The organism is Gordonia hongkongensis, from assembly GCF_023078355.1.
GTDB classification, from domain to species: Bacteria; Actinomycetota; Actinomycetes; order Mycobacteriales; family Mycobacteriaceae; genus Gordonia; species Gordonia hongkongensis.
Genome location: NZ_CP095552.1, coordinates 2,128,132 through 2,243,474 on the forward strand (window position 1 = coordinate 2,128,132; position 115,343 = coordinate 2,243,474).

Sequence of the window (115,343 nt, forward strand, 5' to 3'; positions counted from 1 at the left end):
GTGGTGGGTCGCTCGGGCAGGATGCCCTCCGGGATCTCGGCGACGGAGTTCTTCGCCGCGACCTTGCGGGCTTCCTCGGGATCGCTCTCCAGGATGACGAAGCGGCGATAGGCATAGATCACGGCCGCGGCGAACGCCGGCCACTGCAGGGCGTAGCCGAGATTGAGTCCGGAACCGGATGCGGACTCGTACCGTGACCACTGCCACCACGCGAGCACCAGGCACACCACCGCAGCGGATACGGCGAGCACCGTGAGCGCGGGCCGGTGGGTGCGGCGACGGGTGGGGGACATGGCTATGACGGTACCTGGCCTGCGATGATCAGAACGCGGCCGGTAGGGTGGTCGCCGTTACACTGCGTGACTCACACTCCGGCGAGTCGCGCCCACGCGCGAGTGGCGGAATTGGCAGACGCGCTGGATTTAGGTTCCAGTGTCTCAGGACGTGGGGGTTCAAGTCCCCCCTCGCGCACCATAAACTCGCACCCGCAGTTGCGCTCGAAAGCCCTGCATCGTGAGTCGACGGTGACAGTGCTCCTCGCGCCTGGTGCAGCCTTGCCTAGGTAACAGCTCAAGTCGCGGCGCACTCGGCGCAGCAGAACTACCGACGCGCCGAGCACCCGTCGGCATCCGGCATGCCAACATTTCAAGCCTTCTCAGAACGGAAACACTTGCGGCAACGGTTGGCAGTGACGCCCGCTGGGCATCTCAGATTCCGCCCATCTAGATTGTCAATGACTGCGACGGTCTGGATGTTGGACATAGTTTGGCGGTAGCGAACCGTCGCACAGAGAAGAAACTCCGATCTGGGAACGGCGCCGGCAAGGTCTGTTGTCGGGACTGGATCGACCTCAACAGACGGAATTGTGTCGTCGAGTGCAGCGCCGATGACGTCGTCGAATTCAGTCGACCGGCGTGCATATCGAGATTGCGCTCAACATGCTCGTCGCCCGTTCTTCGATCATCTTGGGCGGACGGTCGCGAACCCTTGGAGCGCCGTGGCCGCTGCATGCATCTCGCGGAGTTCCGCTTTCGATGCCATGACCCGTTCTCAATGGACGCGGACTCGGCGGCCGGCTAGCGCCTTCGACTGGCGGCGCCAGATCACTCCATGAATGTCAGGGGTCTTCGATATGGTCACCTTTCCAATCAGTTGCAACTTACCTTTGCGGTTTCTGCGTCGCTTTTAGGATGCAAGCCGCACTCGACGGGAAGAGCGGTACAGAATGACTCGAACAAGAGCGCAACGTCTGCTATTGACGATGATCGCTCTACTTTGTCTGCGTTTTGGATTCCTACGACCGCGTCTAGAACGAAGAAAAAAGCCTTGCGCCGATGAAGCCCGTCTCGAGGCCCGAAGACTGTCAGCGGAAGCCAGGCGCCACGTCCGCGATCGATTTCGCTCTCGCGTAATCGGGGACGTGATCGGAGCCTTCGTAGTCACCTACGGCGCAGGCTATTTGGTCTGGCTTTTGGGACACCCGGGGCAGACGGACGCTCAGATGTTTGAGCCGTATCAGTGGGTTCCTGACATCCGACCACACTTAGATGGCCTCGTAACACCTGAGACCGCGCGAAACTGGATCGGTATCGCGCTGGCTGCTTCGGTGTCGATAAGCATCACACTGTCGATGCGAAACAAGGGGAGCGAATCCTACATTGAGCAAGCCGCAATGGCCCTATGGCGACAGTGTATGGATGCGATGACATCGGCGTTAGCATGCGCGTGCGTTGTAGTAATGACAGTCGGTTGGCTTGGTGTGCATGTCAAGTCAGACGTCGGCGCGATGGTGCTGGCGACTTTTGGGACGATCGCTATCTTCTTGATGAGCAGCATCCTGCTCGATGACTTCAGCTCGGCGAGTCGCTACCGCCGCCAGAAAGTACTAGAGCAGCGACTCGACCGACTGCACAAGTGGCGGACAGTCCTGCGAGACAAGGGAGTGCCAAGTGTCTCGAACGGCCAGCGGCATTCCCTTGTCGGCGCCCTCTTCGTTAGGACCGCAGCGGTGAGTGCCCCGTTATGGGTGGGCGTTGTACTGTATGTCTCAGTCGTGAGGGTGCTTCGGGATCAGGCGATGGCCGGGAGTTACCTCTGGCAAACGGCGATACTCGTACCCACCGTCGTCACATTCTTTCTGTTTGTGATCGGATTCTGCGCTCTTACATCCTGGTCATCATTCAACACGAAGAGAATGAAGCTGCATTTTGTGTTGCAGCCATTCGCAGCCTGGATTCTTTGGGGTAGCGTAGCCCTGCCGACTACCATGGTCGCAGCCGTAGAGCGCGGGATCTCCTCTGGCGCATTTGTCGGTTTTCTGCTATTCGGTCTCCCACTAGCAATACTCAGTCTTTTTAGAGTTTCACGGGCCGGCAAGGTTCACCTACGCCGACGTCGGCTGTATCAGTTGGCCGTATGGTTCTCGCTGCCCGTTTGGGTACGAGTTCACGCGAGGCTGGACCAATCCGAACTGTTGTCACGTGCTGACCTGCAGCGGGAGTCTGCGAACCCCCTATACCGGGCGGTAGATCCGTGCGGAGAAGGCGACCCTGCATCGTCACCGTCTTCGCATACGATCGCGCGGGCGGCGAGTAGGTCAGTGAAGAAACATGTTCATGGTGGTTGGCGACCAGGCCGGGGCGTTGATGATAAGCCGGAACCCGTGGGTCGTGATGGCGTGTTCGGGTGCGAGGGTGGTTGAGAGTCCATGCGGCGAGGGCTCATGGCTCGTGTAGGTCGCGCGAGCGGGCGTTGGCTCGGGGGCTTCATGAGCGCTATAAGCAGGGTGTGGGCTTCGGTACTGCACCGCTGTGCATTAGGCGGCCCATTGTGAACCCAGACGGCTATCGCGACCGTCTGTTGGCCGGCAGCGATGGCGTCACCCTCACGGCTGTCGACGTGACCACCGGCGAGGTCGCGTGGACAGCACCGTTCCTCGCCATCGATTTCGACGCGGATGCGTTAGTCACCGGCAAAGCACTCGAGCCCTACGGCGACGGGTGGATCTTCTCGTCGGACCGTCGAATGATCGGGCTCGCGCCGCTCTGAGTCACAGCTCGGCCGAGATGACCTCGACCGCGTCGTCGTCGGCGAAGACGATCTGGTGATCGTCGGTCGAGATCGCCCAGCGGCGTAGTCGTGCGGTGTGCTCGTCGTCGATACGGGTCTCGACGGTGGTGTCGCCGGCCAGGTCCGCGAAGTCGTCGACGACCTCGCCCTCCCTTGTCGAACCGTCGTCGAGCGTGACCCTGACCCGGGCCGCCACGGAGACCTCCCCTGGGGCCTCGCCGTCAGCGTGGTCGGCGTCGACCGACTCGTTCTCCGTTGTGCTCATCCGGTTGTCCTGTCCCCTCGGGTGGCCTCCGACGGTGACTGCGTTGCACGTCGGTGGCACACCATGCGTGGACATCAGTTTATCAAAGATGTCCATTGACAGGATGAAGACGGGGAAGGTGCTGATCGGTGGCGGAATCCGCGCGGCATCTCGATTCGACGCCGCCGCAGGGTTTTTCCGCCCTGCCGGCGGAACTCCTTAGGGCAGAACGTAATCGGCGGGGGATCAACAATCAGCCCCGCGGAAGAACAATCGCCAGAGTCCGAAGAATCGGGCTCTGGCGATCAATGTGACAATACGGTGGGCTATATCAGTGTGCGGAGTTGTAGGCCTCGACGATGTCGTTCGGAATGCGGCCGCGTGCGGACACCTCATATCCGTTCTCCGCTGCCCAGTCTCGAATCGAGGCATTCACCGACGCACCACTCCCGGCGGAATTGGTCTTCGTCCGTGCTGATGGCGACCGTCGTCGGCCGCCGACCCGGGTCGATGCCTTGAGTAGTTTCGCGACTGTCACCTTGCCCTGCTCGATCTTGTCGAGATTGGCCGCGGACACGTCGAGCTCGTAGTCGACGCCGAGCCACGACCACGAAACGGTCTGTGCGTCTTGGGGATCGAGTTCGCGACCGTCCAGGTCGTCGACAAAGGTCACCGTCTGAATTTTCGACACGCCCCCAACGGTAGTCGATAGACGCGCGGGAAGCATGAACCTGCGCTTTCCCGGTGTCGGGATTCTCGGCGAATCGTCCGACATCGCGATTACCGAATGCGCAACACGGAGTCAATTGCGGCCGGGAATGGCGAATCGGGGCGGTTCGGGATGGCGAATGGATTCTTCCGGACGTGACGGTTCCGATGTTCTCGACGCCGATGACCGGGAGGCTTCCGGCTTTCGCGTCGGCTTGATGCGGGGAGTCGAGTCGGTTGTCGTCCGCCGATTGGCCTCCGCGCCGAGTCCGCTGCCCGTCGTGTCGTCGACGCGTAGGCACATCGACCGGATTACGTGGTGCGCGGTCACCAGTCCGTAGGTCATCGGCAGGCCCAGGGCCGTGACGAGCAGTCTGGTGGGTCGTAGCGGGCTGTCACCGACGATCGACGGCTCGATGACATTGCCTACTTCCCGGATCAAATGCAGCGCCAACTTGTACGCATAATGCGCCGCGGTGATCGGTTTGCTGACCGTGAGCTCGTCCAGGGACACGGTCTCCCATGGGTCCGCCCCGTGGCCGATGTTGTGCCCGATGCCGAGAAGGATGTCGAGCGGCGCCCCGCCGAAGATCGGGATCAGCGAACCGAACAACGACGCCGCCAACTCGCCGACCGAGCGGTCCTCCGCGGGATCGAGCGGAATGAGGTTGTGATGAATGCGGATTCCGCGCATGGCGCCGAGAATTCTGGTGGTCTCGGCCCGGATGCGGGGTGCGTCGGCGGGATTGTTCTCCTGCGCCTGCGCAGACACATACCGCACCAGCCGGCCGAGTGTGAGCGACCCGATCGGCGTACACGTCTCGACATCCGCCAGGGCGAGGTGGTCGGCGATATCGGCCACCATCGGCGGGATCGGGATGTCGAAATGCACGGTGTCGCTCGCGCGTCCGGCCAGGGCGCGCTGTTCATCGGTGACGCGTGCGAGGCACTGCTCGAGGACCGTTTTCGCGGTGGCGCGCAGCAGGGCCTTCACCGCGAACTCCGACGAGAAGACGAAGGCCGAGATGAGCCAGTTGTAGGTGACGAACGGGGCCAGGAAGTCGGCGTCCGTGCCGGCGAAGGGGCTAACGAGGTCGGGGGTCGAACCGGCGAGGACGCGCGCGGGGATCAGGACCGTGGTGAACAGGTACAGCCACACCGTCTCCACGGCCTGGATGACGGTGATGTTCCCGAGGGGGATGGCCTCGGTGTGCCGGCCGTCGCGGATCTTCAGCAGGTTCGACACGAGGAGCTGCGAGATCGGGTCGCGGTAGTCGAGTGCGGGATCGTCGTCGTCGGCGCCGAGGGTGAGGGGGTGCTCGGTGACGGCGAGGGTCGACACGTGCAGACGGCGCATGTCGCGGTGCGCCGCGACCCGGCTCTGCCTCGCCGCGGCACGCAGAGACGGCGGCAGGACCTCGTACACCGCGTCGAAGACAGAGTCGTACACCACTGCGAGGGTCGTGAAATCGCCGCTTGCGCAGCGTGTCTCGGGGCCCTCAATTGACTTCGGCGTGGGCAGCAGCGGGCGGCTCATGGTCTCGATGCGCTCGAGTCGCTCGGGGTAGGTCTCGGTCTCCGGGTCGACGGTCGGTGTCAGTTCGTGGACCGGCGTCGCACGCAGGGGTGACGCGGAGAAGGGTGCCGGGCTGCCGAGCACCGCGGCGGTGCCCGACCCGCCGGCAAGAGTGGGCAACGACATCGCCAGAGTGAACACGGCGAACATCCGCAGAACCCATGGCGGTACACCCCGCGCCGCATTGCCCCGACCTGAACTCATGCACCCACTACCCGAATAGTCGTCTGATGACCCGGCGACACCGCCGGCGACCGTGCGCCGCCGCGGCGTCGTGCGTGACCACAGCAGTCCGCGAAGGGAAAGTTAGTCGAACGAAGCTCAAGGTGCGCGGCGAGAACCCCCGCACCGGGTCGGCGAACGGGGATGTCGGTGCGCCGTGCAACGATTCCGGGGTGAGACGTCGAGCGGCACGGTTGTCGGGAGTACTTGCCGCGGTGCCGGTCGCCGTGGTGCTCGTGTCGTGCGTCGACGTCGAACCCGGTCCGGGCCTCGAGCGCCCCTCATCCGAGCGCACCCAGCCCATGCCCTCGACGACGGGGCCATCGTCACCGCCGGCTGGTGCGTCGCCGGATACGCCGCCACCGGCGGTCGGCCGGGAACAGGCCGATCTCGCGTCGCTGCAGGTCAAGGGTCGCGCACCCAAGACCGGATATGAACGGTCGCGATTCGGGAGGGCATGGGACGACGCGGTCGACGTGCACTACGGCCGCAACGGTTGCCGGACCCGGGAGGACATCCTGCGGCGAGACCTCACCGGCATCACCTTCCACGCCGACGGGTGCCGGGTGCTCGCCGGCACACTGGCGGATCCGTACACAGGTACGACGATGCCGTTCACCCGAGGCGAGGACACCTCGGCGCTGGTCCAGATCGACCACGTCGTCGCGTTGTCGGACGCCTGGCAGAAGGGCGCGGCCGGGTGGACCGCGGTCAAGCGCATCGAGTTCGCGAACGACCCGCGAAACCTCCAGGCCGTGTCGGGAGCCGTGAACCAACAGAAGAGCGACGGCGACGCGGCGACCTGGCTTCCCCCGAACAAGTCCTACCGGTGCACCTACGTGAGCCGGCAGATCGAGGTCAAGAAGTCCTACGGGCTGTGGGTGACGCCTGCCGAACGCGACGCCATGAGTCGGGTCCTCGCGTCGTGCTGAACCCGTCGAGCCGCGGGCGCGCCGGTCGTCGGTAGCCTTGGGGACCGTGACCGCGGACCAGGGACGACCCCAGCCACTCGCCGACCGCGCGGATCGTCATCCTCTGTCCGAGCCCGCCGCCGTGGCGGCCCTCGGTGCCGATCTGCGGTCGGCGGGATACACGAACGACGGTGTCACCGAACTGCTCGGCGAAGGCGCTCACGATGCCCTCGTCCGCGGCACCTGGTGGCCGGCCCTCGCCGCGACGCGTGATGTTGCCGGCGAGCACCGCCGGCTGGCGACCCTCATCCGACTGTTCCTGCTGGGCTCGGACGAACCCGAAGCCACTGTCGCGGAGGCGTTTCCGACGACGGGCACGGACGCACTGGTCACGCAGGGCGTGCTGGCCCGGGTCGATGAATCGCTTCTGCGGGCCCGCCTTGACATCCGTCCGCACGCCGACGACACCCGCGACTACCTCGTGATCGCCGACCAGGATGCCGCGATGCGACCCGGACCCGTTGCCCACGACCACGTCCTGGGGATCGGCGGCGCGTCGATCTCGCTGGCCCGGGCCGTCATCCGCGAACCCGTCCGCCGCGCTCTCGACATCGGAACCGGATGTGGCATCCAGGCGCTGCATCTCGACGCGCACTGCGAGCAGATCGTGGCCACCGACACGAACGACCGGGCGCTGGCGCTGGCCGCCGCGACGGCCCGCCTCAACGGGATGTCGTGGGATCTGCGGGCGGGGAGCATGTTCGAACCCGTCGCGGGGGAGCGGTTCGACCTCATCGTGTCCAACCCTCCGTTCGTCGTCGGCGCGGGCGGGCGGGACTACATCTACCGCGACTCGGGCGTCGTCGGAGACGGGTTGTGCGAGCAACTCGTCCGCGAGTTGCCTGCCCATCTGAATCCTGGTGGCACCGCCCAGATCCTGGCCAACTGGGTCATCCGCGAGGGCGAGGACTGGCCGGAACGGGTCCGCTCCTGGCTCGCCGGCACCGGACTCGACGCCTGGGTCGTCCAGCGGGAGGTCGCCGACCCCATCAGCTATGTGTCGCTGTGGTTGTCCGATGCCGGTGAGGACGAGGCGACCGCCGCGCGGCGAGGTGCGGAGTGGCTCGAATGGTTCGAGGCCAACGGCATCGTCGCCATCGGGATGGGCTCGATCACCGCCCGCGCCCCGCTCGACGGTGAGCACCGCGAGCCCGACGTTGTGATCGAGGAGATCACCGGCGCCGGTGAAGAGGTGACCGGGCCCGAGGCCCAGGCGTTCCTCGCCCGACGGCGCTACCTGCGGGAGACCTCGGACGAACAGCTGCTCGCTCGGCGGCTGTCGGTGGCCCCGGTCATGCTCGAGGAGCACTCGCTCCCCGGGGACGAGGGCTGGCAACAGGTGTCGGCCGCCGTCCGCCGACCCGGGGGCCCGGCGCCGTTCTCGGCGTCGACGAGGTCTCACGCGCACTGCTTGCCGGCAGTCGGGGGCAGGTCCCGCTGGGCGTACTGCTCGAACTCCTCGCCGACTTCCACGGCGTCGACGCCGACGCACTCGCCGAGGCGGCGCTGCCCGTGGTGCGCGAGGCGATCGGCCGGGGGATTCTGTACGAGGCGACGTGACTCAGGCCGGGAAGGTCGCGTCCAGCGCCGCGGCGAGATCCGCGATGAGATCGTCGGCGTCTTCCAGCCCGACGGAGAACCGCAGATGTCCCCACTCGCGGAACGGTTCGGGGTAGGCCGCGACCCGTGGGCCGTCGGTGCCGACATGGACGATGAGTGACTCGTCGTGTCCCAACGACACCGCCGAGGTGATCGTCGTCAGCGCCGCGACGAATCGGTTCTGGGTGGCCGGATCGCCGCGCACCGCGAACGCGATCATGGCCCCGAAGCCGCGGCCGCCGAACTGTCGTGCCGCGAGGTCGTGTTCGGGATGCGACGCCAGACCCGGGTACCGCACGTAGGTGATGCGCGGGTCGTCGTCGAGGAAGGCCGCGACCCGCTCGGCATTGCGTTGATGCTGGGCGAACCGGAGCGGCAGGGTGATCGCGCCGCGGGCGATCAGCCATGCGTTGAACGGCGAGATGACCCCGCCGACGTCGACCATCGCCTGTTCCCGGATCTGCGACATCAGCTCCGACCGGCCGAGCACTGCACCGCCCATGGCGTCGCCGTGCCCGTTGATGTACTTGGTCAGCGAATGGACGACGAGGTCCGCGCCGTCGGCGAGCGGACGGTACAGAGTCGGCGGCGTGAAGGTGGCGTCGACGAGCAGCAGGGCGTCGGCGTCGGCGGCGATCTGCGCCAGCGCGCCGATGTCGGCGACCTTCGTCGTCGGATTGGCGATCGTCTCGGCGATCAACATGCGGGTGCTGGGGCGCAGGGCGGCACGGGTTGCGTCGAGATCGCCGACATCGACGAAGGTCGCCTCGATCCCGTACTTCGTCGGCAGCAGTTCCGACCAGAGCTTCCAGGTGGCCTCGTAGGTGGTGTCGGACACCACCACGTGGTCGCCTGCGGACAGGAACGTGAAGAACACCGCATGCAGCGCGGCCACGCCCGAGGCCAGGACGACGGCGTCTTCGGCCTCTTCCAGTGCGGCCAGCTTGTCCTGCAGCGCAACCTGATTGGCGCCGGTGTTGCGTGTGTAGAACAGTTGCTCGGTTCCCGACCAGCTCATCGCCTCGGGTTCGGGCGGGAGGTGATACGAGTTCGCCATCGTGATGGGCGTCCGCACCGACGGGCCCGACGAGTCGTTGCCGGCGTGCACGCTGCGTGTCATCTCACCCGTCACGGATGAACTCCCATCGGCTCGGTCGCGCATGTCCCGGCCGGTCGGGTTCCGGCCCCGATCGGCCCGTCTCGTTCTGGCCCGTCTCCGGCTGTCCCGGTCCGGTCGACGCCGCGCAAATCATCGACGACAGGTCGGGGTTCCCGGGGGCGTCCGAGCTCTCCGGGGTGGGGACGCCGGGCTCGGGGCCGGGGACGATGTCGGGTCGATGCGGACGCACGAGCCGGACCATCCGCAGCGGCAGTTTGTGCAGTTTGTCGACGTGCGCGAAGTACCGGAACTCGGCCCACCCCCAGCAGGCAGCGAACACCAGTAGCGCGACGGCGTCCATCGTGACGGTGTTCCAGGGGCGGTGTGCGATGTGGATCGGCACCACGACGAGGGCGATCGCCTGGATGACGTAGGAGTCGAGACTGCGGGTGCCGGTCATGACGAGTGGACGCAGCCAGTCGTGATGCCACCGCCTGAGCAGCAGTCGGAAGATCCCGTAGACGGCCGGGATGGCCAGGTAGGCGCCGATCGCGCGGGCCGGGCGGAAGTCGAGTTTGTCGGCGACCGCCGGTTCGAGATGGGCCCACGGCCCGTAGTCGATGCCGAAGTGGAAGAACAGTGCCACCGCGAGCGCGACGGCGACGATCGCGATGATCCAGCGGTCGACGAACTCCGACACACGCCACTGCGACCAGTTCCAGCCGATCACCAGTGCCGGGACGAACATGATCTGCCAGCCGGCGACGTTCTGGATGTGCGGTGCCGCCTGGTAGGCGCTCAGATAGAACCAGTCGGGGGAGTGGACCAGCGAGATCAGGTACAGGGCGATCGAACCGGCGAGCACCCAGCGCCACCAGCCCTGACGCAGGAGGGGGAACAGCCCGAACGCGGAGATGAGCAACACCATGTACAGCAGCAGGATGTTGCCGCCGCTGGGCAGATAATCCATGGTCAGCGCCAGGCGCAGGCCGTCACCCCACCCGTCGACCGGCAGCAGGAGCGTCAGCCATCGGTGACCGGCCAGGGCGGCCGCGACCGCGACGAGGGCGATCGCCAGCTGGCACAGATAGAGGACGACGATCCGCTTGGCAAGACGCTTGTAGGCGAAGGCCAGCCCATGGCGAGCGACCCACCGTTGATAGACCAGACCCAGCACGACGCCCGAGAGCATCACGAACGCGGACATGCCGTCGACGTACGGGAAGGCGTGGGTCGGGGTGGCCAGCACGGACTCATGCGCGAAGTGCGCGGTGATCATGCTCCAGATGGCCACCCCGCGGGTGGCATCGATGGCCAGGTCTCGTTTCATTGACTTGCACGATAGACAGCGCCGCGGCCCGGGGGCATCCCGGGCCGCGGCGAGTCGTGAAGAGAGATCCGCTCAGGTGTAGAGGTCGGCGATCGCTTCCTTGTGCGCGTCGTGGATGACGTTGCGCTTGAGCTTCATCGTCGGGGTGAGCTCACCGGTGTCGATGGTGAAATCGGTGTCCAGGATCGAGAACTTTTTGATCGCCTCGGCGTTGGAGACCTTGGTGTTCGCCTCTTTCACCGCGGCGTCGATCTCGGCCTTGAGGTCGGCGTTCTCGACCAGGTCCGAGATCGGGGTGTCGGCGGGCAGGCCGTGACGGTCCAACCAGCCGGGCACGGCCTCGGGGTCGATCGTGATCAGTGCGGCGATGAAAGGCTTGTTGTCGCCGACGACGAGGCACTGGCTCACCATCGGGTGCGCCCGGATGGTGTCCTCGAGCTGTGCCGGCGAGACGTTCTTGCCGCCCGCGGTGACGATCAGTTCCTTCTTGCGGCCGGTGATGAAGAGGTAGCCGTCGTCGAGGGTGCCGATGTCGCCGGTGTGGAACCACCCGTCGCGGATCGCGTCGTCGGTGGCGGCCTGGTTCTTCCAGTACCCACCGAACACGACCGGCCCCTTGAGCAGGACCTCGCCGTCGTCGGCGATGGCGACGGTGACGCCGGGGATCGGGCGTCCGACCGAACCGACCTTCTGGTTCTCCTCGTTGTTGGCCGTCACCGCGGCCGTGGTCTCCGACAGTCCGTAGCCCTCGTACACCGGGATGCCGACGCCGCGGAAGAAGTGGCCGAGGCGCGCACCGAGCGGAGCGCCACCGGAGATCGCTCCCTCGCACTGGCCCCCGAGGGCGTCGCGCAGCTTTCCGTACACGAGCTTGTCGAAGACGGCGTGCCGGAGCTTCAGGCCGAGGCCGACCTTGCCGGCCGCCGTCGCCTTGCTGTATTCAATCGCCGTGTCGGTGGCCTTGTCGAAGATCGACCCCTTGCCGCCGTCGTAGGCCTTCTGCTTGGCCGAGTTGTACACCTTCTCGAACACGCGCGGCACCGACAGCACGTAGTTCGGCTTGAACACGCCCAGGTCCGCGACGAGGTTCGTCAGGTCGTTGGTGTGGCCGAGGATCACGCCGTTCTCGACGCAGCCGACGGCGACGACGCGGGCGAAGATGTGCGCCAGCGGCAGGAAGAGCAGCGTCGACTTGCCCTCCCGCATACCGGCGCCGACCGCGTCGCGGGTCGCGGCCGTCTCGGCGAGGAAATTCGCGTGCGTCAGGACGACGCCCTTCGGCCGTCCGGTGGTGCCCGAGGTGTAGATCAGCGTGGCGGCATCCGACGACAACGCATTCGCCTGACGCTGGTCGAGGTCCGCGTCGGCGGTCTTCGCGCCGCGCTTGGTGACCGTGGGGAGCGCGTGGTCGTCGATGACCAGGGTCTCCTTGAGGGTGGGCGTCTCGTCGATGACCCGGAGATGGCGGGTGTAGTGCTCATGGTTCTCGACGAACAGGAGCTTGGCGCCGGAGTCCTCGAGAATCCACTGGACCTGGTCGGGGGCGGACGTCTCGTAGATCGCGACGGTGCACGCCCCGGCGCGCCAGATCGCGTAGTCCAGCACGGTCCACTCGTAGCGCGTCGACGACAGGATCGCGACGCGGTCGCCGGCCTGCACACCCGAGGCGATCAGACCCTTCGCGACCGCGTCCACCTCGTCGGTGAAGTGCTTGGCGGTGACGTTGACCCACTGGTTGTGCGAGCGCTTGCGGAAGAGCGGCATCGTGGGGCGCTCCGCGCGGTAGCGCAGGATCGTGTCGACGGTCGTCGCCTTGTCGTCGATCGTCAGATCGGACGGGGTGGCGTACTGCTGCTGCATGGCACTCCTGAGACGAGAGAACAAATGGACATTCCGGACATCGGTGTGCGTGTGACCGGGACCGATGGCCGGATGAGTGGCACTGACAGTACCAGTATTCGTTAGATGCATCACACCGGTGACCGAACGTGGCTCGTGCCCTGCTCAGGGGGCTGATGCGACCCCGTCCGGGCGTGATGCCGACTTTCTGGTGGACGGCCATTACAGTTGAGGGCGATGAATGAGACTTCCGCCGCATGAGTACCTCGAATCACGGCGAGCACGACGCCCCCGCCGACCCGCAGGTCGGCTCGTTCGACGACCTCGAGATCGACCCGCGGGTACGCGCGGCCATCACCGACGTCGGCTATGAAACCCCGTCGCCCATCCAGGCGGCGACCATCCCGCCGCTCATGGACGGACGCGATGTCGTCGGCCTCGCGCAGACCGGTACCGGCAAGACCGCCGCGTTCGCCATCCCGATCCTGTCCCGCCTCGACACCTCCGCGCGTACCCCGCAGGCGCTGATCCTCGCGCCGACGCGAGAGCTGGCACTGCAGGTCTCCGAGGCCTTCGGCAAGTATTCGGCGCACATGCCCGAGGTGAAGGTGCTGCCGATCTACGGCGGGCAGTCCTACGGCGTCCAACTCGCGGGTCTGCGTCGCGGCGCGCAGGTCATCGTCGGCACACCCGGTCGGGTCATCGACCACCTCGATCGCAAGACCCTCGACATCTCCGGTCTGGAGTTCCTGGTCCTCGACGAAGCCGACGAGATGCTGACGATGGGCTTCGCCGAGGACGTCGAGCGCATCCTCGCCGAGACCCCGGACACCAAGCAGGTCGCGCTGTTCTCGGCGACCATGCCCAGTGCCATCCGGCGCCTCGCGCAGAAGTACCTGAACTCGCCGCAGGAGATCACGGTCAAGTCCAAGACCGCGACCGCGCAGAACATCACGCAGCGCTATCTCCAGGTTTCCCACCAGCGCAAGCTGGACGCGCTGACACGCTTCCTCGAGGTCGAGACCTTCGACGCGATGATCGTGTTCGTCCGCACCAAGCAGGCGACGGAAGAACTCGCCGAGAAGCTGCGCTCGCGCGGGTTCTCCGCGGTCGCCATCAACGGCGACCTCGCGCAGGCGCAGCGGGAACGGACCATCAACCAGCTGAAGAACGGCTCGATCGACATCCTCGTCGCGACCGATGTCGCGGCCCGCGGGCTCGACGTCGACCGCATCTCGCATGTCGTGAACTACGACATCCCGCACGACACCGAGTCCTACGTGCACCGCATCGGCCGTACCGGGCGCGCCGGCCGCTCGGGCAACGCGCTGCTGTTCGTCTCGCCGCGCGAACGCCACCTGCTGCGTGCGATCGAGCGCGCCACGCGGCAGACGCTGACCGAGATCGGCCTGCCCAGCGTGGACGATGTCAACGCACAGCGGGTCGCGAAGTTCGCCGACTCGATCACCCAGAACCTGTCCTCGGACAACCTGGATCTGTTCCGCGGGCTGATCGAGAACTACGCGCGGGACAACGACGTCGCGATGGCCGACATCGCGGCCGCGCTGGCGCTCGAGACACGAGACGGCGGTTTCCTGATGACGCCGGACCCGCCGCAGTCGGAGAAGCGCCCCGAGCGTGAGCGTGCTCCGCGGCGCCCGGGCGCGAGCTTCGCGACGTACCGCATCGCCGTCGGCCGCAAGCACAAGGTGTCGCCCGGTGCGATCGTCGGTGCCATCGCCAACGAGGGCGGCCTGACCCGTGCCGACTTCGGCAACATCAGCATCCGCGACGACTTCAGCCTCGTCGAGCTTCCCGATGATCTCGACAACGAGACCCTCTCGTCGCTGCGGCATACCAAGATCGGGAAGAACCCGATCGACATCCGCAAGGACATGGGCGCACCGCGCACGCGCGGGGGCGCCAAGCGCGGAGCCGGCGGGCACGGCGGCGGGCGGGACGGTCGTCGTGGCGACAATTGGGGTAAGCGTCCGTCCCCGCGTGTCGCGGGCCGCGGTCGCCATTCCTGACCCTGACGGTTCCGCTGCGGCTCGTCTAGCAGAGGGAGCGCATGACTGCGCCCTTCTGAGAGCTGTGTGAGAAAACTTGTCAATTCGAGATCGTTCCGTAACCTGGTCGACGGGGGTCATTCACGCCACGGCCGTCACCCGATGGCCGTCGCGAACGCATGAACACGGACAAATTCGAGCAACAGGATTGGTGAGTCACCGGTGTCAGTGGTGAATTCGATTTCGGCAGTCGAGGCAATGAATCACAGCCGCGAGGGGAACGCGGTCGTCGTCGACGCACGGCCCCAGGTGGTCCGGCATCAGGGGAGTCTGCCCGGTGCCCTCGTGGTTGACCCGACCGAGGTGCCGAAGCGGTTCACCCCGACTCCGTCGGGCACCTTCCCGGTGATCCGCGACCGCGACACCGAGATCGCCGTGGTGTCGGTCCGTTCGGAGGCCCCGCGGATCGCCGAACAGATCGCCGAGTGCGGATACACCAACGTGCGCTATGTCGACGGCGGATACCGCGCGCTGCGTTCGAGTTCCGTCGGCTGACCGGCCCGGTGTCGGGAATCCGGCCGACCCGCGCGGCGGCACGGAGTTCCTCTGACCAGCGTCTTGTAGCGTAGGAGTCGCCGGCGACGAGAGGAACACATCGGTATGCAGGATGACACGCGCGAGACGTTGCGCGATCAGGTCACCCGACTGATGACGTTTCTGGCCGATCTCGTCCGGTCTCGCTCCGGTGACGTCCACGACATCTCCGACCACCCCGGCCATGTCTGGGTCGGTCCGTCCACCGCCGTCGCCGTACGGTCGAACGCGGTGCCGGGCCAGGTCGTGGTGGAGGTCGGCCCGGACGATCCCGACGCCGCTCGGGCCGGCGCGGTCCACGCCGAACTCGCCGCGTTGGTCGACGCGCTCGGCGCGGAGCCCGAAGAACTCGAACTCGTCATCGCGTCCGCACTGGTCACGGTGCGGGACGCAACAGACGCGGACGCCGACCCGTTGGTCCGCGAACATCTCCTCAGTCAGGTTCTGGTCGCCGACCGCGACGCGGACGACACGATCCGGTTCTCGCTCGGGGCGGGCTCGTCTCCCGCGGTTCGCGATACCCATCTGCTCGCTGCTCTCGACGGTCTCGATCTCGCGGGCGCGGTCGGGATCCGCGGCAAGCTGTCGGCGCTGACCTCGGTGCTGTCGCCGAAGACCGCCGAGCTGATGGCCGAGTGGCGCGAGGCGATCGAGGTCGACGCCGAGCGTGTGTCGTTGACGGTCGAGAGCCGGCCCGCGGTGGTCCTCCGCCGTCGCGGGGTGGAGAGTTCCCTCGCGTTCTACGACGCCATCATCGACGACCTGCGGGACGAGGAGTCGGAGGTACCGGTCGCACTGACCCAGCTCGTCCGTCCGATCGAGGCGCCCGACCGTCTCGCCGCCCTCCGCGCCCCCGGCGTCCTCGATCCAACGGACCTGGTCGCCGATGCGCTGTTCCCGTTGCCGTCCAATGCCGAACAGCGCGATGTGCTCGCCCGGCTCGGGTCCGACACCGGTGTGGTGGTCGAGGGTCCGCCCGGAACCGGCAAGACCCACACCATCGCCAACGTGACCTCGGCCTTGCTGGCGAAAGGACAGCGCGTCCTGGTCGTCAGCGAGAAAGCCCATGCGCTCCACGTGCTCCGGGACATGCTGCCGCCCGCTCTGCGGGCGCTCACGGTGTCGATCGCCGACGTGTCCCAGGACAGTTCCGAGGGCATCGTCGATGCGGTGACCGAGCTCGCCGAACGCAAGGCGTCGTTCACGCCCGGGGTCGCCGACGCGGAGATCGCCGACCTGGCCGCGCGCCGCGATCACGCTCTGCGACAACGGGATCAGCTGCTCCGCGAACTCTGGGACCTGCGTGCGGAAGAGACCGAGGCCCACGAATGGGTCGCGGGGGACTATCGGGGATCCCCGGCGGAGATCGTCCGCCGGGTGCGGGCAGACGCCGCCGCGTTCGACTGGCTGCCCGGGCCGGTCCACGGCGCGGTGCCCCCGCTGGACTCGGCCGAGTTCGTCCGGCTGGCGGACCTGCTCGCGAGCACCGGTGGCTCCGGATCGCGTCTCGCGCAACGGTTCGTCGACCTCGACCACCACCTGCCCGAGCCGGCGGAGATGGACTCCATCTGCACCCGGATCGCCGCGCGGCCCCGCGAGCCGATGGCCGGCGCCGGGACGCTGCTGTCCGTGCTCGACGGGGTCGACAGTGACCGGTTGGTCCGGATCAAGGACATCTGCGACGAACTCGCCGTCGCCTCCGGCGAGGTGGCGTCGTACCCGGAGCCGATCGTCGACATGGCGGACCGGCTGCTCGCCGGACGCGCCGCGCACCTCTGGTCGCGGGTGACGACGCTGTCACCGGTCATCGCCGAGGCCGCTCGTCGGGACCGTGACCTGGGCGCGCACGCGGTCGTCGTCGACGGGGCGCGGCCCGGCGACGCCGCGTTGTTCGACGCCGCCGCCGACCTCCTGCGAGACGGCGGTCAGTGGCGGGGACGGTTGCGACGTTCGCCCGAGCAGCGCGCGGTCGAGGAGTCGCCGGTGCGGGCCACCGTGGACGGACGGACTCCTCGCGACGAGGCCTCGTTGCGCCGGGTCGCCGATCACCTCACCGTCATCGACGCGGTACATCAGGTGCATCGCATCCTGGCGGACCTGCACGTCCCGGTGGACGCGTCGGGGTCGCGGTCGGCGCAGCTCGACCACCTCGTCCGCCTCGACAACCAACTGGCGTGGATCTCGAGGCTGCTCACCGGCCGGGAGCATCTCGTCCGTGAACTCGAGGCGATCAGCCCCGGCGGCCCGAGACCACGCACCGTCGCCGAGGCAGCCGAGGTGGCCCATCAGGCGCGATCGGTGGCGGCCGCCAACGACGCGGTCCGCGCCGAACAGGAACTCGCCGACCGCGTGTACGGCCTGACGACCGAACTCGAACAGGGGCCGTCGCCGGAGGGTGACGCGCTGCTCTCGGCACTCGCCACGGCCGACCCGGTCGCGATCCGAGACGCGCGGCGCGCGTTCGCGGCCGCCGCAGCCGAGGCCGACGAGCAGAATGCCCTGGAGCTTCTCGGGCTCCGATTGCGCAGCCGGGCACCCGAACTCGCGAAGACGATGTGGGCGAGCGCGCAGGACCCGATCTGGACCGAACGCGCCCGGGACATGGGCGCGGCGTGGGCGTGGCGGTTCGCCCACACCTGGGCGGAGGAACGCAGCGATCCGTTCGCCGAGGACCGGCTGCAGTCCGACCTCGACGCCGTCGAGGTCGACATCGCGGCCCTCACCACCCGGCTCGCCTCTGCGCGCGCCGTCCGCGAGGTGCTGGCGCGCACCACGGCCGGCGAGTTGCAGGCCGTCCAGTCCTACCGCGACCACATGATCAACCTGGGCAAGGGATCGGGCAAGCACGCCAATCGTTTCCGACGCGCGGCGCGCGAGGCCATGGCCGAGGCGCGCAACGCCGTGCCCGCCTGGATCATGTCGATCAGCCAGGTGGCCGAGACCCTCCCACCGCGCCGCAACTCCTTCGACGTCGTCATAGTCGACGAGGCGTCCCAGGCCGACATCACCAGTGCGTTCCTTCTCTGGCTGGCCCCGCGCGTGATCGTCGTCGGTGACGACAAGCAGTGCGCGCCCGTCGGTCTCAGCGGCACCAGCCTCGATTCCGCGTTCGCCGAACTCGATGCCACGCTGCCCGACCTCCCGACATACCTACGCGACGGGTTGACGCCGCGGTCCAGCCTGTTCTCGTTGTTGCGCAGCCGTTTCGGCAACGTCGTGGGACTGCGGGAACACTTCCGGTCCATGCCCGAGATCATCGAGTTCTCGTCGCGCCAGTTCTACGGGTCCGCGCCGCTGATCCCGGTGCGCCAGTACGGTTCCGACCGGCTCGAACCATTGCGGACGGTCGCGGTCGACGGAACGGCCACCGGGACCGGCAACGGCATCAGCAACGAGGCCGAGGCGGCCGCCATCGTCGACGCCCTCCGGGGGTGTCTGGCCGATCCGGCATACGACGATCTGGACTTCGGTGTGATCGCGTTGCAGGGCGTCAAGCAGGTGGAGACGATCGAGAAGGCGCTGCGCGCCGCGATCGACACCGAGACCTGGCGCTCGCGTCGTATCCGCGTCGGCTCACCCCGGACTTCCAGGGAGACGAGCGGCGCGTGGTCTTCCTGTCGATGGTCGTCTCGGACGCCGGTGCGATCTCCGCGCTGACCCGCGCGGAGTCCCAACGCCGGGTCAACGTGGCGGCCACCCGGGCCATGGACCAGTTGTGGCTGTTCCATTCGATCGGACTCGACGAGTTGCGCCCCAACGACCTTCGTGCCTCGCTGCTGTCCTATGTGTCCGCCAACGAGGGTCCGTCGATCGGGGCCATGCCGTCCGACGTGCCCGACGATCGACGCGTGAGCCCGTTCGACAACCTCCTCGAACAGCGCGTGTTCAACCGTCTCGCGGCGCTCGGCTATCACGTGACCCCGAAGGTCACGGTCAACAACCGGATCGTCGACCTGGTCGTGTTGGGGGCCGATGCGCGCATGGCCGTCGAGTGTGATGCCGACGAGTTCGCCGGGACCGGGCAGCAGGCTCGGTCGGATCTGGAGCGCGAGCGTGAATTGCGCCGTTGCGGTTGGGAATTCGTCCGCGTGCGCGAGTCGGAGTTCGAACTCGATCCCGACCGCGTGCTCGATCATGTCGCCGCCGTGCTCGACGAGCGCGGGTGCAAGCCGGGGTCGCTCGTCGCGGTTCAGACGACGGACGACGTCGGGAGATGGCAGCCGATCGACCTCACCGCGGGGGAGTGACGCCGCACCTCGTCAGCCGAGTGACGCGAGCAACGCCGGCAGACCGACGGCGGCGGGCATCCGCAGACTGTGGGTCACGATGTCGGACAGCGCGGACGGCGACGGGTTGAACTCGATGACCGGGATGCCCGCACGCGCGTTCGGGTAGCGCGGCTGCCGGGTAGACGATCCCGCTGGTGCCCACGACGAGCACCACCTCGGCCGCACGGAACGCCTGATCCGCTCGCTGCCAATCCGATTCGGGCAGTGCTTCGCCGAACCACACGATGCCGGGCCGCACCCTCCCGCCGCAGCGCGGACACGTGGGCGGGTCGACGCGCGGGTCGTCCGGCGCGGTACCGTTGTCGCCGGGATCGGGGAATGCGCCCGGGCCGTCGTACGGGGTCCCACAGACCGAACACCGGGGCGAACAGGCTGCCGTGCAGGTGGCTGACGACGTCGCTGCCGGCCCTCTCGTGGAGATCGTCGACATTCTGCGTCACGATCATGACGGTGCGGCTCGTGGCGAGTTCGGCGAGCGCGCGGTGGCCCGCATTGGGCTGCGCGGCAAGCACTTCGCGGGCGCGCCAGCGGTACCACCCCCAGACCAGTGCGGGGTCGCGCGCCCACGCTTCCGGGGTGGCGAGTTCGGCGGGATCGAACTTCTCCCACATACCGGTCTGGGCGTCCCGGAAGGTGGCGATGCCGCTCTCGGCCGACATACCCGCGCCGCTGAACACCGTGATCCACTCCGCGCGGCGCACGAGGTCGGCCACCGCGTCCGGAATCCGGGTCTCGGCCCCGGTGTCCGGGTCGGGCTCGCCGAAGGTCATCCGACGGACTCGATCCCGGCGCGCACCGCAGCGGCGGTCTCGTCGGGGTCGGGGTCGCGGCGGACGAGGAAGCCCTTGGCGAAACTCAGCTTGTCCCCGTCGTGTCTGGGGACGACGTGCAGGTGGGTGTGGAAGACGGTCTGGAAGGCCGCGCGGCCGTCGTTCAGTGCCAGGTTGACCCCGTCGGCGGACACCGGTCCGGTCTTCATCGCGGTGGCGACTCGTTGGCCGGCGCGGAAGAGAGCGGCGCCGAGGGTGGGGTCGAGGTCGTCGAGCCCGGAGGAGTGGACCCGGGGCACGAGGAGGGTGTGCCCGCGGGTCACGGGCCGGATGTCGAGGAACCCGAGGACGTCGTCGTCGGAGTAGACGATGCGACCCGGGGAGGTGCCCGCGATGATGGCGCAGAAGATGCAACTGCTCATGCGGCCGACTCTAGTGGGGTGTCTCGATGGCACTCGGCCTGCGGCACGGCTGGACCGCGACGCGCAATGGTGCCCCACATCACATAACGGTTTGATAACGGTTGACCGAGCGAGAGTTCGGGCGCACGCGTACCCCTGGGTATGTTGCCTGGCCTGGCGGTTTTCCGACGCTTCCCATGGTGGTTGACACGGTGCCGAAAGTTACCCACGCGGTTACTGGTCGGTATACCGACAGGTCACCGACAAACATGAGGGTTCCCTCACTTTCGTGTGTCATCATAGGTGGCACGTTCACGCCGACGCCGGCTCCGGACAAAACCGGTGCGCGCCAATGTTGTTGTGCGGCAGGCGTGTTCCTTTGTTGTACCAGCTAGTTCGACCCGGCGGTGTCGCCACCGCGGCCGGTCGTGCGCGACGGCGGCGAGACCGATCACGTCAGCGCACGGAAAGGCCGCTGCCGACAGCGTTTCTCGCGCCGCCGCGAGTCGCAGACCAACCGCACAACACCACAGACATCTACTGCACCGCACCTACGCACTCCGCAAATCCACACTCTGAGACCGACCACCACAGAGGAGTATCCGTGACCGTCGACCAGTTCCGCTCCGGCTCGCAGGGCGCCGCCAACGCAGAACGGCCCACCACCACGCTCATCGAGCGGCTCACGCAGGGCGAGCCCTACGCGATCAGCTTCGGCGGGCAGGGCGGCGCATGGCTGCCCACGCTGACCGAGCTGGTCGTCGACGCCGACCTGGAACACCGGGTCGCCACCATCGTCGATTCCGCCGAACGGCTCGTCGAGCCGGTTGCCGACGAACTCGTCGTGGCACGGGTGTGCGGGTTCCACCCGCTCACCTGGGTGCACGCGCACGACGCAGGTGAAGACGTGCCCGCCGAGGCCACTCTCGCCGATTTCACCCTCTCGGGTCCGGGTGTGCTGCTCACCCAGCTCGCCGCCGTGGAGGCACTCCGCAAGCAGGGCCTGGACACCGCCGTGCTCCCGCCGAAGGCCGTGGTCGGGCATTCCCAGGGCTCGCTGGCCACCGATGCGGTGGGCGCCGACGGCCGGATCGCCGAGTCCGGTCAGGGCCTGCTGCTGGCCGTCGCGCACCTCATCGGCGCCGCCGGTTCGTTGACCGCGCGTCGCCGCGGGCTGGGCGTCACCACCGCCGGCACGCCGATGCTCGCACTGACCAACGTCAGCCCGGCTCGCGTCGACGAGATCCTGGCGCAGTACCGCGCCGGCCTGTCCGACAACGATCTGACGACCGCCCCGGTGGTCGCCATCAAGAACAGCCGCACCGCGGTAGTGCTGTCCGGTGCGCCGCGGCACCTCGCCGCGTTCGCCGCCCTCTGTGAGCGGGTCGCCGCGACCGAGGCCGACGAGCGCAAGCGCAAGCTCACCGGCGGGGCGCCGTTCGCGCCGAAGTTCGACCACCTGCAGGTGTCGGTGGCCTTCCACCACCCGGCGATGGCCGAGGCTGTCGAGCTGGTCGGCCAGTGGGCTGACCGCTGCGGCATCGACCGTGACCTCGCCACCCGCCACGCCCACGACATCCTCGTCGGGCACGTCGACTGGGTCGCCTCGGTCGACTCGATCGTCGCCGGCGGCGCCAAGTGGGTCCTGGACTTCGGTCCCGGGGACATCGCGACCCGTCTCACCGCATCACTGGTCCGCGGGCAGGGCGTCGGCCTGGTGCCCGCCGCCCTGCGCGTCGGACAGCGCAACCTGTTCAGCCCCGGCGGCGTGCCCGAGGTCGCGACCCCGTGGTCGCAGTTCGCGCCCACCCTTGTCGAGCTGCCCGACGGCCGTACCGTCGTCGAGACCTCCTTCACCCGCCTCACGGGACGTTCGCCGATGCTGCTCGCCGGCATGACGCCGACGACCGTCGACCCGGCCATCGTCGCCGCCGCGGCCAACGCCGGACACTGGGCCGAGCTGGCCGGTGGCGGCCAGGTCACCGAGGAGATCTTCGCGCGCAACATCGCCACGCTCACCGATCTGCTCGAGCCGGGCCGCGAGGCGCAGTTCAACGCGTTGTTCCTCGACCCCTACCTGTGGAAGCTGCAGCTCGGCGGCAAGCGCATCGTGCAGAAGGCCCGCGCGCAGGGAGCCCCGCTCGACGGCGTCATCGTCTCGGCGGGCATACCCGAACTCGAGGACGCGGTCGCGCTCGTCGACGAGTTCGTCGAGGCCGGACTCCGGTTCGTCGCCTTCAAACCCGGCACCGTGGAGCAGATCCGGTCCGTCGTGCGCATCGCGGCCGAGGTTCCGCATCACCCGATCATCGTGCAGATCGAGGGCGGCCGCGCCGGTGGCCACCACTCGTGGGAAGACCTCGACGACCTACTGCTCGCGACCTACGGCGAGCTCCGCGCCCGCCCGAACGTCGTGATCTGCGTCGGCGGTGGCATCGGCACACCCGAGCGCGCCAGTGAATACCTCACCGGCAGCTGGTCGGCCGGCTACGGCTACCCGACGATGCCGCTCGACGGCATCCTCATCGGCACCGCCGCCATGGCGGCCAAGGAAGCGACGACGACCCCCGAGGTCAAGCAGCTCCTCGTCGACACCGCCGGCATCGACGAGTGGATCGGTGCCGGTCACGCCACCGCCGGAATGGCCTCCGGCCGTTCGCAGCTCGGCGCCGACATCCACGAGGTCGACAACACCGCGTCGCGCTGCGGCCGGTTGCTCGACGAGGTCGCCGGTGACGCCGACGCCGTGGCCGCCCGCCGCGACGAGATCATCGCCGCGATGGCCGACACCGCGAAGCCGTACTTCGGCGACGTCGCCACCATGACCTACCGCGAGTGGCTCGACCGGTACGCCGCGCTGGCCGTCGGTGACGCCCGCGGCGAGCAGGTCCCGTGGGCCGACATCACCTGGCAGCAGCGCTTCGTGGAGATGCTGCAGCGCACCGAGGCGCGCATGCACCCGCAGGACTCGGGGCCCATCCCGACGATGTTCGCCGAGGTCACCGCCGCCGCCGATGCGTATGCCGCGATCGACGCGCTCGGCAGCGTGTACCCCGAGATCGACACCGACATCCTGCATCCCGCGGACGTCGCGTTCTTCCTGGAGCTGTGCCGCACCCCCGGCAAGCCCGTCAACTTCGTGCCGGTGATCGACAAGGACGTGCGCCGCTGGTGGCGCAGTGACTCCCTGTGGCAGGCCCACGACCCGCGCTACGGCGCCGACGCCGTCTGCGTCATCCCGGGGCCGGTCGCCGTCGCGGGCATCACCCGCGTCGACGAGCCCGTGGGTGAACTGCTCGATCGGTTCGAGGCCCGGGTCGCGTCCGATCTGCAGGCCGCCGGGGAGCGCCCGGTCGCCGTCGCCTCCCGGCACCGTGCCGGGCTGGCCGAGGAAGCCGGCGTGCTGACCTCGGTGCTGGAGTCCGACGACGTCAGCTGGGCCGGCCGGATCGTGGCGAGCCCGATCGCGCTGCTCGGCGATCGCGACGCCTGGACCGTGGTCGGACCCGAGCGGGCCGAACACGCCGTCAGCGGCGCCGTCCTGGAGCAGGTCTCCGCCGACTCCGACGCCACCCGTTTCGACCTCGTCGTCACCATCTCGGGCGCTTCCGTGCGTATCCCACTGCTGGCCGGCGGGAGCCTGCGCGACGGTGGTTCGCCGCTGGTGGGCCTCGACGACGCGTCGACCGCGATGCGCGAGATCCTCACCGTGGCCGCCGGCGGCAGCCTGGCCGAGGTGACCGACGGCGTGTCGGTCACGACCGTCTCCTGGCAGCCGGATTCGGTCGCCGATCACGCTGCGGTGACCGGGTTCTCCCTGCCGCCGCACCTGCGCCCGACCACCCCGACCGACCCGTTCGGTTTCGCCGTGCCCGACACCCTGGTCGGCGCGTGCTGGCCGAGCGTGTTCAGCGTCATCGGCGCCGCCCGCACCGATTCCGGTGACCCGGTCGTCGAGGGTCTGCTCGACCTGGTCCACCTCGATCACGCGATCGAGTTGACCGGGGCGATCCCCGCCACCGCAGCCGAACTGACCGTCACCGCACGGGCCGGCGCGGTCCGGGACGCCGACGTGGGTCGTGTCGTCGAGATCACGGTGGAGATCGCCGGACCGGCCGGCCCGATCGCGACGCTCGAGGAGCGGTTCGCGATCCGTGGGCGTCTGGGAGCCGCCGAGCTCACCGACCCGGCCCGGGCCGGCGGCGCACCGGCCGCTGAGCAGTCGGCCACACGGAAGCTGATTCGGACCGCCACCATCACCGCGCCGAACCGGATGAACGGCTTCGCCGTCGTGTCCGGTGACCGCAACCCCATCCACACCGACGCCGCCGCGGCCAAGCTTGCCGGTCTCGGCGACCCGATCGTGCACGGGATGTGGCTGTCGGCCGCCGCGCAGCAGGTCGTCACCGCGACCGACGCGAAGAATCCGACGCCGTCGCCCCGTCCGCTGATCGGCTGGACCGCACGCTATCTCGGCATGGTCCGGCTCGGTGACCGCATCTCGGTGCGCGTCGACCGCGTGGGTCTCGACAACGGCCGCGAGGTCGTCGAGGTCAGCGCCAAGGTCGGCGACAACCTCGTGATGAGCGCGACCGGTCTGCTCGCCGCGCCGCGGACCGTCTACGCGTTCCCCGGCCAGGGCATCCAGAGCAAGGGCATGGGACTCGACGCCCGCTCGCGGTCGAAGGCCGCCCGCAAGATCTGGGATCGTGCCGACAAGCACACCCGTGCGGCGCTGGGCTTCTCGATCCTCGCCGTGGTCCGCGACAACCCGACGACGCTCGTCGCCAACGGGACCACCTACAACCACCCCGACGGCGTGCTCTACCTGACGCAGTTCACCCAGGTCGCCATGGCGACGCTCGGTGTCGCGCAGATCGCCGAGCTCAAGGAGTCCGGTGGCTTCGTCGAGGGTGCCATCACGTGTGGTCACTCGGTCGGTGAGTACAACGCGCTCGCCGCATGTGCCGGCGTCCTCCCGCTCGAGGCCGTCCTCGAAGTCGTGTTCCAGCGCGGCGAGGCCATGCATCACCTCGTCCCGCGAGATGAGCAGGGGCGCAGTGACTATCGGATGGCCGCCATCCGGCCGAGCCAGTTCGGTCTGGCCGACGCCGAGGTCACCGACTTCGTGTCCGGCGTGGGCGCCGCGGGCGGCGAGTTCCTGGAGGTCGTCAACCTCAACCTCCTCGGCTCGCAGTACGCGATCGCCGGCACGGTTCGCGGTCTCGAACTGCTCGAGGCCGAGATCGACCGGCGGCGTGCGGAGTTCGGGGGCAAGCGCGCGTTCATCCTGATCCCGGGCATCGACGTCCCGTTCCACTCGAGCGTGCTGCGCGCCGGGGTCCCGGAATTCCGCGGCAAGCTCGCCGAGCTGCTGCCCGCCGACATCGACATCGACATCCTGATCGGCCGCTACATCCCCAACCTGGTGCCGCGCCTGTTCAACCTCGGACGCGACTTCGTCGAGGAGATCGCGGCGCTGGTGCCGTCGGATCCGCTGAACGAGGTCCTCGCCGACTGGGACGCCTGGGAGGCGACCCCGAACGAACTGGCCCGGGTGATCCTGATCGAGCTGCTCGCCTGGCAGTTCGCCAGCCCGGTGCGGTGGATCGAGACCCAGGAACTGCTGTTCAGCGGTCCCGAGAACGGGCTGGGAGTCCAGCGCTTCGTCGAGATCGGTCTGAAGGGCGCCCCGACGCTGTCGGGTCTGGCCACCAACACCCTCAAGCTCGACGACTACGCCGCGGCCACCACCGAGGTGCTCAACGTCGAGCGCGACACCGACACGATCCTGGCCAAGGACGCCGGGCACGAGCCCGACGAGGACGAGCTCGACGTTCCCGCAGCGGCCGAGACGTCGGCGGCGGACGCGGCTCCGGCCGCCGCGGCGGCGCCCGCGCCTGCTGCTCCGGCGGCACCGGCGGCACCCGCCGGCGGCCCGCGTCCCGACGACATCGCGTTCACGCCGTCGGATGCGGTGAAGTCCGTGATCGCGCTGTGGACCAAGATGCGCGTCGACCAGATCGGGTCCGCGGACACGATCGAGGCGCTCTGCGACGGTGTGTCGTCGCGTCGTAACCAGCTGCTCCTCGACATCGGCGGCGAGCTCGGACTCGGCGCCATCGACGGTGCCGCCGAAGCCGACATGACCGCGCTGTCGTCGACCGTGGAGACCCTCGCCCGTGGCTACCGGCCGCTGGGTGCGGTGCTCACCGATGCGGTCAGCGACCAGGTCCGCAAGGTGCTCGGCCCGCTGGGCAAGCGCCAGAACTACATCACCGACCGCGTGTCGGGTGTCTGGCAGCTGGGTCCGGGGTGGGGTCTGCACACCACCGTCGCGCTGGCGTTGGGCACCAGGGACGGCGCGTCCGTCCGCGGCGAGGCGCTGGGCAATCTGCTCGACGGCCCGCTGACGAACACCGATTCCCTCGACGCCCTCATCGACAAGGCGGTGTCTGCAGTGGGTGCGGTCAAGGGCATCCCGGTCGGCAAGCCGGCCGCCGAATCCGGTGGTGGCGCAACGGTCGACGCCGCGGCGCTGGGAGAGTTCACCGAGCAGATCACCGGCCGGTCCGGTGCGCTGGCCTCGGCCGCGTACACCCTGCTGGACAAGCTCGGACTCGCCGAGGTCGCCGATCTCGCCGAGGCCGCGGCCGACCCGAACGCCGAGCTCGCCGAGCTGGTCAGCGCCGAACTCGGGTCGGACTGGGCCCGTACGGTGGCGCCGGCCTTCGACGCGGCCAAGGTCGTCCTCATCGACGACCGGTGGGCAACCGCCCGTGAGGATCTCGTCCGACTCTGGCTGACCGACGAGCAGGACCTCGACGCCGACTTCGACACCATCGTCGGCGGGTTCGCCGGAGCCGGTGACACCGTCGCCGACCACGCCACCTGGTGGCAGGGCAAGGCCCTCGCGAACGGAAACGCCGTGCACGGCCGCATCTTCGGCGCGATCGCGCACGCTGCGGAGAATCCCGAGAAGGGTGCCTACAGCCGCGAGATCGCCGTGGTGACCGGTGCCAGCAAGGGTTCGATCGCCGCCGGCGTGGTCGCCGGGTTGCTGGCCGGCGGCGCGACCGTGATCGCCACGACGTCGCGCCTGAACTCCGACCGTCTCGCCTTCTACAAGAAGCTGTACCGCGAGAACGCCCGGGCCGGTGCCGCGCTGTGGATCGCTCCCGCGAACATGGCGTCGTACGCCGATGTCGACGACCTCGTCGGCTGGCTCGCGGGGGAGCAGACGGAGAACCTCGGTGGCACAACGGCAGTGGTGAAGCCTGCGATGAAGCCGACGCTGCTGTTCCCGTTCGCCGCACCGCGGGTCGCCGGTGATCTCACCGACGCCGGCGGTCGCGCCGAGCTGGAGATGAAGGTGCTCCTCTGGTCGGTGGAGCGGCTCATCGGCGGTCTCGCCGACGTCCATTCCGATCACGACATCGCCGCCCGCGTGCACGTCGTGTTGCCCGGTTCGCCGAACCGCGGCATGTTCGGCGGCGACGGTGCCTACGGCGAGAGCAAGGCCTCGCTCGACGCACTCGTACAGCGCTGGTCGGCCGAGGAGTCCTGGGGTTCCAAGACGACGCTCGCCCACGCACTGATCGGCTGGGTGCGCGGCACCGGGCTGATGGGTCACAACGACGGGATGGTCGACGCGGTCGAGGCGGCGGGTGTGCGCACCTGGAGCACCGACGAGATGGCGGCGAACCTGCTCACCCTGTGCAGCCCCGAGCAGCGGTCGGCCGCGGTGAGTGCGCCGATCCTGGCCGACTTCACCGGCGGCCTGGACAGCTCGACCGACCTCAAGGCGCTCGCGGCCACCGCGGCGGCGGCCGCCGAGGAGTCCGCGGACACCGACGAGGAGTCGGCGACGACCGTCGCGGCGCTGCCGGCACCGGCGCGCGCCCCGAAGGCGATGCGTCCGCAGTGGCCCTCGATCGACGCCCGACCCGAGGACCTCGTGGTCATCGTGGGTGCCGGCGAGCTCGGCCCGTTCGGTTCGGCCCGCACCCGCTTCGAGATGGAGGTCGACGAGAAGCTGTCGGCCGCAGGCGTTCTCGAGCTCGCCTGGAACACCGGACTGGTGCACTGGGATTCGGCGCCGAAGCCGGGCTGGTACGACACCGCGTCCGGAGACCCGGTGCCGGAGAGCGAGATCGCCGAGCGGTACCACGACGAGGTCGTCGCCCGCTGCGGTATCCGCCGCTACGCCGACGACGGGGCGATGGTCGACAACACCTCGCCGCTGCTGACCTCGGTCTTCGTCGACGAGGACCTGACCTTCACGGTCAACTCCGAGGCCGAGGCGCGAGCATTCGCCAGTGCCAACCCGGAGAAGACCCGGGTCACGCAGAACGCCGACGGCGACTGGCAGGTCACCCGGTTGGCGGGCACCGAGATCCGCGTTCCGCGCCAGTTCGCGCTGACCCGGACCGTGGGCGGTCAGATCCCGACCGGTTTCGACCCGACCCGCTGGGGCGTCAGCCCCGACATGGTCGAGTCGATCGACCGGGTCGCCCTGTGGAACCTGGTGGCCACGGTCGACGCCTTCCTGTCGTCGGGCTTCACGCCGAGCGAACTGATGCGCTGGGTGCACCCCGGTCTGGTCGCCAACACGCAGGGCACCGGTATGGGCGGCATGACCTCCATGCGCGACCTGTACGTCAACACCCTGCTGGGCGAGGCCAACGCCAACGACATCCTGCAGGAGGCCCTGCCGAACATCGTTGCGGCACACGTGGTCCAGTCGTATGTCGGTAGCTACGGCGCGATGATCCACCCGGTGGCGGCATGTGCGACCGCAGCTGTGTCGGTCGAGGAGGGCGTCGACAAGATCCGCCTCGGCAAGGCGCTGTTCGCGGTGGCGGGCGGCTTCGACGACCTGGGTATCGAGGGCATCGTCGGCTTCGGCGCGATGTCGGCGACCGCCGACTCGGCGAAGATGACCGCGCGCGGCATCGACGATCGCCGGTTCTCGCGTGCCAACGATCGCCGACGCGGCGGGTTCGTCGAGTCGGCCGGCGGCGGCACGATCCTGCTCGCCCGCGGCGATGTCGCGGCCGAGATGGGTCTGCCGGTGCTCGGTGTGGTCGCGTGGGCGCAGAGCTTCGGCGACGGTGTGCACACCTCGATCCCGGCTCCGGGTCTCGGTGCCCTGGGCGCGGCTCGCGGGTCACTGTCCTCGCCGCTGGCACGTGCGCTCGGTTCGCTCGGCGTCAGCGCCGACGACGTGGCGGTCGTGTCCAAGCACGACACCTCCACCAAGGCGAACGATCCGAACGAGTCCGAACTGCACGAGCGGCTCGCGGCGGCCATCGGCCGCGGCAAGGGCGCACCGCTGTTCGTGGTGTCGCAGAAGTCGCTGACCGGTCATGCCAAGGGTGGCGCGGCGGCCTTCCAGCTCATCGGTCTGTGCCAGATCCTGCGTGACGGCGTGATCCCGCCCAACCGCAGCCTCGACTGTGTCGACGACAAGATGGCCGAGTACCCGCACCTGGTCTGGCCGCGGGAGACCCTCCAGCTCGGCGAGCGGTTCCCGCTCAAGGCGGGTCTGCTGACCAGCCTCGGCTTCGGTCACGTGTCCGGACTGATCGCGGTGGTGCACCCGGAGGCGTTCATCGCCTCGCTGAACCCGGAGGAGCGCGACGCCTACCGTCAGCGCGCCGACGAGCGGACCCGCCTGGGCAGTCAGCGCTTCCTGCAGTCGATCTGCGGTGGCGAGCCTGCCTACCAGCGTCCGCCGAACCGTCGCTTCGACGAGTCGGTCGACGAGCACGACGCCGAGGCGGGCATGCTCCTCGATCCGCAGACCCGTCTGGACGGCGCCGACGTCTACGTCGCCGGTGAGCCGGTGGCGGGTGGTCGGTGACACCCGGTGAGGCGAATGGCGCGAGCGACTACCAAGGGATGAGCGTTCTCGGTGTGGGAATCGACATCGTGTCGATCCCGGAGTTCGGCGAGCAGCTCCGGCAGCCGGGTACGACGTTCGCCGACCGGTTCACGGTCGGCGAGCGTCGGGACTCGGCCGCCGGGACCGGCGACGACGCCCGGCATCTGGCCGCCCGCTGGGCGGCCAAGGAGGCGGTCGTGAAGGCGTGGTCGGTGAGCCGCTTCTCGCGGTCGCCGCTGTTGCCGCTGATCCGGCACAGCGACATCGAGGTCGTGACCGACACGTGGGGCCGTCCGGCCATCCGTCTGTCGGGCGAGATCGGCGAGCATCTGCGCGACACGACCGTGCATGTGTCGCTGACCCACGACGGGGACACCGCTGCGGCGGTGGCCATCCTCGAGGGCAGGTAGCCCCGCGCGGCTCTCAGACCGTCGTCGACTCCTCGAGCAGCAGATAGCCGGCGAGCATCCGCTTGAGTTCGGCGACGGTCTCGTCGTGGTCGTGGCCGTCCTGTACGGAGAAGCTCAGGAGCGAGTAGGCCGTGTGGACGAGCACCTGGGACATCATCTCGCGGCGTTCGCGCTGCGACGGCGTGAGCGGCGCGATGATCCGCGCGACCTGTTCGGCGAGCACCCGTTCGTTCAGCGACGCCGTGGCGCGGGTCGCCGGTGTCGACTGGACGGCCAGCCACACCGCCCGCCGCGACGGGTCGGTGCGCCACAGGGCCGCCAGGTGATCGAGGAACTTCTCGAGCAGGCTGGGCCACTCCAGGGACGGCACCTCCGAGGAAAACGCCGTGAGTTCCTCGCGGACGTCGACGGTGTCCTGGCGGTCCAGCTCGCACACGATGACGTACTTGTTCGCGAAGTACTGATAGAGCGTGCCGATGGGGACCTCGGCCCGGGTCGCGATCTCCTCACAGGTCAGCGATTCGAACCCGACGTCGATCAACAGCTCGCGTGCTGCTTCGAGCATCGCCTGGAACTTGCGCTTGCTGCGTTCCTGAGTGGGCCGCTTGCGCGGCACCAGCGGTTCGGCGGACTCGGGCATCGGGGCCGGCTCAGACGGACAGGTCGCGGCGCAGCTTGGCGACGTGTCCGGTGGCCCGGACGTTGTACTGCGCGAGTTCGATCGTGCCGTCGGCGTCGACCAGGAACGTCGACCGGATGACGCCGGTGACGGTCTTGCCGTACATCTTCTTCTCCCCGAATGCGCCCCACTCGGTGAGCACCTTCTTCTCCGGGTCGCTGAGCAACGGGAACGTCAGGCCCTCGGCCTCGACGAACTTCGCCAGCTTCGCGGGCTTGTCGGGGGAGATGCCGAGGACCGCGATCCCGGCCTCGTTCAGCTCGCCGAGGTTGTCGCGGAAATCGCACGCCTGCTTGGTGCACCCCGGGGTGGCCGCTGCGGGATAGAAGTAGACGACGACCTTGCGGCCGGCGTAGTCCGACAACGAGACCGGGTCGCCGTTCGCGTCGGGCAGCGTGAACGACGGCGCCGTGTCGCCCACGGACAGTCGGGTGGTGGTCTCAGCCATGAGAGCCAGGCTAGTGCATGGCGACATGCCCGGATGCCGGGATGTCGTAGCATCGAGTCGCTGCCATCTGGCGGTTCGTCCCCGGCGCCGAGAGGTCGTGCGGCGGCCGGGAAGTGAGAAGACCAACGAGAAGCGCCGGAAGGATGCAACGTGGCCGGAGATACCGAACGTATCGAGCAGGACATCGCCAAGGCCCGTGAGGACCTCGCCAGCACGCTCGACGCGCTGGCCGAGCGCGCCAACCCCCAGCGGCTCGCCGACGACGCCAAGTCGAAGGCTCTCGCGACACTGCAGACGCCTGCGGTGAAGTACGCACTCGCCGGGGTCGGCGCCCTGGTCCTGCTCGTCGTCGTCCGCAAGGTCGCCTCGCGATGACCCGCTGATCCAGCAATCGGCGGCGCGACCTCGTCCGCACGGGCCCGTCGAACGGCAGAAGCCACTCCGACCAGGCGATTTCACTTCTGCCGCGGGGGTCCTGTAAGGTTCCATCTCGCACCGCCAAGCGCCATTAGCTCAATTGGCAGAGCAGCTGACTCTTAATCAGCGGGTTCGGGGTTCGAGTCCCTGATGGCGCACAGAGTACTCAAGACGCCTCGCATCGAGCGAGGCGTCTTGTGGCGTCTCAGACGGTTTCGACCGCGGCCGGTGGTCGATGAACGGCAGATGAACGTTCGGCGTTTCGGGTGCGCAACACGCCGCTCGAATGGATGACGGCCGAAGCGTTCGGTCCGATCTCTCGTACACTGGTCCGCGACATCGGGGTTCGGAATGTCCGTTTCGGATTCGGGGTGTGCAGTGTTCTCAAGGTTGCGGGGCAGCGTGACCGACCGGTTCGGGGTCGGGGCGTCGACAGGCGGGAGTGAGATGGGGATCGGTCGTACTCGGCGGATGCCGCTGATCATCAGCGGTGTGATGTTGGCAATCGTCGCGCTGGTGACGTCGTGCACGCAGCAGGCGTCGTACTCCGACAACGTCAGCAGTTCGAGTCTCTTCGACGATCTGCTCAAGCCGGGTCTCGAGATCACCGAGTGGGCCGAACGTCCCCTGAACGACAACGCCGTCGGCGTGCAGCCGGGTGCGCCCATCAAGGTGAAGACCAGTGAGGGCACCATCAGCCGGGTGCTGATCAAGAAGTCCGACGGCACCCCCGTCAAGGGCACCCTCGCCGACAACGACACGGTGTGGGTCAGCAACGAGGCCCTCGGCTACAACCGCACCTACACCCTGGAGACCGACGCGGTGGGCATCGGTGGTGCGGTCACCAAGAAGGTCACCTTCACCACGAGCAGCCCCAACAACCTGACGCAGGCGTATCTGACACCGAGCCCCGGCGAGACCGTCGGTATCGGACAGCCGGTCGCGGTGAAGTTCGACGAGCCGATCGCGGATCGTCGTGCGGCGCAGCGCGCCATCCGGATCACCACCGACCCTCCGGTCGAAGGGGCCTTCTACTGGATCAGCCCGAGCGAGGTCCGGTGGCGGCCGGCGGAGTACTGGAAGCCGGGCACCAAGGTGCGGGTCGCGGTCAACACCTACGGCATCGACCTGGGTGACGGACTCTTCGGCCAGGAGAACGTGCGGACCAACTTCACCGTCGGACGCTCGATGATCGTCACGGCCGACGACAACACCAAGCAGGTCGTCTTCGAACGCGACGGCAAGGTCATCCGGACCATGCCGACGTCGATGGGCAAGGCCGGCGACGAGACCGACAACGGCATCTACCTGGTCTCGGACAAGCACGACCACATCATCATGGACTCGTCGACCTACGGCGTGCCGGTCAATTCGTCGAACGGTTACCGCACCCCGGTCGACTACGCGACCCGGATGTCCTACAGCGGCATCTTCTTCCACTCCGCACCATGGTCGGTGTGGGCGCAGGGGAACACCAATACGAGTCACGGCTGCCTGAACCTGAGTCCGGAGAACGCTCTCTGGGTCATGGAGAACACCCTCCGCGGCGACCCGGTCATCGTGAAGAACACCACGGGCGGAACATTGTCGGGCACCGATGGTCTCGGCGACTGGAACATCCCGTGGTCGGTGTGGCGCAAGGGCAACGCCGACAACGCCTGACGCTCAGCACGCCTTCGGACGCCACCGAACCGCAGCGCGGTCGGTGGCGTCCGTGCGTCAGCGGGACCCGACGCGGAACGTGCGACTCGTCCCGGAGACGGGCCTCGTCGACCCGTTCGCATCGCGGCTGTCCCCGAAGTAGCGGATGCGGTACATCCCGGACGCGTCCGTCGGCGACCGCCAGGTGATCGTGATCCGCGACGTGTCGGTGCTGCCGGCCGGGCGCGCCCACCGGAACTCCGTGGACCAGTCGTTGTCGTCGGCGACCGTCGTCCACTCGCTGCCGGTACGCCGCTGCACCTCGAGATAGGTCCGGCCGTGCCGGAAGTCGTTGTTGGGATGCGCGCCGACGAACTGCACGGTCACGATCGAACCGGGGCGGTACGTGGCGTCGGGTTCACGCAGGACGTCGCCGTAGCGTCGGCCCGGTATCGGACGGTCGGCGGGGACCGGGGGCACCAGGTCGGGTTGCGGTCCGGACTTGTCGACCGGCGCCGGACCACGGCCGATCCGGCGTCCGGACGACATGGCCGCGGCGAGCGCGGCGAACTCCTGCAGGTAGGCGGACAGGGTGTACCGCCCGAATTGGGTCTCGCCGCCTTCGTAGTGCTGCAGGTCGTATTCCTCGGGCGTCGTGACGTACTGGGTGTAGGCGTTCGCGAACCCCTGCACGAGGACGTTGTCGACGTCGGTCCGCAGTTCGTCGGCGACCACTCGACGCAGCCGCAGACCCGCGACGACGGTGACCTCGGCGGGTACGGCGACGAGCACGAGTTCGCCGATGCGCATGAGCTGCAGCGGCACCACCGCCGGGATCCAGCCCGAGGGCGGCAGCAGACCGAGCGGGAACGCGATCAGTTTGGGCGCCTGCATGTCTCGCATCCACGGTGCGATCGGCGGGACGCGGTCTCCGCCGAGCGCGGTGACGAGGGGATTGGTCATGCCCTCCACGAGGAAGGGGAGCGGTTGCTCGTAGTTGTCCTCGCTGCTGGTCGCGACCGCGCCGGCACCCATCATCGCGGGGGTGGTCGACGCCGGTCGGCCGTCGGGTGTGTAGGTACCGGAGATCCGGACCGCCGACATGTCGACGTACCGCACGATGGAGTCGACGCCGCCCCGGGTCATCGGGCGGGCCGCCTCGAAGCCTCGCCGTCCGGCGACGTACTGACGCTCGCCGATGAGTTCGCAGTTGCGTCTGTTGTCCGATGTCGGTCCGCGCGGATCGAACTGCGCGAGTGCGAGGTTCGGCGTCATGTCGCCGGAGTTGGTCTGTGGGAACGCGGCCACGAACCCGGGCTGGGTTCGCTCCCACAGGTGGCTCGCGTAACCCTTGTTGTCGCCGGCGATGAGGACGTTGCGGTCGGTGAGAGACGTGCCGTGTGTCGGGAACCAGGTGATGGCACCGACATCCCGGCCGCCGGAGGCGTCGTGCTGCCGCAGTCGTAGCACCGTCACCTGAGGGTCGATCGCATCGGGGAAGTGCCGCTTGTCTGCCGACGGGTTCGCGTCGAAGGCGACCCGGGATCGATTCCGGCTGGCGTCGTGCAGTTCCTCGCGGCCGATCGTGACGCTGCCGGGCGCGAGATTCTCGTGCGCGCGAACGATCGCGGCGAACATGCCGTCGATCTCGGCGTCGTAGGAGTTCTTCTTGAACCCGAACGCGGCGAGCGAATACGCGTAGTCCCAGGACGTGCCGCCGCAGGAGGCGTGCGTGTGCTGTGCATTCAGATTCACGTTCGATTCGGTGTACAAGGAGCCGAATCGGTTGCGCAGCTTGACCATCAGGCCCATGTGGTGCGACTGGAACAGGCACGCGAGGTCGGCGGTCAGGAAGACGACGCGCTGCCCGGTGGCGGGATCGACGATGATGTAGGCCCGCGCCCAGCAACGCTGCAGGAGCCCGGCCGCGACCTGCTCTGGATTCGAATACCCCATCATGCCCTGGCCGGCGACCGCGCCCGTGACATCTCCGATGCCGCAGCCGACGAGGTAACTCGTCGACCCCGGGGGCGACGCGCCGGCCGGGGCGGCGGACAGGCCGGACCCGAGCCCGGCCGCGGCGGCGGTCGCGGCGGCACCGGCCATCAACTGTCTGCGCGTGAGGTCCACGTGCCGTCCTTCCGGGCGTCGGACGACACCGGCAGACGTGCGGTGTCATCGCGGCACACACCCTGACGGCGCGGCCGTGTGGTCGAGATCAGTTCAGGACGTCGAACTCAGTCGTTGTCGTCGCCGCCCGGGATCCCGATGATGAACCCGATCCCGATGATGATGCACGAGATCAGGGCAACGGCAGGCATGACCCAGTAGGAAGGCATGTGGTGAACGTTACTGCGAGGCATGCCCATGCGCCCGGCTTCGGGGACTTTCGGGGACGAAGGTCCCCGGGCGCCGTCGACCCCCGACCCCTGGACTTCAACTCGACCGGCAGACCTCGATCGAAGTCTGCCGGTCGAGTTAAAGTCTGGCGGTCGGGAGGTCACGCCTGGCAGACAACGACGGACCGTGAATTGTCCACAGCAACGACCTGACCGGAGACGCGTATTCGGCAGTGCACCGTCCCGTAGCCGATTGCGGCGATGTACATTGCGGCCGGCCTGGTCGCAGGTCCGGTGTTGAGTGTCAGTGAGTACCGTCCGGCGAGGTTCGAGTACGGAATCACATAGTCCTGCCACTGTCCAGGGGCATACGCGATCGACACGTGAGGGGCATCCGCCTCGATTGTGTAAAGCACGTTGACGCTGGCGTTCGCTGGCACAGCGTTCGTCAACCCGAGAGCAGCGCCGGCAAAAACGCAGAGCAGGGCGAGAATTCTACGCACGGGGATCTCCTAGACGGGGATCTCAGTGTGATACATCGCGGGTTCGGCGTAGTGAGGTTGACACCTATTCGTCCGACTGGACGACGGCTTCTGCAACGAGATCACACCTCGCCCAGCTTCCTGTCGTCTCGGACCGGGCCGGTGAAGAGCCCGGACAGTGCGTCGGCGAGATAGTCGTCCTCGGCGCCGTTGCCGGGTAGTTCGAGCGCGCGACGGTACGCGGTCGCCGCGCCGCGGTCGTCGCCCAGTTCGCTCAGCGTGAGGGCACGGGCGATGTGAAAGGGCCGGAACCGGTCGAGTTGTGTGTCCGACTGCAATCGATCGAGCATCGCGATACCGCGCGCCGGGCCGTACGCGCGTCCGACGGCGACTGCGCGACCGACGCGCACCACGGGTCCGGGATCGTGCACTTCGAGTAGTCGGTACAGGACGGCGATCTGGGTCCAGTCGGTCTCGTCCGCGGTGGCGGCCTCGGCGTGCACGGCCGCGATCGCCGCCTGGATCGTGTACAGACCGGCGTCTGCTTGTGCCGCAGCGTGTTCCGCGAGCGCGAGGCCCTCGGCGACGAGCGCCCGGTCCCAGAGCCGGCGGTCCTGGTCATCCAGCGGAACCGGTCGGCCGTCGGAGTCGAGTCGAGCCGGCCGGCGGGACTGAGTGAGCAACAGAAGGGCGAGCAGTCCGGTCGTCTCGGCGTTGGGGAGCAGTGCGCGCAGGGTGCGCGCGAGGGCGACGGCCTCGCCGGTGAGATCGTCGCGGATGTGCGCGTCCCCGGTCGAGCGCGCGAACCCCTCGGAGAACAGCAGGTAGATGACTCGCAGGACCCCGCCGAGCCGACGCGGGAGATCGCCCTCGCGCGGCGGCGCGAACGGAACACCCAGCGCGCCAATTCGCTTCTTGGCGCGCACGATTCGCTGCTGGGTCGTCGGTACCGGGATCAGCAGCGCATGCGCGACCTCCGCGGTGGTCAGCCCGGCGACGAACCGGAGGGTGAGCGCGATCCGGTCCTCGGCGCGTAGCACGGGATGGGTGCAGGCGAAGAACATGCCGAGGCGTTCGTCGGGCAACCCCGGTGGCGGCGCCTCGGCCGGGTCTCTGAACTCCGCAGGGGTGGAGGCACGTTCGGTCTCGGTGTGCAGCCGGGCCAGTTTCCCGGCCAGGACGGATTCACGCCGCACCACGTCGAGCGCCTTGCGTTTGGCCGTCGTCGTCAGCCATGCCTCCGGTGAATCCGGGACTCCGGTACGCGACCAGGTGATCAGGGCCTGCGCGATCGCGTCCTGCAACGCGTCCTCCGCGAGGTCGAGATCGCCGAACTTCTTCGTGAGCGTGGCGAGTACACGAGAACGGACGTCGCGATCGACGGCCGACACCGCCCGGCGGGCTACGGACCCTGCGGAATCCGTGGCCGCCGAACGGTGTGAATTGTTCGTCATCGCTCAGTACGGTGCGAGCGGCCGAATCTCGACATGGCCGCCGGGTGCCGAACCGGGGCTGCGGCGGGCCCACTCGATCGCCTCGTCGACATCGGCGACGTCGATGACATAGACCCCGCCGACGAACTCCCGGACTTCCGCGAACGGCCCGGACGACGCGACCACCCGCTCGCCGCTGTCGTCGGTGTGCACCACCGCGCGCTCGTCCTCCAGCGCGAAGGAGTTGACGACGACACCGGCTTTGGTGATCTCCTCGTCGAAGGCGAAGAACTCTTCGGGGCTGGCGCCACCGTCCTCACCACAGGCCGGATCGTTGACATGTCCCATGAGCAGCAATGCGTACTTCATCGTTCCTCCAGTCTCGGCCGACTGATGTGGCCATGATGCCGAACCGGATCGGTCCGACACCATGGTGACGTACGGCGATTCCGGATATCGACAGCGCTGCGAAAAGAGATTCGGGACATGAGACGTAGCGCGCGAACGACGTCAACGACATGGTCCTGTGGGAGCAGACAAACGCCGAATGAGATTGACGAACAACTCGGTCGAGGAACCCACACCGGGCGACGGCGCGGACTACGATCCACAGATCGACACCGCAGCCGACGACGCACCGCCCACCCTTCCGCCCCCGGGCGAGCCGTCCTCTACTCATTCCGGAGGCGCCCCGCTCGGCGGCCCCACCCACGAAGACGCCGCCCAACTCGAACAGGTGCTCAACGACGACTTCGAGTTCGATCTGACCGGCGATGAGCTAGAAGCGGTCAGACGCTGGCAGGGTACGGACCGCTTCTACCAGCGCGTACAGATGCGGATGCGCGAACAACTTGGGGAGTTCGACGACGACGAAGCCGATCACGTGGGGTTCACGGACCCCGGCAGCGCCCCGGTGCTCCTGCGAGTGCTAGCCACACGAGGAACACGAGCCCTGTGGGTGCCACCGGTGGGCCACCCGGAGCTTGCGAATCAGCGAGAACTCCTGCTTGGAGCGTCCGCGCTGTACATTGTGGGTGTACAGGCCACTGAAGAAGGACTGACCGAAGTGACCGTGGAAGTGAGGTGAGCGTGATGTCCAAGGAACGACTCTGGGACGATTCCGCGTTCACCCCTGTCGGACGAACCCCGCAGCCTCCCGCCTCACTGGACGCGCTCCTCGCCGACCTCGGCCTGGGACGCGCCGACGAGCGCGAACGCCGCCACGCTCTGAGTGACTGGCTCGCGAACCATGAACCGTCGAAGCGCCTCGTCCGAAGTTTCGAGCGTCGCGGGTACGGCGACCTCATAAGCGGCTGAGACCTTCTCCCACGCGCGCAACCCAGCGGGTGCGTGCGTCGAACGTCGATGTTGGGGATACCGTGCGGCAGCTACGGCGGCCATCACCCAGACGCTGGTCCACCGGGTGCCGGGAATCTTAGAACCAGGCCCACGTGTGGTGTCATCCGGATCGCTCTGATGCACAGCGTGTTGCATCACGGCCACGAAAAAGCCCCGCCTGCGGATCGCAGACCGGGGCTTCGTCGGGGTGGATGACGGGACTCGAACCCGCGACAGCCAGGATCACAACCTGGTGCTCTACCAACTGAACTACATCCACCATCGGCGTCGGAAACCTGGGCGTCAGCGCCGGGTCTCAGAGCCATCAACACTCTAGCGGGTCGGTGCCGCAGAACTCCAATCGGTTACCCGACCTGCGTGTTCAGGCGGGGCCGAGGTCCTTGACGATCTCGGCGAGGGCATCGGTGTCCGGGCCGGGGGCGGGCACGAACGCCGCGGCGCGGTAGTAGCGGAGTTCCCGGATCGACTCGCGGATGTCCGCGAGGGCCCGGTGCGCGAGCCCCTTCTCGGGCTGGCCGAAATAGACCTTGGGGTACCAGCGCCGGCACAATTCCTTGATCGAGCTGACGTCGACCATGCGGTAGTGCAGGTAGGCGTCGAGTTCGGGCATGTCCCGCGTGATGAATCCACGGTCGGTACCGATCGAGTTGCCCGCGAGGGGGACCGCGCCGGCGGTGGTCACATGCTTGCGGATGTAGTCGAGCACCAGCTTCTCGGCTTCGGCGAGGGTGACGGTGGACGCCCGCACCTCCTCGGTGAGACCCGAGGCCGCATGCATCTTGGTCACCACGTCGGGCATCGACGCCAGCGACTCGTCGTCGGCGTGGATCACGACATCGACACCGTCGCCGAGGATGTTGAGGTCGCCGTCGGTCACCAGGGCCGCGATCTCGATGAGTTTGTCCGACTCGAGTCGGAGTCCGGTCATCTCGCAGTCGATCCACACCAGTTTGTCCTGCACCCGACAACCTTAGCCAACCTCGCGCGCGAATCCGCGGGACATCGGCCCCCGAGGTCTATCGTGTGCTCGTGACCGAAGCCTCCAGTCCGGCGCAGCACATCGCCGCCGGATACGCGTTCAGCACCGCCGCACTCGAACTGGGCGCCGTCTCGGTGGCGGGGCAGGTGGATCCCGCGGCGAAGGTCCGAATCCCGCTGTCGATGATGAACCGGCACGGTCTCGTTGCCGGCGCGACCGGGACGGGAAAGACCAAGACGCTGCAGCTCATCGCCGAGCAACTGTCGAGCAACGGCGTTCCTGTCGTCATGGCCGACATCAAGGGCGACCTGTCCGGACTCAGCCGAGCGGGCGTGGGCAACGACAAGATCGCCGAACGCTCCCACCAGACCGGCGACGACTGGCAACCGGCAGCGCACCCGGTCGAGTTCGTCTCGCTGGGTGCGGAGGGAATCGGGGTACCGATCCGTGCGACCATCACCTCGTTCGGGCCGATCCTGCTCAGTAAGGTGTTGGGGCTCAACGCCACCCAGGAGTCGACGCTGGGCCTCATCTTCCACTGGGCGGACAAGAAGGCCTTGCCGCTTCTCGATCTGAAGGATCTGCGGTCGGTCATCGCCTTCCTCACCAGCGACGAGGGCAAGGCCGAACTGAAGGGGATCGGCGGGGTGTCGCGGCAGACCGCCGGCGTGATCCTGCGGGCGCTGTCGAATCTCGAGGCCGACGGCGGTGACACGTTCTTCGGCGAACCCGAGATCGATCCCGCCGACCTCATCCGGACGGCGCCCGACGGACGCGGCATCATCACGTTGTTCGAGCTCGGTACCCAGGCGGCCCGCCCCGCGCTCTTCTCGACCTTCCTCATGTGGATTCTGGCCGATCTGTTCGAGTTCCTGCCGGAGGTGGGCGACCTCGACAAACCGAAGCTGGTCTTCATCTTCGACGAATCGCATCTGCTGTTCGACGACGCGTCGAAAGCCTTCGTGGACCAGGTCGTGCAGACGGTGAAACTGATCCGGTCGAAGGGCGTCGGCGTGTTCTTCTGCTCCCAGCTGCCGACGGACATCCCGAAAGAAGTGTTGTCCCAGCTGGGTGCCCGGATCCAGCACGCGCTGCGCGCCTTCACCCCCGACGACCAGAAGGCGCTGCGTACGACGGTCAAGACCTACCCCGTGTCGGAGGTCTACGACCTCGAGCAGGTGCTGACCTCTCTCGGTACGGGCGAGGCGGTCGTGACCGTGCTGTCCGAGCGCGGTGCGCCGACCCCGGTGGCGTGGACGGTGGTCCGAGCGCCCCGGTCGGCGATGGAGGCGATCGGCGCCGACGCTGTCACCTCGGCGGCGAAAGCCGGGCCGTTGTACGCGAAGTACGGCACGCCCATCGACCGCGAGTCGGCGTACGAGATCCTGGCCGCCAACACCCTCGCACCGGGGGAGCCCGCCGACGCACCGGCACCCGTGCCGCCGACGCCGGCCCCGGAGCCGATGCCGGAGGAGCCAGGGCTCCTGACCGAGGTGCTCACGAGCAAGCCGATGCAGAGTTTCCTGCGATCGGCGGCGAGCGCGGCCGGACGTGAATTCAGTCGCGCGATCTTCGGCACGGGGCGTCGCCGGCGGCGCTGAACGGCGCCCGGACGACTCCTACTCCGCGCTGAACTTGCGGTAGAACCCACCGACGATCGGGGCCACCACCCCGCGCGGTGTGTACCCGCCGGCCACCGACATCGCCTTGGACAGGGTGCCTGGCACGACGCGCATCTTGTTGTGCGCCAAGGCATCCAAGCTCATCTCGGCGACCTTGGCCGAGGAGTGCCACAGGAAGTCCGGGACGACCTTGTCGACGATGGACGCCTCGTCCGGGGTGGGAGTGTGCGTACGCACCGGGCCGGGCGCGAGCAGGGTGACGTGCACGCCCTGCCCGCACACCTCGCCGCGCAGGGACTCGCTGAAGCTGTTCACGAAGGCTTTCGATGCCGCGTACGTCGCGTTGTTGGGAATCGGCATGTTTCCGGCGGCCGACCCGACCATCAGGATGCCGCCCGAGCCGCGCCTGACCATGTGCGGGAGCACCGCCAGGGTGAGGTCGTGGACCGCGTTGACGTTGAGCCGAACCTGCGCGCGTTCGTAGTCGGCGTCGAGGTCGGCGACCGGCCCGAAGGTCGCGATGCCCGCGTTGTTGCAGAGGATCGAGATCTCGCGGCCCGCGAACTCGGCGGCGAGCACTTCCACCTTCGTCGGGTCCGACAGGTCGACCGCGCGGACCTCGACCGAGACCTCGTGTGCCGTGCGGAGTTCGCCGGCTAGTTCCTCGAGAAGGTCGCCCCGACGGGCGACGAGGATGACCGAATGACCCCGGGCGGCCAGCGCGCGTGCGAGTTCCCGTCCGATCCCGGACGAGGCCCCGGTGACGACGGCACGGGCGGTGGCGGAGGGCGGCGGTACCGGCATGTCGCAATGGTAGCCGCCGCCTCTCGCGCCGAGACCGAGCGTCAGTCGATGCCGGCGGCGACCTCGGTGCCCTGCCGGATCGCGCGCTTGGCGTCGAGCTCGCCGGCGTAATCGGCCCCGCCGATCACATGCGTCGTGACCCCGGCCAGCGTCAACGGATCGACCAGATCGCGTACCGACTCCTGGCCCGCGCAGATCACCACGTTGTCGACCTCGAGCACGCGGGTGTCGGTGACGTTGCCCTCGTCGTCGCGGAAGCTCAGATGCAGCCCCTGGTCGTCGATCTTGTCGTAGGTGGCGCCGCTGATCTGCTCGACGCCCTTCATCTTCATCGTCGCGCGATGGACCCAGCCGGTGGTCTTGCCGAGGGACTTGCCCTGCTTACCGACCTTGCGCTGGACCAGGTAGACCTGACGCACCGGCGGAAGCGGCCGCGGCTTGGTGACGAAGCCGGGCTTCTCCGGATCCTCCGTCACGCCCCATTCCTGTTCCCACTCTTTGAGATTCATCGTCGGCGACTCGTCGGTGGTGAGGAACTCGCTGACGTCGAAACCGATGCCGCCGGCACCGATCACGGCCACGCGCTTGCCGATCTCCCGATGTCCGAGCACGGCGTCGGCGTACGACATCGCCATCGGGTGATCGACGCCGGGGAAGCTCGGGATGCGCGGCACGACGCCGGTCGCGACGATCACGTCGTCGAACTTCTCGGCGATGATCTGCTCGGCGTCGGCGCGGGTGTTCAGCCGGACCTCGATACCGAGCACCTCGATCTGACGGGTGAAGTAGCGGATCGTCTCGCTGAACTCCTCCTTGCCGGGAATGCGTGCGGCGATGGAGAACTGGCCGCCGATGGAGTCGCCGCCCTCGAACAGGGTGACCTTGTGGCCGCGCTTGGCGCCGGCGACGGCGGACGACAGGCCGGCCGGGCCCGCGCCGATCACGGCGAGGCGCTTGGCCTTTCGTGTCGGACCCAGGATGAGCGTGGTCTCGCGTCCCGCGATGGGGTTCACCAGGCACGACACGTGTTTGCCCACGAAGGCGTGGTCAAGGCAGGCCTGGTTGCAGCCGATGCAGGTGTTGATCTCGTCGGAACGACCCTCGCGGGCCTTGTTCGCCAGGTGGGGATCGGCAAGGAACGGCCGGGCCATCTGGATGGCGTCGACGCGTCCGTTCGCGAGGATCTCCTCGCCGAGTTCCGGGGTGTTGATGCGGTTGGCCGCGATCAGCGGGATCGAGACCTCGTCGCGGAGCCGTTCGGTGAACTTCACGAATGCCCCGCGCGGCACCGAGGTGACGATGGTGGGAACCTGGGCCTCGTGCCAGCCGATGTCGGTGTTGATGGCGTCGACGCCGTACTGCTCGGCCTTGCGAGCCATCAGCGCGACCTCGTCCCAGGTCTGTCCCTTGCGGATCAGGTCGGCGATCGACTGACGCAGGATCACCGGGTAGTCGCGGGGGACCTGACGGCGGATCTCCTTGATGACCTCGACCAGGAAACGCTGGCGGTTCTCGGTGTTGCCGCCCCATTTGTCGGTGCGGTCGTTGGTGTGAGGGCAGAGGAACTGGTTGATGAGGTAGCCCTCGCCGCCCATGATCTCGATGGCGTCGTAGCCGGCCTTGCGTGCCAGCTTGGCGGACTGCCCGAACGACCTGATGACGTGGCGGATGATCGGCTCGGTCATCTTCAGATGCTTGAAGGGGTGTATCGGCGACGGATCGGTGCCGGGAGCGACCTTGAACGGCGTGTATCCGTAGCGGCCGGCGTGGATCAGCTGCATCGCGATCTTGCCGCCTTCGTCGTGCACGGCCTTGGTCACGCGCTTGTGGCGGGTCATGTCGACGACGTTGGTCATCTTGCCGCCGGCGAAGGCGAGCAAACCCGTCCGGCTGGTGCCGAAGCCGCCGGTGATAATCAGTCCCGCACCGCCTTTGGCGCGTTCGGCGAAGTACGCGGCCAGCTTGTCGGTGTCCCAGAACCGGTCCTCGAGACCGGTGTGCATCGAACCCATGACCAGTCGGTTCTCGATGGTCATGCCGCCGATCTGCAGGGGCGTGAACAGGTGCGGATAGTGCTGGTTCGGTTGTGCCGTCGGGGCTGACATGGCGCGACCTTTCATCTCGGTGAACCTGGGTGGACGGATTTGGCGGTTTCGAAGGTGTTGCGGGACTGGCTAACTCAGCTCTCGGTCAATTCCCGTTCGAGTCCGTGGATGACCTCGTCGCACCATTCGATGTATCCCTGCTCCTGGCGGATGCCGCCGCGGAGGACGAGGTACTGGTGCAGCTTGCGGCCGGTGAGCGTGTCGGGATCGGGGTAGTAGTCGGCCTGGAAGCCGGTGTAGAGCTTCAGTTGCGCGAGGTGCTCGTCGCGGTGGGCCTTGAGTTCGCCGACGATGGCGGCGAGGTCGCCGAACTCCGCGGCCCGCAGCTTCACGCCGATGTCGCTGCGGAGCGGTTGCAGTGGGGTCGGACTCATCGCCCAGTCGGCCAGGGCGTCGCGCCCGGCATCGGAGATCGTGTAGACCTTCTTGTCCGGACGACCGTCCTGACTGATCGACTCGACGCTGACCAGTTCGTCGTCGAGGAGCTTCTTCAGCGTCCGGTAGATCTGCTGATGCGTGGCCGACCAGAAGTAGCCGATGCTGCGGTCGAATTGCTGACCGATCTCATAGCCCGTTCCCGGTCGCTCGGCCAGCGACACCAGAATCGCGTGTTCGAGCGCCATGAGAGCAAGCTAACACTGCAACAACGCACTATGCAACAAGGTGTATATGAGTCGAGTTGCATATCGGCGGCGGCGACGCCGACCGAGGAAGACCCGAAGTGAGGCGTCGTCAGCATCCGTGCCGCACACTGTTCGGCATGGGTGAACCGGAGACGAGGTCTCGGAATCTGCTGTCCTGGAAGCTGACCGACAACGCGGTCGTGGCACCGGAGGAACGGCTGACCTGGCCGCGGACGGTCAGCATCGGTCTGCAGCATGTGGTCGCCATGTTCGGCGCGACCTTCCTCGTCCCGGTGCTGACCGGATTCCCGCCGTCGACGACGCTGTTCTTCTCCGGCGTCGGCACGATTCTGTTCCTGCTGATCACCCGCAACCGCCTGCCCAGTTACCTGGGTTCGAGTTTCGCCATCATCGCGCCGGTGACAGCCGCCGTCGCCTCCGACGGGGCGTCGTCGGCGCTCGGGGGACTCGTGGCGGTCGGCGCACTGCTCGTCGTCATCGGGCTCATCAGTCATTTCGCGGGTGTGCGATGGATCGAGACCCTGATGCCACCTGTCGTGACCGGCGCGATCGTCGCCTTGATCGGGCTCAATCTGGCGCCGGCGGCCAAGAACAACTTCGTCGCCGATCCCGTCCTGGCGACGATCGTGCTGGTGCTGCTGGTGGCCTCCGCGGTGCTGTTCCGCGGGCTGCTCGGTCGCCTGGCGATCTTCCTGAGCGTCGTGGCCGGATATGTCCTCGCGCTGATCCTCGACCGGATCGACAGCGACAACGACTACATCGACACCTCCGCCATCGGCGACGCTGCCTGGATCGGACTGCCCGACTTCCAGACGCCCACGTTCGACCTGGGTGTCCTGCCGTTGTTCCTGCCCGTGGTGCTGGTGCTCGTCGTCGAGAACATCGGCCACGTGAAGTCGGTCGCGATGATGACCGGCAAGGACTACGACGCGACCATGGGTCGGGCGCTGGCCGCGGACGGCGTGGCCACGATGCTGGCCGGCAGCGGCGGTGGGTCGGCCACGACGACCTACGCCGAGAACATCGGTGTGATGTCGGCGACCAAGGTGTACTCGACGGCGGCCTACTGGGTGGCCGGCGGCGCGGCGATCCTGCTCGGACTGTCGCCCAAGGTCGGCGCCGTGATCGCCGCGATCCCCCCTGGCGTGCTCGGCGGTGTCACGACCGCGCTCTACGGTCTGGTCGGTGTCATCGGCGTCCAGATCTGGGTGACCAACAAGGTCGACTTCTCCAAGCCGATAAACCAGTTCACCGCGGCGATCCCACTCATCATCGGCATTGCCGACTACACCTGGCAGGTCGGCGACCTCGTGTTCGCCGGCATCTCGCTGGGCTCGGTCGCGGCACTGGTCATCTATCACTCCATGCGCCTCATCGGCGGGTGGCGGGGGACGGTGGACGTCGGCCGGACGGGCACTCACCACGGCGACGCATAGGTGTCCGACCGACGAACCTCAACTCGACTGATGGACTTCGATCGAGGTCCAGGAGTCGAGTTGAGGTTCGCAGGTGGACGGTCGCGAGGGGACCGGGATGGAACAGACGACTACTCGGAAGCCTGGCGTGTGTTCGAGTCGCGGCTCACCACGGCAGCCGTAGCGGGATGTCGGGAATCGGCCCCGGCAGGTCGATGTCCCCGTCGGCGCGATCGTTGACGAGATAGAGCCACCACAGGGGAGCGGGTGCGCCGACCGGTGGCGGGAGTTCGGCGACGTCGGGCTTGCGAGGGACGTAGAGGTCGGGTTCGGCGCCGACGATGACCTTCACCATGTTCTGGAAGGCCGTGGATTCCGTGTCGTTCCAATAAGCACCGTGGGTGACCAGACCCCCGTCGACTGTGCGCTCGTCGAGCTCGACTGTGCCGGTGTCGAGCCTGATCACGCCGGGCGCGGTGTCGGGGTCGTGGCCGTGCGGGTTCCCGGGAAAGGACTGGACGTAGTGGATCGGGTCGCCCGGGAAGGTCAGCGAGTATCGATCCACGCCGTCGGGATGCGGCGTGTCGTAGATGCCGGTGCCCGCCGACGACGCGTAGATGACGCGGTCGGGGGACAGGCCGAGTTGTTCGGCCGATCCCACGACCGACCCGCCGTAGCTGTGACCGATGTAGGTGGTGGTCGCACCGGGAGCGAGGTGCACGATCTCGGCGTCGAGTTCGGAACCGAACAACTCCAGGCGGTGCGCCATGGCTACGGCGAAGCTCGGACTCGCCGCCGCGCGGAGGTCGGGCGGGAGGTCGCCGTCGAGGTAGAGGAACACCGGTCCGCCGGTGCGTGCCGCGAGTTCGGCTGCGGCCGTGCGGTTGTGGCCGACCACGGTGTCGAGGTTCGTGCCGGTCCCGGGCACGTAAATCGCCGTGTTAGGAGCACCGGGCCGCAGCGACCCGATCATCTCGACGATTCGTCCGCGCGGAGTGTTGACGAAGGTGATGAAGGTCCGCTCGACGAGTCCGTCGTCGCCGCGGGGTGTCTCGTCGGCGATCGGGTCGGGGCGGGGCTCGAGGAGTCCGCGCAGGGTCCGAGCTCTTCGGCCGTGCCCGCGGCCGGCCGACATCTCGTCGAGAAGTGCGTTGCGGATGTTGATTTCGTTGGCCTGGGCGCGGATCGCGAACGGGACACCCGGTAGGTTCCCGATGACATGCGGGTCGGCCTGCACCAGACGTCGGACGTCGTCGGCACCCATCTGTTCGATGACGTCGCGGACCTGGGTCGGCGTGAGCGTCTCCAGCATGCGGACGGCCTGATCCGCGTCCATCTCGGCGCCCCCGGGCAGTGTGACGTCGGGTTGACCCGCCGTCATCGACGCGAGGTCGGCCGCGAACGTCTCGAGTCGTGCACCGTAGCGCTCGTCGAGGGCGTCGACGGTGTCGAGAGCCTCGGCGATGGATTCCGCGAGAAGGGCGGCCTGACCGTCGAAGTCACGCTCAGGATGGGTCACCTCGCCGTCGTCGAAGACGGTGAAGCCCAGCCCCTCTGCTCCCCGGACGACACCAAGTGCGAAGTCGCGGGCGTAGCCGAGGTCGGCGGCGGCATCGGTGGCCTCGTCGGCGATCATCTGCACCACGTTGCGGACCTCGCCGGCATGATCGTGTTCCGCCCAGATGGCCTGGTGCGCAGCATCATGCGTGGCACCCGACCACGTCGAGGCGTCGTCGAAGGCACGCACCGCGCGACCGATGCCGGTGTCGATGCACTCGGCCAGCGTCGAGGCAGCGGACCCGGTGGCGGCGATCGACTGCGGATCCCACGCGCGCAACTGCGAGAGGGTGGGTCGCATCAGCGGTTCCGAAGCGAGCGGAACCGGGTGCCCGACCGCGCGTCGGCGTCTGCCGTCGTCGCGTCGAACGTCCGCAGCATCAGGCTCATCGTCGTCAGGCGTTCACCGATGGAGTCCACCGCCGACCGTGCGGGTCCGATCGTGGCGGCGAGGGCACGCACGACGCGACTCGAGGGTCCGAGCGCCGCGCCGACGGCCTCGACATCCGCGGCGTGGATCGCGATCGCGGCGGCCCGCCAGGTGCGCGCGATGCCCTCGACCTCGGCGGGATCGACACCGAACAGCGATGTCTCTGAGTGATTGTGGGTTCGCCGGCCAGGTGACAGCGGCGGGAAACCGGACAAGGAGCGGGGGAGCGTCATGATCCTCCAGGGAGTCGCGACCCACCGAGGTGTGGGGCAGGACTATGACGCACGGCGTGCCCTGAACGGTTCCCGATCCACTTCGAGCGGTCGGCGACAGGCACATGACGTGCCCCCGGCAGGACTCGAACCTGCGACCTAGGGATTAGAAGGCCCTTGCTCTATCCACCTGAGCTACGGAGGCTGACCGGCGAGCGTGACGTGGCGCACGAGCGGCCGGGCAGAGAGAGTCTACGACACCGTCGTCGCTATGCCGTGCGCCACGGCGGGCCACGTCGAATTGGGATCACGTCAGTGGCCGGTCCTACAGTTGGAGGATGACCCGCACGTCGACGCCCGCCTCCGCGGAGCAGCATCGCGACGCGATGAACGAACCGCGCGGCGTCGTCACCGCGATCCTGTGGGCATCGGGTTGGCTCGCCGCGATCGTCGCCGTCGCCGTCACCGCGATCTCCGCGGCGTCGGCGCTCCGGTTGACCGGTGTGCCCGATCCGGGGCCGCTGACCACCTACGGCGCACCTGCTCTGACCGCGATCGGCGAGTTCGCCGCGGCGATCGCGCTCGGGTCGGCCGTGTTCGCCGCGTTCTTCGTGCCGCCCCAGGCGAGCGGCGTCCTCGACGTCGGGGGTTACCGCGCCATCCGGATCGCGGCGGCGAGCGCGCTGACGTGGTCGGTCTCCGCTCTGCTGTCGATGCCGTTCTCGGCGTCGGAGGTCAGTGGGGCGCCGCTGGCGGAGGCGATCCGCCCGGCGAACCTGCTGACCGCCTACGGCCAGGTCGCGGAGGTGCGCACCTGGTTCTGGACCGCGGTGTTCGCACTGGTCGCGGCCATCATCGCCCGGATGACCCTGCACTGGGGTCCGACCATCGCGGTCATCGCGTTCTCCGTGTTCAGCCTGATGCCGTCCGCGCTCGCGGGCCACTCCTCGTCGGGTGGCAACCACGACGTCGCCACCAACAGCCTGATCCTGCACATCATCGGCGCGACCCTGTGGCTCGGCGGTCTCGCCGCGGTCGTGGTCTACGCCCTCGCCGACGGACGATGGCGTGCCCTGGCGGTGCGCCGGTTCTCGCGCGTCGCGTTCTGGTGCATCCTCGTCGTGGGGGCCAGCGGTGTCGTCAACGCCCTGGTGCGGGTGCCGCTCGGCGACCTGTTCACCGACACCTACGGCCGTCTGGTCGTGGCCAAGGTGGTGGCCCTGGTCGTGCTCGGCGGACTCGGCGCGTGGCATCGTCGTGTCACCATCGCCCAACTGGACGCCGACGACAAGCCGTCGCTGTTCGTCCGCTTCGGACTGGTCGAACTCGCCGTGTTCGCCGCGACCTTCGGCCTGGCCGTCGGCCTGAGCCGTACGCCGCCTCCACTCGTGGACACCACCCAGATCTCGGCGACCGAGAACGCGATCGGTTACGACCTCGACGGGCCGCCGACGTTCGTCCGCCTTCTCACCGAGTGGCGCTTCGACCTGATCTTCGGGCTCGCGGCGATCGTGCTCGCCGTCGTGTATCTCCGGGGAGTCATCCGCCTGAGGCGCCGGGGTGATGCCTGGCCGGTCGGTCGCACCGTCGCGTGGCTCCTCGGGTGTCTGCTGCTGTTGCTGGCGACGTCATCGGGATTGGGCCGCTACGCCCCGGCGATGTTCAGCATCCACATGATCGCGCACATGCTGCTGTCGATGATGGTGCCGGTCCTGCTGGTGCTTGGTGGCCCGGTCACGCTCGCCCTGCGGGCACTGCCGCCGGCCGGTCGGGGCAATCCGCCGGGCCCGCGCGAGTGGATTCAGCTGGGCGTGCACTCGGCGCCGTCCCGGATCCTGACGCATCCGCTGATCGCCGCGGTCATGTTCGTCGGCAGCTTCTACGTTCTCTATCTCGGCGGTCTGTACGAGTCCGTGGTTCAGTACCACGCGGCGCACCTGTTGATGAATCTGCACTTCCTGATCAGCGGCTACATCTTCTACTGGCTGGTGATCGGCATCGACCCGGCCCCGCGTCAGGTGTCACCCGTGGCAAAGCTGGGCCTCGTGATGGCCTCGATCCCGTTCCACGCGTTCTTCGGCATCGCCCTCATGATGACGACCGCGGTCATCGCCGAGACCTACTACCGCGGGCTCAATCTCCCGTGGAACTACGGCCTCTTCGACGACCAACGTGTCGGGGGCGGAATAGCCTGGGCCGCAGGCGAGATCCCCCTGGTGGTGGTCCTGCTCGCGCTGTTCGTGCAGTGGCAGCGCAGCGATACGAAGCTGGCGCGACGCTTCGACCGCAACGCGGACCGCGACCACGACGCGGACCTCGGCAGCTACAACGAGATGTTGAAGGAACTCAACAAGCGCGGTTGAGCGGCAACAGGTCTCAGCCGGACCCCGTCGACACCGTGCATACCGACGACCCGGCCTGGATCAAGGCGCCGGTGTGCAGGGGATCGAAGCCGAAATCGGCAGCGGTGCGGCCGGTCGCAGTGATCAGCTCTGGGGGACACCGGAAGCTCGTCACGAGTTCGCCTGCGGCGGCAAGCTGGTCGACGATGGCCACGGTGAACTCGTTGATCGCGGTCCGGACCGGACCGAGATCGGACGTCGCAGGTGGAGCAGTCTGCCCAGGCAGCCGCCACTGCGCAAACAGTCCGCGTTGGACGGTCTTGCTAGCCTCGATCTGATTGCGGAACACACCGCGTACGTAGGCGGGGTCGAGACCGCGGTCGGTGGCCAGCTGCGACACGGTGTCGAGGACCACCTGTTCGCGCGCCGGGTCGTCGATGGCCGCGCCGGACGCCCATTTCGTCGCGGCGACGGTGTCAGCCAGTGCGAGCCGGCCCGCGATCGCCTCGGTCAGACCGGTCAATGTCGGCGAAGCGACCGGCGCAGCGCCTGCGAGGGGCGGGGCAACCAGCATTGTTGCCGCTGAGATGAGACCTACCAGGAGCCTTCGGATGCGCACCCTGCGAAGTGTATGGGCGGCGAGCGTCAGGTGCATCGCGATCTGTGGGTAACCCGTCGAGTTCTCCACAGTCGTGCGGCCTCGACGGTTGACGGCCCCGCTGCGGGTGATGCTGGTGCGGCCACACCTTCCCGTGGCCGACAACCGTAGGAGACGACCATGTTTGAGACGTACACGACCGTCATCGGAACCGTAGTGTCCGATCCCCGTCGGCGGCAGACGACCACCGGGGAGGACGTGATCTCCTTCCGCGTGGCGTGCACCTCGCGGCGGATCGACAAGAACACCGGCGAGTGGTCGGACGGACCCACGTTGTACCTGACGGTCAGCTGCTGGCGGCGCCTGCTGACCGGGGTCGGCCTGGCGATCGCCAAGGGTCGACCGGTGATCGCGCACGGTCAGATCAAGACCAACGAGTACCCGTCGGCGGACGGCTCACGTCGCTCCGATCTCGAGATGACGGCCGTGGCCGTCGGACTCGACCTGAGTCGCTGCGTCGTCACTTATCGGGGCACGCCCGCCCAGGGGCGCGCGGCCGACGCGCCGGTCGTCGCAACCGCGCCCGAGACCCGCGAGTCGGCGGCGTGAACGCACGATCGTGGGGTTGAGCCGATTACGACTCAGTCCGAACGGTTCCGGACCAGTCGCCAGTGGTTCTTGCCGTCGGCACGACGATAGGCGAGTTCGTCGAGGACGTTGATCGCGATGGCCAGGCCGCGGCCACGCTCGGCGAAGTCGTCGGGCAGGTTCACGGCGTCGAGATCGACGCGGGCGGGACTGCCGTCGTCGGAGTAGCGGGCTTCGATCCGGTCCGGTGCGACCTCCAGCTCGAGGCGCAGGGTGACGGTTGCGCCGTCCCCGGCGTGTTCGATGATGTTGGCGCCGATCTCGGCCACGGCGAGCTCGAACTGCATCGCGTCCATGTCGTCGATGGGGCACTCCGCGAGGAGATCGGCGAGGAGTGCGTGGATGTGGTCCATGGTCTCGAGCGAGGTGATCTCCTCGAGGGTGCGGGTCGCGGTGTTCTCGGTCATCGCCGGGTCCTCGATCTCTGGGTGAGTGGGACGGGTCCCGTCAGGCCCCGTCGAAGGCGTCGTCGGCCGACGGGTGGACGCGCAGAACGCGATTGAGATTGGTCAACTCCAGGACGGTGACCACCTGCGGCGTCGGGGCCGCGATCCGGAGGTCGCCGCCGGCCTGGCGTGCCACCTTCAACCCGGAGACGAGTGCGCCCAGGCCCGAGGAATCGATGAAGTCGGTGCCGGACAGGTCGACGACGATCCGGGCCGAACCGGACCCGACCAACTCGTGCAACTGGTCTCGGAGTCGCGGGGCGACAACCATGTTGAGCCGGCCCTCGGGCCGGATCGCCACGGCGCCGCCGTCGACGCTACGTGTTGCGAAATTCGCCATCACTGCCCTTCCTCATCGGGACCGCGGTACCGCACCGCGGTGATGACAACGCTCAGGATCACCAGATCGAACACTACCCAGAACAGGTTCACGCCGACGCCGAGAACGGAGACGGCGCCCCGGTACAGCTGCACGACACCGATGACCGAGGCCACCACGAGCAACGCCATCGCGATCAGCTGTGGCCGAACGATGTGCCAGGGCAACGCATCCTGCGACTGCTTGGTCTTCGGGGTCACCGCGAAACCGAGTGGACGGTTCATGTAGACGTTGCGAAATGCGGTGGTGCACGCCTTGATCCAGACGGGGAACAGAGCGAGGCTGTACTGCTGGCCGCGCCACGTCGGCGTGCCTCGTGCCACCACCAGGAACAGTATCTGGTTGACCACCAGGAACGGGATCAGCCGCAGGAAGAAGTCCCAGCTGTAGGCCTCGACCGGCAGGATGCCCAGCACCAGGTAGACCACCGGTGCCGCGATGTAGGCGATGGCCGCGAAACCGGCGAGGTAGCTCCACATCGTCGCCCAGTACATGAGTCGCTGGGTGAGGGTGAGGCCCTTCTGTACCAGCGGGTTCTCCCGCAGCATCACCTGGATCGTGCCCTGCGCCCACCTAAGCCGTTGCGTCACCATGGTTTTCAGGTCCTCCGGCGCCAGGCCGAAGGCAAGATTCTCGTGATGGTAGGCGGAGTTCCAGCCGAGGGCGTGCAACCGCATACAGGTCGCCATGTCCTCGGTCACCGAGATGGTGGCCAGGGGCAGCATGGGCTGGGCCTCGTCGGATCGCCCGACGTCGACCGCCGCGACCATGGCGCGGATGGATTCGATGGCGCCGAGCGGCGACCACTCGCGCTCGGCGAGGACCGCGAGTGCGTCGTAGTCGACGGCGCCGGCACCGGCTTCCTGCTCGCTCAGCTCGGTGAGCGCCTCGATGGCCTCGAGGTCGGCGCGCATGGCCTCGACGTCGGCGTCGACGAGCCCGCGTGCCGCCTCGTCGACGCGCGCCTGGAAGCGATAGGTGATCTCGGCCAGTGGCTCTTTCTTCTTCAGCTGCGCGCGAGCGTCTTTCACGGCCTCGTCGACGGCGTCGAGCGCGGCCGAGGCGGTGGGGTTGTCTTTCCCGACCTGCTTGCGCGTCGACTTGAGGACAGAACGCGCGGTGCGCAGGGCGCGATCGATGCCGTCGGAGACGGCGGAGACGTACTGGGTGATGCCGAGCTGCATCAGCGCCTCCCGGCGCAGCACGGCGTTGGATCCGCAGAAGAACGCGGCGTTCCACCCGTCCTTGCCCTGCTGGATCGGCCCGTAGAACAGCGGAGCCTGGCTGCCGAGCGGGTCCCCGGGCGGCACGTTCACGAAATACTGCGGCGTCTGGACGAGGGCCATCTTGTCGTCGTGGAAGTAGCCGAGCGTGCGGTCGAGGATCTGCGGTTCGGGGATCTGATCGGCGTCGAGGATGAGGAGGAACTCGCCGTCGGTCTGCATCAGGGCGTTGTTCAGGTTGCCGGCCTTGGCGTGTCGTGGTTTGTCGAGCCAGTTCGACGATCGCGTGATGTACCCGATGCCTGCCTGGGCCGCGGCCTCGGCGAGCTCGGGTCGATCACCGTCGTCGAGGATCCACGTGGTGTGCGGGTAGGTGATCGCCTTCGCCGCGACGGCGGTCTTCATCACCAGATCCAGGGGTTCGTTGTAGGTGGTGATGAAGACGTCGACGGTGGCGCCCTCGGGCGGGGGAGGCGGGTCGGGGCGATGCTGCAGTCGCCACATCGTCAGCCCGAACAGCAATGAGTCGATCAGGCTGTACGTTTCGGCGACGACCAGGGGAACCGCGATCCACCAGGCGTCCCAGTTCACCGACGCCAGCCAGCGCCACACGATGTAGTTGATCCCGAGGATCGCGGCGGCGACGATCAGCAGTCGCAGCCATGGCGACGGAGCCGTGCGTGCGAGTGTGGCCTCCTCGACGCTCTCGCTCATCCCGCATCGTCTCGACGAATGGCCACGACGGTCACATCGTCGATCGGCGGCCGTGAGGCGACCAGTTCGCTCACCATCGAGCACGCCTCCGACGGGGTCGAGGTGTCGGCGAACAGTGCCTGCAACGCCGACTCGTCACCAGACGGCAAGAGGTCCAGCAGCCCGTCGGAGGTGATGACGACCATGTCGCCGGGATCGAGGTGGACCCGGGCGGAGTCCCAGGTGTCGTCGCGCAGGATGCCGATCGGCAGACCGCCCCCGGGGAGCGACTCCACACCTCCGGCGGCCCGGCGGACGATCGACAGACCGTGGCCGGCGTCCACGTACTCGAGCTGCCCCTCGTCGGTGTGCAGGCGTGCATGGAACGCGGTCGCGAACGTCTCGGTGCCGGCGAAGTCGTCGGCGAGCTGATCGGCCACCGTCTCGACCACCTTCGCGAGGTCGGCGTCGGCCGCGGCATGTCCGGCGGCGTCGAGTGCGCGGGATGCGGCTCGGATCGCCGACCGGACCGTCGCCGTGAGGATCGCCGCGCCGAGCCCCTTTCCCATGACGTCGGCGACGGTGAACACCAGGCCGTCGCTCCAGGGGTAGTGATCGTAGAAATCGCCGCCGACGGCGAAGGCGGGCAGGCACATCGCCGCGATCGACCAGCCGGGGACGACTCCGAGAGGCGGCGGCAGCAATTGACGCTGCACCAGTGCCGCGCGTTCCAGGTCGTCGCTGTTCGCGATCTCCCGCTGCGCCCATGCGGCGAGCTCGCGGAACGCCGCCTCCTGATCGGTGGTGAGTTCCCGCGGCCGGGTGTCGTACAGACAGAAGGTCCCCACGGGATGTCCGCCGGGGCCGTACAGCGGATATCCCGCGTAGAAGCGGATTCCGTCGTCTGCGGCGATCTGCGGGATCGCGGCGAAGGCCGGGACCTTCGAGACGTCGGGGATGATCAGCGCCGGATCGTCGGGGTGGTCATAGGCGCGCGCGACCGTCACCTGGCACACCGTCTGTTCCCGCGGCAGGTTCTGCAGCTCGATGCCGTCGACCGCCTTGAACCACTGCCGGTCTCGGTCGAGCAGCGACACCGTCGACATCGGTACGCCGAACACGGCTTTCGCCATCCGGGTGATCTGCGCGAACCGATCCTCCGGGGGCGAGTCGAGTACGTTCAACTGCTGCATCGAATGCAGTCGTGCCTCTTCGATGTCGGCATCGATGTGCGCGTCCACCAGGGTCACCTCAGTCCCGCTTTCTCGAGTGCGTGCGCCATCGCGGCGCCCGCTGCTGCCGTGCTGCCCAATCTCCAGTCCGCTTCTTTGTCGTGGTCGAACCAGACAAAGCCGGTGACGTCGTCGGCGTCGTCGAGGTAGGTCACCAGGTCGGCGATCCAGTCGGCTTTGGAACCACCGGCTTCTGTCGACCCGACCTCTGTGACGAGTATCGGTTTCTCGGAGGACAAGTTACGAAGCTGTGCAAACGAATCGGCGAACAACTCCGCCGGCGGAGTCCATCGGTGGCCGGGCACCGCGCCCCAGTTGTAGCCGTCGATCCCCAGGACGTCGACGTAGGTGTCGCCCGGGTACCAGCGTGACAGCGGAGCGTCGTCGGAAAGGGGGACATTCGGGGCCCACACCCACTTCACGTTGGTCGCGTTCTTGGACGCGAAGAGGTCGTGGACATGGCGCCACGCGGCGATGTACAGCTCGGGGGAGGTCCCGCCGGCGGGGCTCCACGGGTACCAGTCGCCGTTCGGCTCGTGCGCGAACCGGAGGTAGACGATCCCGCCCCAGGCGACGAGTTCGTCGGCCCAGCGGTACAGGTAGTCGTCGTGGGCTCCGGCCACGATCGACGACATCGTGAACGCGCCCCAGTCGTAGTCGTCACCACCGAGGTGGCGCCACGGCTCCCAGGTGACCACCGGTTCGGCACCCGAGGCGACCACGGCGTCGAGTGCGGCGATCGGGGGGATCGCGGTGAAGTCCTCGAAGAACAGGTTGACGGTCGGCCGGACCCCGACGAGGTCGGTGACCGCGGCGACCTCGGCCGGGCGGAGCGGGCCGCTCGGGGTGCTGACACCGAACCGCAGGCAGTCCCCGGCCGGGCCGTGCAGGGGAGAGATGGTCGGCGGACACTCGCGCGGCGCCGGCTCGCAGGCGACGACGCCCATCGACCCGACCATGACACCCAGGACCACGGACACGATCGTCCATCTGGGTACCGCACCCATCGACCGCTCCCATCGCCTCGCCGCCGCACACCGGCACGGCGCTCACCCATTCCCCCCGTTCTCGTCCCCACGACATTCTCTCGGCAAACCTGCCCACCCGCGCGTCAACCGCGAAAGACGGTGCACCGAACCGGCGCAGACGCACCGGACCGTCGCCCGGCATGCGACGGCGACTAGGCTTGTCCCCATTGTGTGTGCGCCCGGGCGCGCACCCCCGCGTCCGCGGCAGACAGATCACACGGCATCGAGCAGGTCCGAAGGAGTTTTCACGTGGCTGAGTTCATCTACACGATGAAGAAGGTTCGCAAGGCGCACGGCGACAAGGTCATCCTCGACGACGTCACCATGTCCTTCTACCCGGGCGCCAAGATCGGCGTCGTGGGACCCAACGGCGCGGGCAAGTCGTCGATCCTGAAGATCATGGCCGGCCTGGACCAGCCGTCGAACGGCGAGGCGTTCCTCGACCCCGACGCAACCGTCGGCATCCTCCTGCAGGAGCCGCCCCTCAACGAGGAGAAGACGGTCAAGGAGAACGTCGAGGAGGGCATGGGTGAGATCAAGGTCAAGCTCGACCGCTTCAACGAGATCGCCGAACAGCTCGCGACGGACTACTCCGACGAGCTGATGGAAGAGATGGGCAAGCTCCAGGAGGACCTGGACAACAACGACGCCTGGGACCTCGACTCCCAGCTGGAGCAGGCGATGGATGCGCTGCGCTGCCCGCCGGCCGATTCGCCGGTCACCCACCTGTCCGGTGGTGAACGTCGCCGCGTCGCACTGTGCAAACTGCTGCTGCAGAAGCCCGACCTCCTGCTGCTCGACGAGCCGACCAACCACCTCGACGCCGAGTCGGTGCTGTGGCTGGAGCAGTTCCTCGCGAACTACTCGGGAGCAGTGCTGGCCGTGACCCACGACCGGTACTTCCTCGATCACGTCGCGCAGTGGATCTGTGAGGTCGACCGCGGCAAGCTGCACCCCTACGAGGGCAACTACTCGACCTACCTGGAGAAGAAGGCCGAGCGTCTCGAGGTCCAGGGCAAGAAGGACCAGAAGCTGCAGAAGCGGCTCAAGGAAGAGCTCGCCTGGGTCCGCTCCGGCGCCAAGGCCCGCCAGACCAAGAACAAGGCCCGCCTCGCACGCTACGAGGAGATGGCGGCCGAAGCGGAGAAGACCCGCAAGCTCGACTTCGAGGAGATCCAGATCCCGACGCCGCCGCGCCTGGGCGACGTCGTGGTCGAGGTCTCGCACCTGGACAAGGGCTTCGAGGGCCGGGTTCTCATCAAGGACCTGTCGTTCACCCTGCCGCGCAACGGCATCGTCGGTGTGATCGGTCCGAACGGCGTTGGCAAGACGACCCTGTTCAAGACGATCGTCGGCCTCGAGCAGCCCGATTCGGGCACGGTGAAGGTCGGCGAGACGGTCAAGCTGAGTTACGTCGACCAGAGCCGCGCCAACATCGACCCCAAGAAGACGGTGTGGGAGGTCGTCTCCGACGGGCTCGACTACATCGAGGTCGGCCAGAACGAGATGCCCTCGCGCGCCTACGTCAGCGCCTTCGGGTTCAAGGGCCCTGACCAGCAGAAGCGCTCGGAGGTGCTCTCCGGTGGTGAGCGCAACCGCCTGAACCTCGCGCTCACCCTGAAAGAGGGCGGCAACCTGATCCTTCTCGACGAGCCGACCAACGACCTCGACGTCGAGACCCTGGGCTCGCTGGAGAACGCGCTGGAGCAGTTCCCCGGGTGTGCCGTGGTCATCAGCCACGACCGCTGGTTCCTCGACCGCACCTGTACCCACATCCTGGCGTGGGAGGGCAACGTCGAAGAGGGGCAGTGGTTCTGGTTCGAGGGCAACTTCGAGGCCTACGAGGCCAACAAGGTCGATCGCCTCGGCGCCGACGCCGCCCGCCCGCACCGGGTCACGCACCGCAAACTGACTCGCGATTAATCCCGGTTCCGCCCGGCGCGGGTGACTAGCATCGGCAGATGTGACGTCACTCGTTCCGGACGCGGTGGACCACTACTTCAGGTCGCGGACCGACGGGTCGGCAGGTGAGTCGGCCGCCGACCGGGTGCGCAGACATCTCGATGACGCGCGGGTCCGCCGCCGCGGAGAGGCGCTCGTCGGGGTGACCGCGGGCGAGGGCGGCACCGTCGAGATCCTCGTCGTCAACGACGACATGCCGATGCTCGTCGAAGCCGTCCTGGCCACGGTCGAGGCGCACGACCTCACCGTCGATCGCATGGACCACCCGGTGATACCCGTTCAGCGGGACCCCGACGGCACACTCGTCGCCGTCGACTCCGGCGAGACGACCCCGGAGTCCTGGATCGCGGTCTGCGGGCTCGCACGTCACCCGGGCATCGATCCTGAACCGCTGCGCGACGACCTCCGCGAGGTCGTCTCGCGGGTCATCGACGTCGACGCCGACGCGTCGGCGATGCGCTCTCGGATGGCCGAGTGCGCCGCCGGGATGGCCGAGGCGCCGCTGCCGGGGGCCGGAGTCTCCGACGCCGACCGTGGTGAGTACGCCGCACTGCTCGAGTGGTTCGCCGGCAACCACTTCCACCCGCTGGGCCATGTGCGGGTGGGCGGGGACGGGCCCGCCGGGGACGCCGACCGTCTCGGTGTGTGGCGAACCGACTCCATCAGCCGCGACTTCCCGTCGGTGACTGATCGTCCGCTGGTCCCGCGGGTCAGCCGGGTGTTCGTGGCGACCGGCATCCAGCGCACCAATTTCCCGGTGCTCGTGCAGGTTCCGACGTTCGATGCGAATGGCGATCACGACGGCGAGCATCGTTTCCTGGGTACCCTCACCTCCGCCGGCAATCATCAGGCGGTGCTCGACGTCCCGGTCCTGCGCGCCAAGGTGCACGACGTCCTCGCGCAGGCGGGCGTCGAGGAGGATTCCTTCGCCGGTCAGTCCATGATCGAGCTGCTGCAGAACTATCCGCTGGTGGAGATGTTCTCGTCCACCGAGGACGAGCTCGAACGCCGCCTGACCGAGATGCTGGACGCGGTGGCGACGCGGTCGCTGCGGCTGTTCCTGCGCACCAACTTCGACGGCCGCACCGCTGTTGCCCTCATCTACCTGCCCCGGGATCGCTACAACACGTCCACCCGGCTCGCCCTCGAGCGCGCGCTCGTCGCCGAGGTGGACGGAACCGGGCTGGAGTACACGGCGCGTGTCAGCGAGATGCCGTTGGCACTATTGCAGGTGCTGGTCTGTATCGACCCGACGACGGCGGCCGAGCTCGGATCGGTCGACACCGGATCACCGGCCCACGCACGCGTGCAAGCGGCGCTGGTCGCCGCCATCCGCGGTTGGGACGAGCGGGTGCGCGAACTGGCTGTCGCAGAGGACATCGCGGGACTCGACGGCGGCCCGGACGTGCTGCTGCGCCAGTTGTCCTCGCTGTCGGAGGACTACAAGGAGCTCCGCGAACCGCACGCGGCCCTCGCCGACCTCATCCGCGTCGTGGGTCTGGAACCGGGTGAGATCGACGTGACCCTCGACGCCGCCGAGACGGCGACCGACGGGCGAGAACCGGACCGGTGGATCTTCACGCTGTACCTCTGCGGTGCGTCGGCGACACTGACCGATGTCCTGCCGGTGTTGCACAGTCTCGGTCTCGACGTCCTCGAGGAGCACCCGTACGAGATTCATCGGCTCGACGACACCGTCTGCTGGGCCTACGAATTCAGCGTCCAACTCGCGGCCGGGATGACCGTCGACCTCGACCACGCCGACGACCTCGCCGACCGGTTCACCGAGGCGTTCCGCCGGATCTGGCTCGCCGGTGCGGACGTCGACGCCTACAACGAACTCGTCATCAGGTCGGGCCTGGACTGGCGGTCGGCGGCCATGCTGCGCGCCTACGGGCAGTACCTGCGTCAATGCGGGTTCTCGTACAGTTCGGCCCACGTCGCCAGCGTCCTCGGCCAGCACCTCGCCATCACCCGCGGCCTCGTCGACCTGTTCGTCGCGTCGTTCGACCCCGACACCGCCGACGAACAGCGCCGAAAGCGGGTACGCGACAAGCTCGACGAGGAGATCGGACTCGTGTTGAGCCTCGATGCCGACCGCATCGTCTCCGCGTTCGCGGCGGTGCTGTCGGCGACCGACCGCACGAACTACTTCGTCGACGGCGGGTCGTCGGACTCCGATCACTGTCCGGTCATCTCGTTCAAACTCCGTCCGCGCGACATCCCGCAGACCCCTGAACCCCGTCCGCTGCACGAGATCTTCGTCTACTCACCGCGCGTGGAGGGGGTGCACCTCCGATTCGGCTCGGTCGCCCGTGGCGGCCTGCGATGGTCGGACCGCCGGGAGGATTTCCGCACCGAGATCCTCGGCCTGGTCAAGGCGCAGGCGGTGAAGAACGCGGTGATCGTGCCGCTCGGCGCCAAGGGCGGTTTCGTGGTCAAACGGCCGCCGCCGCCGACCGGTGACGCCGCGCGGGACCGGGAGGCGCAGCGGGAGGAAGGGATCGCGTGCTACCGGCAGTTCATCGCCGGCCTGCTCGACGTGACCGACAACATCGACCTCGCGACCGGTGAGGTCATCCCCGCCCGCGGGGTCGTCCGGCTCGACTCCGACGACACCTACCTGGTGGTGGCGGCCGACAAGGGCACCGCCTCGTTCTCCGACATCGCCAACGACGTGTCGAAGTCGTACGGGTTCTGGCTCGGCGACGCCTTCGCCTCCGGCGGGTCGGCCGGATACGACCACAAGGCCATGGGTATCACTGCCCGGGGCGCGTGGGAGTCGGTCAAGCGGCATTTCCGCGAGATGGGGACCGACACACAGTCGCAGGACTTCACCGTTGTCGGGATCGGCGACATGAGCGGCGACGTGTTCGGCAACGGGATGCTGCTCAGCGAGCACATCCGGCTCGTCGCCGCGTTCGATCACCGGCACATCTTCGTCGACCCCGATCCGGAGGCGGCGGCGTCGTTCACCGAACGGAAGCGGTTGTTCGGCCTCCCGCGGTCGTCGTGGGCGGACTACGACACCGACCTCATCAGTGCCGGCGGCGGGGTGTGGGAGCGCGACCGCAAGTCGATCCCGATCACCCCCGAGATGGTGGACGCGCTGGGCATGGAAGACGGCACGACAGAACTCTCACCACCCGAATTGATACGCGCGATCCTGCTCGCTCCAGTCGACCTCCTGTGGAACGGCGGCATCGGGACCTACGTGAAGGCGTCGACCGAATCACATGCGAGTGTCGGCGACAAGTCCAACGACGCGATCCGAGTCGACGGAAACGAGTTGCGTGCCAAGGTGATCGGAGAGGGCGGCAACCTCGGGGTCACCGAACGCGGGCGCATCGAGTTCGACCTCGCCGGGGGCCGGATCAACACCGACGCCCTCGACAACTCGGCCGGGGTCGACTGTTCCGACCACGAGGTGAACATCAAGATCCTGCTCGACGCGGCGGTCTCGGCGGGCGGCCTCGACGCCGACGAACGCGACCCCCTACTGGAGTCGATGACCGACGAGGTCGCCGAACTCGTTCTCGCCGACAACATCTCGCAGAACTCCGAGCTCGGATTCTGCCGCACATTCGAGCTGCTGCGAGTGGAGGTGCACGCCCGCATGCTCGAACACCTCGCCGCCAAACGGGGCGTCGACCTACGCCTGGAAGCGCTGCCCGAGCCGCGCGAGCTGCGCAAGCGGGTCGGCAGTGAGCTCCACCGCGGTCTCACGTCGCCCGAGTTCGCCACGCTCATGGCGCACGTCAAGCTCGAGTCCAAATCCGACCTGCTCGCCACCGACCTCCCCGACAACGACGTGTTCGCACCCCGCGTCGCGCGCTACTTCCCGGACGCGGTGCGCACCGAGCATTCCGACGCGATCAGCGGACACCGGTTGCGGCGTCAGATCGTGGCGACGACCCTCGTCAACGACGTGATCGACCACGCCGGGATGACCCACCTGTTCCGGTTGAGCGAGGGGAGCAGCTGCAGTACCGAGGAGGGCGTCCGCGCGTATGTGGTGTCCAACAAGGTCTTCGGCATGAACGAGGTGTTCGAGGGCATCCGGCATGCACCGGCTACGGTCGAGGCCGTCGACGAGATGATGCTGTACGCTCGCCGTCTGCTGTTCCGCGCCTCGCGGTGGCTGCTCGCCTTCCGGCCGCAACCATTGGCCATGGCCGCCGAGATCACCCGCTACGGCGAGCGGGTGGCAGCACTGTCCGAGGTCATCGACGACTGGTACGGGCTGAGCTCGGCACGCGATGTCGCCGAGCGCGCCGACACCTACATCGAGCACGGCGTTCCCGAGGACCTCGCCCACACCGTCGCGGCTAGCCTGCACCGCTTCTGTCTGCTCGACATCATCGACGCGGCCGAGATCGCCGACCGGGACGCCGGCGAGGTCGGCGACCTCTACTTCGGGGTGATGGAGCACTTCGGTCTCGAACAGCTGCTCACGGCGGTGTCGGGACTCGAATTCGGCGATCGATGGCATGCGCTGGCCCGGTTGGCAGTGCGTGACGACATGCACGGTGCGCTCCGTGCGCTGACCCTGCGGATCCTGGAGGTCAGCGAACCCGGCGAGAGCACGGCCGACAAGATCGCCGAGTGGGAGTCCTCGCGGTCGAACCGGCTGAGCCGGGTACGTAGCGTGCTCCGGGAGATCGAGGAGACCGGGACCGCGGACCTGGCCACGCTCTCCGTCGCGGCCCGGCAGCTGAGGAGCGTGATCCGCTGATGCGCAGGCGACGGCTGCCGTCGTCGAATCCGTCGCAGTCAGGTGTGCCGAGCGCCTAGCCTGAGCACATGACCCGAACCGCACCGCGCATCTGCCCGCTCTGCGAGGCCACCTGCGGTCTGACCCTCACCATCGGCCGGGACCGCACGACCGGCGGCGAGATCGTCACCGCCGCGCGCGGTGACGCCGACGACGTGTTCAGTGCCGGCTACCTGTGTCCGAAGGGTGCGAGTTTCGCCCAGCTCGACAACGATCCCGATCGCCTCGACCGTCCGCTCATCCGGCGCGATGGTCGGCTCGTCGAAACCGATTGGGACACAGCGCTCACCGCTGCGGTCGACGGGCTGCGCGAGGTGATCTCGACCTCCGGCGGCGAGTCGATCGGCTTCTACCTCGGCAATCCGTCCGCGCACACCGTCGCCGGCACGATGTACGCGCCCTTGCTCATCCGGGCACTCGGTACCCGCAACGTGTTCAGCGCCAGCACCCTCGACCAGATGCCGAAGCAGGCGGCCACCGGTTACCTCGTCGGTCATGCCGGGACCTTCGCCGTCCCGGACCTCGACCGCACCGATCATCTCGTGATCATCGGAGCGAACCCGGTGGTCTCCAACGGCAGTGTGACCACCGCCGCCGACTTCCCCGGAAAACTGACCGCGCTGCGCCGCCGGGGCGGCCGCCTGACCGTCATCGACCCGGCTCGCACCCGCACGGCGAAGCTCGCGGACACCCACATCGCGCCGCGGCCCGGAACGGATGCGGCGCTGCTGTGCGCGGTGGTGCAGTGCCTGTTCGACGAGGATCTCGTGGCCGACGACCTCGGCGGGATCGCCGCGCATGTCCTCGGTGTGGAGGCGCTGCGCGACGAGATGCGCGAGTTCACTCCCGAACGGGTGGCGTCGTTCTGTGGTGTGGCGGCCGCCGACATCCGGGCACTCACCCGGTCGATCGCCGCGGCGGAATCGGCCGCCGTCTACGGCCGGATGGGCACCACCACAGTGCAATTCGGGACCATCGGCAGTTGGCTCATCGACGTGGTGAACATCCTCACCGGCAACTTCGACCGGCCCGGGGGAGTGATGTTCCCGCTCGCACCGACCGCTCCGTCGCCCCGCCCGGCCCGTGCGGGCCGGGGGTTCCGTACCGGGCGGTGGCGCAGCCGGGTCTCCGGTCACGCGGAGGTCGGCGGTGAGCTCCCCGCCGTCGCGATGGCCGAGGAGTTCGAGACGCCCGGCGAGGGGCGGTTGCGGGCGCTGGTGACGGTCTCGGGCAACCCCGTCCTGTCCGCACCCAACGGTGCACGACTGGGACGCGCACTCCACGACGCACAGTTCGTGGTCTGCGTCGACCCCTATCTGAACGAGACGACGCGGCACGCACACGTCGTGCTGCCGCCGCCGCGCCCATCGCAGAGTCCGCATTTCGACGCCATCCTGAACAACCTGGCGGTCCGGGCCACCGCCCGCTACTCGCCGCCCGTGTTGCCGCTGCCAGCAGGCCGTCCCGACGAGATCGAGATCGTCTGCCGACTGATCCTGGGCCTGTCCGGGGCCGGGAGCGACGCCGACCCGGGCCTCGTCGACGAACAGGTCATCGCGGCCACGCTGTCCAAGGAGGTCACCGACCCCTATTCGCCCGTCGCCGGCCGTGACGTCGCCTCGCTCGTCGCGATGTTGCCCGACGCGCCCGGACACCAGCGTCGTCTGGACATGCTGTTCCGCCTCGGGGCGTACGGCGACGCCTTCGGCTCCCGCGACGGCCTCACGTTCGCGGATGTGCTGGCCGCGCCGCACGGCATCGACCTGGGGCCGATGCGGCCGCGCCTGCCCGGGGTGCTCCGCACGGCATCCGGCAAGATCGAACTCGCTCCCGACCCGCTCATCGGCGACCTCGCGCGCCTGAGCGCAGCGGTGGACGCCGGGGGCGACCCGGCGCCGGCCGCCGACGGCAGCCTGCTGCTGGTCGGCCGCCGCCACCTGCGGTCGAACAACAGCTGGATGCACAATCTCCCGGCCCTCACCGGCGGTACCAATCGCTGCACCCTGCTCATGCATCCCGACGATGCCGACCGACTCGGCATCTCCGACGTCGCCAAGGTCCGCGGTGCGGGCGGTTCGCTGACCGTCCCCGTCGAGATCACCACCGACATCCGGCCCGGGGTCGCGTCGCTGCCGCACGGGTGGGGTCATGATGTCGACGGCATCAGACTGGGCGTCGCTGCCGCCGAGCCGGGTGTGAACGTGAACGACCTGAACGACGGCGCCCTGCTGGACCCGCTCTCGGGGACCGTCGTCCTCAACGGTCTGCCGGTGGAGATCGCGCCTGCTTGACCGGGTCGGGTAGTGCGTAGGGTTGGGCCGGGGTGGCCGCGCTGGCCGCCCGCCGACACCGATCTCACAGGGGATGACGCACGTGCTCAACGAGGACGCCGGGACCACGACCGCTGACGGATACCTGGTCAAGGTGCCGGTGCGCTGGTCGGACATGGATGTCTACGCGCACATCAACCACGCCCGGATGGTGACGTTGCTCGAAGAGGCGCGCATTCCCTGGCTCTTCTACGACGGCCGACCGACCGCGCCCCTGCGCGACGGCTGCCTCGTCGCCGACCTACACGTGAGATATCAAGCGCAGCTGCGTCATTCCGAGGGGCCGATCGAGGTCACCATGTTCGTCGAACGCCTGCGGGCCGTCGACTTCACCGTCGGCTACGAAGTGCGCGCGGCGGGTGCCGACCCCGCCTCTCGCCCCGCCGTGGTCGCCAGCACACAGCTCGTCGCCTTCGACGTGGCGGCCCAGCGCATCGCCCGGCTCACCCCGGAACAGAAGGTCTACCTCGCCGGATTCCGCCGCCCTGCCGGGGAATCGGCCACACGCGGCGGGCCGAGTTGATGGAGCGGTTCATCGAGTTCGCGTCCTCGGACCGATCGAACGCCCTCGCGTTCCTCTCGCACGCAGTACGTCTCGACGATGCCGCCGTCGTCCGGGTGGTCGCGCGTTCGGACGGTCTGGTGGCCTTGTGGGCACATACCGGGTTCGACGTCCTCGCCACCCGGTCGGTGACCGGACGAATCGCGCCGACCGACATCGTGTGCGACGCTTCGACACTGCGTGCGACCGTCGAATCGGCCGGCCCGGGCACCGCGGTCGATCCCGGCTTCTCACTCGACAGTGCCTGGCGCGGAGCGCTTCCCGCTGCGGTCGGGTTCCGGCACATCGACGACGTACCCGCCCGCAGCGTGGTCGAACTGTCCCGAGAAGGCGCCCGGGTGGCGCGCGAGGAGGGGAGCGGGCACGGTCCCGCAACGGGTCTGCTCGATCAGGATGTCCTCGAGGTCACGTCGGAGGAGGGTGCGCTGCGGGCCGCGGTGAGCATGCGATCGGTCTTCGCCCTGACCGGCATGGGATTCATCCGCGACGCGGACGGACGAGCGGTCACCGAGACCTCCGACACCGGGGCGATCGCAGCCGACGAACCGGTACGAATCCGGATGTCGGCGGCGTGGATTCGGATCGATGCACGCTTCGGCTCGGTGTATCAGCGCCGGCACCGCGATCTCGCGGTCACCGTCCTGAACTAAACGGTGTGTCTCACGATGATCTCTCTTGTCGCCTGAGCTCCAGCCATGGTGATTCGCACTGGCCGCCACGCAGACACGATTATCTCGAAGTCGGAGGCCTGTCAGTACGTCGTGGTTCGATTTGTAGGACGTCCGGGACTTGGAAATGTGATGTATCGGGTCTTCGGTGACAGTTCTGAATCAGGACTTCGGTGACAGTTGGTGTGTCAGGACTTCGGTGACGGTCCGGTCTTCTTGGTGGGACGTGGGCCGCGCGGTCGGCTGTTGCCGACGTAGGTGATGCCGGGAGCGGGCCGGGGGTGTTCGACAATGACTTCTTGTTCGGTGCTGGCGATGACGATTACGTCCTCGTCGATGCCGACGAGGACCTGGTCGAAGGCGTGGTCCACATCGACCATGTAGGTGACTGAGTCCACGCTGATGGTGCCGGAAGTGCTGACAGTTCGTACCAGGACGCCCTCGGGCAGATCGGCGGGTGGGCGCGGCGCCGGCCGCGGGCGCGGTGTAGGTCGGTCGAACACTGACCCACCGGCTATCGGGTGTGGCGCATCGGCTTTCGGTGTGGCTTGCCACGCGGCCAGTGGTGTGACCCGCCCCGGCAGGCCCTGGTGAGGCCGTTGGGTGTTGTAGATGTGATCGAACGCGTCAACCTGGGCCTGCAACTCGGCCAGGGTGTCAGCCAATGGCTGCTTGTCCAGATACCGGAACAGCGTCTGATGGAATCGCTCGTTCTTTCCCTGCGTGGTCGGCTTGTAGGGCTTGCCGGTGATCGTTTCCACCCCGAGCACGCGGACGTGCTCGACGAGCTGGCCGAGACGTCCGCGCCGGGAGGGGTTGAGCGCGGGCCCATTGTCGGTGAGGAGTCGTTGAGGTACTCCGTGGGCGCTCACTGCTTTGTCGAACACGGCGATCGCAGCCTCAGCGGTTTCACCGTCGGCCACATGTGAGCCCACGGCGTAGCGCGAGTGATCGTCGATGAGCTGCAGGATGACGCACCTGCGGCCACCGGTCAGGACGTACTCGGTGCCATCGAGTTGCCAGCACGCATTCGGCGCCGGGTAGACGAACCGCCGCCACGCCGAGCGGGGCTTCTTCTTCGGCTCACGGCGAGCGACACCGGCTTCGCGGAAGATCCGGGCCAGCGAGGCCGTCGAAGGCACCTGCGTCAACCCCATCGACTGCATCTTGTCGTGCACGCTGATCGGCCCGTGATCCAGACCGGATGCTTCCAACGCGGCGCGCACGGCCACCGCCTGCGCTTTGACCTCCTCATTGAGCGCTGACGGGCTCGATTTCGGGCGGCGGGTACGGGGTTCCAGGACCGCCGCCGGCCCATCCACTCGTGCTCGTTTACGCAACTCGTAGAACGACTTCCGCGAAATCCCGTGTTCGGCGCAGAATGTCGAGACCGCTCCGCGGGGTGCATCATCAGGCCACTGCGAGATCGCCAGCCGCACGACAGGATCGATAGGTTCGTTAACTGCCACCGCCTGAGCGTCGAGTGCTCGCAGCGTGAACCGAAGACCAGGGTGCCGGCTTGGCTGCAGCCCATCGGGCATGTCACACCCGCTGAACGGAATCGACGCCTTGTCGCTTGCATTGACGTATGTCAATATTGACGAGTGTCGAATAAGAATCTTCTGCTGCCACCGGGCCGCGGCCTCAGTGGTGACCAGACCGGGGCCCTCACCCCACTGTTGAAGGCGCTTGCGGATCCGGTTCGGTTGCGGTTGTTGTCGGAGGTTGCCGCGCATCCGGGAGGCGAAGCCTGCGTGTGCGACATTTCCGGACCCTTCGAGTTGTCGCAGCCGACGATCTCACATCACCTGAAGGTGCTGCGCGAAGCGGGCTTGGTGACCAGTGAGCGCCGCGCGACGTGGGTGTACTACCGGGTGAACGCTGAAGCGCTGCAGCAACTGTCGGATCTGCTGGGCGATCTCGCTACGGTCGTGGGGGAAACACGCTCGTGTGAGGCCGACCGGTGACCGCCCCTGACACCGCGGTCGCGGGCAAGCTGTCGACGCTGGACCGGTTTCTGCCGGTGTGGATCGGCGCAGCGATGGTCGCCGGACTGCTGCTCGGGCGTATTGTTCCAGGCCTGGGTGACACGTTGGCCGCGGTCGAGGTCGATGGCATCTCGCTGCCGATCGCTCTCGGGTTGCTGATCATGATGTATCCGGTGCTGGCCAAGGTGCGCTACGACAAGCTGGACTCGGTCACCGGCGACCGCCGCCTGCTCCTCGGGTCGCTTCTGCTGAATTGGGTCCTTGGCCCGGCGTTGATGTTCGCGCTGGCCTGGCTGCTGCTCCCGGACTTGCCGGAGTACCGGACCGGACTGATCATCGTCGGGCTGGCCCGATGTATCGCGATGGTCATCATCTGGAACGACCTGGCGTGCGGTGACCGCGAAGCCGCTGCCGTCCTGGTCGCCCTGAACTCGGTGTTTCAGGTGGTGATGTTCGCCGTGCTCGGGTGGTTCTACCTCTCGGTGCTGCCCGGCTGGCTCGGCCTGGAACAGACGACCATCGACGCCTCGCCCTGGCAGATCGCGAAGTCGGTGCTGATTTTCCTCGGCATCCCTTTGGTCGCAGGCTATCTGACCCGCCGGATTGGTGAACGCACCAAGGGTCGTGAGTGGTACGAGTCGTCGTTCTTGCCGCGCCTGGGGCCGTGGGCGCTCTACGGATTGTTGTTCACGATCGTCATCCTGTTCGCGTTGCAGGGTGAGCAGATCACCTCGCAGCCCTGGGATGTCGTGCGGATCGCTCTGCCGCTGCTGATCTACTTTGCGGTGATGTGGGGCGGTGGGTTCGCGCTCGGCGCCGCGATGGGTTTGGGGTATGCGCGCACCACCACGCTGGCATTCACTGCCGCGGGCAACAACTTCGAACTCGCCATCGCGGTTGCGATCGCCACCTACGGTGCGACCTCCGGGCAGGCCCTGGCCGGGGTCATCGGACCGCTCATCGAGGTTCCCGTCCTCGTGGCCTTGGTCTATGTGTCCCTCGCGTTGCGGAAGCGCCTCACCGGCCCGACCGCCGCTGCCAGTTCCAGCCCAGACGGGGTGAAGGAGACCGCTCGCGATGTCTGAGTACATGTTGGACGAACGTCTGAGGCGCGGTGAACACCGCGCCCAACCTGAACTGTTGATGCCCCATACCGTGCTTGCCCGCACGGCCGCTGACCTGGCCGCAAAGTACGAGGGGGTGGTGTCTCGGCAGACGGTCGAACGCTGTGTCTTCGAGTCGTACACCGCGTTACGGCGCACCTCGCGGGTGCATGCGCACCTGACGACTCTCGCCGGCCGGTTCGCTGCCGATCGGTTACGCGCCCTGGCCCAGGCCGAGGGTTCAGTGCCCAAGGATGTGCCCGAGGTGTTGTTCATCTGCGTGCAGAACGCCGGGCGCTCGCAGATGGCTGCCGGACTGCTAACCCATCACGCCGCCGGGCGAGTGCATGTGCGCTCGGCCGGATCGGTGCCGGCTCATTCGATCAACCCGACCGTCGTGGAGGCGATGTCTGAGATCGGTGTCGATCTGGGGACCGAGTACCCCAAGCCGCTCACCGACGATGTGGTCGCCGCCGCTGACGTGGTGGTATCGATGGGTTGCGGCGACGCGTGCCCGATCTATCTCGGCAAGCGTTACCTGGACTGGACGGTCTCTGATCCGCAGGGCCGCCCCCTCAACGAGGTTCGCGCGATCCGCGACGATCTCGATACCCGAGTTCGCGAGCTCTTGGTCGAGCTCGCGACCGAACGTGTGTGACTTTCCCGAGCTTCCACCATCCCCGAAAGGGCTTGTCTGTCATGTCTTCCTCTCGACCCAGCGTGCTGTTCGTGTGCGTCCACAACGCGGGCCGCTCGCAGATGGCCGCCGGTTTCCTCACCGCACTCGGCCACGACAGCGTCGAGGTCCGCTCCGCCGGATCCACACCCGCCGACTCGATCAACCCTGCTGCCATCGAGGCGATGGCTGAAGTTGGTATCGACATCTCTGACCAGTCACCCAAGATCCTCACCCCCGACGCCGTCGAATCCTCCGACGTCGTGATCACCATGGGCTGTGGCGATGCGTGCCCGGTATTCCCCGGCATCAGCTACCGCGACTGGGCCCTCGACGACCCAGCAGGTCAAGGCATTGACGCGGTCCGCCCGATCCGCGACCAGATCCGCAGGCTCGTCGAGGATCTGCTCGACGAACTCGCACCCGCCGACCAGCAGGCCGGCCGATGAACACGCCACCGCAGGTGCTGTTCGTGTGCGTGTCCAACCGCGGAAAATCGGTGATGGCCGAATATCTCACGCCCACGGTCACCCACGAGATCGCAGCATCATCGGCTGGAACCAGTGCGAAGATCGGCGGGCAGGTCAACGAACTGTCTGCCCAGGTGCTCGCCGAAGTCGGCGCCGATGTCGCCGGCCACCAGCCGCGGCAACTGACCGACGAACTGATGCAGGCTGCGGATCTCGTCGTGGTGGTCGGCACCGCCGAGGTCACGCCCCCGCCTGGTGTGGTCCTCGAAGTGTGGGACACCGATGAGCCCTCGCAGCGGGGCATCGACGGCGTCGAGCGGATGCGGCTGATCCGCGACGACATCACTCACCGCATTCGCGCTCTCGCCGACCGACTCACGCGGTAGGCGAGAACGCGACCCGCGGCTCGTCAGCAGCAGGCTGTGCGTGCCTCGGCCGGGTTGGCGGCGCTGCCGCCGCAGCACACCGAACCCGGTTCGGTGTCCTCAGTGGTGGTCTGTTCCAACAGTTTCGGGCTGGTCCCGAACGTGTCGGAATCAGCGAGCACGGTGTAGACCTCCCACTTCTCCTGCGCCGGGCCGGTCACCCACACCTTGTCCTGCGTCGCGAAACAACAGGTCGAGTTGATCTCCTCCTGGGTGAACAGGCCCTCCCCGGACAGCCGGGCGATCTCGGCGTGCACCTTCTCGCTGGATTCGACCTCGACACCGAGGTGGTTGATGGTGCCGCCCTGGCCCGGATTCTCCAGCAGCACCAGCTTCAACGGCGGCTCGACGACTGCGAAGTTGGCGTATCCCGGCTTGCGTTTGGCCGGGGTGGTGTTGAACAGCTTGGAGTAGAACTCGATTGCGGTATCGAGATCATCAACATTGAGCGCGAGCTGCATACGGGACATGGCCATCACCTTCACCTGTGAGACATATATCGAACTACGGTCACCCTGCAGGGTGCCTACCTTTTCGACATATGTCAAGTGACAGGGTATGGTCGGGGCATGCCGAAGACGTTGCCGATGGTCGACATCAGTGCCCCGATCTGCTGCGCCCCGGTATCGGCAGCCCCGCTCGATGACGACACCGCGCTCGAGATCGCGTTGCGGCTCAAGGCTCTTGCCGATCCCGTGCGCATCAAGCTCGTGTCGATCCTGCTCGCCGACACCGGTGACGGAATCTGCACCTGCGATCTCGCGACCGCGGTCGGCCTCACCGAGGCGACGACCAGCCATCACCTGGGTCAGCTCCGTAAGGCCGGCATGGTGAGCCCTGACCGCCGAGGAATGAACGTCTACTACCGCGCACAACCCGACTCGCTAGAAGCACTGCGCAACGTCCTCAGCGCCACCACCGGGTGCTGCTGAACCGGTGCAGACGTTGACGTCGCGGCATTCCACTAGCACCGCCAGAGCCCTGGACTGACGGGCGGGCTGAGGAAGTCACGACCACATAGCTTGCGTCAGGTCAGTCTCTCGCATAGGCGAGCGCGCACCCACCACCCTTGTGCACAACCGGACCGAGCCCACCAACAGTGCGGTGCCGCGACAGGCGGACATTGCACAGATGATCGGCTCCTCGACTGTCGTTCACAGCGAAGTGTCACCACCAAGACCACTCACACTGTCACCGATGTCCTGATGCGGAAGTGTCACCGATGTCCTGCGAGATAACATCCGGGACTTGGAAAAATCAAGCCTTGACTCGAACATATTTTCGAGTACGATGGTGTCATGTCATCGGGGGCGGGGGCCGGATCCACGGCGGTGGACCCATCACAGGAGTCCGTCGAACCGCGCTTTCGTCCCGACCATGAACTCTCCGCATCCGAACTCGTCGAGGTCCTCAACCACTGCGCGGGCTTGGCGGCAGCGTCCGCGCATCGAATGATGGTCGTTGCCAGCCTCATTCACGATGAACGCGAGATGGATTACGCGCAGCGCCGCGCCGAGACGCACAGCGGCGAACTCGACTCCATCGAAGCCTTCGAGCACCTATCAGCGCGAGTGGCCGCCGGCGAGAACCCCTACGAGCCATTCGGGCCCAACGGTCTCGAACAAGCCATCGCCGAAGTCGGCGCCACCCTCACCGTGACACCGGCCGAGGCGAAAGACCTCATCGAGGCCGGCGACGCACTGCGCTACCGACTCTCCTTCACCGGGCACGCACTGGCGTGCGGTCGAATCGACAAGCGCCGCTTCCTCATCGCTCTCAAGCGCACCGATCTCATCACCGACGACGAAGAGATGCAGACCGTCGACGCCCATCTCGCCGAAGCGATCTTCGCCCGCCCACCGATGTCGACGGCCCGGTTCACCGCCATGGTCGATTCGATCGTCGCCAAGTGGGCACCCGACGCGATCCGCCGACGCAAGGAGCGAGTGAAGTCCGACCGCAAGGTGACGGTCACCCCCGATCGGTTCACGCCGGGGCAGTCCCGGATCTCCGGGACGCTGCCCGATGCTGATGCCGCCGAGTTCGACGCCCGCCTGACGGCGATGGCCACCGCGGTCCACGCCGGTGACCCTCGAAAGTTGGCCAATCGCCGGGTCGATGCCCTCAAAGCACTTTCGCGCGGCGAAGCCGCCATCACCTGCCTATGCGACGACTGTCGACCTGCCGCAACCGAACCCGACACAGCACCAGATTTCGACCCAGCGACAGTGGATACCGCCGAGCCGCCTGCACCAGCTGCTGAGATGGTGGATGCGGACACCTTCGTCGACCCGTCAGCCCCCGACACCGCTGCCGATGACCCGGCCGCGCCGACCGACTCGGCGTCGGACTCGCTGGCGCCGCGCGCGACCTTTCACATCGTGGTGAACCTGTCGACCCTGATCGGTCTCGACGACGATCCCGCGTTCCTCGACCGCCATGGCATCATCGACGCCGACACCGCGCGAGAACTCCTCGCCGAAGCGCGACGCACCTACATCCATCCCGCACCGACCCCCGCCGCGCCACTGGCATCGGCTCCCGAGGCAGACAGTTCGACAACGCGGTACACCCCGTCGAAGAAGCTGCAGGCGCTGGTGCGTGCCGGCGAACTGTGCTGCACCTTCCCCGGCTGCAACGCCCCGGTCTGGCAGATCGACCTCGACCACACCGAACCCTTCGATCACACCGACCCGCGGCGCGGTGGCCCGACCGATGCGCGCAACCTCAAACCGCTGTGCCGCTTCCATCACCGCATCAAGACCTTCACCAGCTGGCAGGACCACCAAGACGAGTCCCGCACCGCCTGGTTCACCACACCCACCGGTCACATGTTCGTCGGCAACGCCTTCAGCGGACGCGACCTGTTCAACAAGCTCTTCCCCAGACGATCACCCGATCACCCCGCCCGCGACCGACTCACCAAGCAGCGCGACAACGACTTCCGACGCCACCAACGCGCCGAGAAGCGCTGGAACGACGCCAACCCGCCGCCCTTCTAGCAGCGTTTCACGATTGTCTTGCTTGCTATCGACGGCGGTGAGGTGCCTGCGTGCCCCTCACGTGGTCCGCGGCCGGCTGCCCGAGTTCAGTCACACCAGCCAGGCCGCTGCGTCCGGCGCCAGCATCCCGTCGACGAGAGGTGAACTGACGAGCAGCAATTCGCCGGGCGGAAGGGGCACCGGCTCATCGCCGGCGTTCAGCGCACAGACCAGCTGACCCTCGGAACGACGGAACGCCAGGCATCCCTCCGGCGCGCCGTACCACTCGAGGTGCTCACCGGTGAACTCCGGACGGGTCACCCTCAGGTCGAGGGCTGCGCGGTACAGCGACAGCATCGACCCCACGTCCTCGAGCTGGGCTTCGACAGTGAGCGCGCGCCACGAATCCGGGATCGGCAGCCAGGTCTCGGACGTCGCACTGAATCCGAAGGGCGGCTCGGTCCCCTCCCAGGGGATCGGGACGCGGCAGCCGTCCCGCCCGCGTTCGGTGCGTCCGGACCGTTCCCACACCGGGTCCTGGAGTGCGTCGTCGGGCAGGTCGTCGACGTTCGGCAGTCCCAGTTCGCTGCCGTTGTAGAGGAAAACCGTTCCGGGCAGCGCCATTTCGACGACGAGCATCGCTCTTGCGCGCCTCGTGCCGCGCTCGAGGTCGAGTGCCCCGGTCTCCGGGTCGGCGACGGCGTATCGCGTGACCTCGCGGGCGACATCGTGATTGGACAGCGTCCACGTCGGAGTACCGGACACCGACAACACCGCGTCGAGTGAGTTCTCGATGGCCTCCCTGATCGCACCGGATTCGAACGGCGCCTTGGCGAGCCGGAAGTTGAACCCGAGGTGCAGTTCGTCGGGACGCAGGTACTCGGCGAATCGCTCGTTGTCGCTGACCCAGATCTCACCGACGTTGGCTGCCCCGGGATACTCGTCGAGGACCTTGCGGATCTTGCGGTGGATCTCGTGCACCGCATAGTTGTTGAAACGAGGGTCGTCGTCGGAGTTCTGCAGCAATTTGGTCGCCGACAGATCCATGTCGGGCAGGTCCGCGGGTTTGGCCATGCCGTGCGCGACGTCGATGCGGAAGCCGTCGACACCCCGATCCAGCCAGAAGCGCAGCGTCTTCTCGAGATCGGCGAAGACGTCCGGGTTCTCCCAGTTCAGGTCCGGCTGCTCCTTGGCGAAGATGTGCAGGTACCACTGTCCCGGCGAGCCGTCGGCCTCGGTGACCCGGGTCCAGGCAGGTCCGCCGAAGATGCTGTGCCAGTTGTTCGGCGGCTCGTCGCCGTCGTCACCGAGGCCGTCCCGGAAGATGTACCGCTCGCGTTCGGGACTGCCGGGGGCCGCGGCCAGCGCGGCCTGGAACCACTCGTGCTGGTCACTCGTGTGGTTGGGGACGAGGTCCATCGTCACCCGGATGTCGCGTTCGTGGGCCTCGGCGATGAGCTCGTCGAAGACGTCGAGGTCGCCGAAGAGGGGATCGACGTCCCGGGGATCGGAGACGTCGTAACCGTGATCTGCCATGGGAGAGGCCATGATCGGACTGAGCCAGATCGCATCGATCCCGAGGAGTTCGAGATAGCCGAGTTTGTCGATGACACCGGCGAGATCGCCGACGCCGTCACCGCTGACATCGGAGAACGAGCGCGGATAGATCTGATAGAACACCGCGGACTTCCACCACGTGGTGTCAGCCGGATCCAGCTGCGACACAACGGGTGGTGCGACCGGTGCGTCGGCGGCGACGACGGCCTCGCCGGCAGCCGGCTCCTCGAGCGCATCGACGTCGGACTCGATCGCGCCGTCGTCGGACTCGATCGCGCCGTCGTCGAACGCGACGTCGGACTCGATCGCGCCGTCGTCGAACGCGACGTCGTCGGGCTGACCCCCGTCGGATGGCTCGGCGGGGACGACCTCTGGTGTCTCATCGCTCACCGTGGTCATTGTGCCCTACCTGAGTTTTCTCGGAGAAATCCAGGTCAGTCGGCGAGTCGGGCGGCGTGTCGGGACAGAAAACGCTCTCAGATGGGTGAATTCATCATCGATTGCGCAGCCATCTCCATGTAGTCGATCAGCGCCTGGCGGTGGGGTGCGTCGAGCGTGTCGTCGTCGATGGAGGCGATTGCGGTGTGCATACAGCGCAGCCACGCGTCCCGCTCGATGGGACCGACGCGGAAGGGGTTGTGACGCATGCGGAGTCGGGGGTGGCCGCGCTCATCGGAGTAGGTTCGCGGGCCGCCCCAGTACTGTTCGAGGAACATCCGCATCCGACGCTCGGCCGGACCCAGGTCCTCCTCGGGATACAGCGGGCGCAGCACCTCGTCGCGCGCCACCTCGCGATAGAACACAGCCGTGAGTCGCCGGAACGTCTCGGCACCGCCGACCTCGTCGTAGAAGGTCCGCGCGGGGGTTGCCGGCGCCGGTGCGGTCGGAGGGGATGTGTTGGGTTCGCCAGTCACCCTCGCCATTGTCCTCACCCGGGCGCGGTGTCTCAACGTCGACGCCGGGTCGGCCCCGTGAGCTGGCCGGACACCGTGAAACAGCTGTCACGGGGACCGCCACCGTGGTGGACTTGTGCTCGGCGGGGTGGCGGGAGGCGAGATGACGCACAGATCACACGCGAAGACGGGACGCGGGCAGATCCGTCCCGCTCCCGGCGCCGGGGCCTGGACACGCCGCCGGGTGCTGCTCCTCAACGCCACGTACGAGCCGCTGACGGCCGTGACGGTCCGGCGTGCGGTCGTCCTCATCCTCCGTGATCGCGCCGATCTGGTGCACGCCGACGAACAGGGCGAGGCGGTGCACTCCGTGGGTGGTGCGGTCCCGGTTCCGACCGTGATCCGCCTCCGCAGATACGTCCACGTGCCGTACCGGGCGACCGTGCCGATGACCCGGGCCGCTCTGATGCGTCGTGACCTGAACGGGTGCGGCTACTGCGGTGCACGGGCGACGACGATCGACCACGTGGTCCCGCGGAGTCGGGGCGGGACGCACACCTGGGAGAACTGCGTGGCGTGCTGTGCCTCGTGCAATCACCGGAAGGCGGATCGTCTGCTCGGGGAGCTGGGGTGGACGCTGCGGACGGTTCCGACCGTGCCGAAGGGCAGGCACTGGCGTGTGCTGGCCACCATCAAGGACATCGATCCGGCGTGGCTGCAGTACCTCGATGCCGGCGCCGCGTGAGGGGCATGATCCGGTCGCACGGGGTCGCCTCACACGTCTACGACGCGCTGTAGGCCCCCGTGGGCCGGGCGGCGGCCAGTGGGTTAGATTGATCAACGATGACCTGCGCCGACAACCGGGCGGGTCCGGCGCGACCATCGAAAGGGTGACATGGACGTCGACAGCCTGATCGTCCCCATCGGAGTGCCAGTCACGATTCTCACGGTGCTTGCTGTTCTGCTCTGTGTTGTCGCGATGGTGTTCTCCTCCGGGGTCAAGTACCCGAAGGTCGAGGAATACACCCTCGACCAGCAGTGGGAACACGCACCGCTTCTCTTCAGTGCCACCGACATCGAACCGATGGCACTTCCGCGGCATGCGGAACCCGGCGACGTCGATGGGAGCTCGGCCAGTGGCAAATGGTGAGGTTACGCACGCAAATGTGAGCGCCGAGGTCGCGGCCCGGTCGGCCGCCGAACTGCCGCTGGGCGCCGTCTTCACCAACAGCGGTCGCATTTCCGCGGCACGCTACCCGGCCGACGCTCCGACGACGCCGCCGTTCAGCAAGAAGGATCTGATCGCGCTCGACGAGACGCTCAAGGCCGCCAGCGAGAAGGCCCTCGTGCGCTTCTCGGTCTACATCGGCGACCTCGACGGTGAGCTGGAGACCAGCGCCCGTGCGATCCTCGCGAGATCGCCCGAGCCCGCGTACGGCACCCTCATCGCCGTCTCCCCGAACTCGCGTGACGTGGTCATCGTCTCCGGCAACAAGGTGTCCACCCGCGTGAACGATCGCGTCGCGGCTCTCGGTGTCACCGCCGCGGTCACCGGCTTCCGTCAGGGCAACCTGATCGACGGGCTGATCGCCTCGCTGCGCGTGATGGCCACCGCCGCCGCCGGCGGCTGATCGCTCGCACACCCAGATACACGAAGGCCGCCCCACCATTCCGGTGGGGCGGCCTTCGTCGCGGGTCGTCAGTGGGTGAGGACCTTCTCGTGGGCTCCGCGAGCGGTGGGGTCGTCGTCGAGTTCGTCGTCGACCATGTTGCTCTCGTCGAACGGATCCCGGCCGGACAGCACGTCGTCGACGCGCTGCTTGTCGATGGTGCTGGTCCACGAGCCGACGAGCAGCGTCGCGACCGCGTTGCCGGAGAAGTTGGTGACCGCGCGCGCCTCCGACATGAACCGGTCGATGCCGACGATGAGGCCGACGCCGTCGAGCATGTCGGGGCGATGGGCCTGGAGTCCGCCGGCGAGGGTGGCCAATCCCGCACCGCTGACGCCAGCGGCGCCCTTCGACGCGATGATCATGAACGCGAGCAGGCCGATCTGCTCACCGACCGACAGCGGGTCGCCCATCGCGTCGGCGATGAAGATCGACGCCATCGTGAGGTAGATGGCGGTGCCGTCGAGGTTGAACGAGTACCCGGTCGGCACCACGACGCCGACAGTGGTCTTCTCCACGCCGAGGTGCTCCATCTTCGCGATCAGGCGAGGCAGCGCGGACTCCGAGGACGACGTCGCGAAGATCAGGATGTACTCGCGGGTGAGGTACTTGACGAGTTTGAAGATCGAGACGCCCGACACGGTGCGCAGCAGCACTCCGAGCACGCCGAACACGAACACCAGGCAGGTCAGATAGAACGCGAGCATCAGCGTCAGCAGCTGCTGGACCGCGGCCCAGCCGGTCTGTCCCACGACGCTGGCGATGGCGCCGAACGCGCCGATCGGGGCCACCCAGAGCACCATGGTGAGCACCTTGAAGACGAGCTTCTGGAAGTAGGAGACCGCGGTGAGGATCGGTTCGCCGGTGCGGCCCATCGCCTGGATCGCGAACCCCACGAGCAGCGCGACGAACAGCGCCTGCAGGACGCTGCCCTCGGTCAGCGCGGACAGCATCGATTCCGGGATGATGCCCTGGATGAAGTCGAGGGTTCCGCCCGACTCGTGTGCGTCCTCGGCGAGTTCCTGGCCCTTGCCCGACACCGAATCGATGTTCAGGCCGTCGCCCGGCTGGATGATGTTGCCGACGACCAGGCCGATGGCCAGCGCGACCGTCGACATCGCCAGGAAGTAGACGAACGCGAGTCCGCCGACCTTGCCGACCGTCGCCGCCTTGCGAACCGAGCCGATGCCCAACACGATCGTGCAGAAGATGACCGGGGCGATCATCATCTTGATGAGGCTGACGAACATGGTCCCCAGCACTCCGAGGTCCTTGCCGACGCCCGGCGCGACGAGCCCGACCACGACGCCCGCGATCACCGCGATGATGACACCGATGTACAGCCAGTGGGTGCGGTCGCGCTTGGTCTTGGATGGCGTGTCGGCCGTATCGTCGGGCATCGTCACGATGGGATCGGAACCGTCCCCGGCCGGTGAGTCGCCGGACCTACCTCGAATGTTCCTCGGTGATTCTCTCCTCGTACACCTCGGACAACAGTGATTAGGATTGTGGGCCGATGTGGTGACGCGGGTCACGATTGTGTTCATTACGTTCACCCCCAGCACGTCCGGAGTCATCACTTCGGACAGGAACGAGGTCGGCAGGGATGCGGTGGTACCCGCGCACGCTCGCCGGACAGGTCGCCGCGCTCGCATTGGCGGTCTTCGCGGTGGTCGTCGTCGCCGAGAGCGTTCTGGCGGCCGTCGACGCCCGCATCGACGCGAACCGCGCGGCGAGGGCCGAGGTGACAGCGGTGGCGGTCAGCCTGGCGGAGTCGCCGTCGACCGTCGCCGCCCTCACATCTCCGGATCCCAGCGCGGTGCTGCAGCCGGTCACCGAGCGGGTGCGCGCGGCAACCGGGATCGCGTTCATCACCGTGCTGGCGCCCGACCGGACCCGCTACACCCACACCGAGACCCGGCGCGAATCGGCGAACCGTATCTGGGGAGCATCGACGCGGCATTGCGCGGGCAGACCGTGACCGAGAACTACACCGGCACGCTGGGCCCGTCGATCCGGACGATCGTTCCCGTCCGTGATGCCGACGGCCGGGTGGTGGGGATGGTCGCTGCCGGGATCACCCAGCGCTCGCTGACGTCGGCGTGGCGTGGCCAGCTGCCGATGATCGCCCTCGCCGCGTTCGCGGCACTGCTCACCGCCGTCGGCGGCGTGTGGTGGATCCGGCGACGACTGCTGCGGCAGACCGGTGGACTCGCGCCCGACGAGTTACGGCTGATGTACGACCACCACGACGCCGTGTTGCGTTCCGTGCGCGAGGGATTGGTCGTCGTGGAGGACGGGCGACCGGCACTCGTCAACTCCGAGGCGCACCGCCTGCTCGAGATCGGACCCGACACGGCCCCCGCGGACCTTCCCGCCTTCCTCACCGACGGCGACGAGGAGACGGACGTGACCTACGCCGACCGCGGCCGGGTGCTGCTGGTGAGTCGTTCCCCGGTGGCCGGCCGACGCGCGTCGTCGGTGGTCACCATCCGTGACCGCACCGAGCTCTCGGAGGCGATGGGCGAACTCGACTCGATGACGCGGTTCGCCGAGGCCCTCCGATCGCAGGCGCACGAGGCGGCCAACCGGTTGCACACGATCGTCGCCCTCGTGGAGATGGGCCGGCCCGACGAGGCGATCCGGCTGGCGACGACCGAGTTCGAGCTCTCCCAGCACCTCATCGACCGGATGACCCAGGCGGTGGCCGAGCCCGCGCTGGTCGCCCTCCTGCTGGGGAAGACGGCGCAGGCGGCCGAACGCGGGATTGCGCTGTCCCTGACCGAGGAATCGCAGGTGAGTGACGCCGCCACCGGGCTCCTCACGCCCGGTGAGATGATCACGGTCGTGGGCAACCTGATCGACAACGCCCTGGACGCCTGCGACCCCGCGGACCCGTGGGTGGAGGTGACGGTCGTCGGGGACGACCGCGTGCTCGACATCGTCGTCGCCGACAGCGGCAGCGGCATGGATGCCGACCTGCTCGCACTGGCGACCACTCGGGGTTACTCGACGAAGCCCGGAGGTGACGCCGCCGGGCGCGGCCTCGGTCTCGCCCTCGTCGCCCAGGTCGTCGCGCGTCGGCACGGGACGATGAGCGCCGAGAACACCTACGGCTCGGTCATCTCGGTACGCGTGCGCGCCGACGCGGGGGAGCGCGGACGATGATCCGCGTCCTGATCGTCGAGGACGAACCCGTGATCGCCGAGGCGCACCGCGATTATCTCGTCCGGCTGGGCGGATTCGAGGTCGTCGGTGCCGTGTCCACCGCGCAAGAGGCGCTGCGGATGGCCACCGCCGGACCGGTGGATCTGGTGCTGCTCGATCTGGGTCTGCCCGACGCACGTGGCGTGGACCTCGCCTCGGCGCTGTCGGGTGTCCGCCCGGCGCCCGACGTCATCGCGATCACCGCCCAGCGCGACCTCGCCACCGTCCGGAGCGCGATGTCGCGCGGGGTGCTGCTCTACCTGCTGAAACCCTTCACCTTCGCCGCGTTCCGGGAGAAGATCGAGCAGTACCTGCGCTACCGCGAAGCCCTCACCGGCGACGCCGACGCGGTCAGTCAGCGCGACGTCGACCGGGCGCTCGCCGAGCTGCGCACGAGCGACACCCGTCGGTCGGCGAAGAAGGGCGCGGCGCCGCAGACCGAGGACGCGGTCAGCCGGGCGGTCCGTGACAGCCCCGACGGGCTGACCGCCTCGGAAGTGGCGCGCGCCCTCGGATCGTCGCGGGTCACCGCCTGGCGCTACCTCGAGCGGCTCGCCGACGACCATGTACTCGAACGCGATACCGAGTACGGCTCGGCGGGCCGCCCGCAGGTGCGCTACCGGTGGCGACGGCGCTGAACCCGGCGTCCGCGGGGTTCAGCTCTCCTGCGCGTCGTAGGCGCGCGCCCGCAGCGAGCGGGCGACGCCGTCGCGGCCCTCGGAGATCAGCCGCTTCAGCGCAGACGGGTGGTCCCCGGACAGGAAGTCCTCGGCGAGGTCGAGGGCATGCTGCGACATCGCCCAACTCGGGTACAGGCCGATGACGACGGTCTGCGCGACCTCGCTCGACCGGCGTGCCCACACCTTCGGAACCGCCTCGAAGTACTTCTCCACGTAGGGCTCGAGGAGTTCGCCCTGGCCGGGACGGGCGAATCCGCCGATCATGGTGCGGGTGTACACATTCGACAACGAGTCGTCCTCGATGGCGCGAGTCCAGGTGTCCGCCTTGGCCTCTGCCAGCGGACGCGCCGCCCGCGCCAGCGCCGCCGAACGCGTGCCGGTGGCGGTGTTGTCCCGCTCGGCCTCGGCGTCGATGACCGGGGTCGACTCCGGGTCGGTGTCGATCGCCCCGGCTGTGGCCAGCGCGGTCACCAGCTTCCACCGCAGGTCCGTGTCGACGGCGAGACCCTCGAGCCCGTGGTCGGCGGGATCCGCGCCCTCGAGCAGCGCCCGGGCCACCTCGGTGTGGTCGTCGTTGATAAGGCCGCCGAGCCAGGTGTTGACGAACGCCAGCTGATGGTCGGAACCCGGCTCGGCCGCGCGGGCGAGTTCGAGCATGCGCGAGCTGAATCCGGGACGGCCCGTGGTGGCCGCCCACTCCGGGTCGGCATAGGATTCGATGGCGGTCGTCGCCTGCAGCAGAACTCGTTGCACCACACCGATTTCCGACTCCCCAGCGATGCCCTGCCGAACGAGTTCGACGAAGTCACGGGCACGCATCTCGGCCTGACGGGTCATCTCCCACGCCGCCGACCAGACCAGGGTGCGCGGCATCGGATCGCTGATGTCGCCGATCCGGGCGGTCGCCGTCGCCAGCGACTCCGGATCGAGCCGAACCGAGGCGTAGGTGAGGTCACCGTCGTTGAGCAGCACCAGATCTCCACGATGCACACCGACGAGGTCGGCGACGTCGGTGCGCTCGCCCTCGATGTCGAGTTCCACACTGTGCGTCTGCTCGATGGCACCGGATCCGTTGTCGGCGTAGACACCGACGCGCAGTCGGTGTACCCGGGTCTCGCCGGCGCCCGGGGCGGCGCCGTCCTGGACGATGGTGAACCGCGTGAAGGCGCCGGAGTCGTCGACCTCGAAGTCGGGCCGGATGACGTTGATGCCCGTGGTGCGCAACCACTGGTCGCCCCAGTCCGACAGGTCCCGGCCCGACGACTTCTCCAATGCGCCGAGGAGATCGGCGAAGGTGGCGTTGCCGAACTGGTGCGCGGCGAAGTAGCTGCGCAACCCGGCGAGGAAGTCCTCGAGGCCCACGTAGGCGACCAGCTGCTTGAGGACCGACGCGCCCTTGGCGTAGGTGATGCCGTCGAAGTTGACCTCGACGGCCGCGATGTCGGGGATGTCGGCCGCGACCGGGTGGGTCGAGGGCAGCTGGTCCTGCCGGTAGGCCCAGGACTTCTCGACGTTGGCGAATGTCGTCCAGGCGCTGGCGTATTCGGTCGCCTCGGCCTGGCACAGCACGGACGCGAAGGTCGCGAACGACTCGTTGAGCCACAGATCATCCCACCACTGCATGGTGACCAGGTCGCCGAACCACATGTGGGCCATCTCGTGCAGGACGGTCTCGGCGCGGCGCTCGTAGAGGTACTTGGTCACGCGGGACCGGAAGACGTAGTCCTCGAGGAAGGTCACGGCGCCGGCGTTCTCCATCGCGCCGGCGTTGAACTCGGGGACGAACAGCTGGTCGTATTTGCCGAAGGCGTAAGGGATCCCGAAGTTCTGGTGGTAGAAGCCGAAGCCCTGTTTGGTCTCGGTGAACAGGCGCTCGGCGTCCATGTGCTCGGCGAGCGATGCGCGGCAGTAGATGCCGAGCGGGATGTCGCCGTGCTCGTCGGAGTAGACGTCGGTCCACTCCGCATACGGCCCCGCGATGAGCGCGACCAGATAGGTGCTCATAGGTACTGTTTCCCGGAAGCGGTGCACCACAGTGGATGTGGAGCCGTCCGGTTCGCCAGGGGCCTCCGCGTGCGCGGCGTTGGAGATGACCTTCCAGTCCGCGGGAGCGGTGACGGTCACCGTGTAGGTCGCCTTGAGATCGGGCTGATCGAAGCAGGCGAACATCCGCTTGGCGTCGGCCGTCTCGAACTGTGAGTACAGGTACACCGAGTCGTCGGACTGGTCGACGAAGCGGTGCAGACCTTCGCCGGTGTTGGAGTACGCGCAGTCGGCGACCACAGTGAGCGTGTTCTCGGCGGCGAGGCCCGACAGCGGGATACCCACTGATTCGTCGAAACCGGAGACGTCGAGGTCGGCTCCGTTGAGGGTGGCCGAGATCAGGGTGGGTGCCACGAGATCGACGAACGTCTCGCTGCCCTCCGTCGCGGTGAACCGCACCGTCGTCGTCGAGCGGAAGGTCTCGGTCCCGGGCGCCCCGGAACCGTCGGTGAGGTCGAGGTCGATCTGGTAGTTCGACACGTCGAGAATCGCTGCGCGGTCGCGGGCCTGGTCTCTGGTGAGGTTCGGAGCAGTCACGCAGGCCAGCTTATCCAGGTCAGGACTCCGGCGGTGCTCCACGCAGTCCGGTGGGGTTCAGGATCGCCCGTGCGATCGTCTCGAGTTCGGCGGTGACCCCGGGCCGGGACCGCAGCTGCGGCGACTCGATGATCTCGCACGCGTAGCCGAACAACGCCTGGGCGAGCGCATTCGCGTCGGCCGCGGTCAGCAGTGGGTTACGGGACCGGATTGCGTCGATCCATTCGGCCCGGTAATCCGTCTGCGCGTTCCGGAGCTGCGTCTGCTCGGTGTCCGGCAGATACATGAGGTCGCTGGTGAAGACGGGCATGATGCGGCCGTGGACGTCGAGTGCGTACTCGACGAAGACGCGGATGAGCACGTCGAGGGGGTCGTCGGAACCGGCGCGGCTCAACGCATGGGCGGTGACGTAGAGGATTCCCTGCACGCCGCGCCACAGAACGGCCAGCAGGAGATCGGATTTGCCCGACACCTCCTGATAGAGCGTCGCGATCGAGACGTCGGCCGTGCGGGCGATCTCGTCGATCCGGACGTCGGGGAACCCCCGCTCGGAGAACAACTGGGTGGCGGCGTCGAGAATCCGCTCGCGACGGGAGGCGGGGCGACGGTGCGCGGGCGCGCGCTCGGCATCGGGGCCAGGCTCCGGTGGCCTCGGCAACCGGCACGCGAAGATCGAGTCCGCCACGGCGCGCTGAACCTCCATGAGGCGGGCGGGCGACAAGGAGCCCCGCATCCCGGAGGTGTTGGAGTACACGCTGAGTGCAGCGGCACCCAGCATCGCCGCGTCCGACGGCGCGACGTCGGGACGCGCCGCTGCGACCAGTGCGGCGAAGTGCTCACTCAACTGGGCGAAGTATCCGCGCATGACGTCGAGTTCGGCCGGCTGCAGATGCCGTTGTTCGCGGCGCCACAGCGTCGAGACATCCCGATGCGCGGTGAGATCGCCGAGGCCGTCGAGGAGTAGCGAGAGCTGCTCGTCCGGCGAGCGGCCGTGCTCCTCGGCGTCGGCCATGAGTGTCGCGACGAGCTCCACCTGCGTCGTCAGCGCTTGCGAGAGGATGTCGTGTTTGCCGGGGAAATGTCGGTACACCGCCGGCCCGGTGAGACCGACCGCGGCGCCGATCTGCTCGATGCTGACGTTTCGGAATCCCGCGTCCTGGAACAGTCTTGTGGCGGCCCGGACGATCTGTGTCGAGCGCTGTCCGAGAGATCGGGGTTCGAGCGGCCGGAGACGCGCGCCCACCCGGGCGGGTTCGTCCGGATCGGACGGTGGCGACGACGGCATCCCGGGTCCTCTTCCTCGGCGGTTCTTGCACCATCTCACACCGTGCCCGGACCGGGCCCCGCGAATCCACAGCGCCGGCGACTGCTCCGCGCATCGGGAACAGTTCGAACCGCCGGGGTGTTGAGCCGTCCGACGGCGCCACCGGCCGATCGTCGGCGGCACGTGTTCAATGTCGACTCTCGAGAGGATGTTCCATGTCAGAGCAGGCCCAGCCCACCGATCGCGTCGATTTCTGGTTCGACCCGCTCTGCCCGTGGTGCTGGATCACCTCACGCTGGATCCTCGAGGCCGAGAAGGTCCGGCCGATCGAGGTCAATTTCCACATCATGAGCCTCGCCGTCCTCAACGAGGGCAAGGACATCCCCGAGGAGTACCGCGAGGGCCTCAAGCACGCCTGGCGTCCGGTCCGGGTCATCGCCGCCGCCGCCGCGCAGAAGGGTGACGAGATCCTGGCGCCGCTGTACACGGCGATGGGGACCCGCATCCACAACCAGGGCATCAAGGATCTCGACGAGGTCATCGCGGGCGCGCTCGAGGAGATCGGCCTCGACGCCTCGCTCGCCGAGGCCGCCGACGGCACCGAGTTCGACGAGGTCATCCGCGAGAGCCACCACGCCGGGATGGACAAGGTGGGCGACGATGTCGGGACGCCCACCATCCACGTCAACGACGTCGCCTTCTTCGGCCCCGTGTTGTCGCGGATCCCGCGTGGTGAGGACGCCGGGACGGTGTGGGACGGTGCGCGCGCACTCGCGTCCTACCCCCACTTCTTCGAGCTCAAGCGGACGCGCAACGAGGATCCGCAGTTCGACTGATCGGGTTCGGTTGCGCGACAGCGGTTCCGTACGTCAGAAGCGTGGTGGCGGTTCGATGCCGTTGGGCAGTCCGTCGGGCGCGAGCGTCGCCGGATGGGGAGGCGGCGGCACCGCCACCACGTTTCCGCTCCCGACGCCCCGGACGATCTGGCTCGGACGCAGCAGCATCGCCCCCGCGCGGGTCCGGTCGCGAAGTGCGGCTGCCCGCCAGGTCAGCACCGGATGCGACGACATCGCGTTGGTCAGAAAGGTGAAGAACCCGCGCTCGTGGGTCGCCCGGTCGGCGAACTGGTCGAAGTCCACCGCCGAGAGCATGTACTTGCCGGCGGCCAGGACACCCATCGCCCCGGGCGCCCCACCGGGTCTGGCGTAGTACCCGTAGTTGTCCGCGCTGTACTCCTGCGCGCGGGACAGGGCGGCGCCGAGCACCGGGATGTTCATGCCGACGATCGTCGACAGCTGTCGCCAGTACGAGGTGTGCCCGGCGGCGATGTGCCCGACCTCGTGGCCGATGATGAACTCGAGCGCCTGCGGGTCCTGGGCGGCGCCGCCCACCTCGAACAGGTCGGAGTACACGACGACGAATCGCCGGAACCCGTGCCCGGAGGCGAATGCGTTGATCGCTCCGTTGCCGAGGACGACGTAGGCATCCGGCACGTACTCCAGTCCGAAGCGGGCTGCGGCTTCGACGACCATCCGGTGTCCGGCGGGGAACTGGGTCGGCGTCATCTGTACGCCGTTGACCCGCGGTGATGCATAGGTCAGGCCGCGGATCACGAACAGCAGGAGCGGAAACAGCAACGCGCCCAACAGGAGTTGATCGAGGGTGCCCAGCGCCACGAGGACGATGATCGCCGCGTACCCGAGCACCGTCGCGAGGATCACCAGCACGAGGGTGGGGATCTCCCAGGGGTGCAGCCGCGGCCGCGCGGCGTAGTGCGCCGGGCGCAGCCACCGTCGACCGGGATCGGCCGGCGCGGGTGGCGGCGGGTCGGCGACACCGGGCACGTTGGGGATCGGCGCCCCGGAGGCGGGTGTGCCGGCGGCCGGCTCGCGGGGGACGGGCAGGGGCGTGTCCACGCCCTCAATCTATAGTGACGCCATGCGTGTCTACCTCGGTGCCGACCATGCCGGATTCGAACTCAAGAACCAGATCGCAGACCACCTCCAGGCCACCGGCCACGAGGTCGTGGACTGCGGTGCCCACGAGATGGACCCCGCCGACGACTACCCGGCGTTCTGCATCGCCGCCGCGGCCAAGACCGTCGCCGACCCCGGCAGCCTGGGAATCGTCCTCGGCGGCAGCGGCAACGGCGAACAGATCGCCGCGAACAAGGTCCCCGGCGCGCGCTGCGCACTCGCCTGGAGCGTCGAGACCGCCCAGCTCGCCCGTCAGCACAACAACGCACAGCTCATCGGCATCGGCGGCCGGATGCACAGCACCGCCGAGGCGCTGGCCATCGTCGACGCGTTCCTGGCCACCCCGTGGTCGGAAGAGGCGCGGCACCAGCGGCGCATCGACATCCTCGCGGAGTACGAGCGCACCGGCGAGGCTCCCGAGGTGCCGGGGGCCCCGGCCCAGTAGGTCTCGGCCGAGTCCGTGCCCGAGGGCCACACTCTCCATCGACTGGCCCGCCGGCAGCAGCGACTGTTCGGCGGGCAGCGGGTTCGCGTCAGCAGCCCGCAGGGTCGCTTCGCCGACGGTGCAGCGATGGTGGACGGACTCACCTTCCACGCGGCCGAGGCCTGGGGCAAGCATCTCGTCCATCGTTACCGGGACGGGCGTGCCGAACGAATGGTGCACATCCACCTCGGGCTGTACGGCTCGTTCACCGAACTCGCGGTGCCCGTGCCGGAACCGGTCGGGCAGGTTCGACTCCGCATCGAGACCGAGACCGCCGGAACGGACCTTCGGGGTCCGACGGCGTGTGAGATCTACCACCCCGCCGATCTCGAGGCGTTGGTCGCCCGACTCGGTCCGGATCCGCTGAGACGCGACGCCGACCCCGGCCGGGCATGGTCGGCGATCTCGCGGTCCGCGCGGCCCGTCGGCGCCCTGCTGATGGACCAGAAGGTCATCGCCGGGATCGGCAACGTGTATCGCGCCGAGATCCTCTTCCGCGCCGGCATCGATCCGATGAGACCCGGAAAGCGTGTTCTCCGAGACGAATTCGACGCTCTGTGGTCCGACCTGGTGACTCTCATGAAGATCGGCGTGCGTCGTGGACGCATTCACGTGATCCGGCCCGAAGACGATTCCGGGGCGCCGTCCTACGCCCCGAACCGTCCGCGGACCTACGTGTACCGGCGGGCGGGCGAGCCATGCCGGATCTGCGGGACACCCGTCCTGATCGCCGATCTGGAGGCCCGAAAACTGTATTGGTGTCCCGTCTGCCAGACCTGACAGGTTACTGCCCGGTCGGTGTGGATAGCCGAACCTTAGTAGCATGTGCGGAGCCGTGAGGTTCTTACTCATGCGAACGGTCGGGGAGACAAGAGGGGGCAGTGTGACAATCAGCGAAAGCATCCGGTCTCATGCCGGACTGATCTCGCGGGGCGAGGTGTCCCCACTCCGAGACGTACCTTTCCACGGCGCGGCCGACGCGCCGATCACCCGCCGTGTGCTGGTCGGTGGCGACCTTTTCCCGGAAGCCGAGAAACGCGTCGTGGCACACGAGATGCGGGCCGTCTCGGCGGCTTCACGTGACTACTGCGAGCCGCACGTGCACGACTGCCCGGAGATCAACATCCTGCTGTCGCTCGACCGTCTGGTCTACGAGATCACGCTGGGGGACGAGGTCTACGAGGTCGAGGCGCCCGCCAGCATCTACATACCGGCCGGCCTGGTGCACAGCGCCAACGTGATCGAGGGCAGCGGTTTCTTCGTGGCGATCATCGAGACCGCCGACTACGTCGCCAAACCGCCACCGGCGCAAGCGTCCTGATCGGTCACGGCTGCGAGGTGCGGGCCGCGGCGCCGTGACGCGGTCGAGGTGGGACTCTCAGGGAGCCCTCAGCGCTCCTGCGGGCGGTTCATACGTCCGGGACCCACCATGGGTGAGGTGCAGCATGTCAAAACCCCGCCACGGCCCGGCGGGACGCCGACGATCACCGTCTTCGTGGTCGGCGGGACGGGGGAGTCGTACCCGGGTGATCCCCGGACCGAGGTGTCCGGGCTCCTCACCGGAGTGGCCGACGAACTCGATGACCGCTTCGACTGTCGGTGGATCGGATACCCCGCGAGCTATGGTCCCGCGCCGCGTCCGGGCGGGATGAGTTTCGTCGAGAGCGTCGGGATCGGTGCGGGCCGACTGCGGGCGGCCATCCGCGCCACGGCAGGACCGGTCGCGCTGGTGGGTTACTCGCAGGGGGCCGTGGTCATCCGATCCGCGGTCGCCGATCTGGCGACCGGAGATGCCGAGAGTGCGTCCGACCTGGACCGGGTGCTCGGTGTCGGGTTGGTCGCCGACCCGCACCAGCCCCCGGGCGTGGTGCCCGGTTGCGACGGGTGGGGAGTCGCCGGCCCGGGAGCGGATCTACCGACCGGGCTGCCCGTGTACTGGGTGGGCGCGTCCCAGGACGTGATCTGCAACGCCGATGCGGACTCGCTTGTCCGCGACGTCGCCGACCTCACCGGCTCGATGACGCTGGCCGGGCTCGGCCGATGGGGGAGGAGTGCGTGGGATGTGTTGCGCGCCAACGACTTGCAGAACGCACGGCGGACATCGGTCCGGCCGGCGCAGTGGCGGCGCGACCCCGGGCGGATGCTGGCGGCGTGGCGTGAGGTCAGGTGCTACCTCCCGTCGCGCATCCGGGTGGGTGGTGTGTGGCTGACCAACGCCGTGGGTGGCCGGCACACGTCGTATCGGAGCGACCCCTATCGGCGGACCTCGGTCACCGATCCGGCGTCCACCGGTTGTCAGGTCATCGCCCAGTGGCTTCAGGTCCAGGCGACGTTCGCCGACCAGGCCGCCACCTGGTCACACGACAGAGGGCCGGTCACCTGACGGTGACCGGCCCTCGTAGTCTGCTCGAGACTAGGTGTTCTGATACTTCCCACCGATGGTGTTGCGCACCACGATCGGGGTGTTGCGGGGAACGTTGTCGTAGACCCACTTGGCGTGATCGTTGGTGACGTTGATGCAGCCGTGGCTCACGTTGCTGCGACCCTGCTGATTGACCGACCAGGGGGCGCCGTGGATGAAGATGCCGTCCCACGACATCCGGGTCGCGTACTCGACGTAGGTGCGGTAGCCCTCGGCGGAGTCGACCGGGACGCCGTACGTGGACGAGTCCATGTACATGTCGCGGTACTTCTCCTTGGTGTAGTACACGCCGTTCGAGGTGGGGTTCTTGTCCGAACCCATCGAGATCGGCATCGTCCGGACGACCTTGCCGTTGTGCCACCAGGTGATGGTGTGGGTGTTGTCGTCGGCCAGGGCGATGTAACCGGTCTCGGTCTTGACGTTCGGGATGACCGGCCCGGCCGGCTTCTCCTCGGTCGTCGACGGCGGCGGCTGCGGAGCTTCGGGGGTGGTCGGCGCCGGCGGGGTCGGCAGACCGGGGACCGCGGGGATCTCGACCGGCGGCAGGCCGGGGATCACGGTGACCGGGACGGCGTTGGCGACGCCGGGAAGTGCGAGGGTCATGGCCAGGACGCCGAAGACGACAGCCGCGAGTCGTCGAGCCGAACGGCGGCGCGAGGCGCGCGGGGTCGGCAGGTGAGAGTTCAACACAGGTCGTACCTTCGGTTCGATGGTTCGTTCGCGCATCGGCCTGAGCGCGGAACCATCGTTACACAACCGTTGCCTTGGGTCCAAGGAGCGGGCCACGCCGAATGACGCCGCCATCGCGAACCCTCAGTACGACGTGGCAAAACCCGAGGTAGCGTCGTTGTCGACACCGAGTGTGACGGTCGTCACATTCAAGGTCGCGCATGCGCAGCGGGTTCCGGCATGGGACTCATTGTGGCCGCCGGGCCCGCGCATCCAACAGGATCGTTTGTCCCACTGGGGACTGCTCGCTCGGGCACCGTGTTGCCGCTCAGGCGGGTTGTGGATGTTCGGTGCGAAGGTGTTGCGCAGGTTGCGAACACGCCTCGTCTCGGCAGACGAGCATCATGTCGACGCGACCGATGCCGGCCTCGGACTCGGTCACGTCTCGGCGGACGTACAGGGTGCGCCGCAGGATCCGCACCGGCGTTGGGTTTTCGTGTGGCTGGAGGACATGGGTCAACGGTACGCCTGGTGTGGCGTGGATCACAGGACGAGTCCGGACCGGCGGGATGTGGTCCGGTTGGGTGACTTGGGCGGGGATCTGTGACATCGCCGACCCGAATCGCATGTGGTTCGCAGACAGCGGAGGAACGTGAGGGAAACGCCAGGCCAGTTCGCGCCCTGCCCACCACCGATCGTCTCGACCGGCCCCGGCGATTCGTCGGCACCCGGGCACCCGGAGGAGGAGGCGACTCCCGAGATCGTCTACGAGTACGCGCCCCTGCCGTTGCCGTGGAACAAGCCGCCGGAGCCGCCCAACTAGGCGCACGGAGTAGCCCGGACCGACGAAAAAGGCTCGGAGATAGTGTCTCCGAGCCGGTGGAGCGGGTGACGGGAATCGAACCCGCGTAGCTAGTTTGGAAGACTAGGGCTCTACCATTGAGCTACACCCGCGTTGCTCGCGGTGACCGTCGAGATCCCGGCGTCGCGTGCGATGAGTGACTGTACCGGCAGCGGCGCCGGAACCGAAATCGGGGTGGATGCGACGAGGTGGCATCCGACGGACGACCATCGGTTCCGGCGTCGCCGCGGCACCCGTGCGCGGGCCCGGCCGCGGTGGCACGTACTATCTCTTGTTGGCCCTGATGCGCGGTCGCCCTCCGGGGTTCCCTCGCGTGTTCGGACCCCGGGATGTGGCGCAGCTTGGTAGCGCATCCGCTTTGGGAGCGGAGGGTCGCAGGTTCAAATCCTGTCATCCCGACTTGATCGATGTGGCCCGACCGGTCACCCGGTGCACGGCCCGCGAACGACCGAACTTCCACCACCGTAGATATAAGGAGTATTCAGGCGTGAAGAGCACTGTCGAGCAACTCACCCCGACCCGGGTCAAGCTCAACGTCGAGGTCCCGTTCGAGGAGCTGTCGGCAGACTTCGACCGGGCCTACCGGTCGTTGGCCCAGCAGATCCGGATCCCCGGATTCCGTCCGGGCAAGGCGCCCGCGAAGCTGATCGAGGCCCGTGTCGGCCGCGATTCGATTCTCGCGCAGGTCGTGAACGACGCCATCCCGGCCAAGTACTCCGAGGCCGTCGCCGAGACCGAGACCAAGGCCATCGGCCAGCCCGAGATCGACCTGTCCGAGCTGAAGTACGGCGAGTCGGTCACCTTCACGGCCGAGGTCGACGTCCGTCCCGAGATCACCCTGCCCGACTACTCGACCCTGTCGGTCGAGGTCGACGCGATCGAGGTCGACGAGGCGGCGGTCGACGAGCAGCTCGAAGGCCTGCGCGCCCGCTTCGGCACCCTCAAGGGCGTCGAGCGCGGCGTGGAGAACGGCGACTTCGTGTCGATCGACCTGGCCGCGACCGTCGACGGCGAGGCCGTCGAGGAGGCCACCACGGAGGGGCTGTCCCATGAGGTCGGCTCCGGCCAGCTCATCGACGGACTCGACGAGGCGCTCATCGGCCTGAAGGCCGGCGAGGACAAAGAGTTCACGACCAAGCTCGTCGCCGGCGATCACGCGGGCGAGGAGGCCCTCGTGAAGGTGACCGTGCAGTCGGTCAAGGAGCGCGAGCTGCCCGAGGTCGACGATGAGTTCGCCCAGATGGCCAGCGAGTTCGACACCGTCGAGGAGCTGCGCGCCAGCCTCGCCGAGCGGGTCGAGCAGTCCGCGAAGCTGGAGCAGGCCAACAAGATCCGCGACGCGGTGCTCGACAAGCTCCTCGAGACCGTCGAGATCCCGCTGCCGGAGAAGGTCGTCGACGAAGAGGTCGAGGGTCAGCAGCACCAGGTCATCCACGCGCTCGGACACGACGACGAGCAGGTCGCCAAATTCCTCGAGGCGCAGGGTAAGACCCGCGAGGAGTGGGATGCCGAGTCCCGTGCTGAGGCGGAGAAGTCGGTCAAGCAGCAGCTGCTGCTCGACGCGATCGCCGATCAGCAGGACACCGAGGTCAGCCAGGACGAGCTGACCCAGCAGATCATCTTCACCGCCCAGCGCTACGGCATGCAGCCGCAGGAGTTCATCCAGCAGCTGACGCAGGCCAACCAGGTCGGTGCGGTCTACGCCGACGTCCGGCGCGGCAAGTCGCTGGCGAGCATCGTCGGCGACGTGACCGTCACCGACACCAAGGGCGCCACCGTCGACACCGCCGAGTACTTCGGCGGCAATGACGACGCCGACGAGTCCGCTGCGGACGAGTCCGACTCCGACAACTGATCGGGCTCCCGCGGTCCAGCACAGCCCGCACGTTTCCTCCGCGATCGCCGGTCCTCGAAGTACGAGGGCCGGCGATCGCCGTCGGTCCACCATCACGCACGGGCCGTTCACGGTGCCGAAGGCCGTTCTGCTCTCAGCGAAGAGGCGTGTCCTCGGGAGTGTCCGCGGGTGTCGATTGGTTAGTGTCGGTGAGGACGTCATCAGAGAAGCATTCGATGTGCGTGCGCGTCACCCGCGGGTGACGCGCAGGTCATGACAACAAGGCAAAGGTAGGAACCCGTGAGTGAGCCGACCATCCACACACCCACGATGAGTTCGGGTGTGGCTGGGTTGAACCTGACCGATTCGGTGTTCGAGCGTCTGCTGCGCGAGCGCATCATCTTCCTGGGCACCCAGGTCGACGACGACATCGCGAACCGGCTGTGCGCGCAGATCCTGCTGCTCTCGGCCGAGGACCCGCAGAAGGACATCCACCTCTACATCAATTCGCCCGGTGGGTCGGTGACCGCCGGAATGGCGATCTTCGACACCATGCAGCTCGCGGAATGCGACGTCGCGACGTACGCGATGGGTATGGCGGCGTCGATGGGGCAGTTCCTGCTCGCCGCCGGCGCCAAGGGCAAGCGACATGCACTGCCGCACGCGCGCATCATGATGCATCAGCCGTCCGCCGGCATCGGTGGTACCGCGGCCGACATCGCCATCCAGGCAGAGCAATTCGCGCTCACCAAGAAGGAGATGAACCGGCTCAACGCCGAGTTCAGCGGTCAGCCGCTCGAGAAGATCGAGGCCGACGCCGACCGCGACAAGTGGTTCACCGCGGAAGAGGCCAAGGAGTACGGCTTCGTCGACAAGGTGATCGCGCGCCCGGGTCGGTGAGACCCCGGTCCGACGACCGCTCCCGTACCCACCGCCGAGCCACCTCTACCCAATGGAGCAACAGATGACCAACTCCCTTTCCTTCGACGGCATGCCCGCCGAGGTCGCCGCCGGCATCCCCGCGTCGGCCCTGGCGCTGAAGAACATCGAAGCGCGGTACATCCTGCCGTCGTTCATCGAGCACACCCCGAACGGCCAGCGACAGTACGACCCGTACGCGAAGCTGTTCGAAGAGCGGATCGTGTTCGTCGGCACGCCGATCGACCAGGTCGTGTCCAACGACGTCATGGCGCAGCTGCTCGTCCTCGAATCGCAGGACCCCGACCGCGACATCACCATGTACATCAACTCGCCCGGTGGCAGCGTGCCCGACATGCTCGCCATTTACGACACGATGCAGTACGTGCACTGTGACATCGTGACCGTCTGCCTCGGTGAGGCGGCCTCGGCGGCGGCGATCCTTCTCGCCGGCGGAACCCCGGGCAAGCGTGCGGCGTTGCCGAACGCTACGGTCCTGATCCACCAGCCGCGCACCGGCGGCGCCTACCAGGGTCAGGTCTCCGACCTCGAGATCCAGGCCGCCGAGATCGAGCGCATCCGCGATCGCCTCGACGAGATCCTGGCCAGCCACACCGGTCAGGACAAGGAGAAGATCCGCAAGGACACCGACCGCGACAACATCCTGACCGCGGCCGCGGCCAAGGAGTACGGCATCGTCGACGAGGTCTTCGAGTACCGCAAGAAGTCGATGAAGAAGTAGTCCTGGCCAAGAAGTAGTTGTGGCAGTGCAGAAGTCCCGGTGATTTTCTGCCGCGACATTTGGCCTTATCGGTCGAAGTTCGAGCGACACGCGGGTACCGTCGGGTTACTGGGCATTCGAGTGTCGATCAAATGACCCATGCCCGGCTGCGTGCGACGCGACGGACCAGACACGACAGTCCGGCAACGAGGAAGTAGGTACAGCGCGAGATGGCACGAATCGGAGACGGCGGCGACCTGCTCAAGTGCTCTTTTTGCGGCAAGAGCCAGAAGCAGGTGAAGAAGCTCATCGCCGGCCCCGGCGTGTACATCTGCGATGAGTGCATCGACCTGTGCAACGAGATCATCGAAGAGGAACTGGCCGAGAACGGCGACGTCAAGCTCGACGAGCTGCCGAAGCCGACCGAGATCCGTGACTTCCTCGAGAAGTACGTCATCGGCCAGGACACGGCGAAGCGGACGCTCGCGGTGGCGGTCTACAACCACTACAAGCGCATCCAGGCGGGCGAGAAGAAGGACGCCCGGACGGGTGAGACCGTCGAGCTGATGAAGTCGAACATCCTGATGCTCGGCCCCACCGGATGCGGCAAGACGTACCTGGCGCAGACCCTGGCGAAGATGCTCAACGTGCCGTTCGCGATCGCCGACGCAACCGCGCTGACCGAGGCCGGATATGTCGGCGAGGACGTCGAGAACATCCTGCTCAAGCTGATCCAGGCCGCCGACTACGACGTCAAGCGTGCCGAGACCGGCATCATCTACATCGACGAGGTCGACAAGATCGCCCGCAAGAGCGAGAACCCGTCGATCACGCGCGATGTGTCCGGTGAGGGAGTCCAGCAGGCGCTGCTGAAGATCCTCGAGGGCACGCAGGCGTCGGTGCCGCCGCAGGGTGGACGCAAGCATCCGCATCAGGAGTTCATCCAGATCGACACGACGAACGTGCTGTTCATCGTGGCCGGCGCGTTCGCCGGTCTGGAGAAGATCGTGTCCGAGCGGATCGGCAAGCGCGGTCTCGGCTTCGGCAACGAAGTGGCGAGCAAGGACGAGGTGGACACCTCGGATCAGTTCGCCGACGTCATGCCGGAGGACCTGATCAAGTTCGGCCTGATCCCGGAGTTCATCGGCCGTCTGCCGGTCGTCGCGTCGGTGACGAACCTGGACAAGGACTCGCTGGTGAGCATCCTGTCGGAGCCGAAGAACGCGCTGGTGAAGCAGTACACCCGGCTGTTCGACATGGACAATGTCGAGCTGGAGTTCACCAAGGACGCCCTCGAGGCGGTCGCCGATCAGGCAATTCACCGCGGCACCGGTGCCCGCGGCCTGCGGGCCATCATGGAAGAGGTCCTGCTGCCGGTGATGTACGACATCCCGAGCCGCGACGACGTCGAGAAGGTCGTCGTGACCGGGGAGACAGTCCGCGACAACGTCCTCCCGACCATCGTGCCCCGCAAGGCCTCCAGCGACGAGCGTCGCGACAAGAGCGCCTGACGCGCACGACTGACGACGAGAAAGCCCCGCCCGGGTAGACCCGGGCGGGGCTTTCTCTTGTCCATCTCGCCCCGCGGCGGTGCCGCATCGAGCACACTGAGCGATGTGACTCAACACGGATCGGATACCTCGGTGCTCGCCGGCCTGGTGCTGGCGGGTGGACGTTCGCGACGGATGGGCAGCGACAAGGCCGCGCTCGACTGGGACGGTGAACCCATGCTCGCGCGAGTGGTGCGGGTGGTGTCCCAGCGCTGCGATCCGGTGCTGGTCGTCGCGGGCGAGACGTCTGCGGCATTCCGCGGCGTCGACGACATCCGCGACCGGGCGGCGCCGGGGATCGATTCGTCGAAGGTGCACTGGGTGACCGACGAACAGGAGGGGACGGGTCCGCTCGGCGGGCTCGTCGCGGGCCTGTCCGCGGCGGCTGCCGCGGGTGCCGAGTTCGCGTTCGTCTGTGCCACGGACATGCCGCTGATCGCGCCGGAACTGATCGACGAGCTGCGGCTGGGGCTGACCGACTCGACGCAGGCGGTCATCGCCCACGACGCCCAGCGGGATCATCCGATGGCGGGGATCTACCGCACGGATGCCGCGGCGATGATCGCGGATGTCGTCGCCGGCGGCGAACGGCGCATGCTGGGCGCGATCGAGGCGCTCAACACCCATCGGGTGGGGATCTCCGATCCGGACTGGCTGGTCAACGTCAACGCGCCTGAGGACCTGCACAGATTGCGCGTCTCCGCGGGTTAGCACGAAGCGCTCGGGCGCGGACGGGTCCCGGGCGAGGTCCGGCCCGGCGAAAACATAGAATAGCGGCCGTGACATCACCCGACCAGACATCCGCGTTGCCCGAGACAGCGTCGCCCCGGACTGCCGTACCCGAGACCGGGTTGCCGAAGTCCTGGGACCCCGCTGAGCACGAGGCGTCGCTCTACCAGGGCTGGGTGGACGCCGGGTACTTCACCGCGGACGCGGCGAGTGACAAGCCGCCGTTCTCCATCGTGATCCCGCCGCCGAATGTCAATGGCTCGCTGCACATGGGCCACGCCTACGAGCACGTCCTGATGGACGCGCTCTCGCGTCTTCGTCGGATGCAGGGCTACGAGGTGCTGTGGCTCCCCGGCATGGACCACGCGGCGATCGCGATGCAGACGATGGTCGAGCGAAAACTCGCCACCGAGGGCAAGACGCGCGACGACCTCGGCCGGGAAGCGTTCATCGACCGCGTGTGGGCCGAGAAGGCCGAGATCAGCGGCAACATCGGCGAGCAGATGCGCCGGCTCGGCGACAGTGTCGACTGGTCGCGCGAACGCTTCACGATGGACGAGGGTCTGTCGCGCGCGGTGCACACCGTCTTCAAGAAGATGTTCGACGACGGGCTGATCTATCAGGCCGAGCGCCTCGTCAACTGGTCGCCGGTCCTCAAGACCGCCGTCAGCGACATCGAGGTGAGTTACGCCGACGTCGAGGGCGAGCTCGTCAGCTTCCGCTACGGGTCACTCGACGACACCGAGCCTCACATCGTCGTCGCGACGACCCGACTCGAGACGATGCTCGGCGACACCGCGATCGCGGTGCACCCCGACGACGAACGGTATGCCCACCTGGTCGGCACCGCACTGCCGCACCCCTTTGTCGACCGGATGATCCCGATCGTCGCCGATGATTACGTCGACCCCGAATTCGGCAGCGGCGCAGTCAAGATCACGCCGGCACACGACCCCAACGACTTCGCGCTCGGGCAGCGACACAACTTGCCGATGCCGACGATCATGGACGAATCGGCCCGGATCGCCGACACCGGAACCGAATTCGACGGCATGGACCGCTTCGAGGCGCGTGTCAAGGTGCGCGAGGCGCTGGCCGAACAGGGCCGGATCGTGAAAGAGGTGCGTCCGTACCTGCACAGCGTCGGGCATTCGGAGCGCACCGGCGAGCCGATCGAACCGCGCCTGTCGATGCAGTGGTGGGTGGCGGTCTCCACGCTGGCCGCGGCGGCCGGCGACGCGGTGCGGGACGGGTCCACGGTGATCCACCCGAAGTCGATGGAGCCGCGCTGGTTCAGCTGGGTCGACGACATGCACGACTGGTGTATCTCGCGTCAGCTGTGGTGGGGTCACCGCATCCCGATCTGGTACGGACCCGACGGCGAGGTGGTGTGCGTCGGACCCGACGAGCAGGCCCCCGAGGGTTACGTCCAGGAGACCGACGTCCTCGACACCTGGTTCTCCTCCGGGCTGTGGCCGTTCTCCACGATGGGCTGGCCCGATCAGACCGCGGATCTCGAGAAGTTCTATCCCACCTCGGTTCTCGTCACCGGGTACGACATCCTGTTCTTCTGGGTGGCCCGCATGATGATGTTCGGCACCTATGTGGGCAAGGATCTGGGTCCGGGCAACGAGATCCCGTTCCACAACCTGTTCCTGCACGGCCTGGTGCGCGACGAGCACGGCCGCAAGATGTCGAAGTCGAAGGGCAACGGCATCGACCCGCTCGACTGGGTGGAGCGCTTCGGGGCCGACGCCCTGCGCTTCACGCTCGCCCGCGGTGCCAACCCCGGTTCGGACATCTCGGTCGGCGAGGACCACGCCCAGTCGTCGCGCAACTTCGCCACCAAGCTCTACAACGCCACCAAGTTCGCGTTGATGAACGGCGCGAAGGTCGGCGAGCTCCCCGACGCCGAGACGCTGACCGACGCCGACCGGTGGATCCTCGGCCGGCTCGACGAGGTGCTCGCCGAGATCGACGCCGGGTTCGAGTCCTACGAGTTCTCGAAGGCATGCGAGGCGCTCTACCACTTCGCGTGGGACGAGGTCTGCGACTGGTACCTCGAACTCGCGAAGGTGCAGTTCGCCGAGAACGACGAGAAGCGTTCGGAAGCAACGTCGCTCGTGCTGGGCGCGGTCCTAGAGCCGTTGCTGCGCGCGCTGTCGCCGGTGATGCCGTTCGTCACCGAGGTGCTGTGGAAGGCGCTCACCGGGGGTGAATCGCTCGTGGTCGCCCCCTGGCCGACCACTTCCGGACGCGATTGGTCGTCGGATTCGGCCGCCCGCGTGGACGATCTGCAGCGACTGATCACCGAGGTGCGGCGTTTCCGCAGCGATCAGGGTCTCCGTCCGGGCCAGCGCGTCGCCGTGCAGTTCGACGGACTCGGCGAAGCCGGGCTCGAACACCTGCTGCCGTACGTGACCTCCCTCGCGCGCCTGGACCCGGCCGGTCCCGACTTCGGCGCGACCGCGACCATCGAGGTCCGCCTGAGCGTGGCCACCGTGGTCGTCGCGATCGACACCTCGGGCACCGTCGACGTCGAAGCCGAACGCAAGCGGCTCGCCAAGGACCTGGCGGTGGCCGAGAAGGAACTGTCGACGACCTCGGCGAAACTGGGCAACGAACAGTTCCTGTCCAAGGCGCCCGACCACGTGGTCGCCAAGATCCGGGACCGTCAGCGGATCGCGACCGAAGAGGTCGAACGGTTGAACGCGAAGCTGGCGAGTCTGGCCGGCGCGTGAGCGACGACACCGGTTTCCCCGAAGAGGATCCAGCCGTCCTGGGAATGGATGCGGCAGGCGACCCCCTGGGTCTCTCGGCGATCCTGGGGGAGGACGAACCCGATCCGGATGCCGAGCCGGCGCGGCTGCGCGTCACTGACAGCGCCGACGATCTCGCCGAACTCGCCGAGGTCGAGGCCGAGCTCGACACCCGGTGGCCCGAGACCAAGATCGAGCCGTCGCTGACCCGCATCGCGACGCTCATGGATCTGCTCGGATCCCCCCAGCACGGATACCCCGCGATCCACATCGCCGGGACGAACGGCAAGACGTCGGTCACCAGGATGGTCGACGCGTTGCTGTCCGCGCTGCACCGGCGCACGGGCCGGATCACGAGTCCGCACCTGCAGCGCGTCACCGAGCGGATCTCGGTCGACGGCAAGCCGATTCCGGCACGCACCTACATCGACACCTATCGGGAACTCGAGCCGTACATCACCATGGTCGACGATTCGTCGACAGCGGCGGGTGGACCCCGGATGAGTAAGTTCGAGGTGCTGACCGCGATGGCGTATGCGGTCTTCGCCGAGGCGCCGGTGGACGTCGCCGTCGTCGAGACGGGCATGGGCGGTCGATGGGACGCGACCAACGTCATCGACGGCACGGTCTCGGTCATCACACCGATCGCGATGGACCACGCGGACTATCTCGGCGACACCCTGACCGCCATCGCGGGGGAGAAGGCCGGCATCATCAAGCCCGCCGAACCCGATGCGGCCGGCACCGTCGATCCCGTCACGGTGATCGCCGAACAGAGCCCCGAGGTGATGGACGTCCTGCTGCGCGCGGCCGTCGATGCGGGCACCATCGTCGCCCGCCAGGGATCGGAGTTCGCGGTCCTCGACTCGGTCATCGCCGTCGGTGGGCAGATGCTCACCATCCAGGGCCTCGGCGGTGTCTACGACGAGATCTTCGTGCCGCTGCACGGTGCACATCAGGCGGCCAACGCGGCGCTGGCGCTCGCGGCGGTGGAGGCGTTCTTCGGTGCGGGCGCCGATCGTCAGCTCGACATCGACGCGGTGCGTACGGGTTTCGCGTCCGTCGCCAACCCCGGACGGCTCGAGCGACTGCGCAGCGCCCCGACGGTGTTCGCCGACGCGGCGCACAATCCCCACGGAGCCGCGGCGCTGGCGCAGGCGCTGGCCGAGGAGTTCGACTTCCGTCGACTCGTCGGCGTCATCGGCGTGCTGGGTGACAAGGACGCCCGCGGAGTCCTCGAAGCCCTCGAGCCGGTGCTCGACGCGGTCGTCGTCACCGACAACGGGTCGCCACGGGCCCTGGAGCCCGAGACGCTCGCGGAGTACGCGCGGGAGGTGTTCGGCGAGGACCGCGTGGTCGTCAAACCCTTCCTGCCCGACGCCGTCGAGGAGGCCATCGCACTGGCCGAGGAAGCCGACGGCGAACGCGTGTCCGGTGCGGGCGTGGTCATCACCGGGTCCGTCGTGACCGCCGGTGCCGCGCGAACACTCTTCGGTAAGGAACCCTCATGACCCGGTACACCCCACCCACGAACGATCCGTGGAAGGGGCTCCGCGGCGTGATGGCCGGCACGATGATCCTGGAGGTCATCGTCGTGATCCTGGCGTTCCCGATCGTGTGGCGCCTCGGCGACGGGCTGACCTGGTTGTCCGGCGGATACCTCACGCTCGTCGTCATCGCGATGATCCTGGCCGCCGGGATGCAGGGTCGGCCGTACGCGATCAACCTCGATCTGGGCCTGCAGGTCGTGCTGATCATCGGGGGGCTCTTCCACTGGTCGATCGCGGTGGTGGGAGTCGTCTTCGGGTCGGTCTGGCTGTACATCCGCTACATCAAGGCCGACGTCGAGAAGCGGGTCGAACGCGGGATGCTGCCCGGCCAGGAGCCGATCGAGTAATCGGTCCGGCGGCCACGGCCGTCTCGCCGCCGGCTGTCCGACCAGCGGTGTTTTCGTTGCTCAGGGCGGGGTTTGGTGGCCGCAAGACCTGTGGCCGGACCGTTATCGCCGAACCCGGGCGGCCAGGTGGGCTTGCTGTAACAATGGCCCATGCCGCGGGGGCCGACAAGTCGATCCTCGCAGCTTGTCGAACCCCTTCTCGAGACACCCGATGTGAGGACATACGTGCAGTTCCAGCTCTTCCGGACCACCTCCGTCCGAACCCGACGCCCCGTGCTCCCCGTTGTCGTCCTCGCGGGCGCGGCGCTCGCACTGACCGTCCCGGCCACGGCGGCGGCCGAACCGGAGCGGGACCAGGCACCGATCGGGATCGTGAACTTCATACCCGCAGCGGACGCACCCGTTCCAGTCGGGCCGGGGGAGTACAGCTATGTCGCCACCCACGAGATCACCCAGCGTGCCGCGACCATGAAGGCGCCCGAGGCCATCGCCAGCCTCCCGGTGCCCGCCCAGTACCGGCCCGCGAATCTCGGTCTGGCGCAACAGTTCGATCTCGCGCTCGCCGGCGCGCTCGCCTCGCCCGGCGGCTGTGTGCAGGTGGTCGTCGATCCGCGCTCGCGCACCGGCAGCCTTTTCGACTACGGCTTCTTCCCGGTCGCCGGTGAGTACTGCTCCTGACCGGTACGTGACCGTAGCCGGTCGATAGGGTGTCAGTCGTGACTGAACGCACTCTCGTACTCATCAAGCCGGACGGCGTCGAACGCAACCTCGTCGGCGACATCATCAGCCGTATCGAGCGCAAGGGCTTGACCCTGGTGGCTCTCGAACTCAAGACCGCGAGCGACGAGGTCGCTCGCGGGCACTACGCCGAGCACGAGGGCAAGCCGTTCCACCCCTCGCTGCTCGAGTTCATCACGTCCGGTCCGCTGGTCGCGGCCGTTCTCGAGGGGCCCCGCGCGGTGGCGGCGTTTCGCCAGATCGCCGGCGGTACCGACCCGGTCGAGAAGGCCGTGCCCGGAACGATCCGTGCCGACTTCGCGCTCGACACCCAGTACAACCTGGTCCACGGGTCCGATTCGCCCGAATCGGCGCAGCGCGAGATCGCTCTCTGGTTCCCCGGACTCGAGGGCTGAACGCGAGCGCCTCGGCTCGACGCGCAACGTCAAACGCTCATCCTTTGCGGTCATCCGACCGCGGTGTGGGATACTTGCACAGTTATCGCCGACACACTTTGTCGACGACGACCGGATGACGCGCCCCGGTACCGGCGCGTCGCGGTGCGGCACTGACGCACCGCGACGCCACGGAACCGCAGCTGACCCCACCGAGTTCGCCCTGCTGCCAGCGGGCGAACACTCAGGTTCCGCCTGTGCCCGGTGGCGTGGAAAGCGATCAGGGACGCGGTCATCGACACAGCAAGAGCGTCGTCGGACGATCCGTGAGACGGACCGCCGCGACGACGCGCAGACCACACAACACCGGTCCGATGAGGACCGGGACACAGAGCAGACCCTCGCGTGGCCGCGTCAGCCCGACGCGCCCGGGGGTTCGAGGAGACTGAGTGACCGACAACGGGTCGCCGGCTGACGCGAACGCAGCGTCGGAATCGGCGGAAGAATTTCCCAGCAAACTTCGTGTGCACGCCCTGGCCCGCTTCCTGGGCCTCACGAGTCGACAGGTTCTGGCTCACCTGGCGAATCTCGGCGTGCAGACCCGCAGCCCGCAATCCAGCGTCGATCGTGACCTGGCGAAAGCCGTGGCCGAACGGGTGCGCTCCGGCGTCGACGAGACCGGCGAGACGCCGCCGCAGGCCGCCCCGGCCGGCGACGCGGCTCTGCCTGACGCCGCTGCCGACACGACGCCGGCCGAGGCCCCTGCCGACACCCCGCCGACGGACGCGGCACAGGCCGAGGCGGCATCGGTCGAAGCCGCACCAACCGAGGCGGTGTCCGCCGAAGCGGCGCCCGCCGACGACGCACCGACGGCCGAAGTCGCATCGACCGAGGATGCTGCACAGACCACCGCCGACGACTCGCCCGCGGCACCGACCGCAGCCCCGACGTTGTTCTCGGCCGCCCAGTACGACGCACCGGTGGCGACCCCGGCCGCGGAGACCGACGCCTCGACCGGCGCGCAGCCGCTGTTCCTGCAGCCTCAGGCCCCGGCCGACAAGCCCCGCGCCGCCCGCTCGGGTCGTGCGAAGACCCGCGCTGAGACGGGCGCGAAGGACGAGTCGGCGGACACCCCGGCAGACGAGTCCGTCGCTGCCGAGACCGCGACCTCGACATCAGCGGACGCGCCCGCCCGCTCGGACAGGTCGAGAGCCGATGATTCGACTGCGGCCGACCGGGACGCCGACGTCTCGACCCCGGACGAATCCGGCGCCGACGACGCCGATGATTCCAACGCCGATGATTCCAACGCTGATGATTCCGGGTCGGGCCGGAGTCGCCGGCGTCGACGCGGACGTCGTGGACGCGGGCGCGGTAGGGGAGACCAGGGGGGCGACTCTGATTCGGACACGGATGAGTCCGACGCCGAGGCGTCCGATGCCGACGAGTCGACCGGTGACGGGGCAACCGATGCCGACACGGACTCGGAGGACACCACGTCCGACGAGTCGGCCGAGGACTCGCGCTCGGAGGAGGGCCGTCCGTCGGGCAAACGCACCCGCCGCCGCAGCCGTCGTTCGGGTGCGGACAAGGCGGAGGACTCCGAGGCGTCCGGCGCCACGGGCGACCGCGCCGACGAGTCCGGTGACGATGCCGACTCCGCCGACGCCGAAGACGCATCCGATGACGACGACTCCGGTGACTCCTCGTCGACTCGCCGCCGCCGTCGCCGTCGCCGTCGCAAAGGTGGCGGCGAACCCGATGAGGCGTCTCCCGACGATCCGCCGAACACGGTGGTGCACGAGCGCGAGCCGCGCAGCAAGCGCGCCCGCGACGAGGTGCAGGGCATCTCGGGGTCGACCCGACTCGAAGCCAAGCGTCAGCGCCGGCGCGACGGGCGCGATGCCGGCCGGCGTCGTCCGCCGATCCTGACCGAGTCGGAGTTCCTGGCACGCCGTGAGGCGGTCGACCGCGTCATGGTCGTCCGAGAGCGCAGCGCGAACAGCCGCATTTCCGGTAACGACGGGCACGAGCACGCCGCGGTCGAGGACTACACGCAGGTCGCGGTCCTCGAGGACGGTGTCCTCGTCGAGCATTTCGTGACGACCGCGACGTCGTCGTCGATGGTCGGCAACATCTACCTCGGACGCGTCCAGAACGTCCTTCCGGGGATGGAAGCCGCATTCGTCGACATCGGTCGCGGACGCAACGGCGTGCTCTACGCCGGTGAGGTCAACTGGGACGCTGCCGGACTCGACGGCGGTTCGCGCAAGATCGAGCAGGCGCTCAAGCCCGGCGACAACGTGCTCGTCCAGGTCAGCAAGGACCCGGTGGGTCACAAGGGCGCCCGTCTGACCACGCAGATCTCCCTCGCCGGCCGCTACCTGGTGTACGTGCCCGGCGGTTCGTCGACCGGGATCAGCCGCAAGCTGCCCGACGTCGAGCGCAAACGTCTCAAGCAGATTCTGGCGAAGCTCGTCCCCGACGAGGCCGGGGTCATCATCCGCACCGCGTCGGAGGGAGTCAGCGCCGAGGAACTCGGTGCCGACATCGCCCGCCTCGAGTCGCAGTGGAAGTCCATCGACGAGGCGGTGGCCCAGGCCAAGAAGGGTGGGTCGTCGAGCCCGAAGCCGCTGTACGAGGAGCCCGACCTCCTGGTTCGCGTCGTCCGTGATCTGTTCAACGAGGACTTCAAGAAGCTCGTCGTCGAAGGTGACAAGGCCTGGAACCTGGTCGAGGGTTACGTCAGCTCGGTGGCCTCGGATCTCATGGAGCGGGTCGAGAAATTCGACAAGCCGCACGCCGACGCGCCGGATTCGTTCGTCGTGCACCGCATCGACGAGCAGCTCGCGAAGGCGCTCGACCGCAAGGTGTGGCTGCCCTCCGGCGGCACGCTGATCATCGAGCACACCGAGGCGATGACCGTCGTCGACGTCAACACCGGCAAGTTCACCGGCTCGGGTGGCAACCTCGAGGAGACGGTGACGCGCAACAACCTCGAAGCCGCCGAGGAGATCGTGCGGCAGATGCGGTTGCGCGACATCGGCGGGATGATCATCGTCGACTTCATCGACATGGTCCTCGAGTCGAACCGGGATCTGGTGCTCCGCAGGCTCACCGAGGCGCTCGCTCGTGATCGCACCCGTCACCAGGTGTCCGAGGTGACCTCGCTGGGCCTCGTCCAGATGACACGTAAACGTCTGGGAACCGGTCTGCTGGAAGCGTTCTCGACCACCTGCACCGCCTGCAGCGGTCGAGGCATCATCGTGCACGCGAATCCCGTCGAGGTGAAGACCGACGACTCTTCGCGTGGCGACGGTGCCGGTTCGAAGCGGTCCCGTCGAGGCAAGAAGAAGGCCGACGCGCAACCGGAGGCAGTCGCCCCGGCCGTCGCGCCCGCTCACAAGCCGGCCGAACACCCGATGTTCCGGGCGATGGCGGCGCACGCGCACGACGACGAACACGACCAGGAGTCCGGCGCGACCACCGACGGTGACACCACGAGTCGGGTCGAGGATGCGGCGAAACCCGTCGTCGAGGGTTCGTCGCCGCAGCAGACGGCCGACAGCCGGGTGGACACCGCTGTTGCCGAGCCGACCGAGACCCTGCCGTATCCGGTGGCGACGGAACCGGCTGAGACGGATTCGGCTGGAACGGATTCGGCTGGGACGGAATCGGCTGAGTCCGAGCCTGCGGCGGTCGAGACGGTGCCCGAGCCGGTCGGCTCGGCCACCGACGGACAGGCTCCGGCGGCCGCACGGCGTCGTCGGCGGGTCGTCCGGCGTCCGGCGCAGACGACCACTCCGCCCGACACCGTGGTGATGACCGCGGCGGATGTCGCCGCGGAGACGCCGGTGACGACCTCGGGTCCGGTCTCCGCCGCTAACTCGGAGGCGGCGGTCGCGGTACGGCGCCGGCCGCGCAAGCGCAGCGCGGGCCGTCCCGCGGGACCGCCACCGGCCGACGACTGACCCGGGTGACCGGGCCGCGCCGGACCCGGGTCGGGCGAGTTTGACCCGACCGCCGACGTTCCCGTAACCTTGGAAAGTCGCCTCCCGCGGAGGGTCTGCGCTGTTCTGCCCGCTTCGGCACAGCAACGGTGCGTAGTCCGTCGGCAGGCCCTCTGGTGCGAACCGCAGCTTCCCCGGCCACATGCCCGGGTGCCCTGCGGCCCGCCCCGGCACGCACAACACAAACGCCCCAGGAGCGCTCGCGCCCCCAGGGTCCGAGTAGACGAGTAAGAGGAATACTCGATGGCAACGTACGCGATCGTCAAGACCGGCGGTAAGCAGTACAAGGTCGCTGAAGGCGACACTGTGAAGGTCGAGAAGATCGACGGAGAGATCGGCAGCACGGTGAGCCTGCCGGTCGCGTTGGTCGTCGACGGGTCGAACCTGACCACCGATGCCGACAAGCTGGCCAAGATCTCGGTCACCGGCGAGGTCGTCGACCACGTCAAGGGCCCCAAGATCCGCATCCACAAGTTCAAGAACAAGACCGGCTACCACAAGCGCCAGGGTCACCGTCAGAAGCTGACGGTCCTCAAGGTCACCGGCATCAAGTAGTTCGACCCGCTTCGAGAAGACCTCAGGAGGACTGACACATGGCACACAAGAAGGGCGCGTCCAGCTCGCGCAACGGTCGCGATTCCAACGCCCAGCGACTCGGCGTGAAGCGCTTCGGCGGCCAGCAGGTGAGCGCCGGTGAGATCCTGGTCCGCCAGCGCGGCACCAAGTTCCATCCCGGCGTCAACGTCGGTCGCGGTGGCGACGACACCCTGTTCGCGCTCGCCGCGGGCGCGGTGGAGTTCGGCTCCAAGCGTGGCCGCAAGACGGTCAACATCGTCCCGGAAACCGCTTCGGTCTGACCTGAGCAACCGGCACGACAAGCTCTTACACAGGGCGGGCAGGGTCATCGCGTACCCCGCCCGCCCTGTTCTTTTTTGACGGAAGAAGGATTTCGATGTCTCGGTTCGTCGACCGCGTGACCATCCACGTCGCCGCGGGGAACGGCGGCCACGGCTGCGCGTCGGTCCATCGCGAGAAGTTCAAGCCTCTCGGCGGACCCGACGGCGGAAACGGCGGCAACGGCGGGTCCGTGCGGCTCGTCGTCGACCCCCAGGTGCACACGCTCCTCGACTTCCACTTCCACCCGCACGCGAAGGCCTCCAACGGCAAGCCCGGGGCCGGCGACAACCGCGACGGCGCCACCGGCGGCGACCTCGTCCTCAAGGTTCCCGACGGCACGGTCGTCCTCGACGAGCGCGGCACGATCCTCGCCGATCTGGTCGGCGAGGGGACGGTCTTCGAGGCCGCGCAGGGGGGCCGCGGCGGGCTGGGGAACGCGGCGCTCGCGTCGAAGGCGCGCAAGGCCCCCGGCTTCGCCCTGCTGGGCGAAGAGGGGCAGCAGCGTTCGCTAGTTCTGGAACTCAAGTCGGTCGCCGACGTCGGGCTCGTCGGTTTCCCGTCGGCCGGCAAGTCGTCGCTGGTGTCGGTGCTCTCGGCCGCCAAGCCGAAGATCGCGGACTACCCGTTCACCACGCTGGTCCCGAACCTCGGGGTCGTGCAGACCGCGGGCGACGTGTTCACCATCGCCGACGTCCCCGGTCTGATCCCGGGCGCCTCGACCGGCCGCGGGCTCGGACTCGAGTTCCTCCGCCACCTCGAGCGCTGCGCGGTGCTCGCGCATGTCGTCGACTGCGCGACACTGGAACCCGGGCGCGACCCGATCTCCGACATCGATGCGCTCGCCGAGCTGGCCGCGTACGTCCCGGCACTCGACGACGACCACGGACTCGGCGACCTCGCCTCCCGCCCCCGCGTGGTGATCCTCAACAAGCTGGACGTACCCGACGCCGCCGAGCTCGCCGACCTCGTCGAACCCGAACTGGCCGAACGTGGTTGGCCCGTGTTCCGGATCTCGGCGGTCGCCCACGAAGGTCTGCGCGAGCTCACCTTCGCGCTGGCGCGGATGGTGCGCGAATACCGAGATGCCCAGCCCGCCAAGGTCGCTCGGCGCGCGATCATCCGCCCCAAGGCCGTCGACGACACCGGCTTCACGATCGAGACCGACCCGGACAACGAGGGCGGCTTCATCGTCCGGGGTTCCCGCCCGGAGCGGTGGATCGCGCAGACGCAGTTCGACAACGACGAGGCCGTCGGTTATCTCGCCGATCGGCTCAACCGGCTCGGCGTCGAAGACGAACTGGTGAAGCGGGGTGCACAACCGGGTGCGCCCGTCACCATCGGTGCGGTCACCTTCGACTGGGAACCGTCCACGCCGATGGGCGACGACGTCCCGATCACCGGGCGCGGCACCGACATCCGGCTCGATCGTTCCGATCGCGTCGGCGCCGCCGAACGCAAACAGGCGCGTCGCCTGCGGCGCGGGCTGCCGGACGAGGACGGCGGGGAGCGGGACCTCCCGTGAGCACCGGTTCCGCCGACCGCGTTCACGAGGGGTCGGTACGCGACCGGATCGCGCACGCGCGCAGCGTGGTCGTGAAGATCGGCTCGTCGGCACTCACCGACCTCACCGAGGGACTCGACCGCAACCGCCTCGACGCACTGGCCGACGCCCTCGAGGCCCGGATGCGGGCCGGGTCGGATGTGATCGTCGTGTCCTCGGGGGCCATCGGGGCCGGGATCGCCCCGCTCGGACTCAAGAAGCGGCCCACGGATCTCGCCACCAAGCAGGCGGCGGCAAGCGTCGGGCAGCTGGCCCTCGCGCATGCTTGGGGTACGTCGTTCGCGCGCTACGGCCGCACGGTGGGGCAGGTCCTGCTCACCGCCGACGACATCTCCAACCGCGGTCACCATGCGAATGCCCAACGGACACTTGACCGTCTGCGTTCACTCGGCGCCGTGGCGGTGGTGAACGAGAACGACACCGTGGCCACCAACGAGATCCGTTTCGGCGACAACGACCGGCTGGCCGCGCTCGTCGCCCATCTGTCGGGCGCGGATGCGCTCATCCTGCTCTCCGACATCGACGGCCTCTACGACGGTGATCCGCGCCGGGTCGACGTCGACGGCCGTCGCGCCCGGTTGATACCCGAGGTCAACGGCCCCGAGGACCTCGACGGGGTGATCGCCGGCTCCGGCGGCGCGCTGGGTACGGGTGGCATGGCCTCCAAGCTGGCCGCGGCCCGCTTGTCGGCCGATGCCGGCGTGCCCGTATTGCTGGCGGCCGCCTCCTCGGCGGCGCAGGCGCTGGCCGACGCCTCGGTGGGCACGGTGTTCGCCGCCCGGACCGAGCGGCTGTCCGCGCGTCGGTTCTGGGTGCGACACGCCGCCGACGCGCGGGGTCGGATCGTGCTCGACGACGGCGCCGTGGACGCGGTGTCGCGCAAGCGGCGTTCACTGCTCGCCGCGGGGATCGTCGGGGTCACCGGCAGGTTCTACGAGGGCGACGTCGTCGAACTCGTCGACCAGTACGACACGGTGCGGGCCAGGGGAGTCGCGGCCTACGGCGTCGACGACATCGCGTCGATGGTCGGCCGCTCCACCGGCGATCTTCCGCCCGAACTACAGCGCCCGGTGGTGCACGCTGACGATCTGGTGGTCGTGGGCCGCTGACCAGAGGTCAGAACGTCGCCAGCGCCGGGAGCACGAACCCGGCCTCGTGATCGATCTTCAGGGTCGCGATCTCGTCGGCGCGGGTGACCCCGCGGTTCACGATGATCAGCGGCTTGCCGGCGCGGTGCGCGCGCCGCGCGAATCGCAGACCGGACATGACGGTGAGCGACGACCCGACGACCATCAGTGCGTCGGCATCGTCGACCACCGAATAGGACTCGTCCACAACGTCTTTCGTGACCGTCTCGCCGAAGTAGACGATGTCGGGCTTCAGGATGCCGCCGCAGTTCGGGCAGTCGATCATCACGAAGTCGGACGTGTCGGACAGGGTGGCGTCGGCGTCCGGGGCGACCTCGATGGCACCGCGGCCGTTGACCCGGCGCGCGAACTCGGTGTTGATCTCCTCGAGCTGCTCGGCGAGCCGGTGACGGGAGATACGCCAGTCGCAGTTCAGGCAGCGGACACGGCCGTAGCATCCGTGGAGTTCGATGACCCCGCGGGTGCCGGCCTTGGTGTGCAGCATGTCGACGTTCTGGGTGAGCACCCGCGACATCCACCCGCGCTGCTGGAGTTCGGTGAGCGCCAGGTGGGCTCGGTTGGGGATCGCGGCGTCCATGTGCCGCCAGCCGAGGTGGTTGCGCGCCCAGTAGTGGCGTCGGAAGTCCGCCGACGACAGGAACATCTCGAGGGTCATCGGCGTCCGCGGCGGGGAGCCGGGACTCCGGTAGTCGGGGATGCCGGAGTCGGTGGAGATGCCGGCGCCGGTCAGAACCGCGAAACGGCGTCCGGCGAGGATGTCGGCGGCCAGTGCGATCCGGTCCGCGACGTCATCGTCGAGGGGGGTGTGTTCGGCCGGGGCGGAGCCGAGCTGGAGACGAGTACGCACCCTGCCCAGGATAGGCAGGGTGCGTACTGGAGGTGTCTGCGAGAGCCGTCAGGTGACGGGCGTCTCCGCGTGCTTGCCGGCCGGCTGCGGCACGGTCACCAGCGGATACACGCCGTTCTCGTCGTGGACTTCGGTGCCCACGACAGGCGGGTTGAACACGCACAGCATGCGCATCTCGGTGTCGGCGGTGACGGTGTGCCGCTCGTGGCCGTTCAGCAGGTACATCGTGCCCGGCGCGAGCGGATAGGTCTCGCCGGTCTCCCGGTCGAGGAGCGTGCCGGTGCCTTCGACGAGCCAGACGGCCTCGACATGGTTGGCGTAGTGGAACTCGTTGACCGAGCCCGCCTTGATCGTGGTCTCGTGGAACGAGAAGCCCACATTGTCGCCGCCGAGGATGATGCGCTTGGAGACCCAGTTGCCCTTGGGGTCGGCGACGTCGCGGTCGGTCCCGGTGATTTCTTCAGTGGTTCGGACGATCATCCGATCACCTCCTTGACTGCATCGGACAGGATGGACAGGCCGCGGTCGAGGTCCTCGCGCGAGATGGTCAGCGGCGGGAGCAGCTTCACCACCTCGTCGGACGGGCCCGACGTCTCGGCCAGGAGTCCCGCGCCGAAGGCCTGCGCGCAGACCTTGCCCGCGGCGGTATGGTCCTCGAACGCGAGTCCGCGCACCATGCCACGCCCACGGGTGGAGATGCCGTCGTAGCGGTTGCACAGGTCGGTGAAGACCTCGTGGATCCGCTCGCCCTTGGCATGGATGTCGCGGGTCAGTGCGTCGTCGGCCCAGTAGGTCTCGATCGCCTTGGCGGCGGTCACGAAGGCCGGGTTGTTCCCGCGGAAGGTGCCGTTGTGCTCGCCGGGGGTCCACACGTCGAGCTCGGGCTTGAACAGGGTCAGCGCGAACGGCAGCCCGTAGCCGCTGATCGACTTCGACAGGGTGACGATGTCGGGCTTGATGCCGGCTTCCTCGAACGAGAAGAACTC

88 protein-coding genes, 6 tRNA genes and 4 pseudogenes (2 of these 98 only partly in view) are annotated in these 115,343 nt (G+C 67.9%); 57 read left to right on the top strand and 41 right to left on the bottom strand.

The annotated features are described in order from the left end of the window. Positions 1–293 carry the 5' portion of a hypothetical protein gene (locus tag MVF96_RS09650; protein ID WP_058250000.1) on the bottom strand. The gene continues 145 nt to the left of window position 1, outside the view, so 293 of the gene's 438 nt are visible here — the first part of the coding sequence; it begins with the start codon at positions 291–293; the stop codon falls past the left edge of the window. Between the two features lie 96 nt (positions 294–389). Here MVF96_RS09650 and MVF96_RS09655 point away from each other — a divergent pair. Next, positions 390–474 (top strand) — tRNA-Leu (locus tag MVF96_RS09655). A 2,313-nt stretch (positions 475–2,787) separates the two neighbouring features. Next, positions 2,788–3,048 carry a hypothetical protein gene (locus MVF96_RS09660; protein ID WP_223258945.1) on the top strand — a complete coding sequence of 87 codons (261 nt, stop codon included), beginning with the start codon at positions 2,788–2,790 and terminating at the stop codon, positions 3,046–3,048. Position 3,049: 1 nt separating this feature from the next. Here the strand turns inward: MVF96_RS09660 and MVF96_RS09665 are convergent, their stop codons facing one another. The 3 genes from MVF96_RS09665 to MVF96_RS09675 all read right to left on the bottom strand — a co-directional run bounded on the left by MVF96_RS09665 (position 3,050) and on the right by MVF96_RS09675 (position 5,801). Further along, on the bottom strand, positions 3,050–3,334 hold the full coding sequence (locus MVF96_RS09665; protein ID WP_068971347.1) for a hypothetical protein: 285 nt from the start codon (positions 3,332–3,334) through the stop codon (positions 3,050–3,052). 310 nt (positions 3,335–3,644) lie between these two features. Next, a complete protein-coding gene (locus tag MVF96_RS09670) occupies positions 3,645–4,004 on the bottom strand; it encodes a histone-like nucleoid-structuring protein Lsr2 (protein ID WP_226513021.1) in 360 nt (119 codons plus the stop codon). Positions 4,005–4,115: 111 nt separating this feature from the next. Beyond that, complete coding sequence (locus MVF96_RS09675; protein ID WP_226513022.1) at positions 4,116–5,801, bottom strand: hypothetical protein; 1,686 nt, start codon at positions 5,799–5,801, stop codon at positions 4,116–4,118. A 74-nt stretch (positions 5,802–5,875) separates the two neighbouring features. On the opposite strand from MVF96_RS09675, the gene MVF96_RS24560 reads away from it, so the two are divergent. Further along, positions 5,876–6,751 (top strand): HNH endonuclease family protein, encoded by an 876-nt coding sequence (locus tag MVF96_RS24560; protein WP_336286863.1) that lies wholly within the window; start codon positions 5,876–5,878, stop codon positions 6,749–6,751. A gap of 46 nt (positions 6,752–6,797) precedes the next feature. Next, positions 6,798–8,350, top strand: a pseudogene (locus MVF96_RS09685) (DUF7782 domain-containing protein). A gap of 1 nt (position 8,351) precedes the next feature. On the opposite strand, the gene MVF96_RS09690 reads toward MVF96_RS09685, so the two are convergent. From MVF96_RS09690 to MVF96_RS09700, 3 genes are all read right to left on the bottom strand, one after another. Then, a complete protein-coding gene (locus MVF96_RS09690) occupies positions 8,352–9,551 on the bottom strand; it encodes a trans-sulfuration enzyme family protein (protein ID WP_247451914.1) in 1,200 nt (399 codons plus the stop codon). After that, on the bottom strand, positions 9,511–10,818 hold the full coding sequence (gene opgC, locus MVF96_RS09695; RefSeq protein ID WP_247451915.1) for an OpgC domain-containing protein: 1,308 nt from the start codon (positions 10,816–10,818) through the stop codon (positions 9,511–9,513). Before opgC ends, MVF96_RS09690 begins: the two co-directional genes overlap by 41 nt. 72 nt (positions 10,819–10,890) lie before the next feature. Next, positions 10,891–12,678, bottom strand: coding sequence for an AMP-dependent synthetase/ligase (locus tag MVF96_RS09700; protein ID WP_137809291.1), 1,788 nt, complete (start codon positions 12,676–12,678; stop codon positions 10,891–10,893). 236 nt (positions 12,679–12,914) lie between these two features. Between MVF96_RS09700 and MVF96_RS09705 the strand changes: the two genes are divergently transcribed. The 3 genes and pseudogenes from MVF96_RS09705 (at position 12,915) to MVF96_RS09715 (ending at position 19,507) form a co-directional block, all read left to right on the top strand. Next, entirely contained in the window at positions 12,915–14,687 is a 1,773-nt protein-coding gene (locus tag MVF96_RS09705) for a DEAD/DEAH box helicase (RefSeq protein ID WP_065629041.1), read from the top strand. Positions 14,688–14,888: 201 nt separating this feature from the next. After that, positions 14,889–15,221: a rhodanese-like domain-containing protein gene (locus MVF96_RS09710; protein WP_058250009.1), complete on the top strand. Its 333-nt coding sequence runs from the start codon at positions 14,889–14,891 to the stop codon at positions 15,219–15,221. Positions 15,222–15,326: 105 nt separating this feature from the next. Beyond that, positions 15,327–19,507 (top strand): annotated as a pseudogene (locus tag MVF96_RS09715) (AAA domain-containing protein). A gap of 12 nt (positions 19,508–19,519) precedes the next feature. Here MVF96_RS09715 and MVF96_RS09720 read toward each other — a convergent pair. Together MVF96_RS09720 and MVF96_RS09725 are read right to left on the bottom strand one after the other, a co-directional pair. Further along, positions 19,520–20,319, bottom strand: a pseudogene (locus MVF96_RS09720) (SIR2 family NAD-dependent protein deacylase). Beyond that, positions 20,316–20,741 carry an HIT family protein gene (locus MVF96_RS09725; RefSeq protein ID WP_065629038.1) on the bottom strand — a complete coding sequence of 142 codons (426 nt, stop codon included), beginning with the start codon at positions 20,739–20,741 and terminating at the stop codon, positions 20,316–20,318. Before MVF96_RS09725 ends, MVF96_RS09720 begins: the two are co-directional and overlap by 4 nt. Before the next feature lie 583 nt (positions 20,742–21,324). On the opposite strand from MVF96_RS09725, the gene MVF96_RS09730 reads away from it, so the two are divergent. Together MVF96_RS09730 and acpS are read left to right on the top strand one after the other, a co-directional pair. Next, positions 21,325–30,585 carry a type I polyketide synthase gene (locus MVF96_RS09730; protein ID WP_247451916.1) on the top strand — a complete coding sequence of 3,087 codons (9,261 nt, stop codon included), beginning with the start codon at positions 21,325–21,327 and terminating at the stop codon, positions 30,583–30,585. 38 nt (positions 30,586–30,623) lie between these two features. Further along, positions 30,624–31,016: a holo-ACP synthase AcpS gene (gene acpS, locus MVF96_RS09735; protein WP_055474732.1), complete on the top strand. Its 393-nt coding sequence runs from the start codon at positions 30,624–30,626 to the stop codon at positions 31,014–31,016. A 13-nt stretch (positions 31,017–31,029) separates the two neighbouring features. On the opposite strand, the gene MVF96_RS09740 is transcribed toward acpS, so the two are convergent. After that, positions 31,030–31,656 carry a TetR/AcrR family transcriptional regulator gene (locus MVF96_RS09740; protein ID WP_055474733.1) on the bottom strand — a complete coding sequence of 209 codons (627 nt, stop codon included), beginning with the start codon at positions 31,654–31,656 and terminating at the stop codon, positions 31,030–31,032. A 10-nt stretch (positions 31,657–31,666) separates the two neighbouring features. Further along, the gene (gene bcp / locus MVF96_RS09745) at positions 31,667–32,143 is read right to left on the bottom strand and encodes a thioredoxin-dependent thiol peroxidase (RefSeq protein ID WP_055474734.1); all 477 of its coding nucleotides are present in this window, start codon (positions 32,141–32,143) and stop codon (positions 31,667–31,669) included. A gap of 150 nt (positions 32,144–32,293) precedes the next feature. Here bcp and MVF96_RS09750 point away from each other — a divergent pair, with 150 nt between their 5' ends. The 3 genes from MVF96_RS09750 (at position 32,294) to MVF96_RS09760 (ending at position 34,222) form a co-directional block, all read left to right on the top strand. Beyond that, complete coding sequence (locus MVF96_RS09750; protein WP_058250014.1) at positions 32,294–32,518, top strand: DUF3618 domain-containing protein; 225 nt, start codon at positions 32,294–32,296, stop codon at positions 32,516–32,518. 127 nt (positions 32,519–32,645) lie between these two features. Continuing rightward, positions 32,646–32,718: transfer RNA gene (locus MVF96_RS09755), tRNA-Lys, on the top strand. Positions 32,719–33,031: 313 nt separating this feature from the next. Then, positions 33,032–34,222, top strand: coding sequence for a L,D-transpeptidase (locus tag MVF96_RS09760; RefSeq protein WP_247452085.1), 1,191 nt, complete (start codon positions 33,032–33,034; stop codon positions 34,220–34,222). 57 nt (positions 34,223–34,279) lie between these two features. Here MVF96_RS09760 and MVF96_RS09765 read toward each other — a convergent pair whose 3' ends face one another. The 3 genes from MVF96_RS09765 to MVF96_RS09775 form a co-directional block, all read right to left on the bottom strand. Next, positions 34,280–36,331 carry a neutral/alkaline ceramidase gene (locus MVF96_RS09765; RefSeq protein ID WP_247451917.1) on the bottom strand — a complete coding sequence of 684 codons (2,052 nt, stop codon included), beginning with the start codon at positions 36,329–36,331 and terminating at the stop codon, positions 34,280–34,282. Between the two features lie 813 nt (positions 36,332–37,144). After that, positions 37,145–38,476 (bottom strand): RNA polymerase sigma factor, encoded by a 1,332-nt coding sequence (locus MVF96_RS09770; RefSeq protein ID WP_247451918.1) that lies wholly within the window; start codon positions 38,474–38,476, stop codon positions 37,145–37,147. Positions 38,477–38,479: 3 nt separating this feature from the next. After that, a complete protein-coding gene (locus tag MVF96_RS09775) occupies positions 38,480–38,824 on the bottom strand; it encodes a YciI family protein (RefSeq protein ID WP_137809297.1) in 345 nt (114 codons plus the stop codon). Between the two features lie 178 nt (positions 38,825–39,002). Here MVF96_RS09775 and MVF96_RS09780 point away from each other — a divergent pair, with 178 nt between their 5' ends. Together MVF96_RS09780 and MVF96_RS09785 are read left to right on the top strand one after the other, a co-directional pair. Continuing rightward, the gene (locus tag MVF96_RS09780) at positions 39,003–39,542 is read left to right on the top strand and encodes a hypothetical protein (RefSeq protein ID WP_159370600.1); all 540 of its coding nucleotides are present in this window, start codon (positions 39,003–39,005) and stop codon (positions 39,540–39,542) included. A gap of 5 nt (positions 39,543–39,547) precedes the next feature. Further along, a complete protein-coding gene (locus MVF96_RS09785) occupies positions 39,548–39,772 on the top strand; it encodes a hypothetical protein (RefSeq protein WP_159370601.1) in 225 nt (74 codons plus the stop codon). A 228-nt stretch (positions 39,773–40,000) separates the two neighbouring features. Here MVF96_RS09785 and MVF96_RS09790 read toward each other — a convergent pair. Continuing rightward, positions 40,001–40,073, bottom strand: a tRNA-His gene (locus MVF96_RS09790). A 102-nt stretch (positions 40,074–40,175) separates the two neighbouring features. Next, the gene (orn, locus tag MVF96_RS09795; RefSeq protein ID WP_065629033.1) at positions 40,176–40,775 is read right to left on the bottom strand and encodes an oligoribonuclease; all 600 of its coding nucleotides are present in this window, start codon (positions 40,773–40,775) and stop codon (positions 40,176–40,178) included. 62 nt (positions 40,776–40,837) lie between these two features. Here orn and MVF96_RS09800 point away from each other — a divergent pair, with 62 nt between their 5' ends. After that, positions 40,838–42,394, top strand: a complete 1,557-nt coding sequence (locus tag MVF96_RS09800) for a helicase HerA-like domain-containing protein (protein ID WP_418930429.1) — start codon at positions 40,838–40,840, stop codon at positions 42,392–42,394. 18 nt (positions 42,395–42,412) lie between these two features. Here MVF96_RS09800 and cmrA read toward each other — a convergent pair whose 3' ends face one another. The 3 genes from cmrA to MVF96_RS09815 form a co-directional block, all read right to left on the bottom strand. Further along, the gene (gene cmrA / locus MVF96_RS09805) at positions 42,413–43,219 is read right to left on the bottom strand and encodes a mycolate reductase (RefSeq protein ID WP_065629032.1); all 807 of its coding nucleotides are present in this window, start codon (positions 43,217–43,219) and stop codon (positions 42,413–42,415) included. A 41-nt stretch (positions 43,220–43,260) separates the two neighbouring features. Continuing rightward, positions 43,261–45,324 (bottom strand): NADPH-dependent 2,4-dienoyl-CoA reductase, encoded by a 2,064-nt coding sequence (locus MVF96_RS09810; protein ID WP_065629094.1) that lies wholly within the window; start codon positions 45,322–45,324, stop codon positions 43,261–43,263. A gap of 74 nt (positions 45,325–45,398) precedes the next feature. Beyond that, positions 45,399–45,947 carry a PadR family transcriptional regulator gene (locus MVF96_RS09815; protein ID WP_159370603.1) on the bottom strand — a complete coding sequence of 183 codons (549 nt, stop codon included), beginning with the start codon at positions 45,945–45,947 and terminating at the stop codon, positions 45,399–45,401. A 137-nt stretch (positions 45,948–46,084) separates the two neighbouring features. Here MVF96_RS09815 and MVF96_RS09820 point away from each other — a divergent pair, with 137 nt between their 5' ends. Next, the gene (locus MVF96_RS09820) at positions 46,085–47,404 is read left to right on the top strand and encodes a uracil-xanthine permease family protein (RefSeq protein WP_137809305.1); all 1,320 of its coding nucleotides are present in this window, start codon (positions 46,085–46,087) and stop codon (positions 47,402–47,404) included. A gap of 145 nt (positions 47,405–47,549) precedes the next feature. On the opposite strand, the gene MVF96_RS09825 is transcribed toward MVF96_RS09820, so the two are convergent. The 3 genes from MVF96_RS09825 to MVF96_RS09835 form a co-directional block, all read right to left on the bottom strand. Continuing rightward, on the bottom strand, positions 47,550–49,241 hold the full coding sequence (locus MVF96_RS09825; RefSeq protein ID WP_159370604.1) for an alpha/beta hydrolase family protein: 1,692 nt from the start codon (positions 49,239–49,241) through the stop codon (positions 47,550–47,552). Continuing rightward, positions 49,241–49,603, bottom strand: coding sequence for a hypothetical protein (locus MVF96_RS09830; protein ID WP_159370605.1), 363 nt, complete (start codon positions 49,601–49,603; stop codon positions 49,241–49,243). The genes MVF96_RS09825 and MVF96_RS09830 overlap by 1 nt, the downstream gene beginning before the upstream one ends. Positions 49,604–49,713: 110 nt before the next feature. Continuing rightward, positions 49,714–49,787: transfer RNA gene (locus MVF96_RS09835), tRNA-Arg, on the bottom strand. Between the two features lie 133 nt (positions 49,788–49,920). Between MVF96_RS09835 and MVF96_RS09840 the strand changes: the two genes are divergently transcribed. Continuing rightward, positions 49,921–51,945 (top strand): bifunctional copper resistance protein CopD/cytochrome c oxidase assembly protein, encoded by a 2,025-nt coding sequence (locus MVF96_RS09840; protein WP_137809308.1) that lies wholly within the window; start codon positions 49,921–49,923, stop codon positions 51,943–51,945. Positions 51,946–51,958: 13 nt separating this feature from the next. Here the strand turns inward: MVF96_RS09840 and MVF96_RS09845 are convergent, their stop codons facing one another. Then, on the bottom strand, positions 51,959–52,543 hold the full coding sequence (locus MVF96_RS09845; RefSeq protein WP_137809309.1) for a chorismate mutase: 585 nt from the start codon (positions 52,541–52,543) through the stop codon (positions 51,959–51,961). A 159-nt stretch (positions 52,544–52,702) separates the two neighbouring features. On the opposite strand from MVF96_RS09845, the gene MVF96_RS09850 reads away from it, so the two are divergent. Beyond that, positions 52,703–53,131, top strand: coding sequence for a single-stranded DNA-binding protein (locus tag MVF96_RS09850; protein ID WP_058250025.1), 429 nt, complete (start codon positions 52,703–52,705; stop codon positions 53,129–53,131). Positions 53,132–53,163: 32 nt separating this feature from the next. Here the strand turns inward: MVF96_RS09850 and MVF96_RS09855 are convergent, their stop codons facing one another. The 5 genes from MVF96_RS09855 to MVF96_RS09875 are packed head-to-tail and all read right to left on the bottom strand — an operon-like array spanning position 53,164 to position 58,150. Continuing rightward, positions 53,164–53,577, bottom strand: coding sequence for an ATP-binding protein (locus tag MVF96_RS09855; RefSeq protein WP_159370606.1), 414 nt, complete (start codon positions 53,575–53,577; stop codon positions 53,164–53,166). Positions 53,578–53,617: 40 nt separating this feature from the next. Then, the gene (locus tag MVF96_RS09860) at positions 53,618–53,956 is read right to left on the bottom strand and encodes an STAS domain-containing protein (RefSeq protein ID WP_058250027.1); all 339 of its coding nucleotides are present in this window, start codon (positions 53,954–53,956) and stop codon (positions 53,618–53,620) included. Next, entirely contained in the window at positions 53,956–55,932 is a 1,977-nt protein-coding gene (locus MVF96_RS09865; protein ID WP_159370607.1) for a glycosyltransferase family 2 protein, read from the bottom strand. The genes MVF96_RS09860 and MVF96_RS09865 overlap by 1 nt, the downstream gene beginning before the upstream one ends. Continuing rightward, the gene (locus MVF96_RS09870) at positions 55,929–57,161 is read right to left on the bottom strand and encodes a PP2C family protein-serine/threonine phosphatase (protein WP_247451919.1); all 1,233 of its coding nucleotides are present in this window, start codon (positions 57,159–57,161) and stop codon (positions 55,929–55,931) included. Before MVF96_RS09870 ends, MVF96_RS09865 begins: the two co-directional genes overlap by 4 nt. Continuing rightward, entirely contained in the window at positions 57,158–58,150 is a 993-nt protein-coding gene (locus MVF96_RS09875; RefSeq protein WP_159370609.1) for a glycoside hydrolase family 26 protein, read from the bottom strand. The genes MVF96_RS09870 and MVF96_RS09875 overlap by 4 nt, the downstream gene beginning before the upstream one ends. Before the next feature lie 270 nt (positions 58,151–58,420). Between MVF96_RS09875 and ettA the strand changes: the two genes are divergently transcribed. The 5 genes from ettA to MVF96_RS09900 all read left to right on the top strand — a co-directional run bounded on the left by ettA (position 58,421) and on the right by MVF96_RS09900 (position 68,449). Further along, positions 58,421–60,094 (top strand): energy-dependent translational throttle protein EttA, encoded by a 1,674-nt coding sequence (gene ettA / locus MVF96_RS09880; protein WP_065629023.1) that lies wholly within the window; start codon positions 58,421–58,423, stop codon positions 60,092–60,094. A 40-nt stretch (positions 60,095–60,134) separates the two neighbouring features. Continuing rightward, a complete protein-coding gene (locus MVF96_RS09885; RefSeq protein WP_247451920.1) occupies positions 60,135–64,868 on the top strand; it encodes an NAD-glutamate dehydrogenase in 4,734 nt (1,577 codons plus the stop codon). A 68-nt stretch (positions 64,869–64,936) separates the two neighbouring features. Then, on the top strand, positions 64,937–67,198 hold the full coding sequence (locus tag MVF96_RS09890) for a molybdopterin-dependent oxidoreductase (RefSeq protein WP_247451921.1): 2,262 nt from the start codon (positions 64,937–64,939) through the stop codon (positions 67,196–67,198). Positions 67,199–67,271: 73 nt separating this feature from the next. Next, entirely contained in the window at positions 67,272–67,760 is a 489-nt protein-coding gene (locus tag MVF96_RS09895; protein ID WP_065629020.1) for an acyl-CoA thioesterase, read from the top strand. Beyond that, on the top strand, positions 67,760–68,449 hold the full coding sequence (locus MVF96_RS09900) for a DUF8010 domain-containing protein (protein WP_058250035.1): 690 nt from the start codon (positions 67,760–67,762) through the stop codon (positions 68,447–68,449). Before MVF96_RS09895 ends, MVF96_RS09900 begins: the two co-directional genes overlap by 1 nt. A gap of 206 nt (positions 68,450–68,655) precedes the next feature. Here the strand turns inward: MVF96_RS09900 and MVF96_RS09905 are convergent, their stop codons facing one another. Continuing rightward, positions 68,656–70,008 carry an integrase core domain-containing protein gene (locus tag MVF96_RS09905; RefSeq protein WP_472891427.1) on the bottom strand — a complete coding sequence of 451 codons (1,353 nt, stop codon included), beginning with the start codon at positions 70,006–70,008 and terminating at the stop codon, positions 68,656–68,658. 63 nt (positions 70,009–70,071) lie between these two features. On the opposite strand from MVF96_RS09905, the gene MVF96_RS09910 reads away from it, so the two are divergent. From MVF96_RS09910 to MVF96_RS09930, 5 genes are read left to right on the top strand one after another with little or no spacing between them, the layout of a single operon-like run. Further along, on the top strand, positions 70,072–70,434 hold the full coding sequence (locus MVF96_RS09910; RefSeq protein ID WP_137811031.1) for an ArsR/SmtB family transcription factor: 363 nt from the start codon (positions 70,072–70,074) through the stop codon (positions 70,432–70,434). Further along, positions 70,431–71,540, top strand: coding sequence for an ACR3 family arsenite efflux transporter (gene arsB / locus MVF96_RS09915; RefSeq protein ID WP_137811030.1), 1,110 nt, complete (start codon positions 70,431–70,433; stop codon positions 71,538–71,540). Before MVF96_RS09910 ends, arsB begins: the two co-directional genes overlap by 4 nt. Next, positions 71,533–72,216: an arsenate reductase/protein-tyrosine-phosphatase family protein gene (locus tag MVF96_RS09920; protein WP_137811029.1), complete on the top strand. Its 684-nt coding sequence runs from the start codon at positions 71,533–71,535 to the stop codon at positions 72,214–72,216. Before arsB ends, MVF96_RS09920 begins: the two co-directional genes overlap by 8 nt. Before the next feature lie 41 nt (positions 72,217–72,257). After that, positions 72,258–72,683, top strand: coding sequence for an arsenate reductase ArsC (locus tag MVF96_RS09925; protein WP_137811028.1), 426 nt, complete (start codon positions 72,258–72,260; stop codon positions 72,681–72,683). Next, positions 72,680–73,090 carry an arsenate-mycothiol transferase ArsC gene (locus tag MVF96_RS09930; protein WP_137811027.1) on the top strand — a complete coding sequence of 137 codons (411 nt, stop codon included), beginning with the start codon at positions 72,680–72,682 and terminating at the stop codon, positions 73,088–73,090. The genes MVF96_RS09925 and MVF96_RS09930 overlap by 4 nt, the downstream gene beginning before the upstream one ends. A gap of 23 nt (positions 73,091–73,113) precedes the next feature. Here MVF96_RS09930 and MVF96_RS09935 read toward each other — a convergent pair whose 3' ends face one another. After that, positions 73,114–73,599, bottom strand: coding sequence for an ArsI/CadI family heavy metal resistance metalloenzyme (locus tag MVF96_RS09935; protein ID WP_171011717.1), 486 nt, complete (start codon positions 73,597–73,599; stop codon positions 73,114–73,116). A 99-nt stretch (positions 73,600–73,698) separates the two neighbouring features. On the opposite strand from MVF96_RS09935, the gene MVF96_RS09940 reads away from it, so the two are divergent. Together MVF96_RS09940 and MVF96_RS09945 are read left to right on the top strand one after the other, a co-directional pair. Then, the gene (locus MVF96_RS09940) at positions 73,699–74,061 is read left to right on the top strand and encodes an Rv2640c family ArsR-like transcriptional regulator (RefSeq protein ID WP_137811025.1); all 363 of its coding nucleotides are present in this window, start codon (positions 73,699–73,701) and stop codon (positions 74,059–74,061) included. A gap of 366 nt (positions 74,062–74,427) precedes the next feature. After that, positions 74,428–76,131, top strand: coding sequence for an HNH endonuclease signature motif containing protein (locus MVF96_RS09945; RefSeq protein ID WP_247451922.1), 1,704 nt, complete (start codon positions 74,428–74,430; stop codon positions 76,129–76,131). A gap of 90 nt (positions 76,132–76,221) precedes the next feature. Here the strand turns inward: MVF96_RS09945 and MVF96_RS09950 are convergent, their stop codons facing one another. Then, positions 76,222–78,066, bottom strand: coding sequence for a glycoside hydrolase family 13 protein (locus tag MVF96_RS09950; protein ID WP_247451923.1), 1,845 nt, complete (start codon positions 78,064–78,066; stop codon positions 76,222–76,224). A 77-nt stretch (positions 78,067–78,143) separates the two neighbouring features. Beyond that, complete coding sequence (locus MVF96_RS09955; RefSeq protein ID WP_223259061.1) at positions 78,144–78,590, bottom strand: globin; 447 nt, start codon at positions 78,588–78,590, stop codon at positions 78,144–78,146. Between the two features lie 133 nt (positions 78,591–78,723). Between MVF96_RS09955 and MVF96_RS09960 the strand changes: the two genes are divergently transcribed. The 3 genes from MVF96_RS09960 (at position 78,724) to MVF96_RS09970 (ending at position 80,191) form a co-directional block, all read left to right on the top strand. Next, positions 78,724–79,305 carry an HNH endonuclease gene (locus MVF96_RS09960; RefSeq protein WP_058250289.1) on the top strand — a complete coding sequence of 194 codons (582 nt, stop codon included), beginning with the start codon at positions 78,724–78,726 and terminating at the stop codon, positions 79,303–79,305. A gap of 150 nt (positions 79,306–79,455) precedes the next feature. Then, entirely contained in the window at positions 79,456–79,710 is a 255-nt protein-coding gene (gene ctaJ / locus MVF96_RS09965) for an aa3-type cytochrome oxidase subunit CtaJ (RefSeq protein WP_058250036.1), read from the top strand. Next, positions 79,697–80,191 (top strand): DUF5130 family protein, encoded by a 495-nt coding sequence (locus MVF96_RS09970; RefSeq protein WP_189340153.1) that lies wholly within the window; start codon positions 79,697–79,699, stop codon positions 80,189–80,191. Before ctaJ ends, MVF96_RS09970 begins: the two co-directional genes overlap by 14 nt. A 68-nt stretch (positions 80,192–80,259) precedes the next feature. Here MVF96_RS09970 and MVF96_RS09975 read toward each other — a convergent pair whose 3' ends face one another. Further along, the gene (locus tag MVF96_RS09975) at positions 80,260–81,630 is read right to left on the bottom strand and encodes a cation:dicarboxylate symporter family transporter (protein ID WP_247451924.1); all 1,371 of its coding nucleotides are present in this window, start codon (positions 81,628–81,630) and stop codon (positions 80,260–80,262) included. A 206-nt stretch (positions 81,631–81,836) separates the two neighbouring features. On the opposite strand from MVF96_RS09975, the pseudogene MVF96_RS09980 reads away from it, so the two are divergent. Together MVF96_RS09980 and MVF96_RS09985 are read left to right on the top strand one after the other, a co-directional pair. Next, positions 81,837–83,398: pseudogene (locus MVF96_RS09980) on the top strand (sensor histidine kinase). Further along, positions 83,395–84,075: a response regulator gene (locus tag MVF96_RS09985; RefSeq protein WP_058250040.1), complete on the top strand. Its 681-nt coding sequence runs from the start codon at positions 83,395–83,397 to the stop codon at positions 84,073–84,075. The pseudogene MVF96_RS09980 and the gene MVF96_RS09985 overlap by 4 nt, the downstream one beginning before the upstream one ends. An 18-nt stretch (positions 84,076–84,093) precedes the next feature. On the opposite strand, the gene pepN is transcribed toward MVF96_RS09985, so the two are convergent. Next, a complete protein-coding gene (pepN, locus tag MVF96_RS09990) occupies positions 84,094–86,697 on the bottom strand; it encodes an aminopeptidase N (protein ID WP_247451925.1) in 2,604 nt (867 codons plus the stop codon). Positions 86,698–86,716: 19 nt separating this feature from the next. Then, positions 86,717–87,982: a TetR/AcrR family transcriptional regulator gene (locus MVF96_RS09995; protein WP_247451926.1), complete on the bottom strand. Its 1,266-nt coding sequence runs from the start codon at positions 87,980–87,982 to the stop codon at positions 86,717–86,719. A 194-nt stretch (positions 87,983–88,176) separates the two neighbouring features. Between MVF96_RS09995 and MVF96_RS10000 the strand changes: the two genes are divergently transcribed. After that, the gene (locus MVF96_RS10000; protein WP_078113592.1) at positions 88,177–88,797 is read left to right on the top strand and encodes a mycothiol-dependent nitroreductase Rv2466c family protein; all 621 of its coding nucleotides are present in this window, start codon (positions 88,177–88,179) and stop codon (positions 88,795–88,797) included. 33 nt (positions 88,798–88,830) lie between these two features. On the opposite strand, the gene MVF96_RS10005 is transcribed toward MVF96_RS10000, so the two are convergent. After that, positions 88,831–89,877, bottom strand: a complete 1,047-nt coding sequence (locus MVF96_RS10005) for a M48 family metallopeptidase (RefSeq protein WP_247451927.1) — start codon at positions 89,875–89,877, stop codon at positions 88,831–88,833. Between the two features lie 22 nt (positions 89,878–89,899). Here MVF96_RS10005 and MVF96_RS10010 point away from each other — a divergent pair, with 22 nt between their 5' ends. The 4 genes from MVF96_RS10010 (at position 89,900) to MVF96_RS10025 (ending at position 92,804) form a co-directional block, all read left to right on the top strand. Continuing rightward, positions 89,900–90,382, top strand: coding sequence for a ribose-5-phosphate isomerase (locus tag MVF96_RS10010; RefSeq protein ID WP_137809326.1), 483 nt, complete (start codon positions 89,900–89,902; stop codon positions 90,380–90,382). Between the two features lie 15 nt (positions 90,383–90,397). Beyond that, positions 90,398–91,201 (top strand): Fpg/Nei family DNA glycosylase, encoded by an 804-nt coding sequence (locus MVF96_RS10015; RefSeq protein ID WP_165630202.1) that lies wholly within the window; start codon positions 90,398–90,400, stop codon positions 91,199–91,201. A 103-nt stretch (positions 91,202–91,304) separates the two neighbouring features. Further along, a complete protein-coding gene (locus MVF96_RS10020) occupies positions 91,305–91,742 on the top strand; it encodes a cupin domain-containing protein (protein ID WP_247451928.1) in 438 nt (145 codons plus the stop codon). 108 nt (positions 91,743–91,850) lie between these two features. Then, positions 91,851–92,804, top strand: a complete 954-nt coding sequence (locus tag MVF96_RS10025) for a PE-PPE domain-containing protein (RefSeq protein ID WP_247451929.1) — start codon at positions 91,851–91,853, stop codon at positions 92,802–92,804. Positions 92,805–92,834: 30 nt separating this feature from the next. Here the strand turns inward: MVF96_RS10025 and MVF96_RS10030 are convergent, their stop codons facing one another. Continuing rightward, the gene (locus tag MVF96_RS10030; protein ID WP_240198622.1) at positions 92,835–93,569 is read right to left on the bottom strand and encodes a L,D-transpeptidase; all 735 of its coding nucleotides are present in this window, start codon (positions 93,567–93,569) and stop codon (positions 92,835–92,837) included. Positions 93,570–94,164: 595 nt separating this feature from the next. Here MVF96_RS10030 and MVF96_RS10035 point away from each other — a divergent pair. Beyond that, positions 94,165–94,335, top strand: a complete 171-nt coding sequence (locus MVF96_RS10035; protein ID WP_175401035.1) for a hypothetical protein — start codon at positions 94,165–94,167, stop codon at positions 94,333–94,335. Positions 94,336–94,392: 57 nt separating this feature from the next. Here the strand turns inward: MVF96_RS10035 and MVF96_RS10040 are convergent. Further along, positions 94,393–94,466, bottom strand: a tRNA-Gly gene (locus MVF96_RS10040). A 233-nt stretch (positions 94,467–94,699) separates the two neighbouring features. On the opposite strand from MVF96_RS10040, the gene MVF96_RS10045 reads away from it, so the two are divergent. The 16 genes from MVF96_RS10045 (at position 94,700) to proB (ending at position 113,471) form a co-directional block, all read left to right on the top strand. Next, a tRNA-Pro gene (locus MVF96_RS10045) sits at positions 94,700–94,773 on the top strand. Positions 94,774–94,861: 88 nt separating this feature from the next. After that, positions 94,862–96,229, top strand: a complete 1,368-nt coding sequence (gene tig / locus MVF96_RS10050; RefSeq protein WP_068972583.1) for a trigger factor — start codon at positions 94,862–94,864, stop codon at positions 96,227–96,229. A 279-nt stretch (positions 96,230–96,508) separates the two neighbouring features. Next, positions 96,509–97,108, top strand: coding sequence for an ATP-dependent Clp protease proteolytic subunit (locus MVF96_RS10055; protein ID WP_078113597.1), 600 nt, complete (start codon positions 96,509–96,511; stop codon positions 97,106–97,108). Between the two features lie 64 nt (positions 97,109–97,172). Next, positions 97,173–97,868, top strand: a complete 696-nt coding sequence (locus tag MVF96_RS10060; protein ID WP_058250292.1) for an ATP-dependent Clp protease proteolytic subunit — start codon at positions 97,173–97,175, stop codon at positions 97,866–97,868. 209 nt (positions 97,869–98,077) lie between these two features. After that, positions 98,078–99,358 (top strand): ATP-dependent Clp protease ATP-binding subunit ClpX, encoded by a 1,281-nt coding sequence (gene clpX / locus MVF96_RS10065; protein ID WP_058250051.1) that lies wholly within the window; start codon positions 98,078–98,080, stop codon positions 99,356–99,358. 174 nt (positions 99,359–99,532) lie between these two features. Further along, complete coding sequence (gene mobA / locus MVF96_RS10070; protein ID WP_058250293.1) at positions 99,533–100,108, top strand: molybdenum cofactor guanylyltransferase; 576 nt, start codon at positions 99,533–99,535, stop codon at positions 100,106–100,108. A 95-nt stretch (positions 100,109–100,203) separates the two neighbouring features. Next, complete coding sequence (locus MVF96_RS10075) at positions 100,204–102,867, top strand: valine--tRNA ligase (RefSeq protein ID WP_247452086.1); 2,664 nt, start codon at positions 100,204–100,206, stop codon at positions 102,865–102,867. Next, positions 102,864–104,396 (top strand): bifunctional tetrahydrofolate synthase/dihydrofolate synthase, encoded by a 1,533-nt coding sequence (folC, locus tag MVF96_RS10080; protein WP_068972581.1) that lies wholly within the window; start codon positions 102,864–102,866, stop codon positions 104,394–104,396. The genes MVF96_RS10075 and folC overlap by 4 nt, the downstream gene beginning before the upstream one ends. Then, positions 104,393–104,782, top strand: a complete 390-nt coding sequence (locus MVF96_RS10085; RefSeq protein WP_058250055.1) for a DUF4233 domain-containing protein — start codon at positions 104,393–104,395, stop codon at positions 104,780–104,782. Before folC ends, MVF96_RS10085 begins: the two co-directional genes overlap by 4 nt. 225 nt (positions 104,783–105,007) lie before the next feature. Continuing rightward, positions 105,008–105,460: a hypothetical protein gene (locus MVF96_RS10090; protein ID WP_159370621.1), complete on the top strand. Its 453-nt coding sequence runs from the start codon at positions 105,008–105,010 to the stop codon at positions 105,458–105,460. Positions 105,461–105,498: 38 nt separating this feature from the next. After that, entirely contained in the window at positions 105,499–105,915 is a 417-nt protein-coding gene (ndk, locus tag MVF96_RS10095; protein WP_058250057.1) for a nucleoside-diphosphate kinase, read from the top strand. A gap of 428 nt (positions 105,916–106,343) precedes the next feature. Then, positions 106,344–109,865 carry a translation initiation factor IF-2 N-terminal domain-containing protein gene (locus tag MVF96_RS10100; protein ID WP_247451930.1) on the top strand — a complete coding sequence of 1,174 codons (3,522 nt, stop codon included), beginning with the start codon at positions 106,344–106,346 and terminating at the stop codon, positions 109,863–109,865. Positions 109,866–110,147: 282 nt separating this feature from the next. Beyond that, positions 110,148–110,459 (top strand): 50S ribosomal protein L21, encoded by a 312-nt coding sequence (gene rplU / locus MVF96_RS10105; RefSeq protein ID WP_004019625.1) that lies wholly within the window; start codon positions 110,148–110,150, stop codon positions 110,457–110,459. A gap of 38 nt (positions 110,460–110,497) precedes the next feature. Next, a complete protein-coding gene (gene rpmA / locus MVF96_RS10110; protein WP_004019626.1) occupies positions 110,498–110,761 on the top strand; it encodes a 50S ribosomal protein L27 in 264 nt (87 codons plus the stop codon). A gap of 95 nt (positions 110,762–110,856) precedes the next feature. Beyond that, positions 110,857–112,323: a GTPase ObgE gene (obgE, locus tag MVF96_RS10115; RefSeq protein WP_247451931.1), complete on the top strand. Its 1,467-nt coding sequence runs from the start codon at positions 110,857–110,859 to the stop codon at positions 112,321–112,323. Then, the gene (proB, locus tag MVF96_RS10120) at positions 112,320–113,471 is read left to right on the top strand and encodes a glutamate 5-kinase (protein WP_247451932.1); all 1,152 of its coding nucleotides are present in this window, start codon (positions 112,320–112,322) and stop codon (positions 113,469–113,471) included. The genes obgE and proB overlap by 4 nt, the downstream gene beginning before the upstream one ends. A gap of 7 nt (positions 113,472–113,478) precedes the next feature. Here proB and MVF96_RS10125 read toward each other — a convergent pair whose 3' ends face one another. The 3 genes in view from MVF96_RS10125 to ectB are tightly spaced (at most 48 nt apart) and all read right to left on the bottom strand, a layout consistent with a single transcriptional unit that may run on beyond the window. After that, the gene (locus MVF96_RS10125) at positions 113,479–114,357 is read right to left on the bottom strand and encodes a Sir2 family NAD-dependent protein deacetylase (protein ID WP_247451933.1); all 879 of its coding nucleotides are present in this window, start codon (positions 114,355–114,357) and stop codon (positions 113,479–113,481) included. 48 nt (positions 114,358–114,405) lie between these two features. Beyond that, positions 114,406–114,837 carry an ectoine synthase gene (locus MVF96_RS10130; RefSeq protein WP_058250063.1) on the bottom strand — a complete coding sequence of 144 codons (432 nt, stop codon included), beginning with the start codon at positions 114,835–114,837 and terminating at the stop codon, positions 114,406–114,408. Next, a protein-coding gene (gene ectB / locus MVF96_RS10135) for a diaminobutyrate--2-oxoglutarate transaminase (RefSeq protein ID WP_247451934.1) crosses the window boundary here: on the bottom strand, positions 114,834–115,343 show its 3' end. 762 nt of this gene lie beyond the right edge of the window; only the last 510 of its 1,272 coding nucleotides appear in the window; the start codon falls outside the window, past its right edge; the stop codon is at positions 114,834–114,836. The genes MVF96_RS10130 and ectB overlap by 4 nt, the downstream gene beginning before the upstream one ends.

Bases quoted from the DNA above. Each gene is read 5' to 3' on its own strand.
- MVF96_RS09665 (WP_068971347.1), bottom strand. From the start codon at position 3,334: ATGAGCACAACGGAGAACGAGTCGGTCGACGCCGACCACGCTGACGGC.
- MVF96_RS09675 (WP_226513022.1), bottom strand. From the start codon at position 5,801: ATGAGTTCAGGTCGGGGCAATGCGGCGCGGGGTGTACCGCCATGGGTT.
- MVF96_RS09690 (WP_247451914.1), bottom strand. From the start codon at position 9,551: ATGCGCGACCGAGCCGATGGGAGTTCATCCGTGACGGGTGAGATGACA.
- opgC (WP_247451915.1), bottom strand. From the start codon at position 10,818: ATGAAACGAGACCTGGCCATCGATGCCACCCGCGGGGTGGCCATCTGG.
- MVF96_RS09700 (WP_137809291.1), bottom strand. From the start codon at position 12,678: ATGCAGCAGCAGTACGCCACCCCGTCCGATCTGACGATCGACGACAAG.
- MVF96_RS09705 (WP_065629041.1), top strand. From the start codon at position 12,915: ATGAGTACCTCGAATCACGGCGAGCACGACGCCCCCGCCGACCCGCAG.
- MVF96_RS09725 (WP_065629038.1), bottom strand. From the start codon at position 20,741: ATGAGCAGTTGCATCTTCTGCGCCATCATCGCGGGCACCTCCCCGGGT.
- acpS (WP_055474732.1), top strand. From the start codon at position 30,624: ATGAGCGTTCTCGGTGTGGGAATCGACATCGTGTCGATCCCGGAGTTC.
- MVF96_RS09740 (WP_055474733.1), bottom strand. From the start codon at position 31,656: ATGCCCGAGTCCGCCGAACCGCTGGTGCCGCGCAAGCGGCCCACTCAG.
- bcp (WP_055474734.1), bottom strand. From the start codon at position 32,143: ATGGCTGAGACCACCACCCGACTGTCCGTGGGCGACACGGCGCCGTCG.
- MVF96_RS09760 (WP_247452085.1), top strand. From the start codon at position 33,032: ATGCCGCTGATCATCAGCGGTGTGATGTTGGCAATCGTCGCGCTGGTG.
- MVF96_RS09770 (WP_247451918.1), bottom strand. From the start codon at position 38,476: ATGACGAACAATTCACACCGTTCGGCGGCCACGGATTCCGCAGGGTCC.
- MVF96_RS09775 (WP_137809297.1), bottom strand. From the start codon at position 38,824: ATGAAGTACGCATTGCTGCTCATGGGACATGTCAACGATCCGGCCTGT.
- MVF96_RS09780 (WP_159370600.1), top strand. From the start codon at position 39,003: ATGAGATTGACGAACAACTCGGTCGAGGAACCCACACCGGGCGACGGC.
- MVF96_RS09785 (WP_159370601.1), top strand. From the start codon at position 39,548: ATGTCCAAGGAACGACTCTGGGACGATTCCGCGTTCACCCCTGTCGGA.
- cmrA (WP_065629032.1), bottom strand. From the start codon at position 43,219: ATGCCGGTACCGCCGCCCTCCGCCACCGCCCGTGCCGTCGTCACCGGG.
- MVF96_RS09810 (WP_065629094.1), bottom strand. From the start codon at position 45,324: ATGTCAGCCCCGACGGCACAACCGAACCAGCACTATCCGCACCTGTTC.
- MVF96_RS09815 (WP_159370603.1), bottom strand. From the start codon at position 45,947: ATGGCGCTCGAACACGCGATTCTGGTGTCGCTGGCCGAGCGACCGGGA.
- MVF96_RS09820 (WP_137809305.1), top strand. From the start codon at position 46,085: ATGGGTGAACCGGAGACGAGGTCTCGGAATCTGCTGTCCTGGAAGCTG.
- MVF96_RS09825 (WP_159370604.1), bottom strand. From the start codon at position 49,241: ATGCGACCCACCCTCTCGCAGTTGCGCGCGTGGGATCCGCAGTCGATC.
- MVF96_RS09830 (WP_159370605.1), bottom strand. From the start codon at position 49,603: ATGACGCTCCCCCGCTCCTTGTCCGGTTTCCCGCCGCTGTCACCTGGC.
- MVF96_RS09840 (WP_137809308.1), top strand. From the start codon at position 49,921: ATGACCCGCACGTCGACGCCCGCCTCCGCGGAGCAGCATCGCGACGCG.
- MVF96_RS09850 (WP_058250025.1), top strand. From the start codon at position 52,703: ATGTTTGAGACGTACACGACCGTCATCGGAACCGTAGTGTCCGATCCC.
- MVF96_RS09855 (WP_159370606.1), bottom strand. From the start codon at position 53,577: ATGACCGAGAACACCGCGACCCGCACCCTCGAGGAGATCACCTCGCTC.
- MVF96_RS09860 (WP_058250027.1), bottom strand. From the start codon at position 53,956: ATGGCGAATTTCGCAACACGTAGCGTCGACGGCGGCGCCGTGGCGATC.
- MVF96_RS09865 (WP_159370607.1), bottom strand. From the start codon at position 55,932: ATGAGCGAGAGCGTCGAGGAGGCCACACTCGCACGCACGGCTCCGTCG.
- MVF96_RS09875 (WP_159370609.1), bottom strand. From the start codon at position 58,150: ATGGGTGCGGTACCCAGATGGACGATCGTGTCCGTGGTCCTGGGTGTC.
- MVF96_RS09890 (WP_247451921.1), top strand. From the start codon at position 64,937: ATGACCCGAACCGCACCGCGCATCTGCCCGCTCTGCGAGGCCACCTGC.
- MVF96_RS09895 (WP_065629020.1), top strand. From the start codon at position 67,272: ATGACGCACGTGCTCAACGAGGACGCCGGGACCACGACCGCTGACGGA.
- MVF96_RS09900 (WP_058250035.1), top strand. From the start codon at position 67,760: ATGGAGCGGTTCATCGAGTTCGCGTCCTCGGACCGATCGAACGCCCTC.
- MVF96_RS09905 (WP_472891427.1), bottom strand. From the start codon at position 70,008: ATGCCCGATGGGCTGCAGCCAAGCCGGCACCCTGGTCTTCGGTTCACG.
- MVF96_RS09920 (WP_137811029.1), top strand. From the start codon at position 71,533: ATGTCTGAGTACATGTTGGACGAACGTCTGAGGCGCGGTGAACACCGC.
- MVF96_RS09925 (WP_137811028.1), top strand. From the start codon at position 72,258: ATGTCTTCCTCTCGACCCAGCGTGCTGTTCGTGTGCGTCCACAACGCG.
- MVF96_RS09930 (WP_137811027.1), top strand. From the start codon at position 72,680: ATGAACACGCCACCGCAGGTGCTGTTCGTGTGCGTGTCCAACCGCGGA.
- MVF96_RS09935 (WP_171011717.1), bottom strand. From the start codon at position 73,599: ATGTCCCGTATGCAGCTCGCGCTCAATGTTGATGATCTCGATACCGCA.
- MVF96_RS09940 (WP_137811025.1), top strand. From the start codon at position 73,699: ATGCCGAAGACGTTGCCGATGGTCGACATCAGTGCCCCGATCTGCTGC.
- MVF96_RS09945 (WP_247451922.1), top strand. From the start codon at position 74,428: ATGTCATCGGGGGCGGGGGCCGGATCCACGGCGGTGGACCCATCACAG.
- MVF96_RS09950 (WP_247451923.1), bottom strand. From the start codon at position 78,066: ATGACCACGGTGAGCGATGAGACACCAGAGGTCGTCCCCGCCGAGCCA.
- MVF96_RS09955 (WP_223259061.1), bottom strand. From the start codon at position 78,590: ATGGCGAGGGTGACTGGCGAACCCAACACATCCCCTCCGACCGCACCG.
- MVF96_RS09960 (WP_058250289.1), top strand. From the start codon at position 78,724: ATGACGCACAGATCACACGCGAAGACGGGACGCGGGCAGATCCGTCCC.
- ctaJ (WP_058250036.1), top strand. From the start codon at position 79,456: ATGGACGTCGACAGCCTGATCGTCCCCATCGGAGTGCCAGTCACGATT.
- MVF96_RS09975 (WP_247451924.1), bottom strand. From the start codon at position 81,630: ATGCCCGACGATACGGCCGACACGCCATCCAAGACCAAGCGCGACCGC.
- MVF96_RS09985 (WP_058250040.1), top strand. From the start codon at position 83,395: ATGATCCGCGTCCTGATCGTCGAGGACGAACCCGTGATCGCCGAGGCG.
- MVF96_RS09995 (WP_247451926.1), bottom strand. From the start codon at position 87,982: ATGCCGTCGTCGCCACCGTCCGATCCGGACGAACCCGCCCGGGTGGGC.
- MVF96_RS10000 (WP_078113592.1), top strand. From the start codon at position 88,177: ATGTCAGAGCAGGCCCAGCCCACCGATCGCGTCGATTTCTGGTTCGAC.
- MVF96_RS10010 (WP_137809326.1), top strand. From the start codon at position 89,900: ATGCGTGTCTACCTCGGTGCCGACCATGCCGGATTCGAACTCAAGAAC.
- MVF96_RS10025 (WP_247451929.1), top strand. From the start codon at position 91,851: ATGGGTGAGGTGCAGCATGTCAAAACCCCGCCACGGCCCGGCGGGACG.
- MVF96_RS10030 (WP_240198622.1), bottom strand. From the start codon at position 93,569: ATGCGCGAACGAACCATCGAACCGAAGGTACGACCTGTGTTGAACTCT.
- MVF96_RS10060 (WP_058250292.1), top strand. From the start codon at position 97,173: ATGACCAACTCCCTTTCCTTCGACGGCATGCCCGCCGAGGTCGCCGCC.
- clpX (WP_058250051.1), top strand. From the start codon at position 98,078: ATGGCACGAATCGGAGACGGCGGCGACCTGCTCAAGTGCTCTTTTTGC.
- mobA (WP_058250293.1), top strand. From the start codon at position 99,533: ATGGGCAGCGACAAGGCCGCGCTCGACTGGGACGGTGAACCCATGCTC.
- MVF96_RS10085 (WP_058250055.1), top strand. From the start codon at position 104,393: ATGACCCGGTACACCCCACCCACGAACGATCCGTGGAAGGGGCTCCGC.
- rplU (WP_004019625.1), top strand. From the start codon at position 110,148: ATGGCAACGTACGCGATCGTCAAGACCGGCGGTAAGCAGTACAAGGTC.
- rpmA (WP_004019626.1), top strand. From the start codon at position 110,498: ATGGCACACAAGAAGGGCGCGTCCAGCTCGCGCAACGGTCGCGATTCC.
- obgE (WP_247451931.1), top strand. From the start codon at position 110,857: ATGTCTCGGTTCGTCGACCGCGTGACCATCCACGTCGCCGCGGGGAAC.
- MVF96_RS10130 (WP_058250063.1), bottom strand. From the start codon at position 114,837: ATGATCGTCCGAACCACTGAAGAAATCACCGGGACCGACCGCGACGTC.